Origin of the sequence: Acidithiobacillus sp. HP-2 (assembly GCF_015100155.1) — a bacterium.
Taxonomy (GTDB): domain Bacteria; phylum Pseudomonadota; class Gammaproteobacteria; order Acidithiobacillales; family Acidithiobacillaceae; genus Acidithiobacillus.
In genome coordinates this window covers 55,405-170,747 of the sequence record NZ_JACKZA010000001.1, presented here as the reverse complement: position 1 = coordinate 170,747, position 115,343 = coordinate 55,405, and the positions used below count along the sequence as shown (strand labels likewise).

Genomic DNA, 115,343 nt, shown 5'->3' with positions numbered 1-115,343 from the left:
AGCTGGTGGACCTGGGCGTCAAGTTTGATATTGTTGAAAAAAGTGGAGCCTGGTATTCCTATCAGGGTGAACGTATTGGTCAGGGTAAGGATAATGCCCGTCAGTATCTCAAGGAGCACAAGGAACTGGCCACCAGAATCGAGCAACAGGTCCGTGCTGTTGCAGCCGGTAATCCGCTGGCATTTACGGATGATGTGGTGGAGCCTGCGGTAGTTGAATAATTGTCCAGCCATTCTCCTGTCGATCCCATGACCATTGCCCTGCGCCTGCTGGCGCGCAGGGAGTACAGTCGCAAGGAGTTGCAGGACAAACTGCTGCACGCGGGCTTTGATAACTTGCAGGTACATATGGTCCTCGACAGCCTCAAGGCATCCGGTTATCAGGATGACCAGCGTTACCTGGAAATGTTGACCCGAACCCGGCTGCGACAGGGGCATGGGCCCTTACGCCTGCGTCAGGATTTACAGCGGGCAGGTGTTGACGTTAAGGAGCAAGATGGCATGGCAGCAGCACAAAGCGTCAACTGGCAGGTACAGGCGCAGGCCGCTTACCGAAAACGTTTTGGTAACACAGCCCCCGAAGATGCCCGGGAATATGCGCGGCGTGCACGTTTTTTGGCGGGACGGGGATTTTTGCCCGAACAGATACGACGCGTACTGGCGGATCCGGGCAACAATGCGGATGATTTTAACGACTAGATTTTTTTATGGATGACGGAAGACCGATGCAAGCGCAAGCCATTCGCCAAGCTTTTCTGGATTATTTTGTGGAACAGGGCCATCAGATTGTGCCCTCCAGTTCGCTGATTCCCCGCAATGATCCGACCTTACTGTTTACCAATGCCGGTATGGTTCCTTTCAAGGACGTGTTCCTGGGTCTGGAGCAACGTCCCTACCAGCGCGCCGTATCTTCCCAGCGCTGCATGCGGGCGGGCGGAAAACATAATGACCTGGAAAACGTGGGTTATACGGCTCGCCATCATACCTTTTTCGAAATGCTCGGCAATTTTTCCTTTGGGGATTATTTCAAGCGCGAGGTCATTGCTTTCGCCTGGCGATTTCTGACGGAAAAACTGGGGCTTCCGGCTGCCAGGCTGTGGATTACGGTTTATGAAGAAGACGACGAAGCCGCCCAGATCTGGATCAATGAAATGGGTATTGATCCCGCACGCATTTCCCGTTGTGGCGCGAAAGATAATTTCTGGAGTATGGGAGATACCGGACCTTGCGGCCCCTGCTCGGAAATTTTTTATGATCATGGCCCGGATGTTCCGGGTGGCCCTCCCGGCAGCCCCGAAGAAGACGGGGATCGTTATATTGAAATCTGGAATCTGGTTTTCATGCAGTATGACCGCGATGGCAGCGGGAAACTGACCCCGCTCCCCAAACCTTCCGTGGATACCGGCATGGGACTGGAACGTCTCGCGGCTGTTCTGCAGGGCGTGCATAATAATTACGACACCGATCTGTTCAAGCCTTTGATTGCGGCAGCGGCCGCAATTTCCGGCACAACCTATGGTCAGGATGCCACAACGGATACCAGTCTGCGGGTACTCGCCGATCATATTCGTGCCTGCAGTTTTCTGATTACGGACGGTGTACTGCCGGCTAATGAAGGGCGAGGTTATGTTCTGCGGCGCATCATTCGGCGGGCGGTCCGGCATGGTCGCAAGTTGGGCATGGAAAACGTGTTTTTTCATAAACTGGTTGCGCCACTGGTACGCGAAATGGGGACGGCCTTTCCTGAACTGGCTCAGGCACAGCGTGATGTAGAACGTGCTTTGGAGCGTGAGGAAACCCGTTTCCGGGAAACTTTGGAACGTGGCCTGAGTCTGCTGGAAGACGCCATTTCCGGATTGCCCGCTGATGCGGCCATTCCTGGTGAGATTATCTTCCGATTGGCCGATACCTATGGTTTCCCTGTCGATTTAACTGCCGACATCGCCCGCGAAAGAAACCTGCGCATGGACATGGAAGGCTATGAAGTAGCCATGAGTGAACAGCGTAATCGTTCCCGCGCCGCCTGGAGCGGCAGTGGCGAAGTCAAAACCGAGCGCATTTATCACGACCTCGCCATGCGTCTTGCCGCTACCCAATTTACGGGTTATACCCAATGTGTGGGTGAGGGAAAAGTGCTTGCTCTGTTGCGTGATGGTGAAGAAGTCGCTTTTCTTGACGCTGGGGACAAGGGCATCGTCATTCTGGATCAGACCCCTTTTTATGGGGAATCGGGCGGGCAGTCGGGTGATCGCGGCGAATTACAATCAGAACATGCCGTATTTCTGGTGAATGATACCCAAAAACCCATGGGCAGTTTGCATGTGCATGTGGGTGTGCTGCAGTCGGGTCGCCTCCAGACAGGAGACACCTTGCTGGCCAGCGTGGATGAGCTGGCCCGGCGGGCGACCGCTGCCCATCATTCTGCCACCCATCTGCTTCATTCGGCGTTGCGCAATATTCTCGGTTCGCATGTCCAGCAGAAAGGTTCACTGGTCAATCCGGAGCGGCTGCGCTTTGATTTCAGCCATCCCGAACCCCTGACTTCGGCGCAGTTGCAGGAGATAGAGCGCAGCGTCAATGCGGTGATTCGTGAAAATTATGCTGCCGATACGCAGGTTCTGCCCATTGCCGAAGCCCAGGCTCTGGGCGCTATGGCGCTGTTTGGTGAAAAGTACGGCGATGAAGTCCGCGTTGTGCGCATGGGCGACTTTTCACTGGAACTTTGTGGTGGTACGCATGTGCAGGCGCTTGGAGATATGGGGGTTTTCAAGATTCTCAGCGAAAGTGGCGTAGCAGCGGGTATTCGTCGTATTGAAGCCGTAGTCGGAGCAGCGGCTCTGGATCATATCCAGCGCGATGAACAACGTCTGCAGACTGCTGCCAGCTTGCTCAAAGTAGCACCAGCGGATCTGGATCAGCGTCTGGCTCAGACCCTCGAGCGTCTGCGTCAACTTGAAAAAGAGTTAGAGAAAATCAAGCGCGATGAAGCAGCGCGGGCCGGTGCAGATCTCGCTGCCCGGAGTGAAGAGGTGGCTGGCGTGCCGGTTCTTATCAGCCGTCTGGAGGGTATGGATGGCAAGGCCTTGCGTGATGCGCTCGATCGTCTGCGCAGTCAGCTTCCCGAAGCCGTGATTGTCCTGGCCGGAGTTGAAGGGGAAAAAGTGGCCTTAATTGCTGCCGTTGCAAAAACCCTGGCAGGTCGTATTCACGCGGGAGATCTGGTGAATGTGGTAGCCTTGCCGCTGGGTGGTAAAGGTGGCGGCCGACCCGACATGGCCCAGGCTGGTGCCGGGAATCCGGCGGCACTGGATGATGCTCTCCAGGCCGCCCGCGATTGGGTCAGAAACAAGCTGGCCTAGTGGTTGCCCTGCCAGGGCTGGCTGTTGCCCTGATTCTGATGTCCATGGTCCGGTTTTGAACCTGGCTGCCCGCGACCCTGCCCCGGACCATTATCGGGACGTCCTTGTCCGGGTCTGCCTCCCGGGCGATTGAACTCTGGACGTCCTGGGGCCGGACGCTGAATGGGCTGCGGTCGCTGTTGCATCTGCGGACGATGGGGATGTTGAAACTGTGGACCACCGGGACGCCCCGGTTGCGGCCGCTGCTGCGGCCCTGGCATAGGCCTTTCTGCCGGACGGAAATGCCGCCAATGCGGGTCTCGGGAATAGCGGCCAGCATCTCTTTGGACGCGCTGCCAATCGCGATGATTCCAATGTCGCAATGCTGGCGGCGGAGCCGCTATGGGGCGCCACGGACCACGATAGCCCGGACCTGACCACCAGCGATTGCCGTAATAATAATAGTAGTTGGAACCCTGATAAAAAATGGGTTGCGAAGCGCCATAGGCCGCATAAACACCAAGATTGCTCAGCCAGACCATCAAGGGCGGCGCCGTGAGAATGGCTGGGGGGTATCCTGGTGCTGCATACACTGGCTGGGTTCCTACATTGAGTTGTATATCTACGGGGCCAGCAAAGGCCGCACTACTCAATCCCAGTCCCGCCAGCACGGCGCTGGTCAAAAGACTTTTTATCCACAATTTTTTCATGATTATCATCCTCTCCGAAAAATCTTCAAAATGCGTCTACATGGTACAGGACAAGATTTTTGCGCTATGCTTTTGCCTGTGAAATACAGATTAAGGTGTGTTGTCCCATGAATCGAGATGTAAAATGTAAATTTTTGTTTATCAGGTTACGGTAATAACCGGTGCCTGAAGTCACCGAACCGGGAAAACTCCTGCGGAAAGTGGCGCTTGCTGATCAGCAAGCCTTCCGTAATTTTTACGATGCTACGGCTGCGCATCTGTTTCCCGTGGCTTTGCGTATTTTAAGAGAGCAGGGCCGTGCGGCCGATTTTTTACAGGATGCGTTTGTGAAAATCTGGTTAAAGGCGGGAGAATGCCAGGTGGGCTGGGGCGCTCCCATGGCTTGGGCAGCAGCTATTGTCCGCTACCAGGCTATTGATGAATAGATCAGCCAGGTTGGGAAGACGAAAACTGGGAGCAGTGGGGAGGGCAGGAATTTCCTGCTGACCCCCCGGATGGCCTCGGAAAGGCAACTTTATTGGCTTGTCTGGAACCGCTTCCCAGCGATCAAAGGCAGGCTATTTCCCAGGATTTCCCCTGGGATAAGCTGAAAACCCAGAATGAAGTTTTGCATTGGCGTAAATGTATTACAGGGTTTTGCTAAGGCACAGCCTATGCCAGCTGAGAAATTCTGGATGGGGTAGCGCATTATAAACCCATTCTTTGTGATGATTGATTATCAGTGTTCACCGGGCGTCGTTGCTTTTAACTGCCATTGCGGCCAGATGTTCTGAGCCTGGCGATCCAGTATGGCTGCATAAATAATGGTATTGGTCAGTACACTCTGAACATAATGCCGTGTTTGACGGTAGGGAATGTTGGCAGTAAAAATAGGACCCGCCCAGGGTCCCTGGTTGGGACCATCCCAGCGACTCAGCCAGCGCTTGGGTGCTCCCGGACCGGCATTGTAGGCGGCTGCGGCGAGTAACTCTGATCCGCCAAAACTTTGCTGTTGCAGGCTGAGATAATTGGAACCCAGCACCAGATTTCCCCGGATGCTGTGCAGATCGGCATTCGCGGCGGCGGGAATGTGTGATTGCAACCATTCAGCAGTGGTGGGCATGACCTGCATCAGTCCCTGCGCGCCAACATCCGAACGGATTCCAAAAGCAAACCCCGATTCCTGGCGAATGAGGCCCGCCAGAAAAGCCCGGCGCAATCCCGTCTGGTTGGCCGCACCGCTGATTTCCTGAGCATAGGGGAGGACATAGCCCTGACGCCAGTCACCGCCATGGGGGATCAGGCTGCTGGCATGAATGCCCAGTAACCACGCCTGTTGCTGAAAAGCCATACGGGCTGTCGCCTTGATCTGGCCGGGAGTGGAGAGGGTACTCAGGTCATGATCCCACTCACTCAAGGCATCATAATACAAGCCCAGTTGATAGAGCTTGATGGCCGCCCGCTCAGACGCGGTTTCTTGCAACACGGGTAGGGCAACATCTTCTGGTTCAGCGGCGGTATTCGTATTGAGATCCAGGGACTGTCCCAACGCTGCCATGGCTAACTGCCCATAATAGGTCCAGGGGGAAGCGAGGGTGCCGAGTTCTGCTTTCGCCTGCACCGTATGCCCCAGCTGCAGCATGGCTACGGCCTTCCAGAACTGCCACTGCCGTTGCTGGCTTTGTGGAGGATTCATGAGGGTGACGGCATCGTTCACCATGGTCCAGCGTCCCACCCGAATAGCAGTCCGTACCATCCAGGCTAGCATTTCCGGCTGGGGATGAAACTGTGGGTCGGTGTTATAGGCCAACTGATACCAGCTTCCGGATTCGGGACGAAAAGTCTGGGTAGCCTGAAAAGCGCAGTTATACAGTACCCGTGCTTTTTGTGCTGCATTGAGGGTATGGATTTGCTGCACAAATTGTACAGTCTGCAGGGGATGAATGGTTGCCAGACGCAACAAGGCAAGTTCAAGAAGACGGGTTTGCGTCCCGGACCATGATCCCGTGCCGTTTTGCTGGATGTGCGTTTGTAGCCAGCTATCGGGATGATCAATGGTGGCAGTCAGCTCTGTTCCAGCCTGACCATTCAGGTAAGGCGCAAAATGGCGCGCCGCAGAAAAAGCCGATGCTTCAAACATCTGCCGCAGTCGCTGCCAGAGTTGATCCTGGGTAATCAGACCTTGTTGCAGGCTGTCGCGGGCCATGGCATTACACGAATGATTATTGGCTGGTGCGCTACTCCACAGAAAAAAGGGAGAAACCACATTTTCATTTTCTAAGGCGGGATCACGCAGGGCATCGCAGCGTAACTGGATGAGATCCGGCTTTTGCCCGGATTGGTAAACGCGGGTGAAGTTATTCCAGTCCTGACGATGCGCCAGTTGGATCAACCATTGCCGACGCAGCAGATGGTGGGCAACACCATCGGGAAAACGCGCGGAATATTGGAGATACTGCTCCTGGGTCAAGGTTTTAAGGCGGGGTTGTAAAGACCAGTAGCCTACCCAGGAACCCATATACGTATTTTCCAGTGCGGGAAGGGCCTCTGCAGCTGGCCTGTAATTACCTTGTGAAAAAGCCTCTGCGGCTGTCTGCAACAGGGATTCCTGTGTCGAACTAAGGGGAATATTGTCTGCATAAGCACTGCCTGCTACGGCAAAAATGCAGGCCGCCCACAGCAATAATTTTTTCTTCACGATTGTTTTTTGAGGTGAAGCCATCGGCCGAGGTGTTTTGCAAGAGAGTCTGAACGTTGCGGATGATCTTTCGCCAGCGGACCAACATGCAAATTCAGCGGTTCGCAGTGATCCTTGCCGTGACAGATAACCCCATGGGAATCACAATTTTCACCGGCTTTTTTTAAAATCTGCACCATTTTAGCCTCTGCTTCTGCTCCACAGCGACCATCATACTGGATCAGGACGAGGTGTTTATCCGGTAGCACTTCTACATGCCCGCCCATTTCTTCAAAGACTTTAAGTTCTGCCAATGCCGAGTCGGTTACCCCATGCAGGGCCCCACTGATGATGAAGCGGTCGCGACGCTGTTCTTCTTGCTGTTTCATGCTTTTTTCCTGCTACGTTAGAGATCATTCAGCATGAATGTCCCGAAAATAATCTACATGCACCCCAGTATAGTGCCATCAGCGCCGACTTTCTGGAAGCGGAGCGAGCAGGGAGGCCAGATCATCCGGACCAAATTGCAGCTTGTCCTTGCGCGCCTTGTCGAGCACACCGGATGCTAAAATGGCTTTTCTCTCCTGCAGCGCCAGGATTTTTTCTTCAATGCTGCCCGCTACAATCATTTTGTAGACAAATACGCGACGCTGCTGCCCGATGCGATGGGCGCGGTCTGTGGCTTGATTTTCGGCAGCGGGATTCCACCACGGGTCGTAATGAATGACCGTATCGGCCGCTGTGAGGTTCAGGCCAACACCGCCAGCCTTGAGGCTGATCAGAAATAACGGAACCTCGCCTTTTTGAAAGCGATCAATCGGCGTTTTGCGGTCCTGGGTATTTCCGGTGAGCTGTACATAGGGAATATGCATTTTATCCAGACGTGTACTGATCAAGGCAAGCATTTCCGTGAACTGGGAGAACAGCAGAATCTGGCGACCTTCGGCAAGGAGTTCGGGGATCATCTCCATCAGCATGGCGAGTTTGGCACTTTCCTGAACCTTACGGGCCTTTTCACTTTTCAATAGTCGTGGATCGCAGCAAACCTGACGTAATTTGAGCATGGCATCGAGTATTACAATCTGACTGCGCTGAAAGCCTTTGGCAGCAATTTCCTGGCGAATTCTTTCGTCCATTGCGCTGCGTACGGTTTCATACAGATCGCGTTGCGCCCCTTCAATATCCACCGAACGAATAATGATGGTTTTTTCCGGAAGCTCCTGGGCTACTTCCTCTTTTTTGCGCCGCAAAATGAAGGGGCGGACGCGTTTGGCCAGCAGGTTCAGTCGCTCCACATCACCATGGCGCTCAATAGGACCACGCCAGATTTTTTGAAACGTGCGCAAATCACCCATAAAACCGGGCAGGAGAAAATCAAACTGCGCCCAGAGCTCTCCCAGATGATTTTCCAGAGGGGTTCCAGTCAGTGCCAGGCGATGGGTGGTAGGTATTTCGCGAATCGCCTCGGCAGCGCGACTTTGAGCGTTTTTCACCATCTGCGCTTCATCGAGAATCAGCAAATGAAATTGCTGGTTCTTGAGTAGTTCAATATCCCGCCAGACCAGCGGGTAGGTGGTCAGTACCAGATCATGACGGGATATTTCTGAAAATTGATCCAGTCGCTCCTTGCCATGGAGCGATAGCACCCTCAACTCGGGGGCAAATCGTTCTGCTTCTTCCCGCCAGTTATGAATCAGCGAAGTCGGCATGATAATCAGGGCGGGTTTCTGCAGGCGACCGTTTTCTTTTTCCAGCAATAAGTGAGCGAGGGTCTGGGCGGTTTTGCCGAGCCCCATGTCATCTGCAAGAATACCACCCAGGTTGTGCTCGCGGAGAAATTGCAGCCAGGCCAAACCTTCCTGCTGATAGGGGCGCAGCGGCAAGGCAAAACCCCGGGGAGGCTCTACAGGAGGTATTTCGCCACTTTGCGGGAGGCGTTTACTGAGCCTGCGAATGGCATCCATGCCCTCACTCCGCCATTGCTGACTATCGGTAATTTCGGCCAGTCGGGTGACATCATAGGCGGAAACCCGCATGGGTCCCGAAGTGCCGAGACTGAACAAGTCAATAAGGGTACCTACCAGTGGTTTGAGTCGGTGGGCAGCAGTTTGAATGGGGACTCCCGAAGGTGTGTGCAAATGGATAGCTTCTTCATCGGGAATACGGATTAAGCCTCCGGGACTCAGCCAGCGTGGATCGCGGGCAAACAGCCCACCCAAAAGCGGCGCCAGCGCCAGCCTTTCGCCTTCGACTACTATGCCGACATCAAGACCGAGCCAGCCTTCTTCTTCCCCGTCCACCTGCATATCCCAGGCATCAATATGCAAAAAATGATGGCGGAAGCCATCTGGCCAGTGGACTCCCCAACCTGCGCCGCGCAGAGCCTCCACGCCTTCATTCATGAAGGTATCCCAGTCTTTTTCGTTGGCCAGTCCATAAATGGGCTGTGGCAGCAAGGAGAGGCTATGGAAAAGGCTGGCTTTGGCGATTTTCAGGCCGGTATCCGCCAAAATTTTCAGCGCTTTTTTTTCTGCCTTTCGATCGCGTTGGACATGCACGGTTTCGCCATTGGCGAGAGTTTGTGTTTCGCTGTCATCATCAATGGCAATATGCGCGGGTCCATAGATAAAACTCGGCTGCCCGTAATCAAACCGGCAATTAGGACTCCATTGGCCGGGATAATCCCGGTAGGCCTGCATCCCCATCAATGCCAGGGTATCGCACCATAGGGACGGCTGGAGTGGCTCGGCAATGACTCGAAGATCCTTCACCGGGTCGGCCACTGGAGCAGGCAGGTCGGGGGCCGATTCTTCCAGAATATTTCTCAATAATGCAGCCTCCTGAATGTTGAGGGGGGGCGCCTGAAGAAGATCCTTGAGCAGGGAGGGTTTGATGGGGATGTCAATCGGGCCGATTTCGAGATTTTCCGCATCCAGATACCAGGGCACGTCCAGAGTCAGCAAGGTTTGGGTGGGTGGTTCGGTTTCCAGAATGGGATGTTGTTCCGTACCCTTGAGGGTTTTCCAGAGTAATTTACCCGCACGGATGTCGCCCATTCGCAATGGAGAGGAACCGGGTTTATCCATAAACAGGCGCTCACTGGCAGCCAACATGCCCAAAGCGGCGCCACCATGGCGTGGGCCCAGAGTAAAAAATCCACTTCTTTGGGCATAAACATCTTCAATGAGTAAACGGCGTATGACCATCTGATCCGTTTCATCCAGAAAAGCGGGTGGACGGCGTAGGGCTGCTTCAAAATTACTCCAGGGCGTGAGTTCGCTGCAAATACCCTGCCTGTTCAGGCGCGCTTTGAGGCAGTTCAGGGTGGGCACACGTTGCTGATGACCACGAATTTCCAGAATCCAGTGGAGTCGATAAGTAGAAGTGGGAATCCTGCGTGGCGGCGGATTCAGATGTGAACGCAGTTCACCCAGCCATTGCATCACATGCGGCCTGGGGCTGTTGACCGGTTGTGGGCTACCACGTTGGGCCAGATAAGCCAGTAACACGGCTGCGACATGTTTGCAGCGACTACCAACGGGGCAGGTGCATAAACTGATAAGATGTCCCTGACTAAGATGAATATCCACATGATAAGGATTGCGGATGCTGCCTTGCACCCATGCACTGAGCTCCGTGTCGGTTGGTCGTTCGAGATGACTGACCGCCTGTCGATAAGGCTGGGCCTTGCGGATCTCCAGGTCACCCAGCCACTGGCGGAGCATGTCGTAGTCATAGGTGTCCAGACTGGGTAGCGCTTGTTTGCTGCGATGCCAGTTCATCCAGTCGTCATTATTGGGCATTGCTTTGCTTGGATATCCATTGTGAATGCTAATGGACCATGATACACAGCCTGTAGCCCTCTGGGAAAGTGCGCAAATTATCCATGCCAACTGCCTTTTTGGAATTTATCTGGTTATCATGGCGTAACCCCTGAACAGGATCGGAGGAGTAGGAATATGGCAGCATTTGGTACCAGTGGATTAAGAGGCCTGGTCAGCGATTTAACCGATCAACTGGTTTTTACCCATGTGCGGGCATTTCTTCGTTATCTCCGCGACATAGGCGAATATCAGAGCGGCGAGAAAGTGATTCTCGGCGGAGATTTAAGACCCAGTACCCCGCGAATATTGGCTGCCAGTTGGGCTGCGGTGCTGGCAGAGGAGGGCAACCCCCAATTTGCCGGTTATCTGCCCTCACCAGCACTGGCTTTTGCCGGAATCTCGGCAGGAGTCCCTTCGCTGATGGTAACCGGCAGTCATATTCCCTTCAATCGTAACGGCATCAAATTCAATCGTCCGCACGGCGAACTGATGAAGGCTGACGAAGCTGGGATTCTCGCCCAGGACATGCAAGTTGCATCGAATTTATTTACAGAACAGGGCGCCCTGCTGCATCCGCCGCTGTTGCCTGATGCCGACCCGCATTATCTGCAAAGCTACCAGAATCGTTATCTGGATTTTTTTGGCAAAGAAAGTCTGGCAGGCTTGCGGCTCGGCGTGTATCAGCATTCCGGAGTGGCCCGGGATCTGCTGGTCGATATTTTGGTTGCTATGGGCGCGGAAGTATTGCCACTGGGCCGTTCTGCAGAATTTGTTTCTTTGGATACGGAAGCATTGCGCCCTGAAGATACCGTGTTTGCCCAACAGGCCGTGGCCGGGCATCAACTGGATGCCTTACTGACGACAGATGGAGACGCTGATCGCCCCATGATTGCGGACACTACGGGGCGCTGGTGGCGCGGTGATGTGCTGGGTGTACTTACAGCCCATGCTCTGGGTGCGCAAAGTGTTGTCACCCCGGTCAGCAGTAATACTGCGCTGGAGTTGTCGGGATTATTTACCCGGATTCACCGTACCCGCATTGGCTCTCCCTATGTCATTGAAACCATGCAGGCTGCTCTGGCTGCGGGTGAGGGGCCCGTAGTGGGTTATGAAGCCAACGGCGGATTCTTGCTGGGCAGTCCTCTGCAGCGGCATGGACAAACCTTGCAGCCGCTTCCAACCCGGGATGCAATCCTACCCATGCTCACCGTTCTGACAGCGGCAAAACAGCAAGGGAACAGACTTGCTGCACTGATGGACCGTTTACCCCCGCGTTATACCGCCAGTGACCGGCTGCAGGATTTTCCTACCAGCTTGAGTCAGCAGCATCTGGATGCTTTCAGGGGAACTGACAATGTCCAGAATCTGGCAGCATTCAGCTGCACTTTTGGAAAAGTGGCAGGCCCGGCAGGCAGTCTGGATCACACCGACGGGGTGCGTGTGACTCTGGAAAATGGCACCATCATTCACTTGCGTCCTTCGGGAAATGCGCCGGAATTGCGATGTTACAGCGAAGCGGATTCGCCTGAAGAAGCCGAGCGCATGTTGCGTGCCACTTTGCAGATTATGCATGGCTGGCGGCATTAAATTGTTGCCGCGCCTTTCCCGTGCATTGTGGATATATGCAGGAACCGGACTGATTATTCTCGACCTGCTCCTGATGGTGCTGCGATATCTGGGGGTGGTTTTCAAAACCAACGCCGTAGCGGTGCTGGCAGTCCATCATGGGGTGGATGCGGAAGCCGGAAGCCTCCTGCATCTGGCCAATATTCTGAACATGGTGCGCTGGAAATGGATTGGAGGAATTCTTGTGCTGGGTGTCCTCCTCCTGCTTATCGGTTTTTGGCGCTCTTTTTCCCGGCGTCGCTGACGCTGATCTGGCTGAGCAGATAATCCTCATAACTGCCTTTGAAATCTTCAATGCCCTGAGCGGTGAATTCAATAATCCGAGTCGCCAGCGAAGAGACAAACTCGCGATCATGGCTGACAAAAATCAGGGTTCCATCGAATTTTTCCAGCCCGTTGTTCAGGGATTCGATGGATTCCATGTCCAGATGGTTGGTGGGTTCATCCAGAATCAGGACATTAGGTTTTTGCAGGGTAAGCTTGCCAAATAACATCCGACCTTTTTCGCCACCCGAAAGCACCTTGACGGAGCGCCCGACCTGATCCTGACCGAAGAGCAGACGACCCAGAACCCCACGAATGGCCTGATCATCGTCTTTTTCGCTGCGCCATTGGCACATCCAGTCGAAAAGGGTCAGATCTTCCGCAAATTCCGGCGCATAATCCTGGGCAAAATACCCGATCTTCACATTTTCCGCCCATTTGATCACCCCGGCATCCGGTTCCGTTTCACCTATCAGGCAGCGCAATAAAGTCGTTTTCCCCAGACCATTGGCACCGATAATTGCAATACGTTCACCTGCTTCAATATGCAGCCGCAGCTTCTGGAAAAGGCGCAACTCACCGAAAGACTTTGATAAATCTTTGGCATCCAGGGCATAGCGATATAACTTGCGGTCCTGTTGAAAAACCAGATAGGGATTCTGGCGGCTGGAAGGTTTGACTTCTTCCAACTGGATTTTTTCAAGCTGACGGGCGCGGGAAGTAGCCTGTTTGGCTTTGGAGGCATTCGCCGAAAAACGGCTGACAAAACTTTGCAGTTCTGCCATTTTTTCCTTTTTCTTGTCGTTATCGGCCAGTAATTGATCCTTGACCAGCGTGGATGCGCGCATGTAGTCATCATAATTACCGGGATAAACACGCAGTTCGCCGTAATCCAGGTCGGCCATGTGGGTGCAAACACTATTTAAAAAATGCCGGTCATGGGAAATGATGATGATGGTGCTTTTGATGCTGCTCAGTAATTCTTCCAGCCACTGAATGGTATGAATATCCAGATTGTTGGTAGGTTCATCCAGGAGAAGGATGTCAGGATCGGCAAATAATGCCTGGGCCAAAAGCACGCGCAGTTTCCAGCCCGGCGCCACCCCCGACATCAGGCCGTCGTGCTGCTCCAGAGGAATGCCCACGCCAATAAGCAGTTCCCCGGCTCGGGCTTCAGCCGAATAACCGCCCAGTTCGGCAAAATCACTTTCAATGTGGGCTACCGCCATGCCATCTTCTTCATTCATTTCCGTCAGGGAATAGAGGCGATCGCGTTCCATTTTCACCTTCCAGAAGTCGCCATGCCCCATCATGACCGTATCCAGTACCGTATATTCTTCAAAGGCAAACTGATCCTGGCGCAATTTGCCCAGTCGCTCGCCACTGCTCAAGCTGACATTTCCGGCGCTGGGTTCGAGGTCGCCACCCAGGATTTTCATGAGAGTGGTCTTGCCACTACCGTTAGCTCCAATCAGACCGTAGCGGTTGCCGTCCCCGAAGTCCACGGACACGTTCTCGAACAATGGTTTTGAACCAAACTGCATGGTCAGTTGATGGGTACTGAGCACGGCATACTCCAATACGCGATAATGAATGGGCGCGATGATAGCACTGAATGGTTATGACGGTCCTAATCCAATTGTAAATTGAAACCGTTGGTCAACCGTGCAGCCCTGAATGTGACCACCATGTATGCAAATCACCATTCCGTTCAAAAGTAAAACTCTTGCTAAGGTTGCCTAAGGCAAAAAGAGCCAGGTTCTGGTCATAGTAGTAGGCAGGTTCACCCAGTAATCCTGTGCTTGGAATCTGCGCTTCCTGTATACGCCGCAGTTGCCGGTTGAATGCGATCTGATCATGCTTTGCTGAAAGATAGGTGAGAAGAGCGGCGGAAAAGCCTACTGGCCCGCTTCCTCTTGCTTGCCCGGTTGCTGCATCTGCTGCCAGAGGGGGCACGTTATGCTGCTGCAAATACTTTTGCATGCCAGAAAGGGCGGCGAGTATTTCCGGCCCAAAAGGCATTTCTTTTGTCGCCATACCTGCCCAAAGATAGACACGGATGGCATTGTAGCTGCCGTCCACTCCCTGGGACGGAACAAAGAAGCTTCGACCATCGTCCAGTCCGATCCAATCCGGTGCGAATCCATGGGGGGAAACGGCATGCAGAAAATCGGGTAACTGCGAGGCCATCTGCTGCCAAGGTCCATGGGGGTCAGCCTGAGCCAGTCCCAGCAAAAGTGGTAATGGTAAATAGCTGGGGTTGAAGACATACCGTTTAGCTGCGATGTGAAAGCCAAAATAGCCGGGCAAAAGCATTGGCGTGAAACTCAAGTGAATACTGCGGTCATTAATGCGGTTGGAAAAAGAAATCATGACCACTTCTTCCCTCACAATAGTCTGAGTCAATTCCAGGCCCAGGTGCATGTAATCCGGCCGATGCCAGAGCTTTCCTGCCTGTATCAGTGTGTATGCCAGCCAGAGATCTGCATCGGCAGCGGAGTGCTGGCTGAGCAGCGTCCATTTCCCGCTCGGATTCTGGCCCCATAACCAGCCTGGTAGCTGAGTGCCCAGTTGGCCCGCAGCCAGATTGTTGTTGGTCCAGGAAAGAATTTTCGCGAACTGTTCAGGTTTATCGGCGACGAGGGCGAAGAAGAGTGCATAGGACTCCCCTTCGGAAGTGCTATCTTGGTGTTGGTGGTGATCAATGACACGCCCTTGGTCGTCAATGAAAGCACGAGTATAGTCAACCCAGTAGCTGCGCCAATGTGCCACCGAAATGGGCACCAGTGGCGGGGACAGGACTTTTGCCACAGTGCTATGGCTCATCGGTAAACTCACACAAAAAAGCCCTACGGTTACCCAGTTCAAAGCCTTGCCCATTTCTACCCCCAGATGGGCTCTTCCCACCCGTCAGCTATGTCCTCCCACTGATACTCAAAAAGTTTTGCTCACTGATAATGCTGCATAGCCCACATCGGGCAGATTTTTCTGTCGTTGCAAACCTCCCTCTAACGTGACCCCCCAACCTCCAGACAAATTTGCATCAACAAAAGCTCCATACTGCCGGATGCTATAAGTTCTTCCTCCTGAAGGGATAAATTCTGGTCCAAAGTGCAGCCAAGGCAGGGTTGGTATACCCAATCTCATCCTCGACCAGTATGACCCCTGACCAAAGGCATAACTGCCCAGTCCCGAAAAATAAAAGCCATCGCCAATGGGCAAGTGGACTTGTAATTGCGGAATGAAAGTGACACTGCTCTGGAAAGGCCCACCCGCCGGAATGGGTGGGGTCAGAGAAAAATATTGATAAGCGACGCTTCCAGAAACACTAAGCTGTAGTGGCCCGGCGGTGAAGTCGTAACCTAATCCTGCTGAAATCCCAGGGGAGCGAGCGTGGACGAGCACACCAATTCCTTCGGCACTAGTCTGGTACTGATATTGCAAATAACTGGCAAAAGCCTGGATATAAAAGCCATGGCCAAGATCACCGCCAGCGATGGGCTGTATCAACCCAAGGTAATCGTAGGAACTTTGTGCAGAGCGCTGGATTCCACCCAGTAACAGGGTTTGAGCTTCTGCTCTAGCAGGAAGCAGGACGTTTATGAACAGTGTCACTATAAGACCCATCTGTAACCGGCAAATAGCGGATGAGTTCTTGTTCGCCATCATTCACCTCCCGTTTGCGAACCTGCTGGGCGTACTGCGGACTCCTTGGGTAAGCGATGATAGCGTCTGCGCACCATTGCGTAGATAAGTACGGATACCATTGTGGCGAAGATCAACAAAATGACGATTGCCCACCAGAGATGGTGGCCTGCCCATACGCCTATGCCGCCACTGGTTCCGAAGGCGTAGAAGGGGACACTTTCCATACCAACGGCATGGATGGTTTTTCCTTGAATTTCCCACCAATCCGTAAATCCTCGCAGTTGTGACCACAGCCCAAAGCCGATCAGGGTATTGATGGCCTTATTCAAAGTGCCATCATTCAGTGCCGAAAATACGATGAGAGGATGGCCGTCATAACTGGAACTGAAAGCCAAACCATTGTTTGTCAAAGAAAATTCGTAATGACTTGGCTGATCATCTTCGTTCCCCAAGCTATCCTGCAAGGATCGAGATATTCCCCAGTCCGAGTTACTCCCGGATGGCTCAGTCAAGCCGAGATGATTCAGTAAAGATTGGGGTAATTGCCGTAGGGGTGCTACTGCAAGAATAGGCCCCGAATGTAAATTATCCAGGCCCCCGGTATGTACTGAAAATGGGGCGCCATAGCGCTGCGCGGTTTTGCCGATCAGCGTGGTCATGGCTGAGAGGGTGTGGTTGCTGTACTTTTTCGGCACGAAAAGATTTACCGTCTGGCCATGTCTAATGTTCAGCGTACCAGCGGTGCTCAGGGCGGTCAGATCCAGGTGCTGCAAAGCATTGCCGCCCTGCCAGGTAAAAGTGGAATTGGCAAATACACTGAGTTGCAGATTGGCACGTTCGGAGTTAAAGAGAAAATCATGGGTGGACGCCGGAATCAGATTGGGAACGAGAGTAAGAGTATTCCAGCCTGATTTCACTTCGGTACTAGGAATACTGACCGCGTATTTCACATACTTTCCACCGGTCGGATCGTTCAACGGAATCGAGCCTTCGAGTGCCCCGTTAAAAAGTATGTTGACATCAGAGGTGGCAGACATGCCTGCTGAATACACCAGGTTCAGGCTCAATTCTCCTTCTCTCTGCCATCCGCCATTCCAGATCTGCATGCTTACCGGACCACTGAACCCACTGAGAGTGGTGGTCTTGAATCCGGTCGCCAGAAGCGGAAAAGAGGCAGAGGCAAAAGGCGAAGCGGTAATGGGCACCGGTTCTGAGTGAGCGGAGTTTTCGATGCGGGAGTTTTTGATCGCCATTTCCGCAACGGAAGGATAATTTATTTGAATGTTGGCAAAGCTCCTGGCCGCTGTTAGTACTTCCTGCGAATCTCTACCAGTCAGAATCAGCAGATTATAGTGAGAATGTCCAGGAAACTGTCGAACCAGAATAGTTGCATTTCTAATCGCTGACACGCCCAGATTCTGCAACACTGGGGCTAACGCAGTTGATGTGCCAATAATCAAGGCACTACGGCTCCCAACAGGCAAGTCTGATAACACTGCATCCAGAGGGTTTGAGGCTTTGCCAAGGAACGTCTGTAGGGATTTGACTTGAATGTGTGTAGGCAGAAACTGGTATCTTAGCCCAATGCCTTGAGCAGCATAAGCCAGGGCCTCTGTGTAATCTGAAAAATCCACACCGTATATGGGAACAACAGGGGCATAGTCGAGAGATGCACGGTCAAATAGCCAATCAAGATGGTCGAGGCGGGGTTCGATGGCCTTTGGAGTGCTCAAATAGTTGAAAAGAGATGTTCGGGGATCAATCTGCACCCAGTTGGAATCAGAGTCTCCAGCAACGCCAACGAGTTTGAGGATCAGCGTATGAAAACCTGCATCCAGATGTGAGCTGGGAATAGAGAATTGATTATTCAGGTCACTGCCGGGCTTCAAAGCAATTTGTTCTATCACCTGATTATTGGAAACTGCTTCCAGCAGGACCGAACTACTCATTCCCTGAGATATGCGTCCCTGTAGAGACACCTGGATCTGGGTGACATCTTCCCCATGGGGTATGGAGAAAGGTATTTTCACCGTCGCTCCATGTCCCTGCAAGCGGATTGCTTCCTTGTTGCCGATAGTTGTTGCGAATGGTAAGGCCACGGGAGTCCCTGAAGCGGAAACTGTGGCATTTTTCGGTGTGGGTTTTGCGGTTGCCATACTTGTGACTGCCCAGACAGACCATGAGCCAGCACAAAAAAGCATGAAGATGAAAATCAAGCGCGCGATGAGCATTTTCATCATGCCATAATCTCCTCGTGAAGACCGGATTTTTTGTCCCAGATTAATTCCTCATCCAGTATGACCGGCTCTACTGAGTGAATGTTGGTGAGTGAGGATGCGGGAAGTGCCATAATTGGTTCTAAAAGCTCATGCCGTTTGTTTCGCCGGAAGAAAAGCCGTTGCTGTTCGCGAACCAGGGCTTGGATCATACTCCTCCAGTAACGACCTATAGAAATATTACTCAAAAGATGCCAAAGGTGTCTGACGCCATACACCATCGCTAACCGGATGAATAATAAAAGTGAACCAAAAATGCTTCGCGAATGACGGCGCGATCTGGTCAGCTCCAACAGATCGTTACTGGATCCATAGGCGATGGCCACGGCTGTTACGATGTCTGCCGCAGACTGAGGCTTGTAGCGTACCGAAATGAGCAGATTGTTCCCAGCAAAAGCATCACGTAATGCACTGATCTCGCAATGAATATATCGATCATCGCCAAAGTCAAGAACGAGCGGTGTGCCCAATTGAATGGTTCCGGATTGGCGGTCAATGGCTACCGCTGCACCTCGCCAAGAGATGTTGACCGTGCGCGCCGGAATTCTATTGCCATTTTCGTATTCGAGTATCAAAGACTTGCTCAGTGGAATACGTGCTGAAGAACGCCGCTGGGGCTTTTCGTGGGTGACGCCCAGGACAGCGAGGAGAAATAATGTGTCAAGAACCGCCCAAAACAGAACAAACATAATGGCGTCGATACGCGCACCGGATTGTTGCAAGAGGTTTATTCCACAAACAATAGCGAGCATATTGACTCCCAGAAGCAGGTAAAAGGGCCATGACAATACTGACAGGAAGTGTCGGTCCAGATACTCCCCTTTGGGGGTCACCTTGAAGTTTGGTGATTTGGGGCGAAACAGCACCTTGCTCATTGACATAGCGATGAAGATGCTTTGTAACGTCTCGTAAACTTGGGATATGAAAGGCCAACGCACATGACGATAATAATGTTGGGCGACTATTAACGAGCTGAGTAAATAGGGGGCCAGATAAACCATGAGTTGGGATGGCGTGGTATGACAAAGCGTAACCCCAAAAATCAGATAGGCTGGTGGTGCCATTAACAGGGCAAGCCGGGAGTAAGCAAACAGCCAGTAAACTATTAAATTGGTGTACAACAGCTTCTGAATAACGGTTAATCCTTTTTGTAACCAGGGATTTTTTAGCAGGAAAATCTGTAACATGCCAGTGCCCCAACGGACCCTTTGGACAATCATGCCAGTAACAGTTTCTGGCTGCAGACCACTTACCATGGCCTTGTTCAGGTACAAAGTTCGATAACCTAACCGCATTGCGTCGATAGTAGTTTCAGCGTCCTCGGTGATAGTCTGTCCCGCAATTCCTCCCAAGGATTTCAACACAGGGGCTCGGAGTACTGCAGCTGACCCACAAAAATAAGATGTCCCCCAGAAATCGAGACCTGGCTGCATAACATCATAAAACAATTCGTTTTCTCCTGGGCCTCTTGGCATATCCAGATTTTTTTCGATGGGATCCTGACTGATAAAATTGTGAGGTGTTTGAACCAGAAAAAGTTTGGAATCGTCCAGGAAAAAAGGCACGGTATTGCGTAAAAAATCCCTGGTTGGTATGTGGTCACAATCGAGTATGGCAACAAGATCGCCTTGGGAGTGGGCCAAGCCATTGTTAATGTTTCCAGCCTTGGCGTGTTCATTTGCAGCGCGGGTCAGATAACGGGCTCCATATTCATTAGCCAGCTGTTCTAGATCGCTGCGCCGCTTCTGAGCGGCTTCCGCTTTTTGAGAGTCGCTTTGATGACATTTCTTGTCGGTGCCTCCGTCATCAAGAATCCAGACGATAAAACGGCTTTTGGGATAATCCAAGTTAACTGCTGCTGCCAAAGTAGGAATGATCACTTCATATTCTTCGTTGTAAGTCGGAATGAACACATCCACGCTAGGACAATCATTATCACGAACAGGTAAAGGGGGAATCTGGTGATCGATAGGATGAATGTTTACCAAGTGATTAAACATCAGCATGATGAATCCATAGGCTTCGGCCAGAAGTAAGATAAGGCCAGCGGTTTCGCTAACAGCTCCATAGCCTGAGGGCATGGTTTCTGTCGCTCGCCAGTAGAGGTATTTCCAGCCAAAATAGGCACTGGCGAAGATGATAGTGTAGCGCGCAAGCATCTTGCTGGTGGTGCTTGAGCGCCAGAGATCCCAGTTGTAAAGCAGAAGCATGATGGTAACCAATACACTGGAAAGAATGAGTTGGTTGTCAAGCGGAATCTGAATTTCAGCCAGGTAAACCACTAATAACACGATCATCCCGATTAATGCTGCGGAACTTATATGTTTTAACTTTTCAATACGAGGTATTCTTAAAAAGATATTCCAATGGCCTTTATATGGATTCACAGAAGTAATCAGTGGTGCTTCTCTGCGCTCAAATTTTTGCAACATGAGCTGGAAAGGCTGAAATATTAAAGAAGATAGCATTCTCATGACAAACATCCCCATATTAGAGCCTATTAGCAAGATATTAACACAGCAATGTTACAGTTATATGACAATTTAAAAAGTTTTATGGTGCTAAATTTTTTAACCACAGAACCATAAGCAGACTATAAGCAATAATCGGGCCGTATATCTTCGAGGGAAATTTTATTAATCACCTGTTAAATAAATGGTACATAAATTTTCAACACTATGATTATAAATATAGAAAATTTTTTTAACCAAATCCGTATGTACTAATTTTGTTACACATAAATTTTGGTCTGCACCAATGTGGGGACAGATAGTGTATGCACTCCCAAAAATGGTGCTTTTTATTTATTTCTGACTCGTTACTGCCCCATGAAAGCAATCGTCAGTTTGTTATTATCTGCGACGTCCGCTTGACAGTTAGGTGCGATATCCCTTAGTTTGCGAAAATGTATTAACGCTGGGGGCGTCTGCCAGGGGGCAGGCTGAGAGGAACCCTTGGAACCTGATCCGGGTCATGCCGGCGTAGGGAAGCGCTACAGGATCAACTGTCTGCGTCCTTCTTCCGTGTCCCGATCATGTTTTTCGCAATGCACTGGAATTTGGAGGAAGCACAATGGCGACACGTCCCACCGATATTACCCATGACATGCAGGAAGCCACGGTCACCACGGGATCCATACCGGGTTCCCGCAAGGCCTACTTCAGTGGTGAAATGTACCCTGAATTACGCATTCCCCTGCGCGAAATCCAGCAGACCGACTCCCGCAACCGCGATGGTTCGGTGGAGCATAATCCGAATATTCCCGTGTATGACTGTAGTGGTCCCTTCACTGATCCTGATACCCAGATTGATATTCATGCGGGACTCCCTGCTACCCGTTGGCAGTGGACTGCCATGGAGGCGCCTCTGGAGCATCGTCCTGAACCGAGTTCGGCTTATGGTCGGGCCCGCCTCGCTGATGTCAGAACGGCTGATTTGCGTTTTCAACAGCGCCGCGAAATCCGGCGGGCCGCAGAAGGCGCAAATGTCTCCCAAATGCATTATGCACGACGTGGAATCATCACCCCGGAAATGGAATATGTGGCTATTCGTGAAAATCAGGGTCTGGAAAAATTGCGCGCCACCCATCCCGAACTGTTTCGCGCGCATCGTGGTGAATCCTTCGGGGCGCAGATTCCGGATGTGGTCACCCCGGAATTCGTCCGAGAAGAGGTTGCCCGAGGTCGTGCCATCATTCCGGCCAACATCAACCATCCCGAACTGGAACCCATGATCATCGGCCGCAATTTTCTGGTCAAGATCAATGCAAACATCGGTAATTCAGCGGTCACTTCTTCCATAGCCGAAGAAGTCGAAAAAATGGTCTGGTCCATCCGTTGGGGGGCTGACACCGTGATGGATTTATCCACCGGAAAGCATATTCATGAAACCCGCGAATGGATTATTCGCAACAGCCCTGTTCCCATTGGTACCGTACCCATTTATCAGGCCCTCGAAAAAGTCGACGGCAAAGCCGAAGATCTGACCTGGGACTTATACCGCGATACGCTGATTGAGCAAGCCGAGCAGGGCGTGGATTACTTCACCATTCATGCCGGAGTATTGCTGCGCTATGTGCCCATGACTGCCCGACGGCTTACGGGTATTGTTTCCCGGGGTGGTTCCATCATGGCCAAATGGTGTCTGGCGCATCATCAGGAAAGTTTCCTCTACACCCATTTCGAAGAAATCTGTGAAATCATGAAAGCCTATGATGTCAGTTTTTCACTGGGAGATGGCTTGCGTCCCGGTTGTCTGGCAGATGCCAACGATGAAGCGCAGTTTGCCGAGTTGCATACTTTGGGCGAACTCACCCGGATTGCCTGGAAGCATGACGTGCAGGTGATGATTGAAGGTCCCGGCCATGTGCCCATGCAGATGATTCGCGCCAATATGGACGAAGAGTTGCAGCACTGTTTTGAAGCCCCGTTTTATACTTTGGGACCCTTGACCACAGATATTGCTCCAGGCTATGACCATATCACCAGTGCCATCGGTGCAGCACAGATCGGCTGGTATGGTACTGCCATGCTCTGCTATGTGACCCCCAAGGAACATCTGGGCTTACCCGATAAAAATGATGTTCGGGAAGGGGCTATTACCTACAAGATTGCTGCCCATGCTGCGGATCTGGCCAAGGGCCATCCGGGTGCCCAGGTGCGGGATAATGCCTTGTCCAAGGCGCGCTTTGAATTTCGCTGGGAAGATCAGTTTCACCTGGGTCTGGACCCGGAAAAAGCCCGGGAATATCACGATGAAACCCTTCCCCAGGAAGGGGCCAAGTCCGCGCATTTCTGTTCCATGTGTGGACCGCATTTCTGCTCCATGAAAATTTCCCAGGATTTGCAGGAATACGCACAGAATCAAGGCGCAGAAGATCTGGAGGCAGCGCGCGCCCAGGGGTTGCAGGAAAAAGCCGAGGACTTCCGGCGTTTAGGTAAAAACATTTATTTGCGTTGAATGATAAAAACGGCAGTTGCCATAGGTGCTTTTTGCTCCGTTGTCCCTCGCCTGTTGTTCTAACGTCCATTGCGACTCGCGCCACCCCGGAGAATGAAAGAGAATGGGAGCGGGTGGCGGCGGATTGAGATCGCGCGAAATTTTGGTGACTTGATCCCGTTTCTAACGTGACCCGCCGGGCCGACTCGTACCCCGGATTGCCTCCATGAGAGCGCACATTAAGAGGACCGCCTGTGGCTTGCTGCAGGCAGGTTGATTCGGCATCGGCATCCGTTGCCTCCCGCGTTTTCAGTATAGATGGAGAGGAAAGCCAATGGAACTGAAACCCATTTTTCAACGTGTGATCGGCCTGGATATTCATCAGGCACAAGTCACGGCCTGTGCCATCATAGGCAACCCGGATGGCACTGTGGAGGTAGAGCGCCGTCAATTTGGCGGCTTCAAGAAAGACCGTCGGGCCTTGGCGGATTGGTGTGCGACCTGGCAGCCGGATGCAGTGGTCATGGAGAGTACTGGGATTTACTGGAAAAGCCCCTATGCAGCCTTGGAGCAGGTCGGCATTCGTGCCCAGGTCGTCAATGCCCGTCACGTCAAACAGGTGCCCGGGCGCAAAACCGATGTTGGCGATGCGGAATGGCTGGCCATGCTGGCGCGCGCGGGCTTGTTACGCGGTTCCTTTGTCCCGCCGGCGCCACTGCGGGAATTACGCTTGATTGCCCGCCAACGCCAGAAGTTGGTCGGCATGCTGGCCTCCGAAAAGAACCGGCTACACAAGGTGCTGACCGACGGGGGGATCCGCCTGGGCGTGGTGGTCAGCGACATTCATGGTCAATCGGCACGCGCCATGATCAAAGCGCTGTTTCAGGGCGCCACGCCCCAGGAGGTACTGTCCCTGGCGAGCCATCGCCTCAAGGCCAGCCGGGAGGAGATTCTGGATGCGTTGCAGGGCGATTTGAGTGCCTGCCATCGTTTTGTTCTGGACGAAGTGATGCACCATATCGAAGCCCTGGAAGCGCAGATCGCGCGCTTCGATACCCGCTTGCTGGACGGTTTGGCCCCGCAACAGCATGCACTGGCGTTGCTGCAGACCTTGCCGGGAGTGGATACTATAGGTGCTGCCTTATTGCTGGTGGAAATCGGGGACGATATGAAGGCCTTCGGGAGTGCCGATCGCCTGGCGTCGTGGGCCGGTCTGTGCCCGGGCAACAACGAATCGGCCGGTAAGCGCAAAAGTGGTCGCACCCGGAAAGGGAATCCTTACGTGCGCCGCGTCTTGTGCGAATGCGCCCATGCCGCCAGTCGCACCCAATGCGCCCTGCGCACCAAATTCCAGAACCTGGTCGTGCGCCGAGGTCATAAACGATCCATTATCGCCTTGGCCCACAAAATGCTGCGCATCATCTACTTCATGCTCTCTCGCGGCACATATTACCGGGACGCCGCCACCGATTATGAAGCCTTGAGCGTACAACGTAATGCCGCACGCTGGATTAAAAAGCTGATCAAGTTCGGATTCCTGCCCGATCCGGCATAACCGCTTTCAGATCCCGTCAAATGGTCCTCACAGGCCAGGGACTTCTGTGCCCGTAATCCCATCTCTTTCACATTAAGGCTCATCCTGCTGTCAGGAGAGAACTCGCCCTTTGGGCTCAGACAGATCTCCTGACGGACGCAGGATTTCGCCAAGAACAACAACGGCTCAGAACAAAAGTCGCTGCAAAACACCCACGGCAACTGCCGTTTTTAGAATAAAACGCGCTTGACCCGTTTTCTGTCTCTGCATATCATCAACACAAATTATGGCGATGGATTCCGCCCAATAACCGCCTTTATAGGCTAATGACTCCTACAGATCCCGACTGCAAGGTTGGGTAACTGGTCGTTAGTTAAACTTATAAGGGGAATCTATGCTTGGCGACATCGTCCTGCAGTGTGGGCAGGTTCTCACCGTGATGTTTCTGGCACCACTGCTGCATGGCTTCATCACCACCGTGGAGGAGCGTGTCCAGCGCGGCAAGGGACCTTCCATTTTCCAGCCCTATCGCGATCTCTGGAAACTGTTCAACAAGTCGTTGCTGGTACCCGAATCTGCCACCTGGGTTTTCTTCTGGGCACCCGTAGTTGCGTTCACCGCCATGCTCATCGTGCCGATGCTCATTCCGGTGCTGACCAACTTCCCCCTGCCGCTTTCGGACATGGGCGACATTCTGGGGGGCGGGCTGATTCTGACCCTGGGCAGCTTTTTTATCCTGCTGGCCGGCCTGGATACCGGCCAGCCCTTCGGTGGCCTGGGTTCCAGCCGCGCAGTCATGCTCGGCATTCTCGCCGAACCGACGCTGATCCTGGTATTTGTAGGCATCACTTTTCTGGACCATTCCATGCTGCCTTTTGTCGCCAATCATCTGTTGGCCAAAAATCCGGTAGCCTACTGGAGTCCCGCCCATATTTTCCTGATTCTGGCTTTTTTCATTCTGCTGACCGTAGAAACTGACCGCTTGCCCATTCATTCCACGATCCCCTATGAAATCTACATGATTGATGAGGCGCGCATCCTGGAATATTCCGGCCCCCTGCTGGCTCTGCTGAAATGGGCAAGCTGGATGAAACAGTTCATTTTTTACACGATTTTTCTCAATGTATTTCTGTTTCCCTGGGGTTTGTCCACCACTGGCAGCTTTCCGTCAGTGCTCCTGGCCCTGCTGATCATCCTGGCCAAATACGGCGTGATCGGCCTGCTTATGGTGGGCGTCGATACCATGCAGTCCCGTCTGCGCTTTTATCGCTATCAGGAGCCCCTGGCGCTGTCTTTTCTTTTTGCCGTATTGGCCATTGTTGCCGACCAACTATAGGAGCGACCCATGCTGATATTTCATCTCGGTCCGCTGGCCACCTCATTATTCAGCCTGCTGGCGATCCTCGCGCTGGTTTTATCTTTTGTCATGCTCGCTTCACACTGGCTGAAAAATCATGTTTATGCTTTTGCGGCGGAATCCTGGACCATTGCGGCCATTTCTGCATCCATTGGCTACTATGGACATTATCCCGAGCTGTATATTATTGCGGCATTGACGGCCTTGTTTCGGGGCACCTTTTTACCCTATCTGGTCCTCCGACTGGTCAAACGACTGGATATTCAGCGCGAATTCACCCCCCTGCTGAAACCTTCTTCCAGCATGATTATCGGTGCCGCACTGGTGATTTTTTCCTATGAGGTATCCAGGCAACTCGGTGTTGCCCTTCATCTGACTGACAATATTGCCGTGCTGGCCCTGACCTGCATGTTCAGCCTGAAACTCATCGGCTTTTTGATGATGATTTTGCGTTCGGAGGCTATCAGCCACATTCTTGGCTTGCTGGTCATCGAAAACGGAATATTTCTGGGCTCACAGATTCTGGTTCCGGGTATGCCCGCCCTGCTTGAGCTGGTGATCATCTTTGATTTGCTGACAATCGTCATGGCCTTCGGCATGCTGGTCCGATTCCTCCAGACCCATGCCGGTACAACCAGCAGTCGTGGCCTGCAAAAGCTGGTGGGTTAAGCCATGGTGAATTTTGATGCACTGATTGCCGCACTTTGGATCATCCCCGCCGTCGCCATCATTCTGATGCTCGCCCTGCGTCTGCCGCATCTGGCCGAATATCTCAACCTGCTGACTTCCATAGCAGTTTTCGGCCTGACTCTGGCGATTCTCGTGGCCGTTCCCGATAAGGCTCTGGTCACCGGAGAGCAATACATTTTATTGACCCCTCTGGGGGCCTGGGTGCTGTTTTGCGTGGGCCTGGTTTATCTGCTGGCGTCCATTTACGCCATTGGCTACATGCGCCTGCTGCCCGAAGAAAAACCCCGACTGCACAAATACTATGCCCTGCAGGCGGGTTTTGCCTTGACCATGCTCATTGCGCCGTTGATGAACAATCCCGGTATTTTCTGGATTGCCATTGATTTCACGACCATTGTCAGCGCTTTTCTTGTGGGTTTCGAGAAAGAAGCCGAATGCATCGAAGCGGCCTGGAAGTACCTGATTGTCGTTTCTGCGGGGCTGGCCCTGGCCCTGTTGGGTATTATCCTTTTTTACTGGGGTGGCACCTTTGTGCTCGGCCCGACTTATGCCCTGACCTGGGCCAATCTCCGTGAAATCGCCCCCAAGGTTCCCGAAACCCTTTTGTTTTTGGCTTTTCTCCTGACGCTGGTGGGTTTTGGCACCAAGGTGGGTCTCGCCCCCATGCATACCTGGCTACCTGATGCCCACAGCGAAGGCCCGGCCCCGGTGTCCGCCATGCTTTCCGGTGCTTTGCTCAACATTGCCCTGCTGGGGATTTATCGGTTTTTATCCATTGTCGACAGTGGCGGTTACAGCCTCATGGGGCACACTGCACTACTGGTACTGGGCGTAATATCCCTTTTTGTGGCAGGCCTGTTTATCGTTCGTCAGGATGGCGCCAAGCGCATGCTGGCCTATTCCTCCCTGGAACATATGGGAGTACTGGCCATTGGTTTCGGCTTTGGTGGCCCCATTGCCTTTGCCGGAGCCATGTATCACATGGTCAATCACTCCATGAATAAATCCCTGATGTTTTTCGGGGCGGGCAACATGATGCGTGCTTACGGCACCAAGTCCATGAGTAAAATGCGTCAGGTACTGCGCTACTATCCGGTGACGGGCGCTCTCTGGTTACTGGGTGCTGTGGCTATTACCGGAGCCCCGCCCTTCGGCTTGTTTTTATCGGAGCTGACCATTTTGCGGGGTGGCATTCTCAGCCCCAACCCTTGGGCAGTCTGGGTGATGGCCATTCTGCTCATTCTCATATTTATTGCCTTCATGAATCATTTCCGGCGCATGATCTGGGGTCCGGAACCGGAACCCGATGAAGTGCCCACCCTCAATTTATCCCTGTGGAATAGCCTACCCATGTGGCTGGCCCTGATTCCTGTGCTGGTACTGGGACTTTGGTGGCCCAGTGGCTTGTGGGGATTTTTCCAACAGGCATTTATGGTGCAGCCATGAATATGCACAGTCCCATGAATAATTGCAGCATTCGCTCTGTCACTGCGGGGCAGCTTGCAGCAGTCGCTCAGGAATGCCTGGATCAGCAGATGCGTTTCCTCATGGCCTGGCATGACTGGGAAGGGCAGCAATGCGTCGTGCGTTATTTGTTGAGCCAGAAAGACAATCCCGAATTTGTCCTGCTGGAATTACGCGGCACGGATACCATTCCTTCGCTCGCAGCGCTTGTACCGCTCCTGGGCTGGTACGAACGGGAAATGCAGGACCTGGGCGGTCTGCATTTTACCGGGCATCCCGAACCCTTTCCCCTCATTATTCACGAAGGTTTCAGCATTCCCCAGCCGCCCCTCGGCATAAACGGCAGTTCAGGTCACCTGAGCGGCCTTTACCAGCCCCCCACCATGCCCGAAGTGCAGGGGGATCAGGTGCAGGATTTGTACTGGGGGCCGGTGCGTGCTGATGTGGTGGAAACTGGTGAATTTCACTATTCCTATATTGGTGAGGCCATTCTTCACTACCATCCGCGCCTGTTTTTCAAGCACCGGGGCATGGAAGCCCGTTTTGCCGGCCAGGACGCGCAGCGCAGTGTTTACCTGGCCGAGCGGGTTTCCGGAGTGGGCAGTGCCTGCCATGCTCTCGCCTATTGTCAGGCCGTTGAAAATGCCTGGGGCATTGAAGTCCCGCCCCGGGCGCAACTGCTGCGGGTGATCCTTGTGGAACTGGAGCGTCTCTATAACCATTTCCACTATTTTGGACAGCTGTCCAAAACCACGACCCTCAAAGTCGGTGCCGCCACCGGCTTCCTGATGGAAGAAAAAGTCAAACAACTGGCCGGAGAATTAACGGGTTCCCGCTATTTACGTAGCCTGCTGCGGGTAGGTGGGCTCCGCCGGGACTTGCAGGCCGAGCATTTGGCCCATGCTCTGGAGCCCATCATTGATGAAGGCGAGGCTTATCTGGATCGGTTGCAGCAAACGGCGACCCACCTGGATCGCCTGATGGGCACCGGCGTACTTTCGCCAAGTGCCGCTTTTGATCAGGGGGCTACCGGTCCCGTCGCCCGCGCTTCCGGGCTCGATCGTGATTTGCGCCGGGACCATCCTTATGCGGCTTACCACAAATTACGTTTCAACGTACCAGTGCGCCAGAAAGGTGATGCCATGGCCCGTAGTGATGTTCGTGGGGAAGCCCTGCGGGAAGCCATTGCCCTGCTGGTACAGGCTTCGGGTCGTCTCAAAGCCGGTCCTGTGCATGCGGAATTCGACGTGCCAGGCGGAGCACAGCAGGGCCTGGGCTGGGCCGAAACCCCGCGAGGCACGCTGATTTACGCCGTCCGCATTGAGGATGGACGCCTGCAACGGGTCAAAATCAAATCGCCCTCGTTTTCCAACTGGCGGGTGTTTCCACTGACGGTACACGGTACCAACATGATGGATTACGCCATTAACGAAGCAAGCTTCGGCCTCACCATTGCCGGTTGCGACCGCTAGGAGAAAATCATGCCATTATGGACCTGGACAGGACTTAAAGCCGGTAAGGCTGCTACCCGCTGGCCCCAAAGTGGACCCGATGGTCAGGAAGGGGTATTGGGAATGCCGCGCCTGGATATCGCGGCCTGCCGCAGCGGTTGTGATCTTTGTGTGGAGAGCTGCCCCACTCAGGCCATTCATCAGGTGGATGGCGAACCGGTGATCGATTATGGGCGCTGTATTGTCTGCCAGCGTTGCGTGGAGGAATGCCCTGAGGGGGCCATGCAAAGTTCCTACGACTGGGCTTTTGGCGTGCGTCAGCGCAGTGATCTCATCTGGTCAGCGGCACTGGAAAGTGCTGAGGCCGCAGACCTTCGCAAACGCATTGCGGCCAGCCAGCGCCGCAGTCTGCACATTCGCCATGTGGACGCCGGTTCCTGCAATGCCTGCGAGTCCGAAATCAGTGCGCTGGACAATCCCTTTTATAATTTGCACCGACTGGGCATTTTCTTTACGCCCTCACCGCGTTTTGCCGACCTGCTGATGGTCACGGGACCCGTAACCGCACCCATGCACGACGTACTGCTGGCCACCTGGGAAGCCATGCCCGAACCACGTAGTGTCATGGCTACCGGCACCTGTGCCGTCTCAGGCGCGCCCATGGATGAGGGTTATGCCGGAGGATCGGGACTGGAAGGCATTCTCCCGGTGGACATCTGGCTGCCGGGCTGTCCACCCAATCCGGCAGCACTCATTCATGCCCTGCTGCTTCTGGTAGAACGCATGCCGCAAAAAGTAACAGGAGGCCAATATGCTCAATAGTTTCCTGCTGGGCGCACTGCTTTTTGTTCTCGCCATTATTCTCGGTCTGCTGCGTCTCAGTTCCGGCGCACGGATTGCCCTCATTTTTGGCACCGTGGCGATACTGGTGGGCAGCGTCCTCAGTCTGCTAGCAGGATCTGGCCCTGACACTGGACAGCTTTGGTCCCTGGGCAGCATTCCCGTGACCTGGCACCTGCAGGCGGCTGCCGCCTGGCTGGTCTTCTGGGGTGGACTCGCCGCGTTGGCCGCCTTCCTTTCCCCCAGCCGCGCCAAAAATCCCGGCATCTGGATGTCCGGGGCAGGGCTGGCTTTACTGGGAAGTCTCGGGGTTGCCGGTTTACAGGAAGGGATCGCCTTTCTGATTGCCTGGGAATTTTTGAGTTTTGGCGGCGCCATCATGCTGCTTGCCGACGGACTGCAGAATCGTGAAAAAAGCGGTCAATCCAATTTGTATATGCTGGCCCTGCTCGAGATTGGCGCTGTCGCTTTATTGCTGTGCCTGCTCTTACTGGGAGCCAGGAATACTGAATTTACGGCCTGGGCGGGGTCCTGGGCAACTTATGGATCAGCGGCCTTTGGCATTGCCATTCTGTTCATCATTGGCTTTGGTGCCAAGCTGGGCATTTTGCCCTTCTACGAGTGGTATCCCGGTGCCTACAGTAGCGGCAGTGGCGCATCGGGGGCATTATTATCCGGTATCATCCTCAATGTGGCCTATTTTGCCCTGGGCCGGGCCGTGCTCGACTGGCTACCCCGGAGCAGCGCTACCGGCACCGGTATTTTACTGGTTGCATTGGGCACCATCACCGCTATTCTGGCCATTTTATATGCCTTTCAGCAGGAAGACTGGCGCCGCCTGCTGGCTTTTTCCACGGCTGAAAACGCCGGATTAGCGGTCGTCGCGCTGGGTGCCGCCTCCCTGTTCCGGGCTGACGGTCTGAATATGCTCAGCACCCTGGCCTGGACCGTAGGTCTCATTCATCTGGGCGGTCACAGCCTGGCCAAAGGCAGCATGATGCTGAGTGCCGACCGGGTCGCCAGTGTGCGTGGCGATTACCACATAGCGCAGAGCCGGGTGCTGGCACTCGCTCCCTGGACCCTGGGCATCGGCGCACTGCTGGGCGCCATGAGTCTGGCCGCCATGCCGCCTACTGCCGGGTTTGCGGGAGAATGGTATTTATTCCAGACGGTCTTTCAGGATTTTCATCTGACCAGTTCTGCCGCCAGAGTCACCCTGGCTTTGGGTGGAGCGGGATTGGCACTGACTGCCGCCATCGCCCTGGCCACCATGATCAAGGTTTTCGGCCTGGGTTTACTGGGTCGCGAGGAAAATCAACACCGTATTACCGGACGCTGGCCCATTCTTGCTTTGGGCCTGCTGGTTCTGGGGTATGCTGCAGCACTGCCCTGGACCCTCGGCTTTCTCGCCGACGATAACTGGCCCGCTGTTCCCGCCGCCCTGGCCAGCATGGTGAAAGGACCAATCCTGATCCCTCTGCGTTTTCATTTTGCCTTTATTTCACCTCCGCTGCTGCTGCTGATGGGACTGCTACTATCCCTGATTCCATTAGCCATGCTGGGCTGGAGCCATCTTCGTCAGGGGCGCAAACGGGTGCCGGTCTGGGGTCACGGATTACGCCAGATACCGGCCAATAATGCGGTCACGGCTTTGGCTTTTTCCAACGCTTTGCGTGAATTCTACAGCTTTGTCTACCGTCCCCGTACCAATACCCGAAGAAGCCATACCGAGCGGGATTATTTTGTGCGGGAATTGCGCTTTGATTACAGTCAGGCCCCGGTATTCGGTCCCTGGTTATTTCGTCCTGTGGTGCGCTTTGTGCAGATCATGAGTGACCGGCTGGGACTGGCCTTACAAAATGGTTCCCTGAATGCCTATCTGGCCTATATCGGAGTAATGCTCATCATTATTTTTGCGAGTGTTTTTTATATTTAATTAATTAAGGAGTAGAAATGTTTGCCACTTTCGGCTTCATCGCCATATTTGCCGTTTTGGGTGCCTGGGCACGATACGGACAGAGTCTGCTGGTCCAAACGGTATTCGGGCGGGGTTTTCCATGGGCAACCCTGAGTATCAACGTCATGGGCTGTTTCATCATGGGCTTTCTTTTTTTTGAAACTCTCGAACGTATTTCTCTCAGTCCGGAATTACGTACAGGCATGCTTACCGGGGGCCTTGGCGCTTACACCACCTTCTCGACCTTCTCCCTGGAGACTCTCGTTCTTTTTGAAAACGGCGAAGCACTGAAAGGTTTGCTCTATATGTTTTCTTCACTGTTCCTGTGTGTGGCAGCGGCATTTGCCGGTGCCTGGGTATCCCGCAGTATTTAAGAGAGGTGAAAATCATGACCAGCGTTTCCGTAGTCCGTATTTACATCAAAGAAGGCGATAAACACGATGGCCACAATTTGATGGAGGAGATATTTCGTATGCTCCACGATCAGTACAAAGTGCATGGGGTCACCGCCTTCCGGGGTATTGCCGGCTTTGGCAGCAAGGGCGTGGTGCATGCCGATGATGTATTGCGTCTGAACGTGCATCTGCCCCTGGTACTGGAGTTTTTCGACGAGCCGGAGACCGTCGATGCGGTCATGCCCCACCTGCTCGAACTGGTACCCGGCAATCACATTCTGCGCTGGGAAGCTGACTGCGGCTGCGCATGAATCATCATTACTGCCCGCTCTGCTTCGCTGAAATTCCGGTTGCTGTAGAGATTTGTCCGGCCTGTGGTCGCAACATTGAGGCCTGGGAACGACAAACCCCTTATTATGATCGTCTGATCTGGGCACTCAAAAATCCCCATTCGGAAGTAAGAATGGGGGCCATACTCAGTCTCGCCAATCAGAACCATGCGGAAGCGGCAGGCCCTCTTGCTGAATGCGCAATGTCTTACCCCGTAGATGTTATACAGGGGCTGGCCGTCATCCGCGCCATAAAAAGTGTCCCGGATAGCCCGGAAAAAGTTTCCGCGCTGCAGGGATTAAGCCATCACGCAGCACATGCCGTCAGGGTCGCCGCAGAAGAAGCGTTGAATACATCAACATCATTGCGCCTTGCATAACAATAACACAGCAGTCAGCACCAAGGGTTTGGATTCATCTCCAAAATCAGAACGGAGGAATTTGTTCTACAATCAAGAAATGGTTGAGGGTTGTGTATACAGCCACATTGATCGTCATCATTCATCTCCAGATACGGGAGGAAATTTCACGTGAAAGACTTACGAAGTAACTTTCTGGATCATGTCAAAAAAGGCCTCAATGACAAGGCGCTGCCCTTACGGGTCATTTTTTGGGATGGTCACGAATATGCTTTCGATGAACCCACACTGGTCACCATGCATCTCAAATCAGCGAGCGTCATTACCCAGCTCCTCACCGGCAGCGCTCTGGATGTACTGGGCGAAGGCTATGTGGAAGGCACTATCGGCATTGAAGGACGCTACCAGGACATTCTTGCTGTTGCCGAAGGCCTCAGCGACGCATTTCCAGTCAAAAAGCCCAAAACCGGCATTCTCCACAAGGCCTTACACAGCAAAGCCAAGGACAGGGAAGCTATTCACTATCATTACGATGTCTCCAACGACTTCTACAAGCTTTGGCTGGATCGCAACATGGTATACTCCTGTGGCTATTTCAAAACCGGCAAAGAAGATATTGATGTTGCCCAGGAGCAGAAACTGGATCACATCTGCCGCAAACTCCATCTGCAGCCTGGTGAAAAACTCCTGGATATTGGCTGTGGCTGGGGCGGCCTGCTGACCTGGGCCGCCAAACACTATGGCATTCAGGGGGTGGGCGTTACCCTCAGTGAGGAGCAGTTTGCCTTTGCCAAAGAGCGTATTGAAAAGGAAGGCCTCGCCGATCGGGTAGAAATTCGTCTGCAGGACTACCGCGATATTCCCGAACGCGATTATTTTGACAAGGTGTCATCCGTCGGCATGTTCGAGCACGTGGGTCGGGCCAAGTTACCCGAATATTTTGAGGTCATCAACCGGGTGCTCAAGGAAGGTGGTTGGGTCATGAATCATGGCATTACCGCCAGCCAGCAGGACGACGAGGCGGGACATCATTCCGGCAGTGATTTCATGGATAAATATGTGTTTCCCGATGGTGAAATTCCCCACCTCTGGCGCCTCGTCCGGGATATGGCCGGACAGAATCTTGAGGTGATTGATGTCGAAAACCTGCGGCCACACTATGCCCAAACCCTGATTCATTGGGTGGACCGTCTGGAAGCCCATAAGGACGAAGCTACGGCCATGGTCGGGGATAAACGCTACCGGATCTGGGCCATTTACATGGCGGGTTGCGCTTATGCCTTCTGGCGCAACTGGTCGGCGTTGCATCAGGTGCTGGCTATCAAGCAGACCGGGGAGGAACTCACTCCGCGCCCCTGGGAACGGCGCTATCAATATGAAAATGATCAATACCGTCTGGCTGAACCGGATTGGGGGGATTTGTAAGCCCGAAATATTCCCTGACGGAATAATCATGCTTAATATGCCCTGACTAACTGCAGACAGTCAGGGAGAAAGCATGGGCAGAAACCGTTTAGAAGCCTTCAGTGATGGTGTCATTGCCATCATCATCACCATCATGGTCATCGAAATGAAGGTCCCTCACGGGGAAAATATGGCAGCACTGTTACCCGTGCTGCCCGTATTTCTCAGCTACATAATGAGCTTTATTTACGTCGGTATTTACTGGAACAACCATCACAACATGCTGCAAGCCAGTGGGAAAATCACCGGCAGTATTCTCTGGGCCAATTTGCATCTGCTGTTCTGGTTATCACTTTTTCCCTTCGTCACCAGTTGGATGGGTGAAAACCATTTCGCCACAGCACCTACAGAATTATACGGCGTGGTCCTTTTCATGGCTGCCATTGCCTATTTCATCCTTCAGCAGCGCATTATCGCAGCCGGAGCACCGACCCTGCGGCGCGCCATTGGTCGGGACTGGAAAGGAAAAGTCTCGCCCATCTTCTATTTCATAGGCATTATTTCCGCTCAATGGTCACCCACAGCCGCCAAACTTATTTATCTGGGACTCGCTTTTTTATGGTTGATTCCAGATCGCCGCATCGAAAATCTTCTTGTCGACAGCAAAGAATGATATTCATTGTTCCATCTGCCCGAAACGGCCACTTCTGAAATCTGCAATGGCCTGTTGAATTTCCGCTTCCGTGTTCATGACAAATGGACCATATCCGACAATAGGCTCATCCAGCGGTTCGCCACTGAGCAGCAAAAGCACCGCATCACTGTGGGCTTCAATGGAAAAATCCCGGGCCGCAGCATCCAGCACCAGCATCTGCGCGGCCCTTAGCACATTTTCACCGTTCACCGTCAATTCTCCTTGCAACAGCACCAGCGCCACATTCCATCCTTCGGGCAGCGTCCATTGACTGCGCCCCCCGGCCTGCAGACGAATATCCCAGACCTGTAGCGGCGAAAAAGTATGGGCCGGGCCTTTTTCTCCGGCATATTCACCCGCAATCACCCGTAATGATCCAGCCTGTTCCGGCAAAGCTACTTGCGGAATATCTCCATCCACAATGGTCTGATAAGCAGGCGTCGTCATTTTGTTTCGCGCCGGAAGATTCACCCAGAGCTGCACCATCTCCAGCTCGCCCCCGGCTGCCGTGAAGGCTGGCGAATGGAATTCCTCATGCAAAATTCCTGAGCCCGCAGTCATCCACTGCACATCGCCGGGGCCGATTATTCCACCACGACCGGTTGAATCCTTGTGGGCGACCTCGCCCTTATAAACAATGGTGACCGTCTCAAAACCCCGATGGGGATGGGTACCTACGCCACGCGGCTGTTGGCTGGGAGTAAAATGCATAGGCCCGGCATGATCCAGCAGCAGAAAAGGACTCAACATTTTGCCGTGTTGATGATAAGAAAGCATCGAACTGACCGGAAAGCCATCTCCGACCCAATGGGAAGGCGGTGCATCATAAATACCCAATACTTTTTTCATGCCGATCTCCTTGAAAAGCGTCCATACTGGCTACGCTGTTAATATAGATATTGATCCAAAACATGAGTAGTGGCCAAATTCGCTTGTCAGCGTCTCATATATAGGACAATGCATCCATGGAAGACCTGAACGACCTCTATTATTATGTCCAGGCAGTAGAGCATGGCGGTTTCGCTCCGGCGGCACGTGCCATCAACCTGCCGAAATCCAAACTCAGCCGGCGCGTCGCCGGGCTGGAAGAGCGCCTGGGTGTACGCCTGATCCAACGCTCTACGCGCCATTTCACCGTGACGGAAATCGGGCAAATCTACTATACCCACTGTAAAGCCATGCTGGTGGAAGCCGAAGGGGCTCAGGAGGCCATTGATTCCGTCAGGGCGGAACCCGCAGGCGTATTGCGGCTCACCTGTCCGGTAGCCCTGCTGCATTTGCAGGTCAGCACCATGCTCGCGGATTTCATGGCGCAGTATCCTCGGGTCACCTTACTGCTCGAAGCCAGCAACCGGCGGGTAGATTTACTGGGTGAAGGCGTGGATGTCGCCATCCGGGTCAGGCCACCGCCATTGCCTGATAGTGAACTCATCCAGCGTATTCTGGCCGAGCGCAGTCAATGCCTGGTGGTCAGCCCCACCCTGGTGCTTCAGCCAGGACGCATCCAGCAACCCGACGATCTGGTAAAATTACCGAGCATGGGTCTGGGAAGCCTCCAGCAAAATCATCATTGGGAGTTGTCCGGACCGCAAAATGCCGTCGTCATCCGGACGCATCAGCCCCGCTTCGTCACTACGGACATGATTGCCCTGCGGGATGCAGCCATAGCCGGGGTGGGAGTTGTCCAGCTGCCGCTACTGATGGTGCGCGAAGCTTTGGCGACGGGCACTTTGATGCGCATATTACCCGCGTGGGCCCCACATCCGGAGCTTATCCACGCCGTATTTCCTTCGCGACGGGGATTGCTCCCTGCCGTACGCGCCCTGATAGATTTTCTCGCAGCGCGTTTTGCCGAACTGCAGGAAGACAGTACTCATTTTTAGCCGACGCCATTAAAATTGGAACCAACTTTTGGCTCGGGATATGGTCAGATGGGGTATACTGTTCAGGAAGAATCCACATGGAGGAGCCGTCATGCCCATGGTCAATATCATGAGTATCATTGGAGTCATCATTGCACTGGGCATCCTTGCCTTTCTGGTCCTGGCACTGGTTTATCTGATTTCACCGCAAAAACTGGACAGCTTTCTGCGCGGAATCGGCGTTCATCGCGGCATCGGCGTATTCACCGCTAAAAATGTGTTTATGGTGTTGTCACGACTGGCCGGAGTCATGATTCTCCTCGGTGTGCTGACCATTGCCATGGTTTTGTTTCAGTCCTGGCCCAGAGGATGGCTGATCCCGGCTGCGCAGGAACTGGTCATGGCTGTCATTCTGTTTGCTGTCAGCTACTGGGGGAGTCGGAGCAAAACCCATGACGGTAGACCGGGAACTTCCCGTTAAGCTAAAATTCAAGGGCTTGGACTGGCTTTGAACCAATCCAGGATCGTGTCGGTCAATATGCGGGTCAGTCTCATTTTTGCGGAGCAAAATCATGACGAAGCAACGCCTGGCTTTCTGGACCACCCTGATCAGTGCCGCCTGCCTTTCCGGTTGCGCCACGGTCACTCCGGTCAGCGGTACTTTTCCGAATATTACCCCTGCCGCCGCCCAAAGCGGTAACTACAATGGTCATCAGGTGCGCTGGGGTGGGAAAATCATTGAAACCCGACCTGAAACCCAACAAACCTGCTTCACCGTGCTGGGTGAGCCCCTGCATAATAATGGCAGGCCCCAGTCGGAAGAAGGTGAGGCGCATATTGGCCGCTTTGTGGCCTGTGCACCCGGTTTTTATGATCCCATGCTTTATCGACCCGACCGTGAGGTCACTTTTATCGGAATGATTACCGGCACTGAGCACCATGATGTGGGTCAATTCAGTTATACCTATCCCAAACTGGCAGCGAGTACCGTGTATTTGTGGCCTATAGAACCGCCCCGTGCACAGGTGGAGCAACAGGTTTTTGTTGGCACCGGCTTTGGTTTCTTTCCCGGATGGTACGGACCCGGTTGGGGATATTGGCCTCGGGGTCGGTGGTAAGCCTCTTCTTTGTAACATAAAGGAAAACAGGATGCTGAAAAGAGCTTTACTGATATTACTGTGCAGCACCTCGCCGTTTATCTTTCAAAGTGCATGGGCGGCAGGTTCCGGCGACTGCAGCATTTCGGCGCCGGACCATAGCCAGAAACAATTTGATCGTCTGATGACAGCCCTGGTTCACAAGGATTTCAATCTTTGGACAGAAAATGCAGATACCCAGTTCACGACCGCAGCCTCAGCGCAAAGCTTTAAGGAAATGGCGGCCCGGCTTGATGAAAAATTGGACCTGCAAAAACACTGGACGGCGAATTATGTGACCACCCTGAACGAAGGAAAATACCGGAGCGGAATATGGCGCCTGACCATGGCTAACGGCCAGCAGGTTCTGATTCAGATTACCTTTATTCACCATAAAGTTGCAGGATTTCATGTGCTGTGAGAGATTGCTCTTAGTCAAACTGCGGGTGGGCGTCACCATGGCCTGCTCCCTAAAAACCCACTTTGTTGAGGATTTGTCATGAAAAAAACCTATGTTTCTGTTGCGCTCGGTTCCGCTTTTGCTTTGTCCATGGCGGCATTGCCGGCAACCGCCATTGCCGCTACCACGGGCATGGCAACTCTGCAGCCAGTTGCCATGATGGGCAGTAGCGCCAAAAATGAAGGGAATTGCTCGCAGATGATGGGCAAAGGTCAACAGGAAGGCAATTGCTCAAAAGGCATGAACAAGATGGCCCCCAAAGCTTCCAATAACGCCAAGGCGAAGGAGGCACATTGCGTCAGTAAAGCCGCCATCAAGGCCCATGACGGAAAATGCGGCAAAAAAACCATGGAAAAAATGCACATGTCGGCCATGCATTCCTGATTACACCGCTTCCGTCATTTATGAAGCCCGCGTCAGCCCACTCAGCGCTGCCCGAAGCCGCATAAATGACGGGAGCACATGCCGCCGCCAACCTGCCTGAAAATGCCATTGGCCTTGGCCTGCGCAGGGAGTTTCTGGACGACTTACTGGCCCTTGCCCAGAGTGATATCCGTTTTTTTGAACTGGCTCCGGAAAACTGGATTGGCTTTGGCGGCCGCCCGGAACAGCAGCTCCGTCAGTTGACGGATAGATATCCTTTTATTTGTCACGGTCTTTCCCTATCCATCGGCGGGCCGGAACCGCTCGATATGGATCTCCTGGAAGCCGTGGGCGACTTCATGCAAGAGCACGGCATTCAGCACTACAGCGAGCACCTGGCTTTTTGCTCCGACCGGGGTCAACTTTACGATTTATTGCCCCTGCCGCTGACGGAAGAAATGCTGGAATATGTCGCGCAGCGGGTGATGCAGGTCCAGGATTTCCTGAAAATGCCCTTGATTATCGAAAACACGGCCTACTATGGTGATTACACACACAGCACCATGAGCGAGCAGGACTTTCTTTTGGGGCTGCTGGCAAAATCCGGCTGCAACCTGTTATTGGACCTCAACAACCTGTATGTGAACAGTTGCAACCATCACTACGATGCTCTGGAATTTATGCAGTGTTTGCCCGCAGAACGCATCGTTTATCAACACATTGCCGGACACCAGCAGCATGTGAACGGCTGGCTGATTGATACCCACGATGCTGCTGTGGACCCTGCCGTATGGAAACTGCTGCAACACAGTCGGGAGAAATTTGGCCCCAAGCCCACTCTGCTGGAATGGGATAACCAGATCCCGCCCCTGGCGGATTTATTGCGCGAGGCCCGAAAAATTGCACAGCAAACAGCAGCTCATGCAGATTTCTGATACGGCCAATGAACCGGACCGGCTCAGGATACTGACTGCCCATCTGCGCAATCCGGTCAAGCAACCCCGTCCAGTCTTTATGGATGCCCAGGCGGTAGATCTTTACCGGGAACTGCTGGTGGGTAATTTTGATGCTGCCCTGCGTGCCTGTTTTCCTCTGTGGATTCGCTGTCTGGGTGAAGACCAATATGTGCGCTGGCGAGATGCGTTCATTGCTGAACACGCCTGTCGCAGTCCGTTTTTTCGCCAGATTCCCGATGAATTTATGGCCTATCTGAGCCAAAATCCGCAACGTCTTCAGCAGGATCTGCCTTATGCTCTGGAACTGGCGCACCTGGAATGGCTGGAACTGGCTCTGGGTGTTGCCCAGACCGACACACTCCCCGAGCACAGTGGATCAGCAGCGCAGGATCCCTGGACCACCCCGCTACGGCTGAACGCGGTTCATGCGCTGGTTCAGTATGCCTATCCTGTCCAGCAACTGATATTGCGGCCAACATTCTCCGCAGCCCCCGTTCTCGACCCGAATCCGGTTTCCCTGTACCTTTATCGGGATCGGGTCGACGCTGTCCAGATGCTGGAGCCTGATGCCTTGAGCCTGCAAATACTGGTCAGTCTGGATGCAGACCCGCAATCTGGAAGCGCCATCTTCCAGCATTGGCAAGACCACGGGAAGATTGACGGGAATGCCCAAACAGTTGCCGAGCAAATGCAGGGGCTCCTGCGCCAGATGCTGGATCTGCAGATGATAGACTTTGTGAACAGCAATGACTGCCGGACCTTACATGACTGAAACATTGGCCGGCTCCCTGGAGCCCGGTTTTATTGTCCTCCAGGGCGACCGCCTGGAATGGCTTCGTGATGCCGTCCTCGAATGGCTGCGCAATCACCCGCTGCAGCCTCTCGAAGAAGAAATTTTTCTGGTCCAGAGTAACGGCATTGCCGAATGGCTGCAGTGGACCCTGGCAGAGCACGAGGGGATTTGTGCGGCCGTCAAGGTCATGCTGCCGGGACGTTTTCTCTGGGACAGTTACGCCAGGGTACTGGGCCGGGAGCAGGTCGCCAGCCGTTCTCCTCTTGATAAACAGGCACTTACCTGGCGACTGATACGGCTGCTTCCGCAGCTGCTATCCACCCATGATTTTGCCCCCCTGCAGCATTATCTCAACGGCAACGGCAGCACTGCCATGGAACGCCGCTGGCAGATGGCCGCGCAAATTGCCGATCTTTTCGACCAATATCAGGTTTATCGCAGTGACTGGCTGCAGGACTGGGCTGAGGGCCGGGAGACGTTGCGCAACGCGCAGGGACAAACCGCCAGCATACCGGCAGATCAGCGTTGGCAGTCTCGACTCTGGCAGGCTGTCCAGCAGGATCTGCTGCTACAGAATAAAAGCGCCGTCATGGGCCGGGCCGAAGTGCACCAGGCTTTCATAAAGGCCATGATAAACGGAGCAACACCGCGTCCGACCCTGCCCCGCCGGGTCGTCCTGTTCGGGGCGGCCACACTGCCCGAACAAAGCCTGAGCGCCCTGGCTGCACTGGGGCAAAGCGTGCAGGTGATTCTCGCGGTACCTAATCCCTGCCGCTTTTATTGGGGAGACATCATTTCAGGACGGGAACTGCTCCGCCGCGAACGCCGCCGCCAGCCCTTGCGCCAGGATCGGGACCTCAGCCAGATAGCGCCCGAAAATCTGCACAGTGAATGTAATGTGTTACTCGCCCAATGGGGTCGCCAGGGTCGGGATTTTCTGAACATGCTGGAGCAATGGGATGATACCCGGGCCAGACAAAGCGCGCTGGCCATCCCGCGTATTGACCTGTTTAGCGAAGACTGGGGCGAGACCCTGCTCAGACAACTGCAGGTACTGATCCGCGAGCAGGAAGTCATTACTCCGGAACACTGTCAGCCAGTCTGCGAAACCGACCGTTCCATTGTTTTTCACGTCGCCCACAGCGCCCTGCGCGAGTTGCAGGTTCTCCATGACCAGCTACTGGACCATCTCGCCACCGGTTCCATGCAGCCTCGGGATATCATTGTGATGGTCCCGGAAATCAGCCGCTTTGCGCCGCTGATTCGCGCCACTTTTGATCAGTACGACCGCGAAGATGCACGCTATATTCCCTACCATATTGTGGATTTGCAGGCGCGCGAAGAATCTCCCCTGCTGCAGGCACTGGACTGGTTGCTGCAATTACCGGAACAGCGCTGTCAGCAAAGTGAAATCCGTGATCTGCTGCATTGCCCGGCCTTCCGTCGACGTTTTGGCTTGGAAACCGGTGATCTGCCCCTGCTCGAATCCTGGCTTGAAGAATCCGGGTGGCGCTGGGGTTTATCGGCAGAACATCGCCACGCATTGGGTATGTCCTACTGCGGCGCGCAAAATACCGGCGCTTTTGCCCTGCAGCGGCTGAATCTCGGTTATGCCAATGGCCATGACAGTCACTTCGCCCATATCGAGGCCTACGGCGAGGCCGGGGGGCTCGACGCAGCACTGCTGGGTCCTCTCAATCAGATGCTGGAACGTCTGGAAAACTGGCAACACGCTCTGAGCACGGCGCGGAGTCCGCAGGCCTGGGCTGAAGCGGCCCGGCAGTTGCTCGCCGATTTTTTCAGTGCCGAAGACGCAGATGACGCTGAAATCATGCAACAACTGGACGCCGCCCTGCAGCAGTGGCTGGAAGATTGTGCCCTGGCGGATTTTGCCGAAGACCTGCCCCTGGCAGTATTTCGCGCCAACTGGCTGGACATGCTCAACCTGCCGGAATTACATCGCCATTTTCTCGGTGGTGGAGTCACCTTCTGCACCTTGCTACCCATGCGGGCGGTTCCCTTCGCCATGATCTGCCTGTTGGGCATGAACGAGGAGGACTATCCGCGTCGCAATCCGCGCCCGGATTATGATTTGATGGCCCTGGCGGGCATGAGTCGTCCGGGTGACCGCTCACGCCGGGATGATGATCATTACCTGATGCTGGAAGCTCTGTTGGCGGCACGGCAAATCCTGTATATCAGCTGGACGGGTCGGGACCCGCGCAATAACCAGCTGCGTCAGCCCGCCTTAATGATCAGCCAGTTGCGCGATGCCATCGCCACGGGCTGGCCGGATAAATATCCCGCCGACGACCCCGCGCCCGAAAAAAACCGCGTGCTCCGCCGCATCACCCGGGAACACCCGCTGCAGGCTTTCAGCCGGAAATATCTGGAGCATCCACAAAAATACCGCACATGGGCGCGCGAATGGTTCCCTGATCCGGAAGAAGAAGCCCGATCTGATCTGGCCCAGCCCGTTCCGGCACTTGCCGTTCCGGAAACAGCGACCAGAACCCTGAGAGATTTCATCGAATTTTTCCGTTGTCCGGCACGCGCCTTTTACCGGCAGCGTCTCGATACATTTTTTGGGGATGCGCCGGCTGACAGCGAAGACAATGAAACTTTTGTCCTGAATGGACTGGATCAATACAGTCTGCTTAACGACGTACTGGAAGCGGCAACAACTGTGGAATCGACGGAAAATCTGCTGCCCATTGTGACGCAAAAAATCGCCGCACAATTGCGCAGTGGTCAATATGCCTTCGGGATTCTGGGACAGCGGCAGGCGGAAACCTTGCGCAGCAGCGCCGTGCCCATTCTCAGCGTCTGGCAAACCCTGATGCAAAGCTGGCAGCCCGACCATCAACGCCATGCGCTTTATCATGAAGCGGGGCATGTGTTGCTGGATGACTGGCTGCCGCCTTTGTATCTGGATGCCGACCAGCATCGGGCTTTTCTGCAGTGCCGTGCCAGTCGCCTGCTCAATGATAAAAACCAGATTCAGGCTGACAAAATGGCGGATATTTGGATACAGCAATTATTGGCCGCAGATTTGGGTATTGCCAGCCGCGCCATTGTGCTGGGCAAGGATGCCGTGATCCACAGCACCCAGCCCATTGCAAATGCCTCCGACATTCTCAAAGAACTGCTGGATTTCTGGGGAGAAAGCCTCCTCCAGCCCCTGCCCGTCACCCTGAAAACAGCAGTGGCCGCATTCCACAACGCCAACCCCGCTGCAATCTATGAAGGGAATCAGCATAGCGACGGAGAAGTACAGCGTTACCCCGGCCTGGCCCGGGACTATCCGGATTTTGCCCGCCTGAGCAGCCAGCGCTGTGGGCCTCGCCAGTGGGGCTTTCAGGAATATGCCGAAGCCCTGTACCGGCCCTTTGCCGACTGGCTGGGAAAACTGGAAGTGGAGCCACACGCATGAGTACGGCGCTAAACCCTCTGGAGATGCCACTCTGGGGCAGTCGTCTCATCGAAGCCAGTGCTGGCACCGGAAAAACCTGGACCATTGCGGCATTGTACCTGCGCCTGATTCTCGGTCATGGGCAGGTCGGTCAGCCCGTGCTGATGCCGCTACTCCCCGAAAACATTCTGGTGATGACCTTCACCCGGGCCGCGACCCAGGAACTGAAAGAACGGATCCGCCAGCGTCTGCAGGAGGCTGCCGCGTATTTTCGTGATCCGGAGCAGCAGCCAGCTGATCCATTTTTGCAGACCTTGTCAGAGGACTATGCAGAGCCAGCCGCACGTCAGCATGCCGCCTGGCGACTATCTCTGGCCGCCGATGCCATGGACCAAAGTGCCATTTTCACCATTGATGCCTGGTGCCAACGCAGCCTGCGCGAACACGCCTTTCTGACCGGCAGTGATCTGCGCGAAAGCCTGCTGCAGGACGACAATGATCTCCGCGCCGATGCCATCCGCGACTTCTGGCGGCAGGAAATATATCCACTCCCGGAACACCTGCTGGAGCCGGTGCTGGCGGTGTTTGCTGATCCCGATCAGGTCCAGAGTAAAATCGTTCCGTTGCTTGGTAATGGTGCGACTTTTGGCCAGCCTTCCCGGCCTCTGCAGGCACTGCTGTCGCAATCCATAACGGCGCTGCAACAGCAGATTAAAATGTTAAAACAACGTTGGTCTGATCAGCAGGCAGACTTGCGTAGCTACATCCTCCAGATTCTGAATGGTCCGAAGGCAGACAACCCGCTCAATGGCGGAAAATACAAACCCGAAGCCATGGAAGCGGTTTTCGAAGCCTTGCAGGACTGGCTGGATAGCCCCGAACAAATCCTGCCCGCCAATCTGGAGAAATGTCAGTTACTCCGCGCCAGCAGCCTCCAGAAAAACTGCAACAAAGGTCGAACTATCGAAGTACCGTCTTCGGCCCGGATACTGGAAGCCGTTCTTGACGAACTGGAGACCCCCAAAGCGCAATTCCAAAAAATTCATCATGATATTCAAAGCCATGCTGCCGCCTGGATTCAGCAACGCCTGGAAACCCTCAAAGCCATGCATCATCAGGTCAGCTTTCACGATTATCAACGTCGCCTCGCCGACGCGCTGGGTGATCCGGCCCGGGCCGAACAACTCAAAAGCCGTCTGCAAAATCAGTATCCGGTGGCCATGGTCGATGAATTTCAGGATACCTCCAGCCTGCAATACCGGATTTTCGACGCCATTTACGCCACGGCAAGCAACACCCCCGAGCGCCTCCTGCTGCTCATTGGTGATCCCAAGCAATCCATTTATCGTTTTCGCGGCGCCGACATCCTGAGTTATCTGCAGGCACGACGCCTGACTGCAGGCCGGCACTACCAGCTCGACACCAATTTCCGCTCCAGCAAGCCACTGGTAGCCGCGCTCAATGCGCTCTATGACGAAGCCGAAGCAGAACTATCCGAAGGCGCATTTGCCTATGCCAAAGCGGGTGCAGACAATCCTTTGCCCTACTGGCCCGTCCAGGCCAAAGGCAAAAACGCCTACTGGCAACTCGACAGGCAACCCGGGCCCGCCCTGACCATCTGGTCCGCTGCAGAATCTCTCAACAAAGCGGATTATTTGTACCATGCCGCCGAACAGGCAGCAGAATGCATTGTCCAGATACTCGCTGATCCTGAAACCGGTTTTCGCCAGGAAAACGCTAAACAAATACGACGGGTAAGCGGGAGAGACATCGCCATTCTCGTGCGTGACCGTCATGAGGCTGCCTGTATCCGCGAAGCCCTGCAACGGCGGCGCGTACGCAGTGTTTTCCTCGCGGAAAAACAATCTGTATATGACAGCCCCGAAGCACAGCAACTGCTGCTCTGGCTGGAAGCCGTTGCCGATCCGGAAAACACCCAACGCCTGCGCGTCGCTCTGGCCCTGCCGCTACTCGACTTGTCCCATCAGGATCTGGATGCTTTCAATCGGGATGAAAATGCCTGGGAAGAACAACGGGGCAATTTTCAGGACTTGTCACGCAGATGGCGGCGTCAGGGCGTTTTGGCCATGTTGCATCACAGCATTCATCACTTTGCCATAGCCCGTAAGCTGTTGCGCCACCCTGATGGAGAACGGCGCCTGACCAATCTCCTTCAGCTTGGCGAACTCCTGCAAAGCGCCAGCGCCACCCGCGAAGGACCTGAGGCGCTGATTCATTTTCTCCGCGAGGCCATCGCCGCTGGCCATGATCAGAGTGATGCCCACATTCTTCGCCTGGAAAGTGATGCCGAGCTGATTCGGGTCGTCACCATCCACGCCGCCAAAGGCTTGCAATACCCTCTGGTTTTTCTGCCGTTTATTGCCACTTACCGGAAAGACAAGGCTGAGGATTATCAGGTTCAGGTCGAAGGGGATGGCGCAGCGCGCATTATTTGGGAGCGGGGCGACTCAGAGGCGACGGAACGCGCCCGCCTGCAGGAAGATTTACGCCTGCTGTACGTGGCGCTGACCCGTGCGGAATATGCCCTCTTCCTGGGACTGGCGGCACCCAGCACCGCTAAATCGCCCATTTTTGACCACAGCGCCATCGCCTATTTATTGGGGCATCAGCACCACCATATGGCCTTGCCCGAGCTGCTCAACCGCCTCCAGAAAAATGCCGCACTCAGGGAAAACCTCCAGATCCACCCCCTGTCTACGGAAATCCCGGTTACCCCCTTGGTCGCCAGCACCAGCAATACGCAAAGCCGGATTCCCGATTATCATGGTCACTTCGATAAAACCTGGGGAGTAGGCAGTTTTTCCCTGCTGGTGCGTGATCTGGCCTCATCTGCCCTGCCCAGTGCACGACGTGCCCGCCAAGGGGCCAGCTGGCACCAATACCCACAGGGAATGCGTGCCGGAACTTTCCTCCATGACCAACTGCAAGCGCTCGCGGGGCAAGGGTTCGCCACTGTTTTGCAAAAGGGCAGCACCTCACGTATCGCCCGGGCCTGTGAACAGGCGGGTCTGTCCGACTGGGCAGAAGGCACCCTGGAATGGCTGCAAGCCATCGTCCGGACGCCCCTCACGGCATCCGGCCTGAGCCTAGAAAACCTGCAGCACTATCAGAGTGAAATGGCTTTCTGGTTTCCCGGTGCCGCACTGCGCAGCCGGAAACTGGACCAACTCTGCACCGACCAGATGCTTCCCGGCATGCAGCGGCCGCGCCTGCCGGATCGCGTTCTGCACGGTATGATGCGCGGCTTCATGGATCTGGTGTTTGCTGATACCGGTCAATATTTTGTCATGGATTACAAATCCAATGTCCTCGGCAGCGAGGATCAGGATTATCATGAACAGGCCATGCAGCAGCAGACCCTGCAACATCGTTATGAACTGCAGGCCAGTCTTTATCAACTGGCCCTGCACCGCTTACTGCAGCAGCGTCTGGGCGGGAATTACGATCCGCAGGTGCATTTGGGGGGAACCCTCCTGTTCTATCTGCGCGGACTGGAAGGACCGCAACACGGAATCCTTCATCTGCCCGCCAATCCGGCACTGATTGAAGACATGGACCAGTTGTTTGCGTCCGGAGAACGCGCATCATGAGTCAGGCCATATGCCATACCAATCCCGAAGCCATTCTGCAGCTTTTGCAAGACTGGACGGAAGCGCAATGGTTGAGGGCTCTCGATCTGAGTTTTGCGCGTTTTCTGCTCAGTCTGGAACCCCAGGCACCGGCCCTCTTGCCGCTGGCGGCAGCACTGCTCGCCCGTCTGGAAGGCGAAGGACACACCTGTCTGCAGCTCGACCTTTTTCTGCATGAGCCCGACCGCTTTCTCAGCGGACCATCAGAACTGGTCACGGAAATTCGCCATATCCTCGCCGCATGGTCCCAGCCGCAACAATGGATCAACATTCTCAGCACTTGCCGGGTGGTGGAGCACATCAACCGCACTCACCCAAAACTTCAGGGCGACGACAGCGAAACACCCCTGGTACTGGATCAGGGCTGTCTGTATCTGCGGCGCTACTGGCGCGATGCCCAGTGCATCGCCCGGACACTGACAGAACAGGTCAGTCGCAGGGCGCTCAATCCCGCCTCGGCAGACACACTGAAACCGCTGCTGTCACAACTTTTCCCCGCTGACACTTCAGGTTCGCAGGAAAATCTTCCCTGGCAGAACATTGCCTGTGCGCTGGCCATGCGTGGCCGCTTCACCATCATCACGGGTGGCCCGGGTACGGGCAAAACCTACACAGCAGCCCGCCTGATGGCCCTGCTCATGGCCCGGCACAACAGTAGTTCACTGCGGATTGTGCTCGCCGCACCTACCGGCAAGGCTGCCGTGCGCATTAATGAATCCCTGCACAACGCCATTGCCCAATTGCCGCCGCTGGACCAACAGGATCTGGCGACCGCCTTTGCGCGCATCGGTCCGGCACGCACCCTGCACAGCCTGCTCGGCGCACGTCCCGGAACCCGCCGCTTTCGCCATGACCATCAGCACCCCCTGGATCTGGATGTGCTGATCGTCGATGAAGCCTCCATGATTCATCAGGAAATGATGGCCGCCCTGTTGCGTGCCCTACCCGAACATGCCCAACTGATTTTGCTGGGAGATCAGGACCAGCTGGCTTCCGTCGAAGCAGGCGCGGTACTTGCCGATCTTTGCAATCATACCGGGTCCTACGACAGTGCAACCTGCACATGGCTGGAGGAGACTTGCGACTGCACGCTGGAGGCAGACCGCCGATCTACCAATCCACTTGCCAGCGGAGTGGTGCGACTGCAACGCAGTCATCGCTTTAACGCCGGAATTGGAGCGCTTGCTGACGCCGTGCAACAGGGACAAACATCCCTGGCTATCCAGACACTCCACCAGGAAGCAGTGCTCCAATGGTACGAGGCCCCGGAAATTGCGCAGATCCTGCAACTGGCGGACAGCCACTCAGGTTACCGGCCACTCTGGGAAAATATCCGCCGGGCTGGCAGCAAAAACATCGAGGAACACGCCCTTTGGGTACAGCAAATTCTCGAACAATATGGCGCGTTCCGCCTGCTTTGCGCCCTGCGCCAGGGGCCCTGGGGTGTTAGCGGAATCAACCAGGCCATTGAAGACCATCTGCAGGAAACCGGCCTCCTCAAAACCCAGGGGCTCTGGTATGCCGGACGCCCCGCCCTGATTACCCGCAATGATCCCCGGCTGGGGCTGAGCAACGGGGACATCGGTATCGCTCTTCCCGATCCCGAAGGCAAGCTACGGGTGTATTTCCCCGGCAACGACCCCGTGCCCCGCGCCATTCTCCCCAGCCGCCTCAAATACAGCGAAAGCGCCTGGGCCATGACCGTGCACAAATCCCAGGGTTCAGAGTTCCAGCACACGGCCCTGATTCTGCCGCCGCAGGATAGCGCAGTGATCCGCCGGGAGCTTTTATATACGGCCATTACCCGGGCCCGCGAGAAATTCAGCTTGTTTGCCACGAAGACTGGCCTGGAACAAGCCATTACCCGCAGAACCCTGCGGATGAGCGGCCTGCTGGCAGCCTTGCAAAATTCAGCTAATTAATAAAAATAAAATTCGCCAGACTGCCCATGATCCACTACCCACTTTAGAAAAACCCCACAGGAAAGCATGCCCAGTCGATTCTCCATGAAATCCCGTGCGCTACTGAATTCGCTACTTCAGAATCGGCAGGCCGATTTTACGGCCGCCATTGCCCAGGCGGTAGAGCGGTTTTATGCAAAAGTAGCGGAATACCCCGAATTGGAGATTGTACTGCAGCGTCTGGGTAATGAAAGAGTCTCTCGACTGAAAACGGAACAATGCAAGCACTCGCTGTCGCTGCTTCTTCCGGACGATGGTAATGACCTTGAGCTGCGATCACAGGAAATCGGTAAAATTCACGCTTTAATGGGCATTCAAAGTGAATGGCTGATCAACAGTATGGCCCTTTACAGTGACAGCCTGCTGGAGCTGCTCAATCCCTTTTTTAAAGACACCCCGGAATTACGCGGATATCTGCTGCAAAGACTCGCCACGGACCTTGCCCGCCAATTGCAAGGCATGGAAGCCGTAGCCCTGGAAGAGCGCAAAATTCTTGAGGACATTGATCAATTGCTGATCAGCGAGGTCACTCCGGAAGAAAGTGTGCGGCAGATGATCAACAAGTTGATGACCATTTCCGGGCTGGATGGTGCATGGATCGGCCATTCTGAAGATGGCATTCACCTGCTCCGCGATCAGGTCAGCGGTGAAGCAATGGAGGAATACCTGGATAGTGTTGAGATTCGTCTGGACGATAGTCCTTACGGCCAGGGACCCGCTGGAAAAGCCTGGCGCAGCGACGAAATTGTGTATGTCGACGACTGGCAAAGTGATCCGATCACAGCCCCCTGGCAAGAGCCCTCCCAAAGATATGGCTGGCGCTCCAATGTAACCATTCCCGTCAAGGTCAACGGCAAGCCTTATGCCACTATTGGTCTGTACAGCAAGATTCCTGGGTTTTTTCGTGCCCCCAATCGCCAGAACCTCATACGACACCTTGCCATCATGTTGGGCATCGCCATTGGTCGTCATCAACAACAAATACGCATCGATCGCTTGAATAGTCTCTATCGGGCCTTTCTCGCCGAGGGCGACATTCTGATCCGGGCCAGATCCGAAACCGAGATGCTCCGCAAAACCTGCCAACACATTATTGAAGGAACCCTGTTCAAAACCGCTTACGTCATGAAGCCCGATCCGGTTGGCTGTTTCAGGGCCCTTGCTGGTGCCGGTACCGGGAGCGGGATTCTCGGCAATCCGGGTATCCAGCTGTTTTCAGACCGTCCCAGCCTCTTGCGGGATACCTGGCAATCTGAGCGCCTGCAATACCGCAATGATTACCGCAACGATCCCGCTTTCAGTGCTCAGCATAATCTGATGGAACAACAAAACTGGGCCAGTGTCGCCACCATCCCGATTCGGCGTAACGGACAAATCTGGGCGATTCTGGGTGTGACCAGCAGCGAAAAGAACATTTTTGACCAGGAAATCCTGGGTGCGCTTGCCCGGGTAGGCAAACTGATTGGTTACGGCCTGGATGAAATGGATCTCAAAAAACGCATTGATCAGGAACGCATCACCCAGAGCTGGATGGCGCGTCATGATGCGCTGACCCGATTGCCCAATCGGGTGGCCCTTCTGGACAGAATTCCCGAGGCCATCCAGCGTGCCCAGCGTGAAGAAAAATTACTCGGCATCTGCATGCTTGATCTGGATGATTTCAAGCCCGTCAACGACCAGCATGGTCATGCCGCCGGCGATGTATTATTGCAAAAAGTCGCCGACCGACTGGGTCAGGCACTTCGGCAGACAGATTTTGTAGCCCGGGTGGGGGGCGATGAATTTGCCCTGGTTCTGGAAAACATCCAGAACATGGAAGATGTAGAAAAGCTGATGGTCCGGATTTCTGAAGCCCTGGAAAGGCCCTATGTTCTTCCCGGCAATATCACCGTCAAAATCGGCGGAAGCCTGGGCATCACCATTTTTCCCTTTGATGAAGGGGATAGCGAAATACTGCTGCGTCATGCTGATCAGGCGCTGTATGCCGCCAAAGCCAATAAAACGGAACGCAAACACTTTTGGGCCAGTTTTCAGGGAGAAGAAGTATTTTCTGGAGAAACCTATCTGCCGTATTTAACACTGCTTCAGCAGGATGAGGGCCTGATTGCCTATTACCAACCGATTCTGCATCTGGCAACGGGTCGCATCATTGGCATTGAAGCCCTCGCCCGCCTGCGGCAAGGCACTGAGATTATTCTTCCCGACTCGTTTATTCCCCATCTGGACAGCAGGGCAGCGCAAATGCTCACCAGCAGAATGCTGCGTTCTGCCACCCAAACAGCACAACAGCTTCATCTTGCCGGATTTCCTCTCGAAGTTGCCGTCAACATTCCTCCGGACGCTCTCTTTGCGGATGATTTTCTGCCCGAATTGCAGGCCATTCTGGCCGACAGTGCTCTGGCACCGGAACAATTAACCCTGGAGATTCTCGAAAATGGCGATTTTTTATCTCTGCAACTGGCCCAGGAAAAAATCGCCACCATTCGCTCGTTGGGGGTTCGTATTGCTCTGGATGATGTGGGTAGCGCCTACGCCTCACTGCTGCGCCTGAAAGAAATTGCCGTTGATGAAGTCAAACTGGACCAATGTCTGGTCCGTGGAATTCCCGAGCAACCCGGCGATCTGATTTTCGTTGGCAGTGTTGCCGCATTGGCCTTGTCCATGGGTTCGCGTTATGTGGTCGAGGGGGCTGAAACGCCGGAGACGCTGGATGCTCTGGCTGTTCTTGGGGTGGACTGCGTTCAGGGCTACGCCATTGCACGGCCCATGCCCGAACAAGCACTGCTACCCTGGCTTCAGGCCTGGACGCCACAGCCACAAAACAATCAGCCTAAAACCCTGCTGGGTGCTTACGCCTCGCATTTGCAATTCGACAGCTTATATCAGATTGCGCCCGCGATTCTTGGCCAGCTTCCCAGCCTGGATGATTCTCATCGTTGCCGTTTGGGAAAATATCTGGATACCCACGGTCTCGCGAACTCCGCACTCGCAAAGGCCCATCAGGCCTACCATGCCTGCATTTCTCGCGAACATAGCCCTGAAGAAATCACTCGACTCAGAAAGAAAATGGCAGACAATTTTGCGGCCACGCACGACAGCCTTCCCAAAAACCAGGCACTCATTCATCCTGAAAACCGCAGTTAGCCTGAAAGCTTGTTGTTCTCAGGCTCATCCTGCCTCTGGTTCAAATCTTAGGGCCGCTGAATTCAGGCAATAGCGCAGGCCGGTGGGTTCAGGCCCATCCGGAAACACATGCCCCAGATGGCTGTCGCAGCGGGCGCAACGGATTTCCGTACGCACCCTGCCATAGCTGGTGTCGGTCAATTCGCGGATATGGTCAGGGGCGAAAGGCTCCCAAAAGCTGGGCCAGCCGGTTCCTGACTCAAATTTGTTGGCTGAGCGGAACAGGGGCAGACTACAAAGAGCGCACACGTAGTCACCGGCCTCTTTTTCATGAAGCAAACCTCCACAAAACGGCGGTTCCGTACCGTGCTCAAATAACACATGACGCACTTCTGCGGGCAAATCTTTGGCCATTTCGGCACGGGTGTTGGCATCAATGGGGGTCAAGTCATATCCTGCAGATGAAGTAGGCATTTCCTAAGACTCCTTGGTGTGTAAATACTGTGGAAAAGTATGCCGTAATTTTTCCACCTTGGGCAAAGCAACCGCGCAGATATAAGGTTGATCAGGATTACGGCGGGCGTAATCCTGATGATAGTCCTCCGCAGGATAAAAGTTCTCCAGAAGGGATACTTCAGTCACTATGGGTTGTCCGAACATTCCCGTCGCATTGAGTTCTGCAATATAATTGTCAGCTATCTGCCGTTGGGCAGCATTTACGGCAAAAATAGCCGAGCGGTATTGTGTCCCCACATCATTCCCCTGACGATTGCGTTGGGTGGGATCATGGGCCACGGCGAAAAAGACCTGCAACAGACGGCCGAATGACAGGCGCGCCGGATCAAAATGAATCTGCACCGCCTCGGCATGACCGCTTGTACCACTACAGACCGCCCGATAATTGGCTGTTTCCCGGGCTCCTCCGGTATATCCCGAAACCACCCGGGTGACGCCTTCCAGAGCAAGATAAACAGCTTCGGTACACCAGAAACAACCACCTGCAAGTACGGCCATTCCGGGCGTAGTGGCGTCTGGTTGCTCTCCCTGGGGAGCTGGTATTTGCATGACCATCACTAACCTCCTGGATTCGTATTCGGGAAAGACCACAAAGCACTTGACCTAAACCGGCAATCTCATGAGCATAGCCGCAAATCAACGATTGACCAAGCTGGAGACGTCATGAGCGGACATGGACTGCATAGCCACCCACCCCACGAAGAAATGGTTCATCATGCTGCCGAAGGTCATGGCGGAGAGCATCACAGTCTCAGTCAGTGGGTCGCCATATTTACCGCCATTCTCGCGGCCTTTGGCGCCATTGTCAGTTATCAGGGAACGCACCTGATGAATGAGGTACTGCTCCAAAAAAACGAAGCCGTCCTGGAAAAAGCCAAGGCTGCTGACCAGTGGAATTACTATCAGGCCGTCAGCACCAAGCTGCACATGATGGAGCTGGCCATTATTCTTGCCCCGAACAAATCCGGCGACTTTAAAGAAAAAATTGCAAAATATGAACACCAGAAAGTCAGCATTCAGCAAAGTGCCACGGAAATGGAGCAAAAATCTGAAGCGGCCAACCGTGAGTCGGCGCATCTCAACCGTCCCCATAATGATCTGGAAATTGCCATGATTTTTCTGCAAATTGCCATTTCATTGGCATCAATTACTGCGCTGACCCGACGTAAATGGTTGTTTGCGGTAGCGGGGATCAGTGCTGCCGGAGGCATTGGTCTGTGGATAAGCGCCATTTTTTTATTTTGATCCGGTCTCCGGCAACCATTCCATACCCTGCAACAACCCATTCCGGCCTAGCAGCGCTGAATGATCGGTTCTGACGGATCGGGATGCGACAGATCAGGGTATTTGCTAGGATGGAGACATTGTGTTCAACAAATCAGCCTGAGGATGATACGAAATGACGTTAAACAGACAGTTCCGCAACCTGACATTACTCACAGGAGGCTTCTTGCTTGCAGGCTGCGCCAGCGTCACCACCTCCAATCTGAAACCGGCGGAACACCTGGTCCAGCAAAATTTCCATAATAAAATCCATGTCACTAAAGTCTTTCCCGGTCCCGTCCACAGCCTGACGGGTATTGTCGTTGAAACTGACCAGCACCAGCAGGGCATATTATGGATGCTGGCCGACAAATATCTGTTATTGGGCCCGGTAGTCAATGCCCGGCAGGAAAACATCACCGGACATTATGCAGACCAGTATCTGCCTCAACCCGCCAAAGTACCTGCCGAAAAAATTGCGTCTGCAGCCCTGGCAGCACCGGGTTTTACCATAGGACATTCGGGACCGCTGATGGTCGTATTCATGGATCCCAACTGTATTTTCTGTCATCTGCTCTGGGAAGCGCTGCAACAACCGGTAGCCGAAGGCAAAGTCCGGGTAAAAGTGGTTCCTGTCGGCTTCCTCAAGCCTTCCAGCCCGGCCAAGGCGGCAACCATTCTCGCAGCAAAAAATCCTGCCGAAGCCTGGGCCAACAACGAAAAAGGTTTTGATTTGCATACCGAAGAAGGCAGCACCAAACCCCTGAGTCATATTCCTGCGGTAGACGAGGCAGCGGTCAAGGCCAATACCCAACTCTTACATCAAACCGGAGAAACCGCCACCCCCGCCCTGTTATACTGCACTAAAACGCCAAAAGGGCTGGTAATGCAGATGAAGCACGGAATGGACGTGCACCGCACGCCGGAGTTCATCCAGAAACTGGAGGGCAGTGTCGGCGCCCGGGGCTGCATCCCTTCTGCCTGATTGCCTTGCGCGGAACGACCCCTTAGCGGATCTCCCAGCGCCAGGCATCGGCGATGATGGTGGCCAGATCCGCATAGCGGGGCTGCCACCCCAACTGTTCACGGATTTTGCGTGAGTCGGCTACCAGGCGGGCGGGATCTCCTGCCCGTCTGGGCTCATCCTCACATCTAATGGTTTTGCCCGTCACCTTGCGGGCGATATCAATGACTTCCTGTACCGAAAAACCATTACCATTCCCAAGATTAAAAGCGCAACCATCGCCTCCGGCGAGAAGATGTTCCAGTGCAAGCCAATGTGCTTCAGCCAGGTCAGTCACATGAATATAGTCACGAATACAGGTCCCATCGGGTGTCTCATAATCACGCCCGAACACACGGATCTGGGCCCGTCGCCCGGAAGCTGCCTGTAATACCAGCGGAATCAGATGCGTCTCCGGATCATGACGCTCACCCATTGCTCCATCGGGATCTGCCCCTGCCGCATTGAAGTAGCGCAAACAGGCAGATTTGAGGCCATAAGCGCGATCATAGTCAGACAGCGCCTGCTCCACCATCCACTTGCTCCGTCCATAGGGATTGATGGGATCTTTGGGATGATTTTCATCAATAGGGGTATATTGAGGTTCACCAAAAATCGCTGCTGTAGAGGAAAAAATAAATTTTTTGACATCAAATGCAACCATCACATCCAGAAGATTCAGCGTATTGCTGACGTTGTTCTGATAATATTTGGAAGGCTCCTGTACGGATTCTCCCACCTGAATATAAGAAGCAAAGTGCATGACTGCATCAAATGAATGCGTTGAGAAAATCCGATTCAGCAAACGGGTATCCGCAATATCTCCATAAACAAATGCGCCACCACAAATTGCATCACGATAACCACCGGAAAGATTGTCCAGTGTCACCACCTCCGCCCCGCCCTGAAGCAAACGTTTTACCATATGGCTGCCAATATAACCCGCACCACCCACTACCAGAATTTTCATGAATTGTCTGCCTCGGTCAGATAATGCGTTTACTGAACAAGTAACCTTTCGGACCAACTGTTCATTTTTGCTGTCTGGATTCTAGCGAAAAAGCACAGCATGGGGCAAACTGTTCCCAAGTTAATCAGGCCTCTCCATGCGCTTCCAAAGGACTTTATGAATCCGCCATTGCTTAATCCCTGGGCGTACTCTGCGGTATTGTTTATTGGCTTGATTTTATGCGTTTTTGTAGGCTTCAAGATCGGCAAACGCAGTCGGGCTGACGGCGGTTCTGGGGCACTGAACGGGGCCGTATTCGGACTTTTGGGATTACTGTTGGCGTTTTCCTTTTCCGGTGCCGCCGAACGCTTTGAACACCGCCGCGATCTGATTACCGAAGAAGCCAATGCGGTCGGCACCGCCTATCTGCGGCTGGATTTATTGCCAGCAACACAGCAGATGGCCCTGCGCAAAAAAATGCAACAATACCTGCAAACCCGACTGGAAACATATCAGCACATTGGTACCAACACCCCTGCAGCTCTGGACGCCTATCAGCGTAGTATTCAATTACAGCAACAAATCTGGACAGAAGCGACCCGTGCGGCCCAACACACCGGCAACACAGCCATATTAAGCCTGGTCAGCCGTGCACTGAATGCCATGTTTGATATTACCACCACCCGCCTTGCAGCCACCCGAAATCATCCACCAATAGTCATAGAAATTCTGCTTTTCGCACTGTCCTGGATTTCTGCCCTGCTGGCAGGCTATGGCATGACCGACCACCAGCGCATTCCCTGGCTACAGGTCATCATTTTTTCCGCCGCGCTGACCATCACCATTTTCGTGATTCGTGATCTGGAATATCCACGCCTCGGCTTCATCCGTGTCGACTCGGCGGATCACTTACTGGTCGAAACCCTGCAGGGGATGCAGACAAGCGCTATCAGATCATCCTGAAGCAGGAGTACCAGAATATATCGCTGGTGCTGCTGAGTTCTGGCGTACTATCAGATCAGTTTTTGCTCAATTCAACATCATGACAAAGTTCAGTCACCGGCTTCCTGTATCCCAGGAAGGTCGAAGGTTACCGTGGGGACCGAAGCGAAATGCTCCGTTGTACCAACCCAATCCGAACAACGCCAGATTCTGATTATAGTAATGAACAGGTGGATAACCATAAAGTCCCGTGGCGGGGCTACGCTCGGCTTCGAGGCGGGCTAGCTGCACTTTCGCCGCCTCCGGCATCTTATACTGTACCAGAAAAGGGAGAAGTGCTGCCGAAAAACCGCTGGGTCCCGTACCCTGTACCAGCCCCGATTGATAATTCTCTTGTAGCGGTGGCAGATCATGTGTCTTCATGTATAAAGCCATTCCCCAGAGGGAATCGAGTACTGCTTTAGCACCCGGCGTATCCGGGTTCGTCATTCCTGCCCAAAGATAGACTCTGATCGCATTGTAACTTCCTTCCACGCCTTGGGGAGCTGGGAAGTAGCCTCGATCAGGACTATAGCTAATCCAGTCAGGCGAAAAACCATGGGGAGATGTCTTGGCGATAACTCTCGGCAGGTATTTAGACATCTCCCGCCAGGGTCCATCAGGGAGGGCTTCGGCAAGGCTGGCCAACAGAAATGGGGGCAAGTAACTGGGATTGATCACCAAAGAAACACCGAAACGGAAATATTTTTCTCCGGGAATGAGCATGGGTCCAGCCCCCTTCATGGGCAAAATCTCTTGGGCGGCAATCCGCTGAGCCAAAGACCTTCCCATTTGGGTGTAGTGTTCATTATTCCATAGACGCCCTGCCTGCAGGAGGTCATAAGCAATCCACAAGTCAGAATCGGCGGCGTGATTACCGCTGAGGGGACCCCATTGGCCGTCGTCCTGTTTGCCCCAGCGCCAAATGGGCAGATTCTGTGCCAAATTTCCTTGGGCCAGGTTTATCTGAGTCCAACTCAGGATGCGGGCAAATGTCTGGGGCTCATTACTCACCAAGGCAAAAAACAAGGCATAAGACTGCCCCTCTGAGGTGGTGATGCCACCCTCGACCCAATCTATGACCCGGCCCTGAGGATCAATGAAATGCTGCTGATAAGCGCTCCAGAACTGCAACCAGGCGCCTGGCACCACAGCCGCAGCGCTGAGGGGGCTCATCAAGAGCACTATCAGCCCCAGCAGTCGGCACGCTTGTCGCCACCATCGCCTCATGGCAGTACTCGTCCGGGACTCGCCATGAGTCGGGCTGAGGCCAGGTCGGGCAGATGATTACCTGATAACACACAGCGGAGATCCAGGCCGAACTGCACCTGAGAAAAGGCAGGATTGGCCTGATAACTGGCTGCCCCATCGACAAACCAATGCTGAGAAAGCTGCTGGGTGAACAGGACATTGAGTGCGCCGGAAACATTGCTCGTCTGGGCAGCCGTGTAACTGGCATTGGTCAAATCCAGGCCATCTTGTAGTGATGACAATTGGGAGCGCAAGTTGGGAGCAGCTATAAATGGGGCGGCCGCCGTCCGCGCCCACTGATAGCCCAGAGAAGCAGCTACCGAGAGCTTCCCATTGGACCACCAGTGACTGAGCGCCATGGCCAGTTGAGGTTGTAGCAACCAACTGGGACTGTAATAGTCCCCATAACCGGGACTGGAAAAATTCTGATTATGGGCGTAACCCTCACCATACGCTGCCGGGCCTATGGCCGCCCACCAGTGGGCGTTGCTGAGTACGGGCTTCATTGCCGATAAGTACGCTGTCCAGCCTGGATTGTTGCGCAAATTACGTCCCGTGATGAGATCAAAATGACTACTGACCAGATAATCCCAGGAATTGGGTTCAGAGCCTGTCCAATACAGGCTTCCACCCAGCTCATTGTGCATAGCGGCACCCCACTGGTAATCCAACGTATGGGTTAGTTGCCCGCTTGATGGGTCAGATAGAGTTATCTGCGCGTTCACACCCTGATAAGAAATCCAGGTCTGCTGCACAGCCTGCCGCAAAGCGTCCAGTTGCAGGTAGGATTTGGACTTCCCTAAATCCCAGCGATACTGCGCTGCCCCCTGAGCTGTACCACCGCCGAGACTGGAGGGAGAGGTCCAACCCAATGCCACACGCCAGCTTTGGCCTGAGCGAACATCATCAAGGCCCAGGAGCAAACCAGGGGCCATCCAATTCCTTCCAGATAGCGCCCCGGAACTTAACATGGCCCCTTGGTCATTACGGACAGAAGCATTCAACGAAGCCGAATTAGCCCGCACCGAGGGGACGGAAAGCTGGGCGAAGCCCGCCAAATGCCAATTGAAACCCCATTGTCCAAAAAAACTGGGGACCAACGCATTGAAATTGTTGCCATCAACCCCAGAACCCCCACGCCAGATATCCGTTGCGGCAATAGCCAGATAACTAGATCGTTTTTCTGGCAGCGCTATATGACCATCAGCAGCTAGGCGCCATGGAATTTCGTTGATCCAGGATACATTCCGGGTCATGCTTTCCATAGGAAGGAGGGTAGTCAATACCCCGCTGCGCTTACGGGCCAAATCGTAAGCATGGGAAAGCTTTTTGGCAGAAAAATCTGCAGTGACAATCCCGCCGGCGTTGGCACGATCAGGGTTTTTCTCGTACAAGGAGGAAAAACCTCTGCTGGCAGCTACATATTGTTTGAGATGCAGCAGGGACCAAGCCTCAATGCTCTTTAGACCTGGCGGGAGAGCCTTGCTTTTCTGACTAAGAGCGAGGTCGTCCAGTGTTTTTGCGTAATCCTTCTGTTCGTAGGCCTGTAGCCCTCTCTGCTGGTAATACCACGCGAAAATCGGCTTGGCACTGTTAGCCGCCGGGGAGAGATGAGCCAGGCTTTGTGCTGTAAGATCCAGATCTCCATCAGCCATGGCAATGCTGCCTACCGTCTGCCAATCGGCACTTTTCTTGGACCACTGTGCCGCCATAAACCACCAGTGCAGGGACTCCCCGGGTCTTCCCAACGCGCCCAAAATCGCCGCAATCAGACGGGCATCTTGCGCCTGATGTCGGGCCTCGATAGCAGTCAAATGCGGTTGCAGATCTAACCATGCACGCTCGTTCTGACCAACAGAATGACGTCGGGCAGCATCGCCCAACAAGACGTCCAGATGCCATTTTTGCAGGGAGGGAAGTTGATCTGGATAACGCTTTTCTACGACCTCAAGTAAAATCTGCACTACCGAACTTGGCATGACTTCCGCAGCATCTTTGAGCTCCGAGAAAGCTTCTTTGTAGTTGTTGGCAAGGTGAATCTGCCGATAATAGTAACGTCCGGCCATGAGCAGACTACCTTGGTGGGCTTCGGCTTGGGCCAACCACTGCTGATTTTCCAGATAAGGAGACGAAAACATAGCCGGAAGACGCCGGGACATGGCCAAAATCGTCGTCCATTGCCGCTTCTTGGCAAGCTCTGGTATTGATTGTGCGGTCAATTCAGTAGACAAGCGCGTCAGCAGGGCTGCGGGAGCATGGTAGTCTGGTAAATCCTTCTGGGCTATACGAATCCGGGTCTGAATTTGTGTTGGTGTTTCCCCATTTTGCTGAGCCCGCCAAAGCTCTCTGTCTATCAATACTGAACGCATCTTTTGAAGTGATTTTGCCGCGTCGCTGGCGAAGGAACCATGCTGATACTGGTCCGCAAAAACATGAATCTGACCCCTGGCTACTGGTAAAGGACGGTCGCGAAGACTCTGCCAAACTTCCTGCTCTGCCAAAACAAAGCGCATATTGGCACTGGGCCGCCAGCCTTGAAATCTGTTTCGTGTCTGGGCAATGAGCTTTCTGGCAGAATCCAGGTCCCGAGCGTTGATAGCCCTCCAGATCGCTGATGTTGCTGAATTGAGGGTTTTACCGGACATTCCTTTGGAACCGGTTATCTGTTCAAGCATTGAACTGGAATGTTCCTGCCCCAAGACACTTGCAAGAGCAGAACGTACCGGCAAGAACAGCACGGCAGCCAAACAGCCGAGCAACATCAGAAGTCGCCCAAAGGTCCGGAAAGGATTATCCATGAGCCCCCCACTGTTTGCGACGGTGTTGAGACAGCCATCCTGCCGAAATGCTGCCCAGGAAAAGGATTGTCAGCACTACGATCACCCACCAGATGGGCCGTAACGAAAAAAGGTAAATCCAGTACCACGAATTTTGATGATTGCCATAAATCTGCTGTTTGCCCAACATTACCGAGTGATAATGGTCATGAGCATCCAACCAGGCAAAGTCTCCGATCAATGAGGACCAGTTATCCTTCTGGACGAGCAGGTCTGCCGCAGATTCAGCCGACTCTGCTGATGGTATCAAGAACCACAGATTCCAGTACTCCGAACCTTTACCCGCTGGAGTTTCCAGCAGATACGCCCGGGCCGAAGGATTTTGGCTGCTGGTCCATTGACTCCCGGAACCAGGGCTTTGCCAACGAAGAGCGCCGTGTACGAACTGAACTGGCACATTGATTTGCCCTGCTGGTTTCAAATCCGCTGGCGTACCAAGAATCACCTGACTGCCTCCACCTGGCAATGGATGCCCCATGAAAACGACCGCTGCCGGCAAAGTACTGCGGCTGACCTGAGCTAGTTTGGCAAATAAAGTTAATCCCGCAGATAACATTTCTGACGTAGAGTTCAGATAGATCATACGCAGACTTTTGGCATTGCCGTCGCGGACCAGAGGAAAAGCCGTTCTTGCCAGTAGCTGTAGATTGGGCAGATGAGCATACTGGTGGGTTTTCGGAAGGCGCATGGTCGATCCCGGTAAGATTTTCACATGGGCGCCATGCACATCCAGACTGAGTCGATTGACTCCAGCCACCAGGGCGGAAAACGGAACGGTGGTCGTATAATGACCCACTCCGGTTCCAAGCTTCCACTGAGAAATCCAGTTGCCATTTGCCCGAACAATCACCAACGGTCTCTGCCCAGAGTGCCTGCCAGGATCAACTGCCAGATTCAGATCCAGGGTCATTTGCTTCTGACGATCTGCGAATTGGCCACCAGGCATCCAAAAGGAGAAATGAAGAAGACTCAATGCCCCCCCCACAAGGGAGGCATCAATCTGTTCTACGCGTCCAACCTTCGCTACACCACCGGGCCGGAGAACCGGCTGCCCTCGCCACAAGTTTGGGCGCCCTGCCGTTTTTGTATCCATCAATCCGATCTGCCAGTTGTCACCCAGTGGAAGGTCTCCTCGGTTCTGCGCAAAGGCCTGTGCCGCCCGCAACACCGCATCATCGTTACGACCCGTGAAGGACAACACCAATGCTGTTCGCGAATCATCCACGGGTCTCAGCAGTACTCTCGCATCGGACCCGGAAACTTTGCTCGTCCCTTCAGCAGTCTGGGCCCCAAGTAAAAGAATCAGGGGTGCGGACCGTGCTGTTGCCTGCGCAATATTTGGGAACACCCGTACCGCGACGGTTTTGTCCGTGCGCATTGCAATACCAGCTACCGCCTGTTGCGCGGCCTGAATAAGAATGGGAGATATTCGCCCCAGGAATACTACGGGCAATGGGATTGATGCATTCTGATCTCTTTGAAAAAGAGTCTGGAGATCATTGAACTGGATTGTTCTCCAGGGTTTTGGCTGCAATCGAAACTGCAGCTGCGATTCATACGCGTCAATCTGCGTCCATCCCTTGACGGAATCTCCGATAATACCTTTTGGTGAGCGCAAGGCGATGGAGAGAATCTGATTACCTCCTCCGAGCTCACCGGGTTCCAGCAAAACAGTCAGTTCGCCCTGCGGATAATCTGGATTTTCCCGAACGGCTCCCACATCCTTACCATTGAGCGCAATAACCAGCTCTGTTCCTGGCGCAGTGCTTGGCCCAACAAAATAGTGTAATGCCAGCGTTGAGTGGACTGCCTGTTCCTGCACAGGAATTTGCCAAGTGGCCTGGAGCTTGGGCTGATTACCGTTAAGACTGATAAACCGCTTGCTTTCCATCAACTGCGCCAGGGATTTTTGTTCCACTGAGGCCCAACACTGGCCAGTCTCAAGCAAAAACAGGGTTCCAAGAGCAAGCAGGAAACCCAAGCAAGGAAAACCGCCCCACTTAATCCTGGACCAGACAATCTGCATCATAAATAGCGCCTTGATCTGCGCACCGCTTTACCCATGTCGTAACGTCGGCGCTGACGCAAATTCCACAGCAGGTATGATTCTCGCCCACGTTGGTAAAGAAACCGTCCCCAATACCAAAGGCCAGCTCCAGTCTTGACCAGAAAATAGGCATAGGCAGCCAGGAAGCCGAGTCGACGACGACGCGCAGCCAACAAGGCAGTCACCTGATTACTGTGACCATACAAAAACCTAACCACAATCTGGAGTTGTTGCTGATCCACATACGCAAACCGGACCCCAAAACGATCACCAATCCCATCTATGGACTTAACGGGAATTGCATCACTTCGTATGGAGCGCTCTTCATCTACGAGATGTACTGCCCTGATAACGCTGGCTAACTGGCCGGCACCAGCCGGCCATGCATTACGTGAAAAACCCACGCCACCCATCGAAAGATCCAGCGCTGGTAATCGCAATACACTGCCATTGAGCAGTTCCAGATCGACTTTCATTCCTGCGGGTGCCGGTACCCGATAACTCTCTCGACTTTGGCGACGTTCCAACATGACGACCATGGTTGCAGTAATAATGATGAAGTTAAGCAACTCCCAGAGCAAGGTAAAAACCAACTGTGGTCGCTCACCGGGATGCACATACCAACGCCAAATACCAATGACCAGAGACAGCAGGATGATCCCAAAAAAAACACTCTGTACCTTGGCCGCTGAAGAAATAAAATCGTGATCCAGCTGCTCACCCTTGGGGGTCACATTGAAGGGTCTTTTCCCTGGTCTAAGCAGGGTGCTGAATAACATGATCGCCGCCAACGGCGTTTGCACCATCTCATATACATCTGATGTCAGTGGCCAGCGCACCTGTCCATAGACAAAATCCGAATAGATCCAGGTCGCCAAAAAATAGGGAGCACCATAGATCAGGTATTGCTCAATGGTCGCGTTATATATCATGACACCAAAGAGCAAAAACATGGATGGCGCCAACATGTTGATCATGCGGGCATACGGAAAAAGCCAGTACGAAAAACTGGTAATATAGGTTAACCGTTGTGCAATGCTGAGGCCCTTGGCAAACAGGGGGTTCTTCATTTGCAGAATCTGGATAGCTCCCTGAGCCCAGCGTACCCGCTGACTAATGAGACTGGTAACTGTCTCGGGTTGCAAACCGAGAACCTGCGAACGATCCAAAAATACACTTCGATACCCCAGAGAATGCAATTTCATTGCGGTTTCAACATCCTCGGTCAAGGTCTCCGTCTGTATTCCCCCTATTTCCTGTAACAGGGAACGACGAATAACTGCCGCTGATCCGACAAAAAAACTGGCATCCCATGAATCCAGACCTGCCTGGATATAACGTTGGAAGAGCTCAGCCTCCGCCGGAGAATCATGAAAAATGTTCAGATTCTTTTCTACCGGATCCGGATTAATGAAGCTGTGTGGGGTTTGCACCATCGCACACCCGGGATCAGCCAGAAAGAATCCCGCAGTATTTTTCAGGAAATCGCGCGTGGGTACATGATCGGCATCCAGAATAACAATCAGGTCGCCATTAAGAGAGGGCAATGCCGCATTGACGTTTCCAGCCTTGGCATGATCATTGTGTTGCCGCGTGTGATAAATAGCACCGACCGCCTCACAAAGCGACTGCAAGTCACGACGTCGCGTCTGGGAGACCTCCGCAATTTTCGGGTTGGCACAACGGTCATCTGTACCTCCATCATCCAACAGGTGTACGCAAAACTTTTCTTTGGGATAATCAATCTGCAAAGCACCCAACAGAGTAACCCTGAGAATTTCTGTGGGTTCGTTGTAAGTTGGGACCAATACATCCACTACTGGCCACGAGTCAGCATCCAATGGCAAGGGGACAGGTTGGCGATGCCTCGGAGTGAATGTCACAAAGAATCCCAGAATGGCGTAACCCGCAGCATAAAGCTCTGCCAGAAACAGCAAGGTGCCAAAAAAGTCGCTGGCGAAGCCATACCCCCCGATGGTGAATTCCACCCGCCAAACCAAATATCTAAATATCAGATAAATAGCTATGACAATATTGGTGACCCGAAAGGAATCCACAAGCAACTGCGGCAAGACCAGACGTTTGAGCAGAAAAAGCTGCATCATCAGGATACCGACCAGAACCACGCTCACCAAGGCCTGAGCCTGATTACTGACTGGCAACAACGCCAAGACAAAAGCCAAAAATATCGAGGCCACAAATCCTGAAACCGCCAACCCGAGCAGCAGCGCTTCCAACCATTTGCCTTGCTTAAAAGGCATGACGCAAAGTCTCCCAATTCTCGGCATACCAATGCAAAGTACTGCAAAGGCCATCTTCTGGAAGAGTCATCGGCCTCCATCCCAAGTCCACACGTGCGCGCTCAATTTCAAGGTACTTTATCGCCGCTTTGTCCCGTGGAGCCCCGTGAAACAGCGGCGTCCGCCGCTCGCCATCAAAGAGAATGCTCAGCCGTTCCGCAACTTCAGTAATGGAGGTTGCGGTTCCCGTACCGAAATTGAAGGCCTTTCCCGAATGATTTTGTAGAGACTCTCCAAGCCTTAGATACGCATCAGCCATATCACCAACGTGAAGAAAATCAAGACGTGAGCTACCATCATCACGAGCACCAAAATCGTAACCTCGGCCTTCGAGCAGATTGAAAATCGCGCGAGGAACAAGACGACTAAAATTGGTATCCCCTGGTCCGTAGGTATTCATGAATCTACACACGCCAATTTGTAAATCATAGACTTTGGCATAGGTCCGGGCCACACAGTCACTCGCAACCTTCGATGCAGCGTAAATGTTGCTGGCTTCAAGGGGCGGGTCGGACTCTTGCAGAGCCCGATCATCGGTGGTCATGCCGTAATAGGCGCCGCTGGAGGCAAACACCATCCGTTCCACTGTATCGCTCCGACGCATGGCCTCAAGCAGGGTATACGTACCCATGGCATTCACGCTGAGGGTTTCCATTGGCACGACATTACTGGATGGTACGATGGGCTGGGCAGCAAGATGAAAAATCGTATCAATAGCAAAACGGGATAAATTCAAACGTAGAAAATCGCTGTCACGAATATCGCCTACCCAGACCTGCAAGTGTCTATCAAGACCTTGGATCTGCAAATATGACCACTTCGGAAATACCCGATCCAACACAAAAACACGTGCACCGAGCTGGAGCAAACGCTCACACAGGTGCCCTCCGCCAAAGCCTGCACCGCCAGTAACCAGACAATTCTTACCCTGCCAAAAGATGGACATGATTCTCTCCTTCCTTCGCAAGCTGATAATGTTCCCGGTAGAAACGAATCGTTTTGGTCAGGCTATCAAGAAATTCATGGGCTGGCTGAAAGGCAGTGTCCTTGACAAGCTTTTCACCATTCAGATGCTGCTTGGTAATGGCATGGATAGTGGAGGCGTTCGCTTTTACCTTAACGGCAATACCATTATCCAGGATGGCTTGGGCACGCTGCTGATCCACTGCCTCCTCAACCCCTGCAGCCAGTTCAACAATGGTCCGCAGCATGGCCGGTGTACTCATGTAGGTCCCTCCAGCCAAGTTGTAAACTTCTCCCCGACACACATTACTATGAGCCAGCAGAATAATGGCATTGACCAGTTCATCGACATACAGATAATCACGCTGATGTTCAATGGCATCGAAATACAACTCCGGTGCCATTGGTTCAGGATTACCAAAAATACTTTGCATAGCCTTTGGTAACAGCCGATATTCAGAGTTGAAATCATAGGGACCAAAAATATTACACATTCGTAACGTCACAGTCGGTAATTGAAATGCTTCATGATAGGTTCGCGAAAACACGTCGGCCGCCAGTTTTGCAGAGTCATATACTCCGATTCCACGCAACGGTGTCAAATGTTCGAAGTAAGAATCGCCATCCATTTCACCGTAAACCTTATCGGTTGATGAGAGAAAAATCATGTTCGGCTTGTGCGCAGAGAGCCGACAAGCCTCCAACACATTGATCCAGCCCATGGTGTTGGCCATTATCGTGTCATATGGGGCGTGCAATGCCTTTTCGATAACCGACGCATATGCAGCAAAATGGAAAATATAGTGGAAACGATATTGATCAATGATTTCACACATACTTTTCTTATCAGTGACATCGGCCTCAACAACATTGAGTTGCTCCCGAAGACCCAGGCGGGGACAATTGATCATGGACAGACGATCAGTGGAAGTATCAATATCAAGCACTGTCACCTCTGCGCCGCATTGCAGCAACCGACGCGCAACATGACCACCAACAAAACCGAAACCACCGGTTATGAGGATTTTCTTGGCATGAAAATATTCCTGAAGCTGCCGCAATTTTGCGATATTCGAATCCCTGAATTCTTGTAGCATATTTTTATCCTTTTAATTGTATGGCGTGATCATACCTGCCAGCAGCGATAAAATTTAAGCGATCATGCGGAATAAATATATTTTCTGCTATTTCTAGCAGAAATCATGCCAAAATGTTTTCTGTTGATTTCTAGACTGTTCCTGAACTCACCGTGGGCTCACTGTTTCAGATATCATACACATTAGAAAAATCTTGCATAAGATAGTTTTTACATCAGCAGGTTAGCGATCGTTACATACACGTTACAAGATTCTCATCGGCAATTTCTTTTAAGCAAATACAACATCAAAACAGCATGAAAAAATCCTTCACAGAATATTCATAATATATTGTTAAATCGATGTTTCGAGAAATTTTCAGATGCGAATAATTATGGGATTTTGGACATGTAAAGGAGGGTTATGAAAAGACGTTAATAGCGTCTTGAGGTATACCAGCAATAGCGAGCCGGGCCGCAGCTTTCATAAATGAGAATTTTACCCGTGCATTAAGCTGGGAGCACCTGTCCGAGGGCGAGTATCTGGGAAATTGCGATCAAGCACGCTTTAGGTCGAGGAGAGATGCCCGTATCCAGCCAAGAAGCGTTGCGATTTTTTGAGGCGTCGGACTATCGACTTCTTTCGGTGGAGGCAGAGCACGCGGTTGCAGTGGAAGATTTGCCCATGCACCACCAGGATCCTTTTGACCGAATTCTGGTGGCGCAAGCACTCGTGGAGCCGATGCGATTAATGACCCATGACGCGCCTGTGGCGCTTTATAGCGATACCATCATTCAGATTTAAAATTTCCCGCTTGACCTCCCGGCCCACGACCCAAGAGGGGGAATGCGCGATACCGGGCGAATGTCCAAGTTCCATGACTTGGGCAAACATCGATAAGTTTTTGTTTTATATGGTGCCCAGGGACGGAATCGAACCGCCGACACGAGGATTTTCAGTCCTCTGCTCTACCGACTGAGCTACCTGGGCCAAGAGCGCGTATTTAAGCGGGCTCACGCCCGGAAGTCAAGGCCAGGGCGCGACGATATAAAAGACGGTGGGCCATTCCGCTTTGCGCTTCAGCAATTCGCACCGCCTGGGTCAGTGGCAACTCCTCGAGCAAAGGGGCGAGCCAGCGATCCGCTTCCTGTTCACCCGGGTCTTGTTCAGGCGCCCCGCCGAGTATCAAAGTCATTTCGCCACGCACCTTATCGGGGTGCTGAGACAGTTGCTCCAGCAGCCCGCCCAGAGAGTCCCGGATACATTCCTCATAGATTTTGGTCAGCTCCCGGCAAAGCGCTGCAGGCCGATTCAGACCCCAAAGTTCCGCCATGTCCGTTATTGTTGCCACAATGCGATGGGGGGCCTCATAAAAAATCATGGTCCGTGGTTCCGACTGCAACACCGCAAGACGCGCCCGACGGGCGCCCGCTTTGGCGGGTAAGAATCCTTCAAAACTGAAGCGATCACTCGGCAAGCCAGACAAAGACAACGCGGCCACAGCGGCATTGGGCCCGGGGATAATGGTGACCGGTAACTGCTGTTCGCGCAGCAACGCCAGTAATGGAAAACCAGGATCGGAAATTAACGGCATCCCGGCATCAGAAAGCAGGGCAATCTGCTCACCGGCGGCTATGCGCTGGGCAATTTGCGGGGCCAGTGCCCGCTCGTTATGTTCGTGCAGGGCCATGGTTTTGGGCTGTACACCAAGATGCTGGAACAAGCGCTGGGCATGACGGCGATCTTCCACCAGGATCAGGCTGGCACCCGCAATGGCCTGCCCGGCCCGTGGCGAAAGATCCTCCAGATTGCCGATGGGGGTGGCGATAATCGTCAACAGCCCGGAATGCATTTCAGTCATTGAACCACTGCTCCATTCTCCATACACTCTGCTCATGAAACTGCCGACCAGTTTATTCCATTTGCCACGTTTGACCGCCACACTGGCTGTCGCCGCCGCCTTGAGCGCCTGCGCGAGTATGCCACATAAGCCGGCGCCCGTGCTCAGTACTGCTCCGGCTCCTGTAGCCACTGCGGCAAACTCTCCTGAAGCGGCAAGTGCCCGGCAAGCAGATGCGTTACTCGCAGAGGGGCATGACCTGGAAGCCGCCAAAGACTACATCAAGGCGGCGGCGGCCGTTCAGGGCAAGACACAACTCCAGTATTTGCTGAAGGCTGCACAAGCCTCCCTGCAGGGCAACAGGGCTCCGGTAGCGGTACTTCTCGCCGATGAAGTCCTACGCCTGGAACATGACGATAACGGTTTACGGGGACAAGCCTTGTGGGTACGCGCCCAGGGATTGATGGATCAGGGACAGACACCCAGGGCCAAAGGCAATCTGGAAGAACTGCTGACCATCGCCAGCACGCCTCAGAACGTGCGGGCCGAGGCCATGGGAACCCTTGCCACCTTATACACCCAGGAAGGGCATGAACTGACTGCCCTGAATTTTCTGATAGAACGGGACAGCCTGCTCAGCAGCGCTGCCATCCACAAAAACCATAAGCGTATTCATGCTCTTCTGGACTCTGTTTCCTCGGCACGCATTCAAAACTGGCAGGGACGCAGTGGTAATCCTTTGGTACAGGAATGGCTCGCCATTGCCCTGATCAGTCGCCATAATCCTGATCCGGATCAACGCAAAGCCGCTATCAATGCCTGGATGGCCGCGCATCCTGGCCACCCGCCCATCAATTTTACCAGCCATGACGAACTGAACGTCGCAGACACTACCAGCAGTCAGGAGGGCAGTATTTGTGCACTGCTCCCCTCCACCGGTAGTTATGCGGGACTTTCCCAGGCCCTCAGTGCTGGCATGGAAACGGCGGAACAGCTGGCATCCGGGCCGGCCGTCAAGCTGCTGCAAAGTACCGGAAATCCCAGTTATACTGCTGTGCTTTTTGAGCGCGGAGTCAAGGAAGGTTGCCAGATATTTGTCGGGCCATTATTACCGCAGGACATCAATGCCGTGGCCAGTGTACGCAAACCTTCAGATCCTCCGGTTATTGCTCTGGGTTCCGATGCCGGGGTACAACAACCGGGGTTATATACTTTCAGTCTGAGTCGGGATGTTGCGGCGCGTCAGATTGCCAATCAGGGCTATGCAGCAGGCTATCGACGGGTTTATGTGTTGTATCCGCAGGATTCCAGTGGCGCTGCCATTCAGGCCGATTTTATCGATACCTGGAAAAAACTGGGTGGCAGCGTCTCAGGAGTCGCCACCTATCTGCCTGGTCATTCTCTTAATGGTCAGGCGCAGCAACTGCTCAGCGGGACCATCTCAAGGCATGATTTTGTTTTCCTGGTCGCAGACAGCAAAAATGCCAACGCCGCAGTCACAGCCATCCGTTCCATCAACAGTAATATCCCGATTTTCAGTCCGGCACTTTTACATGGAGCCACCCTCCCGAGCGATGCGCAAAATCTCTCCGGAATTGAGTCCGTGGATATGCCCTGGATTATTCAACCGGCTACGACCAAACCGCAGGCCGCCGCGCTCCTCCATACGAGCCTGCCCAATGCCAGTGATGCGCAGTGGCGGATGGCCGCTTTTGGTATGGATGCCTACCAGCTTGCCGAAAAAATCCTCGCCAGACAATTCAGTCAGCCTCTCAAAGGTGCCACCGGAACCTTACATTTTGGTAAAGGAGGCCGCATCGTGCGTGACATGGAATGGATGGAAGTAGAGAATGGCGCTATTGTGCCTTTGCCAGCCATTCCCAAACCCGGCAGCTAAATTAACGCATGCCTTCGCCGCGCCAGAACTTCGGTCAGCAGGGTGAGGATCGCGCTTTGGCTTTGCTGCTGAGGGCCGGACTAAAATTGCTGTTGCGCAATTTTCGTTGCCGTTCCGGGGAAATCGACCTGATCGTACTGGATAATGAGGCGCTGGTGTTCGTGGAAGTGCGCCAGCGCACCCATAATCGGCAAGGCTCTGCCGCCGCCAGCGTCAACCATCGGAAACAGCAGCGTTTGATTCGCACTGCCGAATATTTTTTGTTGCGCAATCCCCGGCATGGTCTGCGTCCTTGCCGGTTTGACGTGATTGCCATTGACGGTGACGCAGCGCCGGAGTGGATTCGCGATGCTTTCAGAGTACCCAGCCCATGACCATGCCTGACCGGATAAATACCGCCTTGCGCGCCAGCATCGCCACCAAGGAACATGCTGCACAGAGTCTCGCCGCACCTTTCGCCGACGCCAGTGCAAGACTGATAGCCACACTGCAGAACGGCGGCCAGGTTTTATGTTGCGGCAACGGTGGTTCATCGGGAGATGCCCAGCATCTGGCCTCCGAACTGGTCAACCGCTTTGAAAGTAATCGCATGGCCCTTCCCGCCGTTGCCCTCAGCACGGATAGCAGCGTCTTGACCGCCATTGCCAATGATTCTGCCTACACGCAAGTATTCGCCCGTCAGGTGGAGGCCCTGGGCCGACCCGGCGATTGTCTGGTGGCTTTCAGTACCTCCGGCAATTCCGAAAATGTCCTGCAGGCCATTCGTGCGGCCCAGGCTCGGGGCATGTGGACCTTGGCCATGACCGGCAAGGATGGCGGACAACTTACCGGCCTGCTGGGGGCGGCGGATATTGAGCTGCGCGTCCCCGAAACCAGTACGGCGCGCATCCAGGAAGTCCATCTGGTCATCATTCATGCCCTTTGCAGCGATGTGGACGCAGCCTTTGCCGAAAATCCAATTCCGCCCCATAGCGTCGCGTCATTTTCCGGACGGATTCTGCACGACCATGAGCAGCTCAGGCAGGCCTGCGATTATCGTCGTCCACTGGTGTTCACCAATGGGGTTTTTGATGTCCTGCATCGTGGCCATGTCCAGTATCTCGCCGAAGCCCGCGCGGAAGGCGCCTGTCTGGTTGTCGCCGTGAACAGCGATGCCTCCGTGCGTCGACTGGGCAAGGGCGCTGATCGCCCGATCAATCCGGAAGACGATCGGATGGCGGTACTCGCGGCCCTGCAGTCCGTGGATTTCGTCACCCCTTTTGATGAAGACACCCCTTTGCAACTCATCGAAAAACTGCAGCCTGACGTCCTGATCAAGGGCGGCGACTGGCCGGTGGAAAATATCGTCGGTGCCCGCGAGGTCCAGGCGCGCGGCGGTCGCGTGCTCAGCATTCCTTTCCGGCACGAACGCAGCACCACCGCCCTGTTACAGAAAATCCGGAATTCCCGGCCATGAGCATTGCCGTCATTCTCCCGGCCCTGCGTGCGGCTCTCGACAGCGAGAGAGTTCGGGATGACAGCGATACCCTGTCCATTTACAGTCGTGATGATACCCCCGGAAGCTGTCTGCCGGCCCTGGTGCTTTTTCCCCGGAGTCATGAAGAAGTGCAGGCCATCGTCCACATCGCCCGTCGCCATCATTTGCCGCTGATCCCCAGAGGGGCCGGGTCGGGCAACGTCGGCGGCGCGCAACCGGTACCCGGCAGCGCCGTCATAAGTTTTGAATGCATGCAGGAAGTTTGTGATTACAGCCCGGCAGACCGGACCATCACAGTAGAAGCAGGCATGATTACCGCCGCCATCAATGACCATGTTGTCCAGGACGGGCTTTTTTATCCTCCCGATCCGGGCAGCAGTCCCTACTGCCGGATTGGTGGCAATCTCGCCATGAATGCCGGGGGGCCGCATGCTGTCAAATACGGGGTGACCCGGGATTATGTACTCGGTTTGCGCGCCGTCACCGGCTGCGGGGAAACGCTCTGCTGTGGAGTGCGTACCAGCAAAGGCGTGGTCGGTTATGATCTGACCCGTCTGCTGGTAGGGAGTGAGGGTACGCTGGCGTTGATTACCGAAGTCACCCTGCGCCTGCTGCCCCTGCCCATGGACAAAGCCACGCTTCGCGCTGCCTATGCCAATACCGCCAGCGCCTGCGCGGCGGTCCAGCGGGTCATGGCACAAAGACATACACCCAGCGCCCTGGAACTCATGGACCCTCATGCCCTGGCTGCCGTACGCAGTATGGGCGCCGCAACAGACCTGCCCGCTGCCAGTCAGGCGCTGTTGATGGTCGAAGTCGACGGCGAAAGCGAAACCATCCCCGCCCAGTTGGAAGCCGTGCGCCAGACCCTTGCTGGAGACGGTAATCTGGAAATCCTGGAGGCCACAGATGCCCAGGCCACGGCAGCACTCTGGGCGGCGCGCAAATCCCTGTCTCCAGCCACCAAAGCCATGGCCCCACTGAAAATCAACGAAGATGTGGTCGTCCCGATCAGTCGTCTGCGCGATTTACTGGAAGCCATTGAAGCCATTGCCCGGGAACAGTCCCTGCACATTGTCAGCTTTGGCCATGCCGGTAACGGCAATCTTCATGTCAATTTTCTGGTGCACCCCGAAAACCATGAGGAAATGCGCCATGCCCGTCAGGGTCTGCAAAAACTCTTTCAGACGGTCCTCCGCCTGGGCGGCACGCTTTCCGGCGAGCACGGCATCGGCTCTACCAAACGGGAATTTTTACCGCTGGAACTCAGCCCCGAAAATCTCAGCATTCAGCGTGCCATCAAAAAACTGTTTGATCCAGAGGGCATTTTGAATCCTGGCAAATTACTCCCCGAAGGATAAATGCATGAGTAGTATTCTTCACGCCATTCAACCCGTACGCCATATTGCCCTGAAAAACTGGGACGAAACCTTCGACATGGATCTGGTAGATAACAATCCCGCCCACCGCCTGCTCCGCGACGGGGATGCCTGGGTGGCCATGTTTCGTTCCGGGGTACTTTGTTTTTTTGGGGCGGGGCCGGCCCTGCAGGCGCGGATTATTGCCAGCATCCAGGCCCAGTTTACCGCCATCAGCAATCCGAAAGTCGAAGAGTTATTCATCAAAACCGGTGAGCGGGATGCCGTCGGCCGGGATGGCGTAACCCTCAAGCATCTGGATGAAGAGCGCATCCTCCTGGTGGCCCTGCGCCTGGCCCAAAGCCTCGCCCTCGAACTCCACGAAGAAGCCGTCGAAACCCTCCTGGAAACCACCTTGAATTTACTCTCCGAGGTCACCCGTACCGGTCGTCTTCCGGGACGCCGGGGCAGTCATCTGCGTTTTCTGGCCTCCACCTCGGCGACCCGCACCGAAATCCTGTCGCGTCTTGCGGTGCTGGATAATCCGGACATTGTCTGGGAAACGCCAGGGCTGGAAATACTCTCCCGGGAGCTTTCCGCCGATCTGGAACTCACCAGCCGTTTCCGGGCGCTGGATGAAAAACTCGATGCCATTCATGAAGGACTGGAAATCATGATTGTTGCCAGTCGCCATAATCGTGAGACAGTTCTGGAATGGATCATCATCATCCTGATTACGGCGGAAGCGCTGATCATGCTTCTGGGCAAATGAACATGTCAGAGGCTTTACCGGAAACCATCGAACCGCCTTACGCCGAAGAAGATGCGTTTGCCGCCCATAATACCCGCCTGGCCCGGGCTTATGATCCGGCCCGCCTTCTGCTGGTGGGTCCTGCCTGGGTAGGCGACATGGTCATGGCGCAAGTATTATTGCAGGTCATGCGCCGGCGCTGGCCCAAACTGCAGATTGATGTCCTAGCCCCGCCGGCCAGCCTGCCGGTTGCTTCGCGCATGGCAGAAGTGCGGCGCGGCATTCCTCTGGATATTCCCCACGGCAAACTGGGCTGGAAAGAACGCCGCCGTATAGCCGAAACCCTCCAGAAAGAAGATTACGACTGGTCTATCTGTTTGCCCAACAGCCTGAAATCGGCACTGGTTCCTTACTGGGCCCAGATTCCCAACCGCAGTGGCTTTGGCGGCAGTGCCCGAAAAATGCTGCTCAATGACCGCCACCACCTGGATAAAAAACGCCTGCCACGTACGGTAGATCGTTTTGTGGCCCTGGGGTTACCACGACGTTTGCCGCAACCCAAGCATTTACCCGCACCGCGTCTGACGGTGGATCACGGTGCGCTTGCCATCACGCTGCAACGTCTGAATATCCAAAATCCCGGTGCAGGACTGGTGGCACTCGCACCCGGGGCAGAATATGGCCCGGCCAAACGCTGGCCTGTACGTCACTGGGTCAGTCTGGCCCGGCAACTGACTCAGGCCGGACGACCAGTGTGGCTTTTCGGCAGTCCGAAAGACGCCGAAATCACCCAGACCATCGCGCAAGCTGTCCCGACAGTGCTTGATCTGGGTGGGCGTACCAGCCTCACAGAAGCCATCGACCTGCTCTCACTGACAGAAATCACCGTCAGTAATGACTCGGGTCTGATGCATATTGCCGGGGCTGTCGGCAGCCGGGTCATAGCCCTGTATGGATCAACCCCCCTGCAAATGACTCCGCCCTTGTCACCCGGCGCCGTGGCCCTGCGTCTGGGACTTTCCTGCAGCCCCTGCGGCAAAAGAGAATGCCCTCTCAAGCACCACCGCTGCATGGAAGATCTGCTTCCCGAACAGGTTCTCCAGCAGCTCTCCTCTCGATAATCCTAACGGCAGTTGCTATGAGTGCTTTTTGCTCCGTTGTTCCTCGCCTGTTGTTCTAAGGCTCATCCTGCTGTCAGGAGAGAACTCGCCCTTCGGGCTCAAACAGCTCTCCTGACGGGCGCAGGATTTCGCCAAGAACAACAACGGCTCAGAACAAAAGTCGCTGCAAAGCACTCATAGCAACTGCCGTTTTTGGGATAATCCGAAATCCCCGTAATAAAAAAGCCCCGCAGAGCGGGGCGAGGAGAGGAGGAGCAATGCCATGAGCATTGCAGAGGTAAAATCTTTACATTATCAGGCGATATCTTGACCGTTAGTTGACGGTTTTTTCCACCTGAATGGTCGAATTGATTTCTACCCGCTGGTTGGCAAAACGACCCTGCGGCGTTGCATTGCTGGCGACCGGATCATTGTAGGAATGGCCCTTCAGCACCATCCGTGAACGGGACACGCCGTGCGCTTCCAGATACTGAGCAACACTGTCAGCGCGCTGTTCTGAAAGACGCTGGTTGTAGGCATAGCTGCCTACCTTACTGCAGTAACCATTGACATCCAGTACCGCGCTGCTGTGCTTCCGGGCAAAATCCGCGACCTGGTCCAGAACCTGGATGTCATGGCCCATGAGTTTGGAAGAATTCAGCTTGAAGTTGATACCCGTGATGGTAATGGGTTTGCTCTGCAGGACCGTACGCTGCACTGGCGCAATGGGCGCCGGAACAGGAACGGGGGCTGGAGCCGGAGCGGGCACCGGCGCCGCTACCGGCGCCTTGTTGGCAGGACAGCCCTGAAAGGGGGCTTCCGCACAACCAGCCGCCGCCATCAACATTACCGCGAGCAATACATGTTTTTTGGCAATCATCATTGTTCTCCCTGAGTTTCGCAGTATGCGTCCGCTTAGAATGCGTAGGTCAACATCACGCGGTTGTAGATGAAATAGCCGGTGTTATTCGGAAGTCCGCCACCATGAGCGACTTCTACCCGATCACGAATGGACAGACCTTTGAGGAAACCCTTGGGGAAGTAAGTCAGATCACCGTAGATATCGTTGGCATAACCTGCCGCCTGGAGATGGTACTGGGCATAAGCCGTCTGGAACAAAAAGCTGTTGTTAAGGAAATGCTGGCTCAGACCAATTTTAAAACCATGACCGGGACCCATTTCCACCAGACCACGAATCATGGACGTGGTATAGAGGGGATCCGTTGCATAACCGACGGTATAGGGCGAAACAATGGCCCCACCACCGATGGCTCCAGGATGATATTCAATTTCATTGTAAGCGGCTGTCAGTGCCCCTTTGCCGAGAATGGCGTTATCCAGATTATATTTGACGCCACCTTCCACACCCCAGGCAGTGCTGTTGACCCCGTTGCCCTGGAAGTGATCGATTGCGCCGACACCGGAATTGCTGCTATTCAAACGACTGTTGGCATCCCACTCGCGTACTACTTGACCACCAAGAAACGGGTCCAGCCCCATGCCCGTCTTCAAAGTGTAACTGGCATCGCCGTAGAACATGTTAGTAAAGTTATAGAAGTTGTAATACCAGGCCTGGGCATTGATACCGTACCTCTTGTAACTCGTACCAAACGCCAAAAGGCCATTGGAAGCTGGCGTACCTGCGGGCAGGTCAGCCGCGCCACCATAAATGGGGTCACCGTCGAAACCAGTGTTGTAATACAGGTTATCGCGGTAATAATCACCTGAGGTGCGACTCTTCCAGCGGAACATCCGCATACCATAAATGTTCCAGCCACAGTAAGGCGTCACTTGCGCAAAAATGCCCTGGTAGGTGGCCGGAATCGCACGGGAGTCGGAGCCATTCACAAAAGGGGTGTTAACTTCCTGGTTACCCGCCCGAATCATCACCACATCGGGAATGGCGTACTGCAGATAAGCCTGACCCAAGGCATTTGTGGAGTCTGCGGTACCCATCAAGGTAGCATCGGGATTAACCCGATTGGCACCCAGACTATTAGCCGTGTAAAAACCTACATCAGCGCTGAAACCCGCTGCAGAAGGCGTATGCACGTTAATGTAGCCACCCAGCGAGAAGGCGCTGAGATTTGTGGCATTCTTTCCAAAGAACCGATCAAAATAGTAAGAACGAATTTGTCCATCCACCTTGCTGTGCATAAAAAAGTCAGCCAGGGTATTTTCTGTGGAACTGGTGTCGGCATGGGCGATAGCAGCAAAGCCACTCAGGGCCGCAAACAGTGCAATGACAACGCGGTTTTTCTTCAACATGTGACCTCCTCGATTTAGGGTTCTTTGCAACACTGTGGGCATAATAACGAGGCTATATGACAAGATGATGACAGTTTTATGAACTTTTTGTGACGTTATTTCTATATGGATATAACGATTATGGCAGAAACGGGTTGAAAGGGGTATCCATCATCATAAAACGGCAGTCGGCCTGGAAGCTTTGCAACGACTTTGGTCCGCGCCGACTGCCATTTTGAGGATTAAAGCATGTTGCAGGACGCGATGATCGTGGGACAATGCGATCTGGAAACAGCCTGAATCGAGCCTGCCATGCCCATTGAAATTCGCCACCTGCGCACCATCGAAGCTGTCGCCCAGTTTGGCAGTCTGGCTGCCGCAGCCCAACGCCTGCATCTGACCCAGTCCGCCCTGTCCCATCAGCTCCGTGGTCTGGAAGCGGAATTTGGTGTCAACATTCTGGACCGCGAACGGGGCAGCCAGTTGCGCCTCAGCCCTGCCGGTGAAGAATTGCTGGCGGCAGCGCGGGAAGTCCTGCCCCGCGTGCGGCAGTTGCAGGAAGAACTTAAACGTCGGGCGCTGGGCAACAGTGGACGCCTGCGTATTGCCGTGGAATGTCATACCTGTTTTGACTGGCTGACCCCCGCCATGGATCATTTCCGGGAAAACTGGCCGGACGTTGAGATGGACCTGGTGTCCGGTTTTCAACAGGACCCTCTGCCCCTCCTGCAAAGTCATCAGGCTGACCTGACCGTACTGACCGCCCCAGATGCCATGGCCGCAGATATCACCCTGCATCCCCTGTTTGCCTACGAAGTGGTCGCTCTGGTCAATCCTCGCCACGCCCTGGCCAGCAAGCCTTATCTGGAGCCCGCCGACTTTCTGGAAGAAACCCTCATCACCTATCCGGTGGAAGACCGACGTCTGGATTTGTTCCGGGAGTTTCTGCAGCCCGCTGGCATCCAGCCCTGGCGCCGGCGGCATGCCGAACTGACGGTCATCATCCTGCAACTGGTGGCCTCGGGTCAGGGTATAGCCGCTCTCCCTTCCTGGGCGGTGGGGAGCTACGGTGAAAAGGGTTATGTGCGCGCCCTGCCACTGGGTCCTCAAGGTCTTTGGCAGACTTTGCAGGCAGCCACCACGGCTGAGCAGTCGGAACAAGAGCACATGCGCGCCTTTCTGGAGGAAATCCGGGCCAGTGTGGCTGCAAATCTGCTTGGAGTAAAAGATATTCAGGGCGTATGATCTGAGTAAATTCCCTGTCTGAAAAAGAGGGCGTCCCGTGCATACTGATCCCGAACAAAGCGTGATTGTCGATCCCGATCTCATCCGGCGCTACGATCAGGCGGGGCCGCGCTATACCTCTTATCCAACAGCGCCGCACTTCCGCACAGATTTTGACGAGACCGATCTGATCAGGGCACTGCAGGCGTCCAACCATCAAGCCAGGCCACTGTCCCTGTATTTTCACATTCCCTTTTGTGAACACCTCTGTTTTTATTGCGCCTGCACCAAGGTAGTCACCCGTCATCACGAATGGGGCAGTCCTTATGTCGCGCGGCTGGAAAAAGAAATGGCGTTGTATCTCAATCATCTGGATGCCAGCCGTCCGGTAGAGCAACTGCATTTTGGCGGTGGTACTCCCACCTTTTTGCGTCAGAATGATCTGACCACTCTGCTGAACAGTATTCATCGGCATTTTCAGTTCCTGCCCGATGATCGGGGAGAATATGGTATTGAAATCGATCCCCGCGCTCTGGAACCGGGCACCCTCAAGCGCCTCCGGGAATCCGGCTTTAATCGCATCAGTATTGGCGTGCAGGATCTGGATATTGCCGTGCAAAAAGCCGTAAATCGGGAACAAAGTCTGGAACTGTTGGCTGAAGTGATGGCCGGGGCAAGGTCCCTGGGTTTTCGCTCCATCAGTCTGGATTTGATTTATGGATTGCCGTTACAAACTCCGGAAAGTTTTGCCCGCACCCTGGAAGCAGTGATTACCCTCCGCCCCAATCGATTATCGGTATTCAATTACGCCCATCTCCCCGAACGCTTTCCGCCGCAGCGGCGCATCCTGGAAACGGATATTCCCTCTCCCGAAAACAAGCTGCGCATTCTGGCGGAAAGTATCTCAACACTGCAGCAAGCCGGATATGTGTATATCGGCATGGATCATTTCGCCTTACCAGAAGACGAACTGACCCTGGCCCAAAGGGAAGGAAGCCTCTATCGTAATTTCCAGGGTTATTCCACCCATGCGGGAAGTGACCTGCTCGCCTTCGGCATGAGTGCCATTGCCATGGTCGGCCCCAATTACAGCCAGAATATCAAGGATCTGGATACCTGGGGAGAGCTGCTGGATCATGGTCATCTTCCCGTGGAAAAGGGCATACGCCTGAATGAAGAAGACCTGCTGCGCCGGCATATCATCAACCGGCTGACCTGCGATTTTCGCCTGGATTTTGCGGCACTACAGCAGCAATACGGCATCCATTTCAAAACCCATTTTAACGATTGCCTGCCCGCCCTGAAGCAACTGGAAGAGGACGGGCTGATTCAGATGGATGCAGAAAAGCTGCAGGTAACTCCCCAAGGCCGCCTCCTGATCCGTCATGTCTGTATGGTTTTTGATGCTTACCTGCCACAAAAGTCGGTCCGTTACTCTCGGGTGATCTGAAGCCAACGTTCCGGATCAAAGCCCAGCACGCCCTGATCACCGCTGATGAGAATGGGGCGACGGATCAGACTGGGCTGCGCCATCAACAAGGCAAAAGCCGTGTCTGCATCCTGGCAGTCACGCGCGGCTTCGGGCAAACGCCGCCAGGTCGTCCCCTTGCGATTCATCAGCGCTTCCCAGCCCCACAGCGTCGCCCAATGCTGCAGGTCTGTCAGGGCCACTCCGGCTTTTTTATAATCATGAAAATTATAAGACCAACCCTGCGCGTTCAACCAGGCAAAAGCTTTTTTCATCGTATCGCAATTGCGAATACCATAAATGGTTATCGTCATATTTTTTCTCTCTTTTTCAGAATCAACACCTTGAAGCTTTCGCCCATTTCCTGAGGGAGGGTCAGGCGTTTGATTTCATTATTCAATGCGAAAAGGGCTGCGACCTCCTGCCCGGCGGCCATCTCTACATACACTTCGGCAAGACCATGCTCCACCAGAAAACGGGCGAGATTTCCGTAAAAATCCACTTCCAGACCAAGCGTTGGCGCAGCATGCAGTAACGCGCTGAAATTCACATGGGCCGTCAGATCACATAATCCCGGCCAATAAAAAGGATCATCCAGCCAGTGCTGGCGATAATAGGCGCGCAAACTGCCCGACTGACGTTGAGGATGATAATACTCTCCCGCCTCATGGCCGTAATCAATCAGTATCAACGCCCCGGACTGCAGGGAGTCCGCCACTTCCCGTAACCAGGCGGTGGCCAGAGGGTGTAATTCAGTACGGTAATGTTCAGGCCACTGCGCCATCAGCGGCAGCAGACCGGGGTCGAGTGCCTCAATGCCATAAGGCTCCGGCATCCAGGCCCATTCCAGCCCTTCTCCATTCCAGCGCACCGCACGCTCCCGCAACACGCCCTGATCATCTGTTTCGACAACCACTACCGGCATGGCATCCAGCACCTCATTGGCCAGCATGACGCCGCGCCAGTGCGCGGGTAGCTGCTGCACATGATTGACTGAGGGAAGCATTGCCCGTTGCTGGGCCTGCAGATCGGGACTGAGTTCCAGCACCGTATAAGGAATCATCGGCAGGCATTGCTGAATTTGTTGCGCCAGAAAACCACGGCCTGCGCCAAATTCAAGCATACCGTCATTATGCGCATCCGTTTGTAGCAACAGGGCCAGCACCCGTGCCAACACCCTGCCCAGTACCGAACCCATCTCCGGGGCGGTCATAAAATCGCCGTCGGCACCCAGGCGGTTTTGCCCCGCCATGTAATATCCCAAGCCGGGGGTATACAGCGCCATCTCCATGTAGCGGCGAAAGGAAATGACACCCCCTGCCGCCTGAATTTCGGCACGAATCCGCTCCAGCAAAAGCGCCGAATGGGCTTGCGCAGCAGCATCCGGAACCGGCAGGCTGGCCTTGCGCCCTCCCTGGGAATGGGTTAAAAAATCGGGACGCTCTGCGCGCATGGAATCCTCTTGAAAGCTACCGAAAAAGTTGTTCTGATCACTGGCGCCGCCCGCAGGGTGGGGGCCGCCATCGCCCGGCAACTGGCCGCCGAAGGCGGCCGGTTGGTCCTGCATTATAGGCGATCCCGCAGTGATGCCGAAGCCCTGGCCGCCGAACTGCGCCATCAATACCGTACAGAATGTTTGCTGATCGCCGGGGATCTGGCCGCCGTGGATTTCCCCGCCCAGCTCATTGCTGCCAGCGTGGCGCATTTCGGCCGCCTGGATGGTCTCGTCAATAACGCCTCCATTTATCAGTCCAGCCCTTTTGCGCACATCACGCCTGAGGACTGGCAGCGAATGGAGGCCATTCATTTGCGTGCGCCCCTGTTCCTGACCCAGGCAGCAGCCCCCCATTTACGCCGCAGTCACGGAGCCGTAGTCAACATCGGTGACATTCATGGCGAGATTCCCCTGCGCTCTTATTTGCCTTATAGCGTCACTAAAGCGGGTCTACTGGCGCTGACCCGCTCCCTGGCCAAAGAACTCGGTCCGGATATTCGCGTCAACAGTGTTTCTCCCGGCGTAGTGCTCTGGGCAGAAAATCATGACCCTCCGGATGGAGATAAACAGGCACTGCTGGAGCGCAACGCCCTGAAGCGGATAGGGAATCCTCAGGATATTGCCTCGGCGGTGGCTTATCTGCTTTTTGACGCCCAATATACCACCGGCCATAACCTCGTCGTCGATGGCGGGCGCATGTTATATTGATTCCATGAATAGCAAAGCCCCCATCCGCTTTTACAGCGAAGAAGAACTGGATGCTCTGGAAGAGCAGGACCCGCTGGCCGCAGCCAAAATTGCCCATGCCCAGGCCATGGCCGCCCGTGGACTGGACCGTCAGAAGCGTTATGGTCCGGATGACCCCCTGCCCGACCCCGAGGCGGTCGCCGAAGCCGTGCACACCGTGCGCCGCATTCTCATGCGCGATGGTGGCGATATTGAGCTGGTGGATATTGTCCAGCGCGATGTCCGGGTGCGCATGAAGGGCGCCTGCGCGGGTTGTCCGAACGCGGTCATAGATCTCAAACAGGTGGTGGAACGCATTGTCGGCGCCGTCCCCGGAGTGGTCAGCGTGAGTAACACCTTTTGAATAAGCATCCCGGCAAAACCCCGAAAGTCGGCTTCGTCAGCCTGGGCTGCCCCAAAGCCACCGTGGACAGCGAGCGTATCCTTACCCAGTTGCGGGCTGAGGGCTACCTGCTGGTAGGCGATTACGCCGACGCCGATGTGGTGGTAGTCAACACCTGCGGTTTTATTGACGCAGCGGTGACAGAATCGCTGGAAGCCATTGGCGAAGCCCTCGATGAAAATGGCAAGGTGGTCGTCACCGGTTGTCTGGGGGCCAAGGATAACGGGGACTTTATCCGCAATGTGCACCCCAGGGTGCTGGCCGTTACGGGTCCACAGCAGTCTGGCGCGGTACTGGAGGCCATTCACAGCGCGCTACCGCCCCTCCATGACCCCTATACCGATCTGGTTCCTCCCCAGGGTCTGCGCCTGACTCCGGCGCACTACGCTTACCTGAAAATTTCCGAAGGCTGCAATCAGTCCTGCAGTTTCTGCATTATTCCCAGCATGCGTGGCAAACTGGTCAGTCGCGAACCCGGTGATATTTTGCGGGAAGCCGAAGCCCTGGTTTCTGGAGGCGTCCAGGAATTGCTGGTGATTTCCCAGGACACCGGAGCTTACGGCGTCGACCGCAAATATCGCACGGCCTTTCACGATGGGCGCCCCATCAAAACCCGGATCACCGATCTTTGTGCGGCACTGGGAGAGTTGGGTGTCTGGGTGCGTTTGCACTATGTGTACCCCTACCCCCATATTGATGAATTGCTGCCGCTCATGGCAGAGGGAAAAATCCTGCCTTATCTGGATGCGCCCCTGCAGCATGGTAGCCCCCGGATTCTCAAGGCCATGCGCCGCCCTGCTGCTGCCGAAAAAACGCTGGAGCGCATTGCCCATTGGCGGCAACAGGTGCCCGATTTGACCATCCGCAGCACTTTTATTGTCGGTTTTCCCGGTGAAACCGAAGCCGAATTTTCAGAACTGCTGGATTTTCTGCGCGTTGCCGAACTGGACCGGGTGGGCTGTTTTGCCTACTCTCCGGTCGAAGGCGCACCCGCCAACGCCTTGCCCGGTGCCGTTCCGGAAGCAGTCAGGGAAGAACGTCGCGGCGAATTCATGCGGGTGCAGGAAGGCATCAGCCGTGCACGGCTCCAGCGCCATGTGGGTCAGCGTCGTGAGGTGCTGGTAGATGCCCTGGAACGCGGGGGCCGGGCCATAGCCCGCTCGGTCAGCGATGCGCCGGAAATAGACGGTGTGGTCCACCTGAGTAATGCGGGCGGCCTCAAGGTCGGTGATCGCCTGGCCGTGCAGATCACCCGGGCGGACGACCACGACCTGTACGCAGACTGTTTCAGCCTGGGTTAATCCTTGCCCCTTTCTATGCGTACCCCTACATCACGGGTGCCCCGCACCGCCGCCGGTTTGTGCACCGTCACCTGTACCCAACGTGCAGCGAATTCACCCCGGATAATATCGGCAATCTGCTCGGCCAGTGTTTCCACCAGCTCCACTTCAGAAGCACTGATGTGACTGACCAGGCGTTGACAGACCGTCTGATAATTGATGGTTTGCTCCACCTTGTCCGATTGGGCGGCAGCATGGGTGTCGGCGGCAATTTCCAGATCAATCAAAACGGTCTGCTTGACCTGCCGTTCCCAGTCATAAATACCGATGCGGGTATCTACTTTCAGCTCCCGCACAAAAAGAATATCCATAGGCATCCCGAAAAATGCGACAAGGCGTCGCGTCTGGGCCTATAATAGCGCTTTTCCGGGCCAACGCACTGCATGTCTGTCATTATTGATATTGTTTTCATTGTGGGTGCCTACCTGATCGGCTCTGTCGCGACCGCCATTCTGGTAGGTCGCGCCATGGGCCTGGGTGATCCCCGGCAATCCGGATCCGGGAATCCGGGGGCAACCAACATTCTGCGCATCGGCGGCAAAAAGGCCGCAGCCCTGACGCTTTGTGGCGATCTGATCAAAGGCGTCATTCCCGTTGTGGTCGCCCGATGGCTGGGTGCGGAAGGCTGGATCCTGGCCGCCGTCGCACTGGCGACCTTTCTCGGCCATTTGTATCCCGTTTATTTTGGATTTCGGGGGGGTAAGGGAGTGGCTACGGCCATGGGTACCCTGCTGGCGCTGATGCCGTTACTGGGATTATCGGTGCTGGGTGTATGGATAGTGGTTTTTGCCGTCATGCGGGTGTCCTCCCTCGCCGCGCTGCTGGCCGCCACCAGCTCGATCCCCCTTGTTTTTGCTTTGTCTGCCAGCAGCAGCCTGCATGCCCTGATTATCGTGCTGGTCATCCTGATCCTCTGGCGGCATCGCAGTAATATTCAGCGCCTGCTCGATGGCCGCGAAACGCCCTTCAAAAAATCCTAATCGCGGATATTCCATTCCTGCATGCGTTCGTCTATCCATTGCGCCAGCTTTTCGGCAGGACGAAATCCAGGCGCCAAATGCTGCGCTTCCTGAGCAGCGGCCAGGGCACGGCGCATGCTGCCCTGATGCAGGTAATAGCGCGCCAGATTCATTTGCGCCAGATGCGGCGCATCAAAATGCCGGGATTTCAGCGCCCGCCGAATCACAAAAAGAGCTTCATTTTCCCGTCCGGTATCCATGAGGTATTCGCCAAGATCATTCCAGGCCTGTCCCCACTCGGCGTCACAGGCGATGGCCCGTCGGCAGGCGGCAATTGCGCCATGACTGTCCCCCGATGCCGCCAGTGCCCAGGCATAAAACGTCCAGATCAATGCGCTGCCAGGATCCGCGTCCAATGAACGCCTGAAGGCTTCTGCCGCTTCTTCGGGATGACCGGTCTGCTGCCAGTCCAGACCTTGCTGAAAATCCGGATCGACGGCGGCCCGTTCTTCAACCACCGTATCCAGAGAAAAAGATTCACCCGTCATGCTTCCTCCTTGACCAGCGACCAACGCGCCCGTACCGGGAAATCGGCACTGGCAGACTGGGCCATTTCGGGATGCAGGGCGCCAGCCAGGGCAATCATTGCGGCATTATCCGTACAATGGGCCAAATCGGCGATACATAATTCTACGCCCTCTGCAGCCAGGCTTTGCAAAGCATTGCGCAAGGCACGATTGGCTCCCACCCCGCCCGCCACAATCAAACGCTTCAGACCGGTGTGTTGCAAGGCGCGCTGGCATTTCCGAAACAGGGTGTCGACCACCGCCTGCTGAAAACTGGCAGCCAGATTTTTTCTCTGGGTCATATCCTCTTCAGGGACTTTCATGGAGGCCAGACGAAAGGCTGTTTTCAACCCGCTGAAGCTGAAGTCCATGCCAGGACGATCCAAAAGAGGTCTTGGCAAACGAAATGCCTCGGGGTCACCACCTTCCGCCAGAGCTGCCAGAGCCGGCCCTCCTGGATAACCTAGTCCCAGCATTTTAGCGGCTTTATCGAAAGCCTCACCAGCTGCGTCATCCAGGGTCTCACCCAGCAAAACATAATCACCCAGCCCCCGCACTTCAATAAGCATGGTATGCCCACCGGAAACCAATAAAGCCACCGCAGGAAAGGGCACCACGCCATTGAGCAGGGGGGCAAGCAGGTGCCCTTCCAGATGATGAACGGGAATAACCGGAATATCCCAGGCAAAGGCCAGCGCCCTCGCAAAATTCACGCCCACCAGCAAGGCGCCAATCAATCCCGGCCCCGCCGTGACGGCTACGGCATCGGGGCGTTGCCCCCCGGTTTGCAGCATGAGTTGTTCCAGCAGCAGCGGTAGCCGGCGCACATGATCCCGGGAGGCCAGCTCTGGAACCACCCCGCCGTAAGGCGCATGCAGATCAATCTGGCTGAACAGGACTTCACCCAGCAAACCCTGGAGGGTGTCATACAGAGCCAGGCCGGTCTCATCACAGGAGCTTTCAATACCCAGAATACGGGTGGTGGCCGATTCAGACATGCGCCGATTTCTCCTCCGCCGCAGAACCCATCACCGGGCGCTGATTCTGGGCGACACATTCTTGTAACCACAGCAACTCCTGTTCGGAAAAACCTCCGGCGCGCCGCGCTTCCAGGGCCAACGGCCCCTGAATACGGCCCCGGTAGCGTTCCTGCAGCAACTGGCGAAAAGCCTGTTCTGCATCCAATCCACGTTGTTTGCACAAATAACGGAACCAGCGACTCCCAATGGCTACATGACCACGCTCATCGCTTTCAATACGTTCCAGCACAGCGGCGGCGGCGCAATCTCCTGCCTCCTGCAATCGCTCGCGGATAGCCGGAGTCACATCCAGACCTCGCGCCTCGAGAACACGCGGTACCAGCGCCATACGCTCCAGAGGATCAGTCGCTGTATCCATAGCCATTTCCCAGAGACCATCATGGGCAGGTAAATCACCATAATCACCACCCATAGCCTGGAGCAGCCCGCGCAGCAGAACAAAATGTTCCGCCTCTTCCTGGGCAACCTGCAGCCAGTCCTGGTAATAGGCTACGGGCAGACCGACAAAACGGCAAAGCGCATCCAAAGCCAGGTTAATGGCATTAAATTCAATGTGAGCCAAGGCATGGAGCAGGGCAAAACGACCGGCCTGGGTGCTCAGCGCCCGGCGTCTGGGTAGTTTTTTGGGCGCGACCAGCTCAGGACGGGCAGGTCGCCCCGGGATACCGGGACAAGGCAACAGTACCACCTGCACTGCACCCGTACAGTGCAGTGCCCGAACCTGTGTCACTTTTTCGTTTGGGTCTGTGGCTAACAGCGCGCTCAACACCTCTGTAGCAAAATCCCGATGCTGCTTTTCTTCAGTGACATGCATCATGTCAACGCACCTGTTTCCGGACCATTCAAAACACAGAATATAACACATGCGCTGCCTGATTCTGTGGAAAGCCATTTATCAGCGCCTCCTGATAAACGAAATAGATAATATAAAAAAATAATAACACTTTTTTGTTGTATTTAATTTTCACCACTGGTGGTTTTAAACCACTTTATGGCGGTGCATATCAACCGCAAATGATGCAAACATCCGACCAGTCGAACAGAATTCAAAGCATTACAGTAATTAGTAATATTGGCATAAGCCTTGCAAGAGTGTCGGTGCAACAAAGTTTGTCTTATTCACAAAATTTATGGGGTGGAAGTTATGATCATCGAAAACTCTCTCCCGATCTTGCTCAGCCGTCTGGATTTTGCCTGGATTACTTCCATGCACATTCTCTGGACGCCTATGACGATCGGCATGTCCTGGCTGCTCTTCATCATGGAAGTCGCCTGGCTACGTACTGGCAATGAGCGTTGGTACAAACTCAACCGCTTTGTAGAAAAAATCTTCATCATCAATTTTGGCGCAGGTGTCGCCACCGGCGTCACCATGGAAATGGCCTTTGGTATTCTTTATGGTCCTTTCTCTCAGGCCGTCGGCCCCTTCTTCGGCAACATCCTTGGCTTTGAAACCATTACCGCCTTTATGTATGAGGCCGGTTTCATCGGCCTGATGGTGTTTGGCTGGGGCAAGATCAGCAAGGGCATGCATTTGTTTGCCACTTTCAACGTCGGGTTGTCTTCTTCCTTGTCGGCCATGTGGATTCTGGTAGCCAACTCCTGGATGCAGACGCCTGATGGCGTTGTCCTGAAAGATGGACTGTTCCAGGTGACCAACTGGTGGAATGCCATTCTCAATGACAATTTCCAGTGGGGCTTTCCTCACATGTGGGTGGCCACTGTGGAATTGGCATTATTTGTACTGGTTGGACTCAGCGGATTTTTCATTTTGAAAAACCGTAACGCTGACCTTTTCACCAAGCTGCTTAAACCAGCACTGTTGGCCTTGATCATTGTTACGCCTTTGCAGATTTTCATTGGTGACAGTATTGGTCGTGTAGTCGCCCATACCCAGCCGACTTCATTGGCGGCTATGGAAGGCCACTATCACACCTATTTGCCCGATGGCAAAGTGAATACCGGCTGGCATCTGATTGCCATTCCCAACGCCAAAAATGACGGTAATGTGTTTGCGATTACCATTCCGCATGTACTGAGCCTGCTCGAAACCCATACCCTGAATGGTAAGGTTACGGGCATGGACAGCTTCCCGGCCAAAGATCGCCCCGATGTCTGGGTACCTTTCTACTCTTTCCGGGTCATGGTAGCCATCGGCTTCTTCCTCTTCTTTATCGCCATCTGGGGTAACTGGTTGCGCCTGCGTGGCAAGCTCAATGCTACAGAATTGCGTAAGCGCCCCTGGTTTCTGCGGGCTCTGGTGTTCTCTGCATTCCTGCCTTACCTGGCCATCTGGTGTGGTTGGTGGACCCGTGAAGTGGGACGGCAACCCTGGGTGGTTAACGGCCTGATGCGGACCTATCAGGGAACCAGCCATATGCCTGTCGCCATGGAAATCATCTGGTGGGTGGGTTACATCATTTTCGAACTCACCGTGTGGGCAGGTTCCTGGTACTTCTTTACGCGCGTCATCAAGAAAGGGGTGGATGGAATTCCAGACTCCAGCACGCTGTTTGATCATGATCATGCGGATGCTGCAGATGTTAAAGCCGGTGGCGGTCATGTGACGCCGACCTTCGCCAGCAAGCCCATGTTGCGTTCGGATCGCTGATCAGCGCTTTCTGACGTTTTCAAAATCATGACGGGGAGCAGAGCTCCCCGCACAAGCTACTGGAGTCATTTATGGATCTTTTATCAATAGGACGCATCGCCGGGACATTGACGACCTGGTGGTGGCTGCTCCTTTCACTCGCTTTTTTCCTGTACATCGCCACGGACGGTACGGACCTGGGCGCTGGCATTTTCGCTGTGTTTTCCAAGGACGAAGAAGAACGCGGCGCCATTATGGCCTCCATGGCCGGCATGTGGGACGGTAATGAAAGCTGGCTGGTCGTGGCAGGTGGCGTGCTTTTCGGCGCCTTTCCACTGGTTTACGGTTCGGCTTTCAATTATCTGATGATTCCACTGATGTTTGCGCTCTGGGGCATTATTGCCCGGGCAGTGGCCTTCGAATTTCACATTCATGCCAAGAAAAGCAAACGGTTCTGGGGTTGGGCGTTTGCTGTCGGCAGTTTATTTGCGACCTTTTTTGCCGGTGTTTCATTGGGTGCTACCCTCCAGGGTTTTCCCATGAAATCGGGATTGGCCATGCAGTCTGGCCTCGCCGCCCATGGCGTTTTTGCCCAGGATTACACCACTCCTGTCATGCATTTTTCGGGAGGGATCCTCGACTTTTTGACGCCTTTCTCCATCTGGACGGGGGTTGGTGCCGTTATCGCCGCCAGTCTTGCCGGGGGGCTGTATTTATGTGCCCGCTTCATTCCCGGTGATTCCATTCATGAACGGGCCCGCGCCTGGACAAACATCGTTTCTTTGCTGGCATTGGCCGCCATTGTGGTGACGCTGATCTGGTCTTATGCCATCTTCCCCTGGGCGGCTGCCAAGTGGACCGGTTCGGATTGGTGGATCTGGTTGATCTGGTTCATTATCGTGCTCATTTTCGCCTTCAAGTCCTCCACCAATCACTCCGTACGTAAGGACTTCAGCGCGATGATGTGGGGTATTGGCGTGGTGGCCCTGTTGTGGGCGGCCATGTGGGCGACCATTTTCCCCTACGTGGTGCCTAATACCTGGACCATTGTGCAGGCGGCCAATCCGGCAGATTCCATTGCCGTATTCACCCTGTTCATGACGGGCTTCTTCCCCATCATGATCATGTACAACTGGTATCAGATTTGGGTATTCCGTGGCCGCTTCAGTAAAAAGATGGCCTACGGAGCGCACTAAAAGCGTATGGGCGATGTTCTGAATATTTTCTGAAACAGAACATCGCCTTTTTTAAAACGGGGTAAAAAATGTCTACGATATATGATGAAAACTCTTTAAGTACGGCGCTGGATATTATTGAAAATATCGAGTCCCGTTATGGACGGCTTGCAGACCGCCTCGGCGAAGTCCGCAAATCCATGCCGTCGGAAAATGTCGAAACCATAGCAGACCAATGTTTTGAGCTCTCTGTCGAGATCATGCGTTACAAACACTACTTTTCTTCGGTCAAAAAACTGGTGCTTGGCAGACAGGATATTGGTCTGGTTCATTTATCATGATATGAGCATATTTTGATTAAACGGTTTCAACATAAGCCCTTAAGAACCCGTGGGAAATCCGAAAAAGATCATTATCCCACACTGCTTGATGTTCTGAATATACTGGAAACACGGCTGGACATTGTCGAAGAGCAATGTGCCGAAGTGCTGCAATCCATAAATATTTGTACACGCACGGAAGTGGACGATCAAATTGCCATTATGGATGCCGAAATCAATCGTTGCCAAAAATTATTAAAAATCATCAAAAATACCATGCATGAGCCTGAGCCAGAGAACTAAAATCATCCAGACGTGTCGAATATCCGTATGAAACTACGCCATCACCATCAAAAATCACGTTCCCGGTTTCTTTCTGCAAAAATAGGAGCCATTCTAACTGCAGCCTGCGTAACAGGCGCATTAACAGCAAATGCTTCAGCCTTCGCCAACACATTTGATTCCAGTACCAGTACCAGTACCAGTACCAGTACCGGCACACAAAACCCGCAAGATTGGCAACAAGTCTGGCAAATTCTCGCCCTTACTGGATACGTACACCTGGTTTATGGCACGTATATGGGTCGTTATGGGGGCCTGCATACAGTCGCCGCATGGAATATTCCCGTGCCCCGGGCCCTGCAAAAAATTTCCAACAACTGGGGATATTCTCCCTATAATCCCGCTTTTCGTAGCGGCCTGATCCAGTTTGAACGCGCAGATCATTTGCTCAATCGCCGAGGCATTTCACGCGGGCGGGTCACTCCGGAAGTCCTCTCGGCCCTACGCGCGCCAATCCCAAAAAATCGTTTTCCATTTCAATGGATTAAGGTAGACAAGAGCACGCACCCGGAGCACTTGCAGATCTGGCAGGTGCCACCCAATCCCCAGGGAAAAGGACAATGGATTTACCGGACAGTCGTCAACACCGGGGTCATGCACTCCACCCCAGATGGTAGCTGGCCAATTTATCAGCGCCTTGCCAAAACTACCATGACCGGTAAATTCCCTATTGCGGTCAGCCCCCAGCAATACCATTTACTGCCTGCCTCAGACCGAAGTATTTATCATGGATATCATGTCCGCTGGCAACACTATACCGCGCCCAATGTGCATTTCGTAAATTACTTTTACGATGGCCGCGCCATTCACTTTTATCCGCGCAAAGGCTACGGCTGGCCCCAAAGTGCGGGTTGCGTGGAGGAACCTTACCAAAACGCACGCAAGGTTTACGCCCTGTTACACTATGGGGACATCGTTTCGGTCATGGGGCATTACCACAGGAAACCAGCAAAACTTGACCGCGCAGCCCTGTTGAGAAAACAAATCATTCGAGAAATAGCGGCCAGCAAGGCCAGCTGAATAAACCTAAAAACGGCAGTTGCCGTGGGTGCTTTGCAGCGACTTTTGTTCTGAGCCGTTGTTGTTCTTGGCGAAATCCAGCGCCCGTCAGGAGAGCTGTTTGAGCCCGTAGGGCGAGTTCTCTCCTGACAGCAGGATGAGCCTTAGAACAACAGGCAAGGAACAATGGAGCAAAAAGCACCCACAGCAACTGCCGTTTTTAGGATAAATAGCTTCGTGTTCAGCCAGGAACGTCGCCATCAAAGTTGTCCATAAAAAATGCCCCCAGCGGGATATTGGGGGAACAAAAACCTTGAATCAGACTTTTGGGGTACCCTGCTGATCGATCCAGACCTGTTTGGCCAAACCGTAACGAAAAACCGCCCATTTGGGGCTGATATCCGTAAATTCAAAATTTCGACCAGTGGCGCAGGATCACTGAGCACATTGGGAATTTTTGCAAGATTCTGGCGCAGCAGTTCGCTGGCATGCACATGATCAACATCGCTGGCCAACTGACACTTGAGTTCAACACGACGATAGGCATTGGATGAATAGTTTTCAATGGTACCGTCCAGCACTTTGGCATTGCCGTGATAAAGCCGGTCATTGTTCGGGGTGTTGATACCGGTAAAAAAACAACCCGATTTCTTCGATGGTTCCCATGGTATCGTTTATCTGAACGAAATCTCCCACCTTGTGCTGACTGACAATAAATCACAACGCATGTTCAATACGCAGATCCACAAGACGCACAGTAAACATTTTTTACCGTGCGCCACCAGCAAATTAGTCGCTTAGTTTTTGAGTAATAGCCGCTACGTGCTGCCCCTGAAACCGGGCAATCGCCAACTCATTGGCGCTGGGCTGACGACTGCCATCGCCTTTGGAAAGCGTTGTGGCGCCGTAGGGTGTTCCGCCCGTGATTTCATCCATGTTGGTCAGTTCCGGACAACTATAGGGCACCCCTACCACAATCATCCCTTGATGAAACAAAAAGGTATGAAAGGACGTAATGGTCGTTTCCTGGCCACCGTGCTGGGTTGCCGTACTGGCAAATACACTGCCGACCTTTCCCACCAGTTTACCTTCCTGCCAGAGGTTTCCGGTGCGGTCCAGAAAGTTGCGCATTTGTCCGCTCATATTCCCGAAGCGCGTCGGCGTACCAAATATAATGGCATCGTAATTCGCCAGATCATCAGGATGCGCCTCCGGGGCCGCCTGCCCGGTTTTGGCATGTACCGCCGCCAGCTTTTCTGCCGACATGCTTTCGGGCACCCGCTTGATGTCCACAGTGACCCCTTCTACAGAGCTTGCCCCTTCGGCAACAGCGCCCGCCATTGTTTCAATGTGCCCCCACAAACTATGATAAAGAACCAGAACTTTAGGCATAATGCGCTCCTTTGATAATGAGAGAGGAATCGCCAGTAAAAACCTTTTGGAGGGATTTGTTAAGCAGGTATTTGTTGGTCAACATGACTCACGACTCCGCCTTTAACGCATGGTGATGCACCGATCGCCCAAACCACACATAAAAGGCCGGAATCACAAACAGGGACACCAGGGACCCAAAGCCCAGGCCACTGACAATGACCAGACCCATGGAGAATCGGGCATCGGCATTACCACCACTGGCAAAAAGCAGGGGCACGGCTCCGGCAATCATGGCTGCCACCGTCATCAAAATGGGACGTAGCCGTAAAGTGGCGGCTTCCACGACAGCATGGCGTTTGTCCAGTTGCTTTTCTTCCTGCATGCCCCGGGCAAACTGCACAATCAGAATTCCCTGCTTGGCAATCAGACCAATCAGCATGACCATCCCTACTTCCGAGTAAATATTGACACTGGAAGCGCCGAGACTGATAGGCAACAACGCCCCAAACAGCGCCACCGGAACAGCCGTGAGCACCACCAGAGCATCCCGGAAGCTGTTGAACTGCGCCGCGAGCAGGAGCAGCACCATCAGCAGGGCAAATGCAAAAGTGACCGCCAGCGCATTACCCTGATGCACATACTGGCGGGATACGCCGGCATAATGGATCTGATCCCCACCGGGAAGAATTTTTTGCGCATGAGATTGCAAAAACTGCAGCGCTTGTCCCAATGACACGCCAGGGGCTGGGTTGGCCTGAATAAATACCGCCGGCAACTGCTGAAACTGCGGTAAAAAAGTCGGTGCCGATTCCGACTTCAGGGACACAAAAGTGGACAGAGGAATCTCGGCGCCGGAAGGCGTTTTGATGGTATAGGCCTTGAGAAAATCGGGGTTGGCCCGCAACGCAGGTGGTACTTGTGGCACTACCCGATAGCTCAAACCGTCCATATCGAAGTAGTTGACGTAGTTGCCACCCAATAGCGTCTCCAGATTTTGTCCGATATCGGCCATGCTGAGTCCAAACGATGCAGCCATTTGCCGATTAATGACCACCTGCTGAATCTGGTTGTTGTACTTCAGATTTTTGCAGACAAAAGAAAAAAGGCCGCTGGCTTTGGCTTCCTGAACCAGCTTGGCAGAAATGCCATCCAGTTGATGATAGGAGCCTCCCGTACTGGTCAATACGAACTGCACCGGCAAGCCGACCGCTGCCCCGGGGAGTGGCGGCAAGCCAAAAGCGGACAGTTTCATACCGGGTACCTGCTCGGCCAGCTTCTGCACCTTGGCTTTGACCTGTTGCGTGGTCACCGTGCCGCGCTCGGGCTTCAGAACCACACCCGCCATCACTTCATTATTTAACAGCATGCCGCCAATACCCACCCCGTTGACCGCAAAACTATGACTGCGGCTGGCAATTTTGTCGAAAACCGTATCCGTCAGATAGTGATCATAAGCATTCATGTATTCCAGCGTCGCCGTGGGCTGGGCAACGCCGTTCACATAAACAATGCCCTGATTCGCCGGCGGTGCCAGCTCACTCTGGCTGATGCTGAAAAGAAAATAGATGCCTCCCGTCAATACCAGGGCCAAAGCCACGGTGGCCGGCCAAACCCGCAAGCTGGCGAAAAGAAGGCGTCCGTAAAAGGCCTTCAGGCGTCCGAATACATGATCCACCAAATGGGCGACCCGGCCCTCCTGTCCCGCTTTCAGAACCCGGGAAGCCAGCATGGGCGCCAGGGTCAGGGCGGCAATCATGGACAACAGCACCGTGGCCACAATGGTAAAAGCAAATTCGCTGAATAAGTGGCCCACCAAACCGCCAATAAAGGCCATGGGGGCAAATACGGCCACCAGTGTCGTGGCCATCACCAGAATCGGGCTGGCCAGTTCCCTGGCACTGAGCAGTGCCGCATGTAAAGGGGTTGCCCCATGTTCAATATGACGATGAACGTTTTCCACCACAATAATCGCGTCGTCCACCACCAGACCAATAGCCAGCACCATCGCCAACAGGGTCAGCAAATTGAGGGTATATCCCAGAGCATGCAGGATGGTGAGGGCTCCCACCATGGCCACAGGAATCGCCAGTGCCGGCACAATCAGCGCGCGCCAGGAACCCATGAACAAATAGATGACCAGGATGACCACCAGCAGTGCCAGGCCAATATTGATTTCCACTTCCTGCAGGGAGCTTTTGACAAACTGGGCCCCGTTATAAATGGTGTACCCCTGCATTCCCGGAGGCATGGTCGTCTTCAACTGGGTCATGACTTTGTGAATACTCTGGGCGACCTGCAGGGCGTTACTGCCGGGGGCCTGCTGAATACCGATATTGACAGCCGGCTGTCCATCCACCATGACGGATGAATCATAAGTCTGAGCGCCCAAAGAGACCTTGGCGACCTGCTCCAGATGGATGGGTACGCCGTGCACCGTCGCCACTACCAGATTGCGGAATTCTGCCGCACTATGCAGGGCGGTATTGGCACTGAGGGATACTGCCGTATATTCGCCGCGCAACCGCCCTACCGCCGCGACAAAGTCATTTTTCTTGAGCGCATCACTGACCTGCGCCGGGGTCACTCCCAATACCGCCATTTCCTGCGGATTCAGCCAGACCCGCATGGCGTAAGTATTACCGTTAGGCCCGGTACCCGGAGGCAGAATGGCAGTCAGACCCACGCCCGGAACCGATTGAATGGCGGGCTGCACAACGCGGGTCAGATAATCGGTTATCTGCTGCTGATTAAAGCCCTTACCGTGATAACTCAACAGCATCAGATAAGCTCCTGAACCAGACATTTCCTGAACCACCGGTTGCATGACCCCCTTGGGCAACTGATTCAGGACCGTATTGACCTTGCTTTGCACCTGCGACAGGGCGGCATTGGGGTTTTCCCCCATCCGCATATACAGGGTCAAAATGGAAATACCGTCTTCACTGACCGCCGTCATATAGTTTATGCCCGGGGCCTGACCCACGGCCTTTTCCAGAGGAGCAGTGATGAAGGCGTTGACGGTTTTGGGGGTGGCCCCGAAATAGTGGGTAGTGACCGTGATCATCGAACTATCAGTAGGCGGATATTCGGTGATGGGCATCAGCCCTAGGGAGCGCAGGCCAAAGAAAAACAGGACCAGGCTCAGGGAAATGGCCAAAATCGGGCGACGGATAAATGGTTCGGTAAAATGCATGTTGGTCTTCGTCCCTATAGATGCACAGCGTTATTGATCTGCACGGAGTCGCCACTGTGCAGCTTCACCTGCCCGGCTGTGACCACCGTATCCCCGACCTTCAGTCCGGAACGAATCACCGTATCCTGGCCCTTCTGCATGCCGGTGAGCACTTTTTGTTCGCGGGCGATCAGCCGATGGTCCGGCCCGGGACTCAGCACATAAACAAAATCACCATAGGTATTGAAACTCACCGCAACAGTAGGAATCACCAGCGCTGCTTTGGGTGCCTCTTTCTCCAGAACCACACGCACAAACATACCCGGCTTCAACCCCGGTTCTGCCTGGAGCAAGGCTCTCACACTGAGGGCGCGATTATCCGCATGCACATGACTGGAAATCGCCTGTACAGAAGCGCTGTAGTGCCGAACTGCGTCGCCATCGTGAATATCCACCTGCACCGGCGCACCTTTGTGCAGGGTCTGGGCATCGCGTTGCGGAACAGTGAAATCAACATACAAATGCTGCAGATTTTCCAGATGCACCACAGCCGTTCCCGCATGAATAAATTCACCGGTATTGACGGTGCGCAGACTGAGCACTCCCGAAAATGGCGCGCGGAGTTGAGTGTCGGCCAGCGACTCCTGCAATGCTGAAACTTCTCCCTGAGCGGCCTCGGCATCGTATTGCGCCTTGTCCAGTGCGGCGGTAGATATACCGTGAATGGCATAAACCTTTTGGGCGCGTCGATAATCCACCAAAGCCAGCCGGGCATGAGCCTGAGCTGCCTGCAACTGCCCCGGCAAGGCACCCGGATCCAGGGCGAGGAGCAACTGCCCCTTGCGCACCGTTTGTCCCGAGTGAAAATACAGTTTCTGAATAACCCCACCGACTTGCGGGCCAAGGGCGGCGCCCTGCTGCGCCACCACCTCGCCAACGGCGGTCAATTCACCCGCTATATTGCGGGTTTTGACTTTTACAGCAGAAACCGTCACCGCCGGATTGGCAGCAGCAAGCAATTGGGTATGCAGGCGTTGCTGCCGCCATGCATACCAGCCATACACGGCTCCAAAAAGCAGCACAACAACCAATCCTAAGAGAAGAAACGCCTTTTTCATGCGGGGGCTCCTGCAGTGTTTACCATGGGGGTTTCAGAGGGCACAGAATGCGCTTTGGGTGCTGGTTGATCCGGTTGCCAGCCATCACCCAGCGCCACAAACAGCGCGACGCTATCCAGATAGCGCTGACTGCGGCCTTGAATAGCGGCGACCGAATCCTGTTGATAGGCAATTTCGGCATTCAATACGGTGGCATAGTCCGTAGCACCATCCCGATATCGGGCCTCGGCCAGGTGCAGGGCCCTGGCAGAAGCTTGCTGTGCCTGTTTTTGCTGAATGTAAGCCGTATCAGCACCCTGCAGGGTGCGCAAGGCATCGGCCACCTGTTTAAAGGCATTCAATACCGTGCTGCGATACTGGTCACTGGCTACCTGATACTGATCCAACGCCGCACGCCGCTCTGCATGCAGGCTGCCACCATTATAAATTGGCGCTGCCAAGCCAGCGCCCAGTGACCAGAGGGTGGAAACCGGGTTGAAAAACAGGCCACCGGTCATGGCTGCCTTGCCAATCTCCGCAGAAATGTTGAATTGGGGATATAAATTGGCTGTCGCCACATCCGCCTGGGCAGCAGCAACCTTGATCTCCGCTGTGGCCGCCTGGATATCCGGACGATTTTCAGCCAGTGCCGAGGGAATGGTCGTGGGCAAGCGGGCTGGTAAATGCAGGCTTTGCAGAGCTGGAATGCTGAGGGCCACATTTGGCGTTTGCCCCAGCAACGCCGCCAGGGCGTGGCGGGCCGCCGCCAGATCTGCCGCAAGAGGGGCAATGCGGGCACGCGCAGCGGCCGTCATGGCCGCCTGCTGTTCTACATTCTGCAGATTCTGATCACCCAGCTTATATTCCTGCTGCAACAGTTTCAGCAAATGAGCATCAGCTGTGGCAATCTGCCGGGCTGAATGCAACTGGGCGCGAGCGGCTGCACCACTGATGACAGCCCGACTGACGTCTGCGGCGAGAAACACTTCACTCTGATGCAGATTGGCCTTGGTCACCGCCGCCTGTGCCCGGGCTGCATGGACCAGATCTTTCTGCCGGCCAAACACATCCGGGTTATAGCTGACGTCAATGGTGCCCAGAAAAAGGCTGTAGAGATTGCCCGGAATACGGTAACTTTGTCCGCCGTCGGCACCTGTCCGCAAGGCCCGCGCGCGACTGATTCCCGCGTTTGCCGAAACCTGCGGAGCCAACCCCCCCTGCGCAGCCACCATCAGCGCCTGCTGCCTTGCCAAAGCCGCATGGGCTGCCTGCAAATCCGGATTAGCCTGCATGGCCTGCCGGATATAGTTATTGAGCGGTTTTGAGTGAAACAACAACCACCAGGAACGCGCCTGCTGCCGCGTCCACTGGACTTTTTGCTGGTCTGCCGGCAAAGCAGCGGGATGGGCATTATAAGATGGCGGCGTACGCATCTTCGGTACGGACCAATGGGGGCCCACCGCACAACCCGACAGACCGATCATCAAACCCGAGCCCAACAATATGGCGATGCCCCGCCTGCGTATTCGGGATCCCGGCCAGCGCCGGGCCGCCGCATTTTCCTGTGCCATACATTATCCTTGTTCAGGTCCAATGGAAGTTCAGGAAAAGCATAACGGGGTGGCCTGTAACAATCGTGCGCAGACACCGCTCCAATATGTAACAAAGTGTCTGTTTATTTCCGGAGTACCCTGCTTGTTACATTTACGTTTGGTCTATCCGCATCCGGGGAGTACAGTACAATGCATGGAAAACAAAGCGCGAATTTTAGTGATAGATGATGACTTGCGACTGCGCAGCCTGGTGGAATCGCATCTTAAGGGCTATGGTTTTATGGTTCAGGGCATGGGTGATGGTCGCCAGATTGAAGCCAGCCTTGCAGAAAACCCGGTAGATCTCATTATTCTCGACCTGGGTCTTCCCCATGAAGATGGCCTGCAGATATGCCGACGCCTGCGCCAGCAGCACGACGTGCCGATTCTGATGCTCACCGCTCGGGGTGACGAAGTCGACCGGATTTTAGGCCTGGAAATGGGTGCCGACGATTATCTGGCCAAACCCTTTCATCCCCGTGAGCTGGTTGCCCGTATCCAGGCCATTTTGCGCCGGGTCCGGGGCAGTGTTCCCAGAACCTCAGGGGTCACCGCCAGCTTTGAAAAGGGTCCCTTTCGGGTGGACATGGGTCGCCAGGAAATTCATCTTCATGACCAGCTCCTCTCCCTGACCAGCGCCGAATTTTTGACCCTGGCCACCCTCATTCAGCATGAAGGACAGGCACTGACGCGTGAAAAACTGATGTGGTTGACGCGTGGCCGTCAGCTGGAAGCCGATGACCGCAGTATCGATATGCAGATATCGCGGCTCCGCCGCCTGCTCGACAAAGGCCCCGGTCGCCCCCGGCACATTCGTACGGTCTGGGGACACGGCTACCTCTTCGTGGCCGAACCCTGAACATCCGTACATATTGGCCCCGCAGTACACTGGGGCGGACCCTGCTGCTACTCGGCCTGCTGCTGCTTGGCACCCAAGCCGCTGTTTACGTTCTTTTTCATCAGTATGTGATGAATCCAGCCGCCGAACGCTTTGCCGAGTTTCTGCTGCAAACCGACCACGCACTGATCAGTAGCGGGGCACAATATGCCCCCAACGGAAACCTGCAATGGCGACCTGCCAGTGCCAAACCGGGCAAAATTCCAGATAAGTACTTCATGGACAAGACCGCTCACTATGTCCAGCAGCAGGTACCCGGGGCCAGACTCCGCGTAGGTTTGGATGAGGGGACTACTACCTGGATGTGGATACGCGGCGGTCCTCACCAGCCCTGGCTCGGTATGCCGGTATCGCCGATGAACTTTGGTGGGCAGGGATTCATGTTCATGCGTCTTGGAGTCATTGCGCTGGTGACCTTGCTGGGAGCCTGGCTGATTGTCCGCCAGATTAACCGCCCCCTGGCCCGCCTGGCCGCCGAAGCTCCACGCATTGGCCTTGGTGACACCCCCGACACCCTGCAGCCCATCGGTGGTCCCCTGGAAGTACAGCACCTGACTCAGGCCATTACCGGTATGGCCAATGATCTGCATCGTCTTCATGAAGAGCGCACCCTGCTGCTCACGGGCATTTCCCACGAACTCCGGACGCCGCTGTCCCGACTGCTTTTGACCCTGCACTTGCCCGATTCAGATTTTCTGGAACAAAAATCCGCCATGTGTGTGGATGTTAACGAGATGGACGAAACCATAGACAAGTTTCTGACTCTCGTCCGCAGCGGGGATCAGGAAAAAGCCATAACCGTCAACGTGCGGGACTGGCTGGAGGAAATGCAGGAAATTGCCAGGGAACGCTATGGGCTGGACATCAGCGTTGCGGAAAATCATTCTGGTGATAGTGCAAATTCTTTTCGATGTCGCCCCCTGGCGCTGGAGCGGGTGTTTCGGATTATTTTCGACAATACGCGCCGTTACGGCGACGGCAGCCTGCAGATTCGGGTTCTCAGTCATCCCGGGCACACGGAAATACAACTGCGGGATTACGGCTCCGGAGTTTCTGCAGCGCATCTCCTGGCCATGAATCAGGGCACACTTCCGCGCCAAACCGGCCATGGTGCGGGTATTGGAATACGCATCTGCAAGCGCATCATGGACTTGCACGGAGGGGCCATACATTTTGAGAATGCTGCAGAGGGAGGGCTGGTAGTCAGGCTACAATTTCCAGTCATTGCGTCTCTCAGGACTTGACATTTTTCTATTAAACAGGAATCATTCGCAAACCAAAAACGTAAATACGGATTATTCTCAACAATGACTGCAAACAACTCCACAATGCCTCAGCCCCACTCCCGCTGGTCTGTTTTTCTGATTGTACTTGGCCCCGGCCTGGTCGTCATGCTCGCCGATACCGATGTCGGCAGCATTATCACCGCCGCCCAAAGTGGCGCGCAGTGGGGCTTCAAACTGCTGCTGCTGCAATTTATTCTCATGCCAATTCTCTACATCGTGCAGGAACTCACCGTACGCCTGGGAATTTTCACCGGCAAGGGGCACGGTGAACTGATTCGTGAAACCTTCGGCACCGGCTGGGCTTATTTGTCAGTAGCCGGACTGAGCATCGCCACTACGGGCGCCCTGCTGACCGAGTTTTCTGGCGTAGCGGGAGTCAGCCATCTTTATGGACTGCCGCGTGCCGTGGGTGTCATTCTCGCCGCAGCCACCCTGTTGATCATCGTCTGGACCGGCTCCTACCGGCGCGTAGAGCGCATTGCCCTGATCATGGGCCTGTTTGAACTGGTCTTTTTTGGGATTGCCTGGGCCTCTCATCCCAATATTCAGGATATTCTCCACGGCCTGACCCATGCACCCATTACTAACCAGGACTATATGATGCTGGTAGCAGCCAACATCGGCGCCGTCATCATGCCCTGGATGGTGTTTTATCAGCAGTCCGCTGTTGCCGATAAAGGACTTCATCCCGAACATTATCGGCATGCCCGCTGGGATACGGCCATTGGTGCGGTCCTCACCCAGGCCATCATGGCCGCCGTGCTGATTGCCACAGCGGCCACTATCGGCCGCCTCAATCCTAACGCGCCCCTGAATACCGTCCATCAACTCTCCGAGGCCATCACCCCGTACCTGGGAGATACCTGGGGGCGCCTGGTGTTTTCCATGGGTATTCTGGGGGCCGGCATGGTAGCGGCCATTGTTGCCTCACTGGCCGGAGCCTGGGGCTGGGGAGAAGTCACCGGATTCCGCCACTCTCTCGAACACCATCCCAAAGACGCCCCCTGGTTTTACGGAATCTATACCGCCATCATCATCGCCGGTGCCGTGGCCGTGATCAGCATACCCGACCTGGTCAGTCTGGATATTGGTGTGGAAGTCATGAACGCCCTGCTGCTGCCCCTGGTTCTTGGTTTCCTGGTCGCTCTGGCAATGAAAGCACTTCCCGCCGAGCATCGCCTGCGTGGCCCGTACCTTTGGCTGGTCCTCTTTGTGGTCATTCTTTCCGCCGGGCTGGGTGTGTATGGTGGCTTGACCAGCATTCCCGGCCTCTGACCGACCAGCGTTCAGGAGAATCCTCTTCCTACCACCCGTTGTCATAAAACTGTCACATTCGAGGCGTACACTACGCTCCATAAACAGATGGAGATAATTGTCATGCCTCGAAACAAGCTGATTGTAGCCGTACAGTGATGAATACCCTTGTAATTAAACATACCACACGTCTACTAACGCTCCATGGTTGCTGAACTGCAGGTAAAAAACCGGTCGGCAATCGCGGCGGTGCCCAACGAACCGGCGCTTTCGGTGCAGGGACTGAATGTGCGCTTTGGCGCCCAGACAGTCTTGAGTAACGTCCGGATGGATCTTGAAGATGGTCGTTACGCCTGCCTGCTGGGTGAATCAGGATCAGGTAAAAGCACCTTGCTGGCGGCCATTGCCGGACTCATCAAGCCCCAGGCTGGCAGCATTCGCCTGCGCGGGCAAAATGTATTCACCGCCGGAGGCATGCAGATTTCTCCCGAAAAACGCGGCATTGGTATGGTTTTTCAGGATGCGGCGCTCTGGCCCCACCTCCGGGTACTGGATAATGTTCTTTTTCCCCTGCGCGCTCAGGGACTTCCGGTAGATCGCGAGCGGGCCATGCTGCTGCTGGAAAAAATGAACATTCCTGCTACTGCAGCAAAACGCAAACCCCATGAATTATCGGGCGGGCAACGGCAGCGGGTCGCCATAGCCCGCGCCATCATCGCCCGTCCGCGTCTGGTCTTACTGGATGAACCCCTGTCCGCCGTAGATCAGGGGGTTCGCGAAGAAATCCGCTACTTTCTCCGTACCCTGTTTCGTGAAGAAGGCATTGCCGCCCTGCATGTCACCCATGATCCCGGCGAAGCCTTTTATCTGGGCCAACATGTCGGCGTTCTCCACAGCGGTCGTCTGGAACAATGGGATCAGCCGGAGAAACTGTTCCGTTTCCCGGCCAGTGAAAATGTAGCTCGACTCAGCGGCTCCGTCCGGAGCCTGCCCGTAAAGATTAATCAATATCAGGGCGGCAAAGCTGAAGTCGCGTTGGCAAATGGCCAGAAATTATGGGTACCCGGGGCCGATACGCTGCGTGAAGGCAAGCCTGGCCTTTTGCTGCTGCGCCCGGGAGACATTGACTGCGACAGCCCGGAAGCCGCATTTGCTGGCGAAGCCATTCATTCCCACTGGAGTGATGGTCGCTATCTGGTGCATTTGCAGGCTTTCGGCCAGCACGAATTATTGAGCTACTCCCAGCAGAGCAGTCTGGGTCCGCGCCACTGGCAAATTCACCCGAATCACGGCTGGTGCATTCCTGCCGAAACTTCCGCAACTCAGGAGAAAACCTCATGAAACCCGTAGTCAAACAAGTTACCTTGGCCATCATGAGTCTGGCATTTGCAGGCACTGCTTCTGCCGCCACATTGACGCTGTACAGTGCTGCCCCGGCTTCTTTGGCCAAGGCCCTGGCGCGCGCATTCAGCAAAAAAACCGGTGATCACGTCGCCGTGTGGACATCCAGTACCGGAAAAGTCATGGCCCGCCTGGCCGCCGAAGCGGACCATCCGCATGCCGATGTGGTCATGGTCGCCGACTGGACAGCCGGCCTGGAACTCGCCAAAGACAAGATGGTGTATGACTATCAACCTGAAAGCATCGACAAAAATCTTTTCCCGGCCATGCAGCTCAAAGGACCTTTCCTGCCCTATGGTGCCGATACGGTTTCCATGGTCATGAACACCAAAGCCTTGCCCAAGGGCGCGAGCATGCCTACCAGCTGGTTTGATCTGACCGCTCCCGTCTGGAAAAATCACCTCACCGCGCCCAACCCGCTGCTCTCGGGCACGGCTTCGGATTTTGTCATTGCCTTTGTGGATAAATACGGCAACAAGGCCTGGCAATATTTTTCCGACCTGAAAGCCAATGGCACCGTCTGGCCGGGGACTAATCATACCGCACTGATGCCGGTACTTTCCGGTGAACGCAGTGGGATGGTGGAGTGCGTTGGGCATGCCGCCGTGCAGGCCAAGGTACAGGGCAACTCCATTCAGCTGATTTACCCGAAAGAAGGCACCATGCTGATTCCCCGCCCCATCATGATCATGCAGTCGGCGCCGGATAAAAAGCTGGCCGAACAGTTTGTCAATTTCACCATGTCCCCTGCCGGACAAAAACTCGTCGCCAAATATAATCTCTATCCTTCCCTGAATGGCGTTGCCGCCAAACCTGCTCTGGCCAAGCTCGGTACTTATCCGGTCATGCAGGTCAACTGGGATCAGGTCGCCGCAACCCGCGCCAGCGTGCTGGCCAAATTCCGCAAGGACATTCTCGGTCAATGATGGGACGCGGCCTGAATCGGCTGCTGGTTTTTGGCATCCTTGGCCTGCTGGTTCTCGCACCACTGGCCACCATCGTTTTCGAGGCGCTGCAGCCCGACGCCAGCCATCATCATGGCATGGCTCTGCTGCAGTTGGGAGTAGACCAGCACTTTATCCACGCCCTGCTGGGCACCGCCGGCATGGCTGCTCTGGCGGTGGTTTTTGCGCTGCCCATCGGGCTGATGCTGGCCTTGTTGATGTTTTACGCCCCGCCCAAATTCAGCCTGCTTTGGGAAGGGCTGATTCTTATCCCCTTTTTAATACCACCTTACCTGACTGCCGAGGCCTGGACCTTGCTGGTTGGTCCGGTAGGACTCATTGAACAACTCATCCATGGTCTCGGAACGCCCCTGGAAAATTTTTTGTACTCGTTGGCGGGAATGGCTGCGGTAATGGCCCTGCATCTCACCCCGCTGGTGTACATTATTCTGCGTGCAGCCTTACAAAATGGGGATTTTCGCCTGATTCAGGCAGCCCGTGTACATGGGGCAGGACTGTGGCGGGCCTTTCGCGTCGGCGTTTTGCCCCTGGTTTTGCCCGCATTGGCCGCTGCAGGTTTACTGGTTTTCCTGGATACTTCAGCAGAATTTGGTGTACCTGCCTTGCTGAGTGGCTATGCCGGAGTCACGGTGCTCAGCACCAGCATTGAGGCCGCCACCAATGTCTGGCCCGTCAATTTGCCACGCGCCTCCGCCATCGGCCTGGTATTGTGTACCCTGGGCATTGTCGCCTGGTTTTTTTATCGTCCCCTGGCCAACGAAAATCGTGGACAAATCCACCAGCTTCGCTACCCGAGCCGCTGGTGGTCAATGCTTCCTCTAGCCGCTTTTGTTTTGATTGCCATGTTGTTACCCATCGGGGCGGTGCTGGCGGTGTCTTTTGAGAAAGCCATTACGGCAGGACTGAAATTCAGCAATTTCACCTGGCATCACTACCATCATATTCTCTCGCATCAATCCAGTGCGTTCGGAGCCCTTGAAACCAGCCTGGAACTCGCCGCCCTGGTGGCTTTTGGTACCATGGTGGCCGCCCTGCTGACGGCCAATATTGTCCGCCGTGGTGGTCGTTTTGCTGCTTTTCTGGATTTGCTGGCTACCCTGCCCATGGCCATACCCGGCGTTGTTCTGGCCGTAGGCATGATCCTTTTCTGGAATGCGCCATGGAACCACCTGCCCGTCTTCGGCACTACCGCCATTCTCGGCGTTGCCTATGCCACCACCACCTTTCCTTTTGCCATGCGCTATGCCCGCGCCGGGCTGGCGCAAATACCGCCGCTTTTGGATAACGCCAGCCGGGTACATGGTAGTGGGCCCCTGCGAACTTTCCTGAAAGTGCATATTCCCATCGCCTGGCCCATGCTGATTGGGGGAGCGACTGTTGTATTTGCCCTGTCCATGCGCGAACTGGTGGCCTCGTTGATGCTGCAGCCTGCGGGAGTACAGGTGATTTCCACTTACATTTATGCCAATTTCCGGCAAGGCGTCATTGGTGATGGCATGGCCATGTCGGTCATTGGCGTGCTCAGTTCGGCACTCATCCTGGGAGTAGCCCGGGGACTGTTGCTGCGCCGTTAAATTTTATCGTGTTGCCACCATTACTCGTACTGGAGTCCAGACATGAACAACCGCAAGCTTATTATCTTATTATCACCATGCTGATTGCTGCTTCAGGGGGCGTCTGCCTGCCCCTCGTTGCTTCTGCCACACCGGCTGAAATCATCCTGCTGCGCCATGGTGAAAAAATGAATCCCTACACCCTGTCACCCGTGGGTCAGGCCCGCGCAGCGGCCCTCGCCCGGCAATATCTGGGAAAAAACGCAACCCATAGCCTGCTGCCAGCACACGAAAAGCCCGCCACTCTCATGGCCATCACTCTGCATACCATTGAAACCATGACACCGACGGCGCAGAGCTGGGGGCTTCCGGTAACAGCCTTTACGGTCGTTCCGGAACCCGGTCTGAGCAAACATCAGAAAATGGTGCAGGAAAATCTCCGCACCCGGGAAGCCGTGCACGACATCATGACCAATCCCGCCTATGATCAGAAGGTTGTGGTCATCATGTGGGAACATAAACATATTGCCAATGCCAAGCTGGAAGCCCAGTTTCCTGGACAACAGGTCACTTTCCGGCAATTGCTGCATCTCGACAAATTCAGGAATGTACCGCAAACCTGGCCCAAGAAAACCTTCGACTACTTCTGGATTATCCGTTATCAACCCGGCGACACAACCCCCGTTTCCTTCAGCATGGAACAGGAAAAGTTTACCGGACAATATGCCAGGCTGCCTGAAAATGCCTGGGGGAAGCCGGAATAGCCTGTCACGGCCTTATGCCAGAGTTCACCGGACGCCTATTGGCGAAAGCTTTACAATGTCCGGCCTTTTAAGTAATAACAATAACCATGGACCAGCATTTACTGAAAGGTTTTTTGCTTTATTGCAGCCATGCCTGTCGGGTTTTGGCTGCCGTTTTTATTTTATCTGCAGGTAACACGTTGTTGCCTGCCCAGGCAGCCATTTACCGTTGGGTGTCCCCCAATGGCACTGTCAGTTATGGTGATCAGCCACCACCAGACGCAGCAAAGCTGCAGTCTCTGCCACCCATTCCTCCGCCACCACCGCCCGTAGCGCATCTGCAAACTCCGCAAAAGGCAGCAACTGTAACCCCATCTTCAGCAGCCAGCGATAAAACCCTGACAGCCATAGAACGCTTGAATCTCCTGGCAGCACTGAATAACTATCAAAACAGCCTGCGACCGCCCCCGGAGCCCGGGCACCATGTTTACATACCGGCCTATATCAGCCCTGCGCCTTTTCCACCGTACCGACCCGGTCGTTCACCCCATTGGCGGCGGCCTCCACCCAGACCTAGTCGCCCCCCGAGCAATCGTCCGCCGACTGTCCTTTTGCAACCACCTGCCCCAGCCTCGGCTTATTCTGCGCCCGTACTGTTGCCGTAGTCGAGAATGGTTGCCGAAGAAACCGTCAACGCTTCCCTTTCACTGATAATCTGCGCGCCGTGCTTCCAGAGATAATAAATGACGATGACCCCCATGGGGATGAGCAGGGTCAACACAAAAGTAATAAAAAAGGTGATGATTTTCAGGTTGCGGCCCCATCTGGTGCGCGCCGTACCAATGGCCAATGCCACACTTCTCAGTTCTTTTCCGTCGGGATTTTCTACGCTCACGAGCACTCCTGTTGTTGGCTACCGGAACACAAGGTCTCATGTTATTCCTGCGGAATAAGCAAAACAATTCCCGTTGGGACGACGTCAATCGCGTTCAGCGTGCAAAGACCGACATCCGCAATTTCAGTGCGCCTTGCGCAAAGTCAGATTAATGCGCCTTCCACCCACGAGAGGGTGATCTCCCGGCTTGATCGGAGCAACACCATGATAACGCAGGCGGGCAGGGCCACCCCAGACCAACACATCACCATGCTCTACAAAAATACGTTTCACCTTATCCCGACGTTGCGCACCGCCAAACAGAAAAGTGGCTGGCAAACCCAGAGAAACGGAAACAATGGGCGCATCCATGTCCTGCTCGTCCCTATCCTGATGTAAAGACATCCGCGCTCCCGCAACATACACATTCACCAGACAGGCATCCGGCGTGAAACCGGCAAAACCCGCTTTTTCCGACGCAGCTTGAGCCAAGTTCAAAATAATGGCGGGAATTTCCGGCCAAGGCTCCGCATTTTCTGGATCTTTGGACACATATCGATAACCCTGCCTGTCCGACACCCAACCCCATGCGCCGAAATTACTCATGGCGACGGACATTGTTTTTCCACCCGGGGTGCTCATCTGCCGCAGCGCCGACTGCATCAACCCCTGTTGCACCGCATGAATCAGCGATTCGGCATCGGCCAAGGCCCACCCCCTCAGAATCGTGGCCCCTTCTTCAAGCAATTCCACCGCCGGAGCAGGCCAGGGAAAGTTTTCAAAAAGATCTGCCGTCACAGCACTCCCTCCCGCCGGCTCTGTGTAACTATCGAGCCTTATTGATCTTTCGGTCTAAGCTAACGCCGGACCGCGCACCGACATAGTGGAATCCAGACGCTGACAAATGTGTCGGGTCGCATAAATGGCAAAACGTACATTGCCACCCACGACAAACTGGCGAGCGGCATCAATCAGCGCCAGGTTACCCGCTTCAATAAAATCAATCAAAGCGTGCGGTGTTTGATCGTGATAGCTCCGCGCAATACGCAACACCAAGCGTAAATGCATTTCGAGTAATTCATGCCAGGCTTCACGATCATTGTGCTGAATTCTTTTAAGCAGATGTTCTTCTTCCAATGCAGTCAAAAGTTCATGATAATCAATCTCCTGCAAATAGGCGTTGATACGATGACTGGATAGGGCAGATTCTGCACGGACCTGACCATGTTGAGAGTGTGTCCGACGTATTGTAGCGGAGAGTGTATCGGCTGAGGACGCTAAACTTTCTGTGGACATGGAAATATTTTCCCTATATTTGTAAAGTGCGATATAGGGTTTAAACATACGGATACACCAGCCATCATAGCAAATGTATTTTATTGGTAACTTTATCGGAGAAATCGATAATGGCAGATGACGAACAACTTCTTTCCCTACTGGCTATCGCTGAACACGGTAGCATCAGTGCTGCCGCCGAGCATTTACATCGGGGCCAATCGGCCATTTCCGAACGCCTGAGAAAACTGACCGAACTGGTCGGTGAGCCTCTTTATACGCGTGAAATCAATGGGGTAAAGCTCACCCAGGCGGGGGCCGTACTTATTCCCGACATTGAACGCCTACGCCGCGTCCTGCGCGATATTGACAGTATTATCAGGCGTCGTCAGCGCCTCATGGAAGGAGAACTCAATATTGTTTCTACCAGTCTCATTGCCAATTATTATTTACCCCCTTTTCTAACCCGATTCAGACAGCAATATCCGGGGATCAATCTCTACATCAAAAGCGGCGAACGATACTGGAAAGATGCAGCGGCGGGCGAAGTAGATGTGTTTTTTTATGAAGGTGACAGCGATCTTCCGGAACTGCCCGATTATTTTAAAAGTGTACCCTGGCAGGATAATGAAATTGTCATTGTCACTCCCTTGCAGCATCCTCTTGCCGGACGCCAGGAGGTCTCCTTTGAAGAGGTGGAAAGTTACCCCATTATTTGGCGCGAACCGGGTTCTGCTGTACGCGGCGCCATAGAAAAGGAATTTCGCCGCCGTGGCATCGTCCCCAGGCATTTTATCGAAGTAGCCGATATTGAATCGGTAGGCACGATGATCAATGCCAACCTGGGCATCGGCTTCATGAGCAAAAGAGTGTTAGACAAGCGCTCCGACTGGCAGGTAGCTACCGCCACGCTGGAAAGCCACCAGATGGTCTGCCTGAATTTCATGGCCGCACCACAACCCGACCGGCGCTCGATTATGCTCCAGAAATTTCTTGAGATGATCGAAAACCCTGAGAATTTAACCTGAGCAAAAGTGATTGGACTTCGGTTTTATAGCACGTCAGCGCAAAAGACTGGGAAAACCTGATTGCCGCCAAAGGTAATGCAGAAAAAGCCGACGCATGGATTAGAGCGCGCTTGCATGAAGTGGAGAATTTAAGCGCCGCCGCACAAAAAGCGTATTTGCGCATCATGACCAGAAACTTACCCTGAAATGCCAGGCTGCCTGCTTCCCTGAAGGGTTTTCGTGCGTCATGGTCAGCCAGCAGGGCAGTCACCCCGTTAGCTGCTTCAGACACGATAGAGGCGGGAAATGCTATACTGGGACGAGTTCGCCGGGCTTACAGCTTCGGATGTAACACCAACCTTCAGTCAAGGAGTTGATTTGCCCAGTTCAGACCCTTCCCGCCTAAATCCCGGCAGCCATACCCTCTGGCCCAATTTTTTTATTACCGGAACAGTGAAAGGTGGCACCACCTCTTTGTATCGTCACCTTCGCGGGCATCCCGAGGTATTTTTACCGGCCTTTAAAGAACCGCACTATTTTGCCCGGATTCAGCCCAAGCCAGAACAACGGCATCTCATTGAACACATTAGTGAAGAACATGCCTACCTGCATCTTTACGAAAATGCCGGAGACTTTCCAGCCATTGGTGATGCCAGCACTTCCAACCTCTGGTATCCGGAAGCTCCAGCACGCATTCATGACGTCGCCCCCGATGCCCGTATGATCATTTTATTGCGCGACCCGGTCAGCCGCGCCCACTCCCACTACCTGATGGATTTTCGTGAGGGTCTTGTGGATATTCCTTTTTCAGTAGAGTTACTTCAGGAGGATTTTGCGCAAAGTGAAAAAGGCTGGGGCGTGTCCCGACTGTATGTGGATCTTGGTTTGTATCACGATCAGGTGCAGCGCTATCTGCAAATTTTTGGTGAGGACCAGGTACTGGTCCTGCAATTTGACGATCTGGTGAATGCGCCTGAACAGACTCTAAAGCGCGTAGCTGCTCACTTGCGTATTGACCCTGCACCCTTTCAGGAAATGGATGTAGACCAGGTGCACAATGGCTTCAAGGCCCCCCGGGGGAACTGGTCGCGGCGATGCGCCTCCAGCCCGCTGGCCCGCTGGATTGGTTATCATCTGATGCCCAGAAAGCTGCAATGGTGGCTATATCAGAATCTGATCCTGAAAGCCGCTTCCAAACCGCAGATAGATCCGGCTGCACGTCAGTATCTGGAACAAATTTACGCACCGGATATTGAAAAACTGGAAACCTTATTGGGACAAAAAATGCCAGCGCTGCGCTCTTCCTGGTAAAAATCAGTCACTCCAGCCATACTTTTTGAAAATAGCGGCGCCCTTCCGGGTAAGAGAGCTTCCACACCATTGAGAGCAAAATAGACGGTGTTTGCGCGCAGGCACCAAATGTAAAAACGCTGCAAAAACCCTCATTGACATAGCAATGCAAATGCATTACCGTCCTGGCGCCGACCCAAAACTGCTAGGAGACTGCCATGGCAGCGGCCCTCGAAGTCGAATCCAAGCTCTCACCGATCGCTATCAGACCACGGTGCCGGAAACCGTGCGTCGCGCCCTCAAGCTGGGCAAACGCGACAAGATCCACTACACCATTCGCCCCGGCGGAGAGGTGCTGCTGAAACGTGCCCAAGCACCCCACGAGGAAGACCCGGTACTCGGTCAGTTCCTCGACTTCCTCACTGCAGAAATCTCTCACCATCCCGAGCGGTTGCAAGCTGTGGATGCCGGACGCCTCCAATCGCTGGTCGGCGGCGTTGATGTCGATCTAGATGCCGCCCTGTCGGCTGATGATGAATGATCGCAGGGAAACCTGAACTCCTGGTCATTCATGGCTGGGCGGTCTTTGCCCATCCACTGTTACTGGCGCAGATTGAAACGCTGGTGCGACAGGTCGAGGCCCTTAAGCAGAAGGACCCGGACGGGTACGTAAAAAAGAACGCCAGCAAAAGGCTCGCTGCGATCATCAAGCTGGCGTTCGATGCCATCCCGCAAGATCCGACGCGACCGGAATACCGCCAGGGTGGGACGCTCGGTGACGACCACAAGCACTGGTTTCGGGCTAAATTCTTTCAGCAGTACCGACTATTCTTCCGCTACCATGCCTCGAGCAAGATGATCGTCTACGCCTGGGTGAATGACGAAGACAGCAAACGTGCCTTCGAGCGCAACGACGACGCCTACCGGATGTTCCATAAGATGCTGGAAAGCGGGCATCCGCCTGATGACTGGGATCAGCTCATGACTGAGGCACAGAAAGAATCGCAGCAGATGCAGGAACCATTGGCGAGAGCTGCAGCTGTGCAGTGATTGGCGCAACTGCGAACGATCATTTACTTTTAACTGATTAATAGCTTGTTGTTTTTAATGGTGGGAACGGCGGGATTCGAACCCGCGACCCACGGCTTAAAAGGCCGCTGCTCTACCGACTGAGCTACATTCCCATACATACGCGAATGACACCAGAACAGCGTCAAGGCCGCGTATTATCAGCGGTGGAGCAGCTTCGGTCAAGTCAAGGATTATCCAGCGCGAAATGCCCCGAAAATTCGGCATGATCCAGCACATGCCCCAAACTGTGCATTTCACGGGCACGCGGATCTGCGGCAGGGGGCGGGCCAAGCTGGTCGGCGTCATGGCCTGGGGTATGCAATCTCGCCTTTACCGCCTCCCAATCAGCCCCTTCGGCCAGACCCAGTGTGGCTTTGTCCGTCGCCAGCAGCAGGAAATCATAATGCTGCAACTGGTGATCAGCCGCTGCCTCAGGGGGGCGGTAACCCAAGGTTCCGAAACTGTTGCGTCCGGTGAGGATGCCATCGGGGAGAGGACCCCCCTCGTGTAAACCTTCGA

General features: G+C 54.2%; 100 protein-coding genes, 2 tRNA genes, 1 pseudogene and 2 riboswitches (2 of these 105 only partly in view). Of the genes and pseudogenes, 64 read left to right on the top strand and 39 right to left on the bottom strand.

Annotated elements, in window-relative coordinates:
• The 3 genes in view from recA to alaS are tightly spaced (at most 27 nt apart) and all read left to right on the top strand, a layout consistent with a single transcriptional unit that may run on beyond the window.
• Positions 1-221: the end of a recombinase RecA gene (recA, locus tag H7F11_RS00815; protein WP_193650711.1), read on the top strand. 817 nt of this gene lie to the left of the window's left edge; the window shows 221 of its 1,038 coding nt (coding positions 818-1,038); the start codon falls outside the window, past its left edge; the stop codon is at positions 219-221.
• A 27-nt stretch (positions 222-248) separates the two neighbouring features.
• Positions 249-698: a regulatory protein RecX gene (locus H7F11_RS00810; RefSeq protein ID WP_193650712.1), complete on the top strand. Its 450-nt coding sequence runs from the start codon at positions 249-251 to the stop codon at positions 696-698.
• Between the two features lie 26 nt (positions 699-724).
• Positions 725-3,358: an alanine--tRNA ligase gene (gene alaS, locus H7F11_RS00805; RefSeq protein WP_193650692.1), complete on the top strand. Its 2,634-nt coding sequence runs from the start codon at positions 725-727 to the stop codon at positions 3,356-3,358.
• Here the strand turns inward: alaS and H7F11_RS00800 are convergent.
• Positions 3,355-4,047 carry a hypothetical protein gene (locus tag H7F11_RS00800; protein ID WP_193650693.1) on the bottom strand — a complete coding sequence of 231 codons (693 nt, stop codon included), beginning with the start codon at positions 4,045-4,047 and terminating at the stop codon, positions 3,355-3,357. The genes alaS and H7F11_RS00800 overlap by 4 nt on opposite strands.
• Before the next feature lie 161 nt (positions 4,048-4,208).
• On the opposite strand from H7F11_RS00800, the gene H7F11_RS17055 reads away from it, so the two are divergent.
• Positions 4,209-4,472 (top strand): sigma factor, encoded by a 264-nt coding sequence (locus tag H7F11_RS17055; RefSeq protein ID WP_193650694.1) that lies wholly within the window; start codon positions 4,209-4,211, stop codon positions 4,470-4,472.
• A gap of 293 nt (positions 4,473-4,765) precedes the next feature.
• Here H7F11_RS17055 and H7F11_RS00790 read toward each other — a convergent pair whose 3' ends face one another.
• The 3 genes from H7F11_RS00790 to H7F11_RS00780 form a co-directional block, all read right to left on the bottom strand.
• Positions 4,766-6,724 (bottom strand): transglycosylase SLT domain-containing protein, encoded by a 1,959-nt coding sequence (locus H7F11_RS00790; protein ID WP_193650695.1) that lies wholly within the window; start codon positions 6,722-6,724, stop codon positions 4,766-4,768.
• Positions 6,721-7,092, bottom strand: a complete 372-nt coding sequence (locus tag H7F11_RS00785) for a hypothetical protein (RefSeq protein WP_193650696.1) — start codon at positions 7,090-7,092, stop codon at positions 6,721-6,723. Before H7F11_RS00785 ends, H7F11_RS00790 begins: the two co-directional genes overlap by 4 nt.
• Before the next feature lie 78 nt (positions 7,093-7,170).
• Positions 7,171-10,506 carry a DEAD/DEAH box helicase gene (locus tag H7F11_RS00780; protein ID WP_193650697.1) on the bottom strand — a complete coding sequence of 1,112 codons (3,336 nt, stop codon included), beginning with the start codon at positions 10,504-10,506 and terminating at the stop codon, positions 7,171-7,173.
• Positions 10,507-10,662: 156 nt separating this feature from the next.
• Between H7F11_RS00780 and H7F11_RS00775 the strand changes: the two genes are divergently transcribed.
• Together H7F11_RS00775 and H7F11_RS00770 are read left to right on the top strand one after the other, a co-directional pair.
• Entirely contained in the window at positions 10,663-12,114 is a 1,452-nt protein-coding gene (locus H7F11_RS00775) for a phosphomannomutase (protein WP_193650698.1), read from the top strand.
• Positions 12,098-12,397 carry a hypothetical protein gene (locus H7F11_RS00770; protein WP_193650699.1) on the top strand — a complete coding sequence of 100 codons (300 nt, stop codon included), beginning with the start codon at positions 12,098-12,100 and terminating at the stop codon, positions 12,395-12,397. Before H7F11_RS00775 ends, H7F11_RS00770 begins: the two co-directional genes overlap by 17 nt.
• Here the strand turns inward: H7F11_RS00770 and H7F11_RS00765 are convergent.
• From H7F11_RS00765 to bcsA (H7F11_RS00745), 5 genes are all read right to left on the bottom strand, one after another.
• Positions 12,360-13,985 carry an ABC-F family ATPase gene (locus H7F11_RS00765; RefSeq protein ID WP_193650700.1) on the bottom strand — a complete coding sequence of 542 codons (1,626 nt, stop codon included), beginning with the start codon at positions 13,983-13,985 and terminating at the stop codon, positions 12,360-12,362. The genes H7F11_RS00770 and H7F11_RS00765 overlap by 38 nt on opposite strands.
• A 91-nt stretch (positions 13,986-14,076) precedes the next feature.
• The gene (gene bcsZ, locus H7F11_RS00760; RefSeq protein WP_193650701.1) at positions 14,077-15,324 is read right to left on the bottom strand and encodes a cellulose synthase complex periplasmic endoglucanase BcsZ; all 1,248 of its coding nucleotides are present in this window, start codon (positions 15,322-15,324) and stop codon (positions 14,077-14,079) included.
• Positions 15,325-15,351: 27 nt separating this feature from the next.
• On the bottom strand, positions 15,352-16,032 hold the full coding sequence (gene bcsS / locus H7F11_RS00755) for a cellulose biosynthesis protein BcsS (RefSeq protein ID WP_157999032.1): 681 nt from the start codon (positions 16,030-16,032) through the stop codon (positions 15,352-15,354).
• Positions 16,033-16,082: 50 nt separating this feature from the next.
• Positions 16,083-18,305, bottom strand: coding sequence for a cellulose biosynthesis cyclic di-GMP-binding regulatory protein BcsB (locus tag H7F11_RS00750; RefSeq protein ID WP_193650702.1), 2,223 nt, complete (start codon positions 18,303-18,305; stop codon positions 16,083-16,085).
• Entirely contained in the window at positions 18,302-20,815 is a 2,514-nt protein-coding gene (gene bcsA / locus H7F11_RS00745; RefSeq protein ID WP_227485144.1) for a UDP-forming cellulose synthase catalytic subunit, read from the bottom strand. Before bcsA (H7F11_RS00745) ends, H7F11_RS00750 begins: the two co-directional genes overlap by 4 nt.
• 434 nt (positions 20,816-21,249) lie before the next feature.
• Positions 21,250-21,346, top strand: a riboswitch (TPP riboswitch).
• 67 nt (positions 21,347-21,413) lie between these two features.
• Between bcsA (H7F11_RS00745) and thiC the strand changes: the two genes are divergently transcribed.
• The 13 genes from thiC (at position 21,414) to H7F11_RS00680 (ending at position 35,732) form a co-directional block, all read left to right on the top strand.
• Positions 21,414-23,300 carry a phosphomethylpyrimidine synthase ThiC gene (gene thiC, locus H7F11_RS00740; RefSeq protein WP_193650703.1) on the top strand — a complete coding sequence of 629 codons (1,887 nt, stop codon included), beginning with the start codon at positions 21,414-21,416 and terminating at the stop codon, positions 23,298-23,300.
• A 313-nt stretch (positions 23,301-23,613) separates the two neighbouring features.
• Entirely contained in the window at positions 23,614-24,834 is a 1,221-nt protein-coding gene (locus H7F11_RS00735; protein WP_193649413.1) for an IS110 family transposase, read from the top strand.
• Positions 24,835-25,092: 258 nt separating this feature from the next.
• Positions 25,093-25,156: riboswitch (Fluoride riboswitch) on the top strand.
• A 51-nt stretch (positions 25,157-25,207) separates the two neighbouring features.
• Positions 25,208-26,149 (top strand): respiratory chain complex I subunit 1 family protein, encoded by a 942-nt coding sequence (locus H7F11_RS00730; protein WP_193650434.1) that lies wholly within the window; start codon positions 25,208-25,210, stop codon positions 26,147-26,149.
• Positions 26,150-26,158: 9 nt separating this feature from the next.
• Positions 26,159-26,839 carry a hydrogenase gene (locus H7F11_RS00725; protein ID WP_193650433.1) on the top strand — a complete coding sequence of 227 codons (681 nt, stop codon included), beginning with the start codon at positions 26,159-26,161 and terminating at the stop codon, positions 26,837-26,839.
• Between the two features lie 3 nt (positions 26,840-26,842).
• Positions 26,843-28,306 (top strand): proton-conducting transporter membrane subunit, encoded by a 1,464-nt coding sequence (locus tag H7F11_RS00720; RefSeq protein WP_193650432.1) that lies wholly within the window; start codon positions 26,843-26,845, stop codon positions 28,304-28,306.
• Positions 28,303-29,796: a nickel-dependent hydrogenase large subunit gene (locus H7F11_RS00715; protein WP_193650431.1), complete on the top strand. Its 1,494-nt coding sequence runs from the start codon at positions 28,303-28,305 to the stop codon at positions 29,794-29,796. The genes H7F11_RS00720 and H7F11_RS00715 overlap by 4 nt, the downstream gene beginning before the upstream one ends.
• Before the next feature lie 9 nt (positions 29,797-29,805).
• Entirely contained in the window at positions 29,806-30,597 is a 792-nt protein-coding gene (locus H7F11_RS00710) for a 4Fe-4S binding protein (protein WP_010639337.1), read from the top strand.
• Entirely contained in the window at positions 30,587-32,551 is a 1,965-nt protein-coding gene (locus H7F11_RS00705) for a proton-conducting transporter membrane subunit (protein ID WP_193650430.1), read from the top strand. Before H7F11_RS00710 ends, H7F11_RS00705 begins: the two co-directional genes overlap by 11 nt.
• Before the next feature lie 17 nt (positions 32,552-32,568).
• Positions 32,569-32,946, top strand: coding sequence for a fluoride efflux transporter CrcB (crcB, locus tag H7F11_RS00700; RefSeq protein WP_031571590.1), 378 nt, complete (start codon positions 32,569-32,571; stop codon positions 32,944-32,946).
• 14 nt (positions 32,947-32,960) lie between these two features.
• Positions 32,961-33,278, top strand: a complete 318-nt coding sequence (locus tag H7F11_RS00695; RefSeq protein ID WP_031571589.1) for a DUF190 domain-containing protein — start codon at positions 32,961-32,963, stop codon at positions 33,276-33,278.
• Positions 33,275-33,676, top strand: coding sequence for a HEAT repeat domain-containing protein (locus H7F11_RS00690; protein ID WP_193650429.1), 402 nt, complete (start codon positions 33,275-33,277; stop codon positions 33,674-33,676). Before H7F11_RS00695 ends, H7F11_RS00690 begins: the two co-directional genes overlap by 4 nt.
• Positions 33,677-33,826: 150 nt before the next feature.
• On the top strand, positions 33,827-35,080 hold the full coding sequence (locus tag H7F11_RS00685) for a class I SAM-dependent methyltransferase (protein ID WP_193650428.1): 1,254 nt from the start codon (positions 33,827-33,829) through the stop codon (positions 35,078-35,080).
• 73 nt (positions 35,081-35,153) lie between these two features.
• Positions 35,154-35,732, top strand: a complete 579-nt coding sequence (locus H7F11_RS00680) for a TMEM175 family protein (RefSeq protein ID WP_193650427.1) — start codon at positions 35,154-35,156, stop codon at positions 35,730-35,732.
• Between the two features lie 3 nt (positions 35,733-35,735).
• Here H7F11_RS00680 and H7F11_RS00675 read toward each other — a convergent pair whose 3' ends face one another.
• On the bottom strand, positions 35,736-36,602 hold the full coding sequence (locus tag H7F11_RS00675) for a pirin family protein (RefSeq protein WP_193650426.1): 867 nt from the start codon (positions 36,600-36,602) through the stop codon (positions 35,736-35,738).
• A gap of 116 nt (positions 36,603-36,718) precedes the next feature.
• On the opposite strand from H7F11_RS00675, the gene H7F11_RS00670 reads away from it, so the two are divergent.
• From H7F11_RS00670 to H7F11_RS00620, 11 genes are all read left to right on the top strand, one after another.
• Complete coding sequence (locus tag H7F11_RS00670) at positions 36,719-37,636, top strand: LysR family transcriptional regulator (protein WP_193650425.1); 918 nt, start codon at positions 36,719-36,721, stop codon at positions 37,634-37,636.
• Between the two features lie 91 nt (positions 37,637-37,727).
• Positions 37,728-38,096 (top strand): hypothetical protein, encoded by a 369-nt coding sequence (locus tag H7F11_RS00665; RefSeq protein ID WP_193650424.1) that lies wholly within the window; start codon positions 37,728-37,730, stop codon positions 38,094-38,096.
• A gap of 91 nt (positions 38,097-38,187) precedes the next feature.
• Positions 38,188-38,733, top strand: a complete 546-nt coding sequence (locus H7F11_RS00660; RefSeq protein WP_193650423.1) for a Slp family lipoprotein — start codon at positions 38,188-38,190, stop codon at positions 38,731-38,733.
• A 31-nt stretch (positions 38,734-38,764) separates the two neighbouring features.
• Positions 38,765-39,172, top strand: coding sequence for a hypothetical protein (locus H7F11_RS00655; RefSeq protein WP_193650422.1), 408 nt, complete (start codon positions 38,765-38,767; stop codon positions 39,170-39,172).
• Between the two features lie 78 nt (positions 39,173-39,250).
• On the top strand, positions 39,251-39,595 hold the full coding sequence (locus H7F11_RS00650) for a hypothetical protein (protein WP_193650421.1): 345 nt from the start codon (positions 39,251-39,253) through the stop codon (positions 39,593-39,595).
• A gap of 65 nt (positions 39,596-39,660) precedes the next feature.
• Positions 39,661-40,509: a DUF692 domain-containing protein gene (locus H7F11_RS00645; protein WP_193650420.1), complete on the top strand. Its 849-nt coding sequence runs from the start codon at positions 39,661-39,663 to the stop codon at positions 40,507-40,509.
• Entirely contained in the window at positions 40,496-41,302 is an 807-nt protein-coding gene (locus tag H7F11_RS00640) for a DUF2063 domain-containing protein (RefSeq protein ID WP_193650419.1), read from the top strand. Before H7F11_RS00645 ends, H7F11_RS00640 begins: the two co-directional genes overlap by 14 nt.
• The gene (recC, locus tag H7F11_RS00635) at positions 41,295-44,756 is read left to right on the top strand and encodes an exodeoxyribonuclease V subunit gamma (RefSeq protein WP_193650418.1); all 3,462 of its coding nucleotides are present in this window, start codon (positions 41,295-41,297) and stop codon (positions 44,754-44,756) included. Before H7F11_RS00640 ends, recC begins: the two co-directional genes overlap by 8 nt.
• A complete protein-coding gene (gene recB / locus H7F11_RS00630) occupies positions 44,753-48,346 on the top strand; it encodes an exodeoxyribonuclease V subunit beta (RefSeq protein ID WP_193650417.1) in 3,594 nt (1,197 codons plus the stop codon). Before recC ends, recB begins: the two co-directional genes overlap by 4 nt.
• Positions 48,343-50,307 (top strand): exodeoxyribonuclease V subunit alpha, encoded by a 1,965-nt coding sequence (gene recD, locus H7F11_RS00625; RefSeq protein WP_193650416.1) that lies wholly within the window; start codon positions 48,343-48,345, stop codon positions 50,305-50,307. Before recB ends, recD begins: the two co-directional genes overlap by 4 nt.
• A gap of 66 nt (positions 50,308-50,373) precedes the next feature.
• Positions 50,374-53,490 carry an EAL domain-containing protein gene (locus H7F11_RS00620; protein ID WP_193650415.1) on the top strand — a complete coding sequence of 1,039 codons (3,117 nt, stop codon included), beginning with the start codon at positions 50,374-50,376 and terminating at the stop codon, positions 53,488-53,490.
• Positions 53,491-53,514: 24 nt separating this feature from the next.
• Here the strand turns inward: H7F11_RS00620 and msrB are convergent, their stop codons facing one another.
• Positions 53,515-53,943 (bottom strand): peptide-methionine (R)-S-oxide reductase MsrB, encoded by a 429-nt coding sequence (gene msrB, locus H7F11_RS00615; protein ID WP_193650414.1) that lies wholly within the window; start codon positions 53,941-53,943, stop codon positions 53,515-53,517.
• Positions 53,944-53,946: 3 nt separating this feature from the next.
• The gene (gene msrA, locus H7F11_RS00610; RefSeq protein ID WP_193650413.1) at positions 53,947-54,540 is read right to left on the bottom strand and encodes a peptide-methionine (S)-S-oxide reductase MsrA; all 594 of its coding nucleotides are present in this window, start codon (positions 54,538-54,540) and stop codon (positions 53,947-53,949) included.
• Positions 54,541-54,648: 108 nt separating this feature from the next.
• Here msrA and H7F11_RS00605 point away from each other — a divergent pair, with 108 nt between their 5' ends.
• Together H7F11_RS00605 and H7F11_RS00600 are read left to right on the top strand one after the other, a co-directional pair.
• Entirely contained in the window at positions 54,649-55,230 is a 582-nt protein-coding gene (locus H7F11_RS00605) for a DUF4337 domain-containing protein (RefSeq protein WP_193650412.1), read from the top strand.
• 154 nt (positions 55,231-55,384) lie between these two features.
• A complete protein-coding gene (locus tag H7F11_RS00600; RefSeq protein WP_227485143.1) occupies positions 55,385-56,233 on the top strand; it encodes a thioredoxin fold domain-containing protein in 849 nt (282 codons plus the stop codon).
• A 22-nt stretch (positions 56,234-56,255) separates the two neighbouring features.
• Here H7F11_RS00600 and galE read toward each other — a convergent pair whose 3' ends face one another.
• Positions 56,256-57,221 (bottom strand): UDP-glucose 4-epimerase GalE, encoded by a 966-nt coding sequence (galE, locus tag H7F11_RS00595; protein WP_193650411.1) that lies wholly within the window; start codon positions 57,219-57,221, stop codon positions 56,256-56,258.
• A gap of 156 nt (positions 57,222-57,377) precedes the next feature.
• On the opposite strand from galE, the gene H7F11_RS00590 reads away from it, so the two are divergent.
• Positions 57,378-58,163, top strand: a complete 786-nt coding sequence (locus H7F11_RS00590; protein WP_193650410.1) for a DUF4239 domain-containing protein — start codon at positions 57,378-57,380, stop codon at positions 58,161-58,163.
• 93 nt (positions 58,164-58,256) lie between these two features.
• Here H7F11_RS00590 and bcsZ (H7F11_RS00585) read toward each other — a convergent pair whose 3' ends face one another.
• From bcsZ (H7F11_RS00585) to H7F11_RS00560, 6 genes are read right to left on the bottom strand one after another with little or no spacing between them, the layout of a single operon-like run.
• A complete protein-coding gene (gene bcsZ, locus H7F11_RS00585; protein ID WP_035217495.1) occupies positions 58,257-59,411 on the bottom strand; it encodes a cellulose synthase complex periplasmic endoglucanase BcsZ in 1,155 nt (384 codons plus the stop codon).
• Positions 59,408-62,230, bottom strand: a complete 2,823-nt coding sequence (locus H7F11_RS00580) for a cellulose synthase subunit BcsC-related outer membrane protein (RefSeq protein ID WP_193650409.1) — start codon at positions 62,228-62,230, stop codon at positions 59,408-59,410. The genes bcsZ (H7F11_RS00585) and H7F11_RS00580 overlap by 4 nt, the downstream gene beginning before the upstream one ends.
• Positions 62,223-64,298, bottom strand: a complete 2,076-nt coding sequence (locus H7F11_RS00575) for a cellulose biosynthesis cyclic di-GMP-binding regulatory protein BcsB (protein ID WP_193650408.1) — start codon at positions 64,296-64,298, stop codon at positions 62,223-62,225. The genes H7F11_RS00580 and H7F11_RS00575 overlap by 8 nt, the downstream gene beginning before the upstream one ends.
• Positions 64,295-66,577, bottom strand: a complete 2,283-nt coding sequence (bcsA, locus tag H7F11_RS00570; protein WP_193650407.1) for a UDP-forming cellulose synthase catalytic subunit — start codon at positions 66,575-66,577, stop codon at positions 64,295-64,297. The genes H7F11_RS00575 and bcsA (H7F11_RS00570) overlap by 4 nt, the downstream gene beginning before the upstream one ends.
• The gene (locus tag H7F11_RS00565) at positions 66,567-67,562 is read right to left on the bottom strand and encodes an NAD-dependent epimerase/dehydratase family protein (RefSeq protein WP_193650406.1); all 996 of its coding nucleotides are present in this window, start codon (positions 67,560-67,562) and stop codon (positions 66,567-66,569) included. The genes bcsA (H7F11_RS00570) and H7F11_RS00565 overlap by 11 nt, the downstream gene beginning before the upstream one ends.
• Positions 67,540-68,676, bottom strand: coding sequence for an NAD-dependent epimerase/dehydratase family protein (locus tag H7F11_RS00560; RefSeq protein ID WP_193650405.1), 1,137 nt, complete (start codon positions 68,674-68,676; stop codon positions 67,540-67,542). Before H7F11_RS00560 ends, H7F11_RS00565 begins: the two co-directional genes overlap by 23 nt.
• 561 nt (positions 68,677-69,237) lie before the next feature.
• On the opposite strand from H7F11_RS00560, the gene H7F11_RS00555 reads away from it, so the two are divergent.
• Positions 69,238-69,459, top strand: a complete 222-nt coding sequence (locus H7F11_RS00555) for a type II toxin-antitoxin system VapC family toxin (RefSeq protein WP_024893233.1) — start codon at positions 69,238-69,240, stop codon at positions 69,457-69,459.
• Between the two features lie 110 nt (positions 69,460-69,569).
• Here H7F11_RS00555 and H7F11_RS00550 read toward each other — a convergent pair.
• Positions 69,570-69,645 (bottom strand) — tRNA-Phe (locus H7F11_RS00550).
• 13 nt (positions 69,646-69,658) lie between these two features.
• Complete coding sequence (rsmI, locus tag H7F11_RS00545) at positions 69,659-70,687, bottom strand: 16S rRNA (cytidine(1402)-2'-O)-methyltransferase (RefSeq protein WP_319803351.1); 1,029 nt, start codon at positions 70,685-70,687, stop codon at positions 69,659-69,661.
• Between rsmI and H7F11_RS00540 the strand changes: the two genes are divergently transcribed.
• The 7 genes and pseudogenes from H7F11_RS00540 (at position 70,656) to waaF (ending at position 77,099) form a co-directional block, all read left to right on the top strand.
• Positions 70,656-72,392, top strand: coding sequence for a penicillin-binding protein activator (locus H7F11_RS00540; protein ID WP_193650404.1), 1,737 nt, complete (start codon positions 70,656-70,658; stop codon positions 72,390-72,392). The two genes, rsmI and H7F11_RS00540, sit on opposite strands and share 32 nt — an antisense overlap.
• An 8-nt stretch (positions 72,393-72,400) precedes the next feature.
• Entirely contained in the window at positions 72,401-72,766 is a 366-nt protein-coding gene (locus H7F11_RS00535; RefSeq protein ID WP_193650403.1) for a YraN family protein, read from the top strand.
• Positions 72,763-73,329 (top strand): annotated as a pseudogene (locus H7F11_RS17150) (SIS domain-containing protein); the annotation flags it as partial. The gene H7F11_RS00535 and the pseudogene H7F11_RS17150, both read left to right, overlap by 4 nt.
• On the top strand, positions 73,324-73,848 hold the full coding sequence (rfaE2, locus tag H7F11_RS17145) for a D-glycero-beta-D-manno-heptose 1-phosphate adenylyltransferase (RefSeq protein ID WP_367182306.1): 525 nt from the start codon (positions 73,324-73,326) through the stop codon (positions 73,846-73,848). The pseudogene H7F11_RS17150 and the gene rfaE2, both read left to right, overlap by 6 nt.
• Positions 73,845-75,230 (top strand): FAD-binding oxidoreductase, encoded by a 1,386-nt coding sequence (locus tag H7F11_RS00525; protein WP_193650401.1) that lies wholly within the window; start codon positions 73,845-73,847, stop codon positions 75,228-75,230. Before rfaE2 ends, H7F11_RS00525 begins: the two co-directional genes overlap by 4 nt.
• A gap of 4 nt (positions 75,231-75,234) precedes the next feature.
• The gene (locus H7F11_RS00520) at positions 75,235-75,999 is read left to right on the top strand and encodes an RMD1 family protein (protein ID WP_010639411.1); all 765 of its coding nucleotides are present in this window, start codon (positions 75,235-75,237) and stop codon (positions 75,997-75,999) included.
• Positions 75,942-77,099: a lipopolysaccharide heptosyltransferase II gene (waaF, locus tag H7F11_RS00515; protein WP_227485141.1), complete on the top strand. Its 1,158-nt coding sequence runs from the start codon at positions 75,942-75,944 to the stop codon at positions 77,097-77,099. Before H7F11_RS00520 ends, waaF begins: the two co-directional genes overlap by 58 nt.
• A 313-nt stretch (positions 77,100-77,412) precedes the next feature.
• On the opposite strand, the gene H7F11_RS00510 is transcribed toward waaF, so the two are convergent.
• On the bottom strand, positions 77,413-77,958 hold the full coding sequence (locus H7F11_RS00510; RefSeq protein WP_193650400.1) for an OmpA family protein: 546 nt from the start codon (positions 77,956-77,958) through the stop codon (positions 77,413-77,415).
• A 35-nt stretch (positions 77,959-77,993) separates the two neighbouring features.
• The gene (locus H7F11_RS00505) at positions 77,994-79,346 is read right to left on the bottom strand and encodes an OprD family outer membrane porin (protein ID WP_193650399.1); all 1,353 of its coding nucleotides are present in this window, start codon (positions 79,344-79,346) and stop codon (positions 77,994-77,996) included.
• Positions 79,347-79,637: 291 nt separating this feature from the next.
• Between H7F11_RS00505 and H7F11_RS00500 the strand changes: the two genes are divergently transcribed.
• Positions 79,638-80,570 (top strand): LysR family transcriptional regulator, encoded by a 933-nt coding sequence (locus H7F11_RS00500; protein WP_193650398.1) that lies wholly within the window; start codon positions 79,638-79,640, stop codon positions 80,568-80,570.
• 37 nt (positions 80,571-80,607) lie between these two features.
• Positions 80,608-81,999: an oxygen-independent coproporphyrinogen III oxidase gene (gene hemN / locus H7F11_RS00495; RefSeq protein WP_193650397.1), complete on the top strand. Its 1,392-nt coding sequence runs from the start codon at positions 80,608-80,610 to the stop codon at positions 81,997-81,999.
• On the opposite strand, the gene H7F11_RS00490 is transcribed toward hemN, so the two are convergent.
• Both H7F11_RS00490 and H7F11_RS00485 read right to left on the bottom strand, forming a co-directional pair.
• Positions 81,981-82,331 carry a Spx/MgsR family RNA polymerase-binding regulatory protein gene (locus H7F11_RS00490; protein ID WP_193650396.1) on the bottom strand — a complete coding sequence of 117 codons (351 nt, stop codon included), beginning with the start codon at positions 82,329-82,331 and terminating at the stop codon, positions 81,981-81,983. The genes hemN and H7F11_RS00490 overlap by 19 nt on opposite strands.
• The gene (locus H7F11_RS00485) at positions 82,328-83,470 is read right to left on the bottom strand and encodes a class I SAM-dependent methyltransferase (RefSeq protein ID WP_193650395.1); all 1,143 of its coding nucleotides are present in this window, start codon (positions 83,468-83,470) and stop codon (positions 82,328-82,330) included. The genes H7F11_RS00490 and H7F11_RS00485 overlap by 4 nt, the downstream gene beginning before the upstream one ends.
• A 9-nt stretch (positions 83,471-83,479) precedes the next feature.
• Between H7F11_RS00485 and H7F11_RS00480 the strand changes: the two genes are divergently transcribed.
• From H7F11_RS00480 to rimO, 3 genes are read left to right on the top strand one after another with little or no spacing between them, the layout of a single operon-like run.
• Complete coding sequence (locus H7F11_RS00480; protein WP_193650394.1) at positions 83,480-84,220, top strand: pteridine reductase; 741 nt, start codon at positions 83,480-83,482, stop codon at positions 84,218-84,220.
• Positions 84,221-84,224: 4 nt separating this feature from the next.
• The gene (locus tag H7F11_RS00475) at positions 84,225-84,602 is read left to right on the top strand and encodes a NifU family protein (protein WP_193650393.1); all 378 of its coding nucleotides are present in this window, start codon (positions 84,225-84,227) and stop codon (positions 84,600-84,602) included.
• Positions 84,599-85,942 (top strand): 30S ribosomal protein S12 methylthiotransferase RimO, encoded by a 1,344-nt coding sequence (rimO, locus tag H7F11_RS00470; RefSeq protein WP_193650392.1) that lies wholly within the window; start codon positions 84,599-84,601, stop codon positions 85,940-85,942. The genes H7F11_RS00475 and rimO overlap by 4 nt, the downstream gene beginning before the upstream one ends.
• Here the strand turns inward: rimO and folB are convergent.
• Positions 85,939-86,292, bottom strand: coding sequence for a dihydroneopterin aldolase (folB, locus tag H7F11_RS00465; RefSeq protein ID WP_010642371.1), 354 nt, complete (start codon positions 86,290-86,292; stop codon positions 85,939-85,941). The genes rimO and folB overlap by 4 nt on opposite strands.
• A gap of 72 nt (positions 86,293-86,364) precedes the next feature.
• On the opposite strand from folB, the gene plsY reads away from it, so the two are divergent.
• Positions 86,365-86,961: a glycerol-3-phosphate 1-O-acyltransferase PlsY gene (gene plsY, locus H7F11_RS00460; protein WP_193650391.1), complete on the top strand. Its 597-nt coding sequence runs from the start codon at positions 86,365-86,367 to the stop codon at positions 86,959-86,961.
• Here plsY and H7F11_RS00455 read toward each other — a convergent pair.
• The 3 genes from H7F11_RS00455 to H7F11_RS00445 are packed head-to-tail and all read right to left on the bottom strand — an operon-like array spanning position 86,958 to position 89,363.
• Entirely contained in the window at positions 86,958-87,488 is a 531-nt protein-coding gene (locus H7F11_RS00455) for a tetratricopeptide repeat protein (protein WP_075323439.1), read from the bottom strand. The two genes, plsY and H7F11_RS00455, sit on opposite strands and share 4 nt — an antisense overlap.
• Positions 87,485-88,504: a tRNA (adenosine(37)-N6)-threonylcarbamoyltransferase complex transferase subunit TsaD gene (gene tsaD / locus H7F11_RS00450; protein ID WP_193650390.1), complete on the bottom strand. Its 1,020-nt coding sequence runs from the start codon at positions 88,502-88,504 to the stop codon at positions 87,485-87,487. The genes H7F11_RS00455 and tsaD overlap by 4 nt, the downstream gene beginning before the upstream one ends.
• Complete coding sequence (locus H7F11_RS00445) at positions 88,497-89,363, bottom strand: ferritin-like domain-containing protein (protein ID WP_193650389.1); 867 nt, start codon at positions 89,361-89,363, stop codon at positions 88,497-88,499. Before H7F11_RS00445 ends, tsaD begins: the two co-directional genes overlap by 8 nt.
• A 327-nt stretch (positions 89,364-89,690) precedes the next feature.
• On the opposite strand from H7F11_RS00445, the gene H7F11_RS00440 reads away from it, so the two are divergent.
• The 5 genes from H7F11_RS00440 (at position 89,691) to H7F11_RS00420 (ending at position 93,993) form a co-directional block, all read left to right on the top strand.
• Positions 89,691-91,157, top strand: coding sequence for a cytochrome ubiquinol oxidase subunit I (locus tag H7F11_RS00440; RefSeq protein WP_010642381.1), 1,467 nt, complete (start codon positions 89,691-89,693; stop codon positions 91,155-91,157).
• A 71-nt stretch (positions 91,158-91,228) separates the two neighbouring features.
• A complete protein-coding gene (locus H7F11_RS00435; protein WP_010642383.1) occupies positions 91,229-92,332 on the top strand; it encodes a cytochrome d ubiquinol oxidase subunit II in 1,104 nt (367 codons plus the stop codon).
• A 68-nt stretch (positions 92,333-92,400) separates the two neighbouring features.
• Positions 92,401-92,652 carry a hypothetical protein gene (locus tag H7F11_RS00430; protein ID WP_010642385.1) on the top strand — a complete coding sequence of 84 codons (252 nt, stop codon included), beginning with the start codon at positions 92,401-92,403 and terminating at the stop codon, positions 92,650-92,652.
• A 12-nt stretch (positions 92,653-92,664) separates the two neighbouring features.
• Positions 92,665-92,934 (top strand): hypothetical protein, encoded by a 270-nt coding sequence (locus tag H7F11_RS00425; RefSeq protein WP_193650388.1) that lies wholly within the window; start codon positions 92,665-92,667, stop codon positions 92,932-92,934.
• A gap of 27 nt (positions 92,935-92,961) precedes the next feature.
• Positions 92,962-93,993, top strand: coding sequence for a L,D-transpeptidase family protein (locus H7F11_RS00420; RefSeq protein WP_193650387.1), 1,032 nt, complete (start codon positions 92,962-92,964; stop codon positions 93,991-93,993).
• A 585-nt stretch (positions 93,994-94,578) separates the two neighbouring features.
• Here H7F11_RS00420 and H7F11_RS17140 read toward each other — a convergent pair.
• From H7F11_RS17140 to H7F11_RS00395, 5 genes are all read right to left on the bottom strand, one after another.
• Positions 94,579-94,668, bottom strand: coding sequence for a mechanosensitive ion channel domain-containing protein (locus H7F11_RS17140; RefSeq protein ID WP_413773181.1), 90 nt, complete (start codon positions 94,666-94,668; stop codon positions 94,579-94,581).
• Between the two features lie 93 nt (positions 94,669-94,761).
• Positions 94,762-95,364 carry an NAD(P)H:quinone oxidoreductase gene (gene wrbA, locus H7F11_RS00410; RefSeq protein ID WP_010642392.1) on the bottom strand — a complete coding sequence of 201 codons (603 nt, stop codon included), beginning with the start codon at positions 95,362-95,364 and terminating at the stop codon, positions 94,762-94,764.
• 88 nt (positions 95,365-95,452) lie between these two features.
• The gene (locus H7F11_RS00405) at positions 95,453-98,539 is read right to left on the bottom strand and encodes an efflux RND transporter permease subunit (protein WP_193650386.1); all 3,087 of its coding nucleotides are present in this window, start codon (positions 98,537-98,539) and stop codon (positions 95,453-95,455) included.
• A gap of 14 nt (positions 98,540-98,553) precedes the next feature.
• On the bottom strand, positions 98,554-99,636 hold the full coding sequence (locus H7F11_RS00400) for an efflux RND transporter periplasmic adaptor subunit (RefSeq protein WP_193650385.1): 1,083 nt from the start codon (positions 99,634-99,636) through the stop codon (positions 98,554-98,556).
• Positions 99,633-101,186: an efflux transporter outer membrane subunit gene (locus H7F11_RS00395; RefSeq protein ID WP_193650384.1), complete on the bottom strand. Its 1,554-nt coding sequence runs from the start codon at positions 101,184-101,186 to the stop codon at positions 99,633-99,635. Before H7F11_RS00395 ends, H7F11_RS00400 begins: the two co-directional genes overlap by 4 nt.
• A 175-nt stretch (positions 101,187-101,361) precedes the next feature.
• Between H7F11_RS00395 and H7F11_RS00390 the strand changes: the two genes are divergently transcribed.
• The 8 genes from H7F11_RS00390 to H7F11_RS00355 all read left to right on the top strand — a co-directional run bounded on the left by H7F11_RS00390 (position 101,362) and on the right by H7F11_RS00355 (position 109,972).
• Positions 101,362-102,066: a response regulator gene (locus tag H7F11_RS00390; RefSeq protein ID WP_193650383.1), complete on the top strand. Its 705-nt coding sequence runs from the start codon at positions 101,362-101,364 to the stop codon at positions 102,064-102,066.
• A gap of 110 nt (positions 102,067-102,176) precedes the next feature.
• Entirely contained in the window at positions 102,177-103,349 is a 1,173-nt protein-coding gene (locus tag H7F11_RS00385; RefSeq protein ID WP_227485140.1) for an ATP-binding protein, read from the top strand.
• A 63-nt stretch (positions 103,350-103,412) separates the two neighbouring features.
• The gene (locus tag H7F11_RS00380) at positions 103,413-104,666 is read left to right on the top strand and encodes an NRAMP family divalent metal transporter (protein ID WP_193650382.1); all 1,254 of its coding nucleotides are present in this window, start codon (positions 103,413-103,415) and stop codon (positions 104,664-104,666) included.
• Between the two features lie 228 nt (positions 104,667-104,894).
• Positions 104,895-105,986, top strand: a complete 1,092-nt coding sequence (locus H7F11_RS00375) for an ABC transporter ATP-binding protein (protein WP_193650381.1) — start codon at positions 104,895-104,897, stop codon at positions 105,984-105,986.
• Positions 105,983-106,972: an extracellular solute-binding protein gene (locus H7F11_RS00370; RefSeq protein ID WP_075323448.1), complete on the top strand. Its 990-nt coding sequence runs from the start codon at positions 105,983-105,985 to the stop codon at positions 106,970-106,972. The genes H7F11_RS00375 and H7F11_RS00370 overlap by 4 nt, the downstream gene beginning before the upstream one ends.
• Complete coding sequence (locus tag H7F11_RS00365) at positions 106,969-108,585, top strand: ABC transporter permease (RefSeq protein ID WP_193650380.1); 1,617 nt, start codon at positions 106,969-106,971, stop codon at positions 108,583-108,585. The genes H7F11_RS00370 and H7F11_RS00365 overlap by 4 nt, the downstream gene beginning before the upstream one ends.
• 8 nt (positions 108,586-108,593) lie before the next feature.
• Complete coding sequence (locus H7F11_RS00360; RefSeq protein WP_193650379.1) at positions 108,594-109,328, top strand: histidine phosphatase family protein; 735 nt, start codon at positions 108,594-108,596, stop codon at positions 109,326-109,328.
• Between the two features lie 86 nt (positions 109,329-109,414).
• Positions 109,415-109,972, top strand: coding sequence for a DUF4124 domain-containing protein (locus tag H7F11_RS00355; RefSeq protein WP_193650378.1), 558 nt, complete (start codon positions 109,415-109,417; stop codon positions 109,970-109,972).
• Here the strand turns inward: H7F11_RS00355 and H7F11_RS00350 are convergent.
• From H7F11_RS00350 to H7F11_RS00340, 3 genes are all read right to left on the bottom strand, one after another.
• Positions 109,945-110,202 carry a hypothetical protein gene (locus tag H7F11_RS00350; RefSeq protein ID WP_193650377.1) on the bottom strand — a complete coding sequence of 86 codons (258 nt, stop codon included), beginning with the start codon at positions 110,200-110,202 and terminating at the stop codon, positions 109,945-109,947. The two genes, H7F11_RS00355 and H7F11_RS00350, sit on opposite strands and share 28 nt — an antisense overlap.
• Before the next feature lie 123 nt (positions 110,203-110,325).
• A complete protein-coding gene (gene alkB, locus H7F11_RS00345; protein WP_193650376.1) occupies positions 110,326-110,979 on the bottom strand; it encodes a DNA oxidative demethylase AlkB in 654 nt (217 codons plus the stop codon).
• Between the two features lie 54 nt (positions 110,980-111,033).
• Positions 111,034-111,477 carry a sigma factor gene (locus tag H7F11_RS00340; protein ID WP_193650375.1) on the bottom strand — a complete coding sequence of 148 codons (444 nt, stop codon included), beginning with the start codon at positions 111,475-111,477 and terminating at the stop codon, positions 111,034-111,036.
• Positions 111,478-111,587: 110 nt separating this feature from the next.
• Here H7F11_RS00340 and H7F11_RS00335 point away from each other — a divergent pair, with 110 nt between their 5' ends.
• The 4 genes from H7F11_RS00335 (at position 111,588) to H7F11_RS00320 (ending at position 114,803) form a co-directional block, all read left to right on the top strand.
• Positions 111,588-112,484, top strand: a complete 897-nt coding sequence (locus H7F11_RS00335; protein ID WP_193650374.1) for a LysR substrate-binding domain-containing protein — start codon at positions 111,588-111,590, stop codon at positions 112,482-112,484.
• A 357-nt stretch (positions 112,485-112,841) separates the two neighbouring features.
• Positions 112,842-113,774 (top strand): sulfotransferase family protein, encoded by a 933-nt coding sequence (locus H7F11_RS00330; protein ID WP_193650373.1) that lies wholly within the window; start codon positions 112,842-112,844, stop codon positions 113,772-113,774.
• Between the two features lie 145 nt (positions 113,775-113,919).
• Positions 113,920-114,294 (top strand): type II toxin-antitoxin system PrlF family antitoxin, encoded by a 375-nt coding sequence (locus tag H7F11_RS00325; protein WP_227485139.1) that lies wholly within the window; start codon positions 113,920-113,922, stop codon positions 114,292-114,294.
• Positions 114,291-114,803 (top strand): type II toxin-antitoxin system YhaV family toxin, encoded by a 513-nt coding sequence (locus tag H7F11_RS00320; RefSeq protein WP_193650372.1) that lies wholly within the window; start codon positions 114,291-114,293, stop codon positions 114,801-114,803. The genes H7F11_RS00325 and H7F11_RS00320 overlap by 4 nt, the downstream gene beginning before the upstream one ends.
• 58 nt (positions 114,804-114,861) lie before the next feature.
• Here H7F11_RS00320 and H7F11_RS00315 read toward each other — a convergent pair.
• Together H7F11_RS00315 and H7F11_RS00310 are read right to left on the bottom strand one after the other, a co-directional pair.
• A tRNA-Lys gene (locus H7F11_RS00315) sits at positions 114,862-114,937 on the bottom strand.
• Positions 114,938-115,008: 71 nt separating this feature from the next.
• Positions 115,009-115,343: the 3' portion of a YbhB/YbcL family Raf kinase inhibitor-like protein gene (locus H7F11_RS00310; protein WP_024893208.1), read on the bottom strand. The gene runs 211 nt beyond the window's last position; the window shows 335 of its 546 coding nt (coding positions 212-546); its start codon lies beyond the right edge, outside the window — the gene reads right to left on this strand; the stop codon is at positions 115,009-115,011.

Coding starts and splice junctions, on each gene's coding strand:
- H7F11_RS00810 (WP_193650712.1), top strand. CDS start 249: ATGACCATTGCCCTGCGCCTGCTGGCGCGCAGGGAGTACAGTCGCAAG.
- alaS (WP_193650692.1), top strand. CDS start 725: ATGCAAGCGCAAGCCATTCGCCAAGCTTTTCTGGATTATTTTGTGGAA.
- H7F11_RS00800 (WP_193650693.1), bottom strand. CDS start 4,047: ATGAAAAAATTGTGGATAAAAAGTCTTTTGACCAGCGCCGTGCTGGCG.
- H7F11_RS00785 (WP_193650696.1), bottom strand. CDS start 7,092: ATGAAACAGCAAGAAGAACAGCGTCGCGACCGCTTCATCATCAGTGGG.
- H7F11_RS00780 (WP_193650697.1), bottom strand. CDS start 10,506: ATGCCCAATAATGACGACTGGATGAACTGGCATCGCAGCAAACAAGCG.
- H7F11_RS00775 (WP_193650698.1), top strand. CDS start 10,663: ATGGCAGCATTTGGTACCAGTGGATTAAGAGGCCTGGTCAGCGATTTA.
- H7F11_RS00770 (WP_193650699.1), top strand. CDS start 12,098: ATGGCTGGCGGCATTAAATTGTTGCCGCGCCTTTCCCGTGCATTGTGG.
- H7F11_RS00750 (WP_193650702.1), bottom strand. CDS start 18,305: ATGATGAAAATGCTCATCGCGCGCTTGATTTTCATCTTCATGCTTTTT.
- bcsA (WP_227485144.1), bottom strand. CDS start 20,815: ATGAGAATGCTATCTTCTTTAATATTTCAGCCTTTCCAGCTCATGTTG.
- thiC (WP_193650703.1), top strand. CDS start 21,414: ATGGCGACACGTCCCACCGATATTACCCATGACATGCAGGAAGCCACG.
- H7F11_RS00735 (WP_193649413.1), top strand. CDS start 23,614: ATGGAACTGAAACCCATTTTTCAACGTGTGATCGGCCTGGATATTCAT.
- H7F11_RS00730 (WP_193650434.1), top strand. CDS start 25,208: ATGCTTGGCGACATCGTCCTGCAGTGTGGGCAGGTTCTCACCGTGATG.
- H7F11_RS00725 (WP_193650433.1), top strand. CDS start 26,159: ATGCTGATATTTCATCTCGGTCCGCTGGCCACCTCATTATTCAGCCTG.
- H7F11_RS00720 (WP_193650432.1), top strand. CDS start 26,843: ATGGTGAATTTTGATGCACTGATTGCCGCACTTTGGATCATCCCCGCC.
- H7F11_RS00715 (WP_193650431.1), top strand. CDS start 28,303: ATGAATATGCACAGTCCCATGAATAATTGCAGCATTCGCTCTGTCACT.
- H7F11_RS00710 (WP_010639337.1), top strand. CDS start 29,806: ATGCCATTATGGACCTGGACAGGACTTAAAGCCGGTAAGGCTGCTACC.
- H7F11_RS00705 (WP_193650430.1), top strand. CDS start 30,587: ATGCTCAATAGTTTCCTGCTGGGCGCACTGCTTTTTGTTCTCGCCATT.
- crcB (WP_031571590.1), top strand. CDS start 32,569: ATGTTTGCCACTTTCGGCTTCATCGCCATATTTGCCGTTTTGGGTGCC.
- H7F11_RS00695 (WP_031571589.1), top strand. CDS start 32,961: ATGACCAGCGTTTCCGTAGTCCGTATTTACATCAAAGAAGGCGATAAA.
- H7F11_RS00690 (WP_193650429.1), top strand. CDS start 33,275: ATGAATCATCATTACTGCCCGCTCTGCTTCGCTGAAATTCCGGTTGCT.
- H7F11_RS00680 (WP_193650427.1), top strand. CDS start 35,154: ATGGGCAGAAACCGTTTAGAAGCCTTCAGTGATGGTGTCATTGCCATC.
- H7F11_RS00675 (WP_193650426.1), bottom strand. CDS start 36,602: ATGAAAAAAGTATTGGGTATTTATGATGCACCGCCTTCCCATTGGGTC.
- H7F11_RS00670 (WP_193650425.1), top strand. CDS start 36,719: ATGGAAGACCTGAACGACCTCTATTATTATGTCCAGGCAGTAGAGCAT.
- H7F11_RS00665 (WP_193650424.1), top strand. CDS start 37,728: ATGCCCATGGTCAATATCATGAGTATCATTGGAGTCATCATTGCACTG.
- H7F11_RS00660 (WP_193650423.1), top strand. CDS start 38,188: ATGACGAAGCAACGCCTGGCTTTCTGGACCACCCTGATCAGTGCCGCC.
- H7F11_RS00655 (WP_193650422.1), top strand. CDS start 38,765: ATGCTGAAAAGAGCTTTACTGATATTACTGTGCAGCACCTCGCCGTTT.
- H7F11_RS00650 (WP_193650421.1), top strand. CDS start 39,251: ATGAAAAAAACCTATGTTTCTGTTGCGCTCGGTTCCGCTTTTGCTTTG.
- H7F11_RS00645 (WP_193650420.1), top strand. CDS start 39,661: ATGACGGGAGCACATGCCGCCGCCAACCTGCCTGAAAATGCCATTGGC.
- H7F11_RS00640 (WP_193650419.1), top strand. CDS start 40,496: ATGCAGATTTCTGATACGGCCAATGAACCGGACCGGCTCAGGATACTG.
- recC (WP_193650418.1), top strand. CDS start 41,295: ATGACTGAAACATTGGCCGGCTCCCTGGAGCCCGGTTTTATTGTCCTC.
- recB (WP_193650417.1), top strand. CDS start 44,753: ATGAGTACGGCGCTAAACCCTCTGGAGATGCCACTCTGGGGCAGTCGT.
- recD (WP_193650416.1), top strand. CDS start 48,343: ATGAGTCAGGCCATATGCCATACCAATCCCGAAGCCATTCTGCAGCTT.
- H7F11_RS00620 (WP_193650415.1), top strand. CDS start 50,374: ATGCCCAGTCGATTCTCCATGAAATCCCGTGCGCTACTGAATTCGCTA.
- msrB (WP_193650414.1), bottom strand. CDS start 53,943: ATGCCTACTTCATCTGCAGGATATGACTTGACCCCCATTGATGCCAAC.
- msrA (WP_193650413.1), bottom strand. CDS start 54,540: ATGGTCATGCAAATACCAGCTCCCCAGGGAGAGCAACCAGACGCCACT.
- H7F11_RS00605 (WP_193650412.1), top strand. CDS start 54,649: ATGAGCGGACATGGACTGCATAGCCACCCACCCCACGAAGAAATGGTT.
- H7F11_RS00600 (WP_227485143.1), top strand. CDS start 55,385: ATGACGTTAAACAGACAGTTCCGCAACCTGACATTACTCACAGGAGGC.
- galE (WP_193650411.1), bottom strand. CDS start 57,221: ATGAAAATTCTGGTAGTGGGTGGTGCGGGTTATATTGGCAGCCATATG.
- H7F11_RS00590 (WP_193650410.1), top strand. CDS start 57,378: ATGAATCCGCCATTGCTTAATCCCTGGGCGTACTCTGCGGTATTGTTT.
- bcsZ (WP_035217495.1), bottom strand. CDS start 59,411: ATGAGGCGATGGTGGCGACAAGCGTGCCGACTGCTGGGGCTGATAGTG.
- H7F11_RS00580 (WP_193650409.1), bottom strand. CDS start 62,230: ATGGATAATCCTTTCCGGACCTTTGGGCGACTTCTGATGTTGCTCGGC.
- H7F11_RS00575 (WP_193650408.1), bottom strand. CDS start 64,298: ATGATGCAGATTGTCTGGTCCAGGATTAAGTGGGGCGGTTTTCCTTGC.
- bcsA (WP_193650407.1), bottom strand. CDS start 66,577: ATGCCTTTTAAGCAAGGCAAATGGTTGGAAGCGCTGCTGCTCGGGTTG.
- H7F11_RS00565 (WP_193650406.1), bottom strand. CDS start 67,562: ATGTCCATCTTTTGGCAGGGTAAGAATTGTCTGGTTACTGGCGGTGCA.
- H7F11_RS00560 (WP_193650405.1), bottom strand. CDS start 68,676: ATGCTACAAGAATTCAGGGATTCGAATATCGCAAAATTGCGGCAGCTT.
- H7F11_RS00555 (WP_024893233.1), top strand. CDS start 69,238: ATGCCCGTATCCAGCCAAGAAGCGTTGCGATTTTTTGAGGCGTCGGAC.
- H7F11_RS00535 (WP_193650403.1), top strand. CDS start 72,401: ATGCCTTCGCCGCGCCAGAACTTCGGTCAGCAGGGTGAGGATCGCGCT.
- H7F11_RS00525 (WP_193650401.1), top strand. CDS start 73,845: ATGAGCATTGCCGTCATTCTCCCGGCCCTGCGTGCGGCTCTCGACAGC.
- H7F11_RS00520 (WP_010639411.1), top strand. CDS start 75,235: ATGAGTAGTATTCTTCACGCCATTCAACCCGTACGCCATATTGCCCTG.
- waaF (WP_227485141.1), top strand. CDS start 75,942: ATGGATCATCATCATCCTGATTACGGCGGAAGCGCTGATCATGCTTCT.
- H7F11_RS00510 (WP_193650400.1), bottom strand. CDS start 77,958: ATGATTGCCAAAAAACATGTATTGCTCGCGGTAATGTTGATGGCGGCG.
- H7F11_RS00505 (WP_193650399.1), bottom strand. CDS start 79,346: ATGTTGAAGAAAAACCGCGTTGTCATTGCACTGTTTGCGGCCCTGAGT.
- H7F11_RS00500 (WP_193650398.1), top strand. CDS start 79,638: ATGCCCATTGAAATTCGCCACCTGCGCACCATCGAAGCTGTCGCCCAG.
- H7F11_RS00490 (WP_193650396.1), bottom strand. CDS start 82,331: ATGACGATAACCATTTATGGTATTCGCAATTGCGATACGATGAAAAAA.
- H7F11_RS00485 (WP_193650395.1), bottom strand. CDS start 83,470: ATGCGCGCAGAGCGTCCCGATTTTTTAACCCATTCCCAGGGAGGGCGC.
- H7F11_RS00475 (WP_193650393.1), top strand. CDS start 84,225: ATGAATAGCAAAGCCCCCATCCGCTTTTACAGCGAAGAAGAACTGGAT.
- folB (WP_010642371.1), bottom strand. CDS start 86,292: ATGGATATTCTTTTTGTGCGGGAGCTGAAAGTAGATACCCGCATCGGT.
- plsY (WP_193650391.1), top strand. CDS start 86,365: ATGTCTGTCATTATTGATATTGTTTTCATTGTGGGTGCCTACCTGATC.
- H7F11_RS00455 (WP_075323439.1), bottom strand. CDS start 87,488: ATGACGGGTGAATCTTTTTCTCTGGATACGGTGGTTGAAGAACGGGCC.
- tsaD (WP_193650390.1), bottom strand. CDS start 88,504: ATGTCTGAATCGGCCACCACCCGTATTCTGGGTATTGAAAGCTCCTGT.
- H7F11_RS00445 (WP_193650389.1), bottom strand. CDS start 89,363: ATGATGCATGTCACTGAAGAAAAGCAGCATCGGGATTTTGCTACAGAG.
- H7F11_RS00440 (WP_010642381.1), top strand. CDS start 89,691: ATGATCATCGAAAACTCTCTCCCGATCTTGCTCAGCCGTCTGGATTTT.
- H7F11_RS00435 (WP_010642383.1), top strand. CDS start 91,229: ATGGATCTTTTATCAATAGGACGCATCGCCGGGACATTGACGACCTGG.
- H7F11_RS00430 (WP_010642385.1), top strand. CDS start 92,401: ATGTCTACGATATATGATGAAAACTCTTTAAGTACGGCGCTGGATATT.
- H7F11_RS00420 (WP_193650387.1), top strand. CDS start 92,962: ATGAAACTACGCCATCACCATCAAAAATCACGTTCCCGGTTTCTTTCT.
- wrbA (WP_010642392.1), bottom strand. CDS start 95,364: ATGCCTAAAGTTCTGGTTCTTTATCATAGTTTGTGGGGGCACATTGAA.
- H7F11_RS00405 (WP_193650386.1), bottom strand. CDS start 98,539: ATGCATTTTACCGAACCATTTATCCGTCGCCCGATTTTGGCCATTTCC.
- H7F11_RS00400 (WP_193650385.1), bottom strand. CDS start 99,636: ATGAAAAAGGCGTTTCTTCTCTTAGGATTGGTTGTTGTGCTGCTTTTT.
- H7F11_RS00395 (WP_193650384.1), bottom strand. CDS start 101,186: ATGGCACAGGAAAATGCGGCGGCCCGGCGCTGGCCGGGATCCCGAATA.
- H7F11_RS00390 (WP_193650383.1), top strand. CDS start 101,362: ATGGAAAACAAAGCGCGAATTTTAGTGATAGATGATGACTTGCGACTG.
- H7F11_RS00385 (WP_227485140.1), top strand. CDS start 102,177: ATGAATCCAGCCGCCGAACGCTTTGCCGAGTTTCTGCTGCAAACCGAC.
- H7F11_RS00380 (WP_193650382.1), top strand. CDS start 103,413: ATGACTGCAAACAACTCCACAATGCCTCAGCCCCACTCCCGCTGGTCT.
- H7F11_RS00370 (WP_075323448.1), top strand. CDS start 105,983: ATGAAACCCGTAGTCAAACAAGTTACCTTGGCCATCATGAGTCTGGCA.
- H7F11_RS00365 (WP_193650380.1), top strand. CDS start 106,969: ATGATGGGACGCGGCCTGAATCGGCTGCTGGTTTTTGGCATCCTTGGC.
- H7F11_RS00355 (WP_193650378.1), top strand. CDS start 109,415: ATGGACCAGCATTTACTGAAAGGTTTTTTGCTTTATTGCAGCCATGCC.
- H7F11_RS00340 (WP_193650375.1), bottom strand. CDS start 111,477: ATGTCCACAGAAAGTTTAGCGTCCTCAGCCGATACACTCTCCGCTACA.
- H7F11_RS00335 (WP_193650374.1), top strand. CDS start 111,588: ATGGCAGATGACGAACAACTTCTTTCCCTACTGGCTATCGCTGAACAC.
- H7F11_RS00325 (WP_227485139.1), top strand. CDS start 113,920: ATGCAAATGCATTACCGTCCTGGCGCCGACCCAAAACTGCTAGGAGAC.
- H7F11_RS00320 (WP_193650372.1), top strand. CDS start 114,291: ATGATCGCAGGGAAACCTGAACTCCTGGTCATTCATGGCTGGGCGGTC.